This is a genomic window from Pseudoalteromonas sp. C8, from assembly GCF_011378685.1.
Lineage (GTDB): Bacteria > Pseudomonadota > Gammaproteobacteria > Enterobacterales > Alteromonadaceae > Pseudoalteromonas > Pseudoalteromonas arctica.
In genome coordinates this window covers 1-115,343 of sequence record NZ_WTKT01000011.1, presented here as the reverse complement: position 1 = coordinate 115,343, position 115,343 = coordinate 1, and the positions used below count along the sequence as shown (strand labels likewise).

Genomic DNA, 115,343 nt, shown 5'->3' with positions numbered 1-115,343 from the left:
TTTAACTGTTTTATTTGTGCAATGCTTAGCTCGTCATTACGTTTCACTAAAACGTCTTGATCTAAACGCTGAAAATATTGCACTAAGTTGTAAGTAAACGAATCGTAGTTATCGATCATTAACAGCATTACACAACAAACCTTATAAATTATTGACCACTTACTTCACACAAGTGGTACTAAGCGCTGCATTCTACCACTATTAATTAGTCAACATAAATTAGCAAAAAGCGTTAAAAATTAACTCTTTTTGCTAAAAGCTCTTTAAAGTCTCTAGTGGGTACTGGTTTACTTAACCCGAACTCTGCTTAAGAGATTTATTAACGTATTAAATCATGATGATATTTAAATTTATTTTCTCTAGCCAGAGATACCTTGCAGCTTGAGCAATAATATCGAGCTATAAGCTTTTCGCGAGTAGTTAACACTCCTATTTAGGCTGTATACCCCAACAATAAATTATTGACCCTAAAGTACGTGCGTTTATTGATCGCTCTATTAAATACTTTGGTGAAATGCCTTACTGAGCAAAATAAACAGATTGTTTGCTCTACATCAAATTAGCGGCTCAATGGTTGAATTATATCTATGTAAGCCCCAGTGTATTATATGAAAGGCAGTAATTCACTTATACAACTCACTTACTTGTGAGCTCATTTATATCCTATTAAGGAGCGAATATGTTAGGCGAAGACCACTCATTAACAAATGACTTTCCAGAGTACTTAAAGACCATTGCCGAGTTAAATGAAAGCGATACTGAATTTGCAAAAAAAGCAGATAAGTACGACAAGCTAGATAAAGAGATTAGAGTATTAGAGCTCAAAGATGCGCCCATAAGCGATGAGCAAATGCATCAACTAAAACACGAACGTACAGAACTAAAAGATTGGCTATACGAACGCTTGCAGCAAGAGCAGTAATGCAACTAAAAAAAAGAGCTCACTGATGAGGTGAGCTCTTTAGATCAACAATGGGTATTTTCTCTAAAACTTTACAAAGCCACCCACAGGTTTCATAAATACACTGCTTGGGCCTGCAAAGGTTTGTGCAAACTCTTTTGATAGTTGACTAAATACCGTTACTTTATCCATATCAACTACGCTTAAAAATAGTGGGCCACTTTCGCCCCAACCAGCAAGATGCGCTTTAGCAGCATCTTCATCTTGGTAACGCTCGTAAATATGTACACTGCGTTTGTCTTCACTTACTGTCCACTCATACATTAAAGTGCCCGCTTCACTTTTAGCCAAAGTAACTAATCGCGCCATTACCAGTAAAAACTCATCGTATTTACCTTCTTTAATTTGGCCTTGTACTGTCCAGGTAACATGATTTTTCATTATGCTTTGCCTAATTTAAGCTGTGCTAAAATACTGTCTAACGTATCTACTAGTTGTTGATTTTTAGCATTATCAAGTGCATCAACATGAGGAGGCGCAAAGCGTCCTGTATCGTTATCAAAATACAGGCCTGCGGCATCTTTAAATTCATCACTAAGCGCTGCGCGACAAAAAATATTTGCGCCAATTTTTAAATCCCCACCATCTATACCGTAAGCGTCTTTTACCATTTTGCTTCCCAGTAACGATTTAGGGTTTACCGATACAACTAATGGCCCAGTATCTTTAAGCTCAAGCCCTAAATGACGCGACCACATAGTAATAGCCAATTTACTTTGTGCATAAGCCGCACTATCAGAAAGTTCAGTGTTACCTATAAGTGCATTTAAGTTAACGCTTAATTGCGCAGCTGATGACACATTAACCACTCGCGAATCATGACCAAGGACAGGTAACAATAGTTTTGTAAGAAGATATGGCGCAATCGTGTTTACAACAAAGCGAGCATAAAGGCCGTCAATTGTTGTAGCATCAACTAATTGATAAACGCCTGCATTATTAATAAGTACGTCAAGCTGGTTATTATTTTCGGCCAAATCGGCTAATACATTTTTTGCCAAAGTTTGAACTTGGCTCATATCGCTTAAATCAGCAATATAAGTATGTGTACTTGCATTTGGGTATTGCTCGGTTAAAGCTACTTGTAGCGCATTTAGCTTTGCTTGGCTGCGGCCATGTAATAATACGGTGTGACCTTGTGCTAATAACATCTTTGCCGTTTCTAGCCCAATGCCATCGGTTGCGCCGGTAAGTAAAATTGTTTTGTTCATGTTGATCTCTCCTTACTTTATTTTCGCTATATTAGCACCCCGACTTACTGCTGATAATTAGGCCAATAGTTGAATCAGTTTATAGAATTAATTGATAAAGCTAAGCCTATGTTAGTTAATATAAAAGCATTCCTTTAAAAGGCAGGTAAATGTTTAAGCTGAATGTTTTTTATGCTTTTATTTGAATTACCCAGCAATCATAACTATTGTTTTTAAACCCCCTTAATAGTAGTATTTATCATATAAATACACTTTTCGAGAAATAACATGAGAGTTTTAGTTACTGGCGGCATGGGTTACATAGGTAGCCACACATGTATTGCATTGCATGAAGCAGGTATTACGCCTGTTATTTATGATAACTTGTCTAATGCAAGTGCGCGGGTACTTGACCAACTCGAAAAGATTACAGGTACTCGGTTTGAGTTTATATTGGGTGACATTCAAGACGAGCAACAATTTAAACTCGCCCTAAAACATACTAAAGCCGAAGCTGTTTTTCACTTTGCGGCTTTAAAAGCCGTTGGCGAATCAACTGAGCAACCACTGCGTTATTATCAAAATAATGTGTCGGGCACATTAAGCATGTTACAAAACATGCAAGATGAAGGCGTTAACCATATTATATTTAGCTCATCGGCTACGGTGTACGGCGAGCCAGACTACCTCCCTATTGACGAAAAGCATCCTATACGCGCAACTAACCCTTATGGTTGGACTAAAGTCATGGTTGAACAAGCCATGCAAGACGTATGTAATGCCAACAGTCAATTTATGGGTATTGCGCTTCGTTACTTTAACCCAGTAGGTGCACACCCAAGTGGTTTATTAGGTGAAAGCCCTAATGGTATTCCTAATAACTTAATGCCATTTATTGCTCAAACTGCAGTAGGTAAACGCGACGTGGTTAATATTTTTGGTGACGACTACGACACCGAAGACGGTACAGGCGTGCGCGACTATATTCATGTTTTAGATTTAGCTAAAGGTCATGTTGCGGCATTTATGCAGCATAAAACAGATACCGCCTTTCATGCTTACAACTTAGGCACAGGGCAAGGTTATTCTGTGCTTGATATGATCAACGCATTTAGCGCATCAGCCAATAAAGATATTCCGTATAAGATTGCGCCGCGCCGAGCAGGTGATATTGCCTGTAACTACGCCGATGCCACAAAAGCGCAAAACACACTTAACTGGCACGCAGAACTAACACTTAGCGACATGACAAACGACACATGGCGCTGGCAAACTAATTACCCAAGTGGGTTGGAGAGTTAACATGGCTTTATTAGAAAGTACTCACAGACGTAAAAATCCGCTAACGGGTCGTTGGGTATTAGTGTCACCACATCGTAATAACCGCCCATGGTTAGGCGCAACAGAAGCCGTTAACGAAAACGTATTACCAAAACACGATGACAGCTGCCCACTTTGCCCAAGTAATACCCGTGCAAATGGCGACAGTAACCCTGATTACAAATACACACACGTATTTAGAAATGACTTTGGCGCATTAACGCCTAATGCCAGCGAGCAATTACAAAGCTTAGAGTCAGACAGCGATTTATTTATTGCCGACGAAGCCAGTGGCGAATGCCGCGTAATTTGTTTTTCTCCAGAGCATAATAAAACACTACCAGAGCTTAGCCAAAACGCATTGCACGAAGTAGTAAAAACCTGGAAACAAAATTATACAGAGCTTGCACAGCAGTACGAATGTGTACAAGTTTTTGAAAATAAAGGCGAGATCATGGGTTGTTCGCAACCTCATCCTCACGGCCAAGTATGGGCTCACTCGCATTTATCAACCGAAATAGAAGCCGAAGATAACCAGCAGCTTGCCTATTATAAAAAGCATGGCACAGCCATGCTTGCCGATTACGCGCAAAAAGAGCAAGCAGATCAAACACGTGTTGTATTTGAAAACGAACATTGGCTTGTTGTTGTGCCATTTTGGGCAGCGTGGCCGTTTGAAACAATGCTAGTAACTAAAGATAACATTCAAAACTTTAGCCAGCTAAACGATGCGCAAACCGACTCTTTGGCTCAGGCACTTAAAGTATTAACCACTAAGTACGACAACGTATTTAATTGCAGCTTCCCATACTCAATGGGATGGCATAATGCACCTGCTAATAGAAGCTCTGATGAGCAACATTGGCGTTTGCATGCACACTTTTATCCGCCGCTACTTCGCTCTGCTACTGTTAAAAAACACATGGTAGGCTACGAAATGCTAGGCGAAAGCCAACGCGATTTAAGCGCAGAAACCGCTGCTTCTATTTTAAAAGCAGCCAGTACAACACACTATAAAGATACAGCAGGACACACAGATGAAGCTTAACGAATTCCAACAACAATTTTTGTCACTGTATGGCGCGCCTGCTCAAGGTATTGCTGCAGCACCGGGGCGTGTAAACCTCATTGGCGAATTTACCGACTACAACGACGGTTTTGTTTTACCGTGTTCGTTAGAGTTTCGTACCCAAGTAATGTTTAAAGAGCGCGACGACAATATTATTACTGTGCATTCTTTAAATTACCCAGGCGAAAAAGACAGCTTTAGTGTTGATGAAGAAATCACTGAAGGCCAGTCGCAATGGGGTAACTACATTCGTGCTGTGACTTATGCTCTTAAAAGAGCGGGCTACACACTGCGTGGCGCCGATCTACTAATTGACAGTAACTTACCGCAAGGTAGTGGCTTGTCATCATCGGCAGCACTAGAAGTTGCAGTTGGCGGTATGTTTAACCATATTGCACAGCTTGGTTTACCGCCAGAGCAAATTGCGCTATTTGGCCAAGAAGCCGAAAATGACTTTATGCATTGCCAATGCGGCATTATGGATCAGCTTATTTCAGCTAAAGGCGAGAACGGTCATGCACTATTAATCGACTGTGAAAACTTAGCAACCAAATCAGTTAAAGTTCCTGATGATTTAAATATTGTTATTGTTAACTCTAACTACCCGCGTAAGTTGGTTGATAGCGAGTACAACCAGCGCCGCATTGACTGCGAACAAGCTGCTGTAAAAATGGGTGTAGAAACACTTCGCCAAGCCACCATGGCTGGCCTGCAAGCAGTAAAAGCAACATTAAGCGAAAACGAATATAAACGTGCACACCACGTAATTAGCGAAAACGACCGTGTAATTGCAGCAACAACTGCACTACAAAATAATGATATGGATGCACTTCGTACGCTAATGGCAGCATCGCACCAATCACTTAAACACGATTTTGAAGTAACCGTACCTGCAACCGATGGCCTAGTAGAAATTTGTAAAGAAGCGATGGGCGATCGCGGCGCAGTACGTATGACAGGGGGTGGTTTTGGTGGTGCTATTGTATGTTTATGTCGTGATGCGGAAGTACCTCTTATTAAAGCAACGGTTGAGCAGCACTACTTTGAACGCTTTAACTTAAATGCTGATATTTATGTATGTTCAGCGGGCTCAGGATTACAAATTACGTCTTTTTAAATAAAACTAAGGAATAAGCATGGCAAAGGTTAATTGGGGAATTATTGGGTGTGGCAATATAGCTCACACCTTTGCTAAAAGCATTGCGTATTGTAATGATGCACAGCTTATTGGCGCGGCTTCAACGAGTATGCAGCGCGCTAAAGAATTTGCCACACCGTACAATATTCAAGGCTATGAGAGCTATCAAGCTCTTATGCAGTGCCCAAATATAGATGCCGTATATATTGCCAATACGCACGATCAACACTTTAAAACTATCGCCCAATGCTTAAAACACAATAAGCACGTGCTAAGCGAAAAACCAATTACCGTTAATGCTAAGCAGTTACAAAGCCTCACTAAGCTTGCCAAGCAACAAAACTGCTTTTTAATGGAAGGCGTTTGGATGCGGTTTTTACCAGCTATAGTAAAATTACAACAGCTCCTAAGTGAAGGTGTTATTGGTAATGTGCACAGTGTTAATGCCAACTTTAGTTTACCTGGCAGCTTTGCCGACACTCACCGATTAATGAACCCTGTTACAGCGGGTGGCGCCCTGCTCGATTTAGGTATTTATCCTATTTCGATTGCTGATGTGGTATTTAATAAAACCCCTGAACACATCAAATCCTTTGTACATAAAAGCACAACCGGCGTTGATGAGCGAAGCACTGCTATAGTTGATTACGGTAACGGGCAATTTGCATCTCTTGCCAGCGCACTGCAGCAAAATGGCCCAACAGAAGCATGTATTAATGGTGAGCTTGGCTATATTCGAATACCTCAGTTTGTAGGTGCAAAAACACTAGAGCTACATATAAGTGGCCAAGACCCTAAATACTTTGAATACAACTTTAGCGACGATGAAAACTTTAAGTTTGAAATTGCACATGTCACGCAGTGTATATTACAAAAACAAACCCAAAGCAGCGTGTTGCCACTAAGTACTAGCTTACGAGTTATAAATATAATGGATACCTTGCGAGCACAATGGCAACTGCAATATAGCAATGCCGTCGAGTCGGCTGAACTGACTAATTAAAAAATAAAAATACACAACAAGGACACACAATGACACACACACTCAAGGCGCTTTCAAAAGCCATATTACTTGCTACGTGCAGTTTATCTGTCAGTGTAGCTGTTGCTGAATCTAATAAACCAGAGCAGCTATATCCGCCAATCACTAGCGAAGTACTCCCAGAACTTGCAGCTAAAGGTGGCTACAATGTAGGTGTGAAAACACTTGATTTAGTTAACCCTGCGCAATTTGACCCCGCTACCCAAGGTCAAAAAGATCGTCCTTTAAAAGTAGAGGTGTGGTATCCGGCTGCAAATACAGCAAAAGCGCCACTTACCAGCTACACAGATGAAACTCGCTCAGGTAAAGAGTTTACTTTGCAAGCCGATGCAATGCGTGATGTCGCCATTAATAATAAAGAGCACTACCCTGTCATTGTGCTTTCGCACGGTTATACCGGTTACCGTACAATTATGTACTACCTTGGCGAGCATTTAGCATCGCACGGTTACATTGTTGTTGCACTTGATCATACTGATTCGACCAATGCCGATGTTGATTTTGAAAACGCACCATTCTCTGGCTTTTTTAGTACGCTTATAAATCGCTCACGCGATCAGCAGTTTGTTATTAATTACTTTAATGAGCAAAACAACTTTGCAAGCAAGCAGGTAGATAACAAAAGCGCAGGCGTAATTGGTTACTCAATGGGTGGCTATGGCGCTGTAAATACGATAGGTGGTTGTTACGCTTTTAATGAGCAAACTACGGCTATGTTTACGGGTATGAAAGACCCTGCTCAAATTGAAAAAGTACAGCAATTACTAAACAGCTGCGCTGGTGGGCAATACCAAAACCCAAAAGTAGACCCACGTATAAAAGCGATGGTGGCCTTTGCCCCATGGGGCGGACAGCACGCTATATTTGATGACAAAGCGATGGAAAAAATTAAAGTACCTTCGCTTTATATAGCCGGTAACCTAGATGACATTTCAGGCTATGAAGGCATTAAAAGTCTTTATGAACAAACAGGCAGCAAAGATAAGTACATGCTTACTTACAAAAATGCACGCCATAATATTGCACCACACCCAGCCCCTGCTATTGCACAAAGCAGCAGTGAGCTAGATATAGGCCATTACTACGAGCCTTCGTGGTCTATGCGCACACTAAACGAAATCAACAAACACTTTGTACTTGCCATGATGGATTGCCACGTAAAAGGCATAGCCAGCGAGTGTAAATACTTAGATTTACCACAAAACGGCGACCAAGCTGTTGTTGATGGTAAGCCGCTGCCACAGTGGCGCGGGTTTGATAATCGCTTTTCTACCGGTATGGATTGGCAACAAGCTAAACCTCACACCAAGTAATAATAAGCTTTAAGCGGCTGTTTTAATCAATAGCCGCGTACGCCCTTAAAATAATGCAAAAATAAAACGCCTTTTATATAAAAGAGTTACCAACAAATATTAGCGTGTTTATTTTTTAATCTGCTATTTTAAGAAAAAACCATTGCCATTAACTTCGGTTAAAGGCAATCTAGTCATATATAAGATAAGATAAATAACACAAATATCATGTCCAAATACATACTCTCAATTGATCAAGGAACCACAAGCTCTCGGGCCATCTTGTTTACAAAAGATGCAGACGTTTTTGGTACAGCACAACAAGAATTTTCGCAGCATTTTCCACAAAATGGTTGGGTAGAACACGACCCTAACGATATTTGGCAAACAGTGCTTAGCACTAGTCGCGAAGTGTTAACTAAAAACGATGTAAAGCCTGAAGAAATTATTGCCATTGGCATCACCAACCAACGCGAAACCACTTTGGTGTGGAACAAAAAAACAGGCAAAACAATTTATAACGCTATTGTATGGCAAGACCGTCGCACCAGTGACTATTGCGAAAGCCTAACAACTGATGAGCTTTGCCAAACAATAAGCGAAAAAACAGGCTTATTGCTCGACCCTTATTTTTCGGCCACTAAAATTCGTTGGATTTTAGATAACGTTGAAGGCGCACGCGAACAAGCCCTTGCAGGTGAGCTCGCCTTCGGTACGGTTGACACTTACCTACTTTGGCAGCTAACAGGCGGCAAAGAGCACCGCACCGATGCAACCAATGCATCGCGCACCATGTTATTTAATATTCACACCCAGCAGTGGGATCAAGAGCTTCTAGAGTTATTCGATATTCCAGAATCTATGCTGCCAGAAGTAATGGATTCAGCTGACGAGTTTGGTTCAACCAGCGCTGATATTTTTGGCGCGCCAATTCGCGTATGTGGTATTGCAGGCGATCAACAAGCTGCGCTTGTTGGCCACGCATGTTTTGAACAAGGCATGGCTAAAAGTACTTACGGTACTGGCTGTTTTTTAATGCTTAACACTGGCGAAAAAGCACTGACCTCAGAAAACCGCTTACTGACCACTGTTGCTTATAGATTAAACGGCAAGCCAACTTACGCCATTGAAGGCAGTATATTTATGGCTGGCGCAACTATGCAGTGGATTGTTGAAGGCTTAAAACTACTTAGCCATGCTGGCGAAAGTGAATCGATGGTCAAAGATGTACCGCTCGATCATGGTGTATTTTTAGTGCCTTCGTTTACGGGTTTAGGTGCTCCTTATTGGGACCCTAATGCACGTGGCGCTATTTTAGGGCTAACACGCGATTCGGGTATTAGCACCATAGTTGCCGCAGCGCTGCAATCAGTTGGTTACCAGACCAAAGATTTACAAAAAGCGATGGAGCGTGATGGTCTTCGCCCAAGTGTGCTTCGTGTAGATGGCGGTATGGTAAAAAATAATTGGGTTATGACCTTTTTATCAAACATTTTAGGCGCAACAGTTGAGCGCCCAACTGTGACCGAAACCACTTCTTTAGGCGTAGCATATTTAGCAGGCTTACAAACAGGTGTGTACGAGTCAACTGAGCAGTTATCTAAAATGTGGACATGCGACCGTCGTTTTGAGCCAACTATGAGCGCCGACGAACGTAACGATTTATATGCAAAATGGCAACACTGCGTTGCTCAAGTATGTTTAACGAATAAAAACTGTCCAGAGTAAGTACTAAGTGGCTAAGCCAATACTTTAGCCACTTCGCCTTTTTAACTTAGCCAATAGCTAGATTTAAAGGGATGCTTTACTGCTTTAAATTGAAAATGGATCAGCGTCAAAATTAACGAATAAAAAACTGGGTTTTCTATTGTCAAATGAAAACAGCAGCTTTATGATGCTTATGTCTTATTTATATTACAAATAAAAAGGTTAGCTCGGTGGAATTAGCAGATAACGAATATGACTTACTAGTCATCGGTGGCGGTGTAAACGGCACTGGAATAGCAGCTGATGCAGCAGGCAGAGGGTTAAAAGTACTCTTGTGCGAACAATCAGACCTTGCCTGTGCAACATCTTCAAACAGTTCTAAGCTGATCCACGGTGGTCTGCGCTACCTTGAGCATTACGAATTTAGATTAGTAAAAGAAGCCCTAGCAGAGCGAGAAGTGCTACTTAAGAACGCACCTCACATTATGTGGCCACTAACCTTTAGATTGCCGCATCAAAAGCATTTACGCCCTGCGTGGATGATTCGCATTGGTTTGTTTATGTATGACAACCTAGCGAAACGCGAAACACTTGCGGGTTCTCGAAGCATTAAATTTGGTGAAAATAGCGTTTTAGAACCCTCTATTACCAAAGGGTTTGAATACTCTGATGGCTGGGTTGACGATTCTCGCTTAGTCGTTTTAAACGCCCTTGCAGCGCAGGAAAAAGGCGCCGTTATTACCACACAAACTAAGTGTGTAAATGCTAAACGTGAGCAAGGTAAATGGCAGGTAACGCTTGAGCAGCAAAAGAGTAAAGCTAAATACACCATTTCTGCCAAAGGCATTGTTAATGCTGCGGGTCCTTGGGTAGCTAAATTATTTGATGAAGCCCTAACAGAAAAATCACCACAAAATATTCGCCTTGTAAAAGGTAGTCACATTGTAGTGCCTCGCATTCACGATGAGAAACAAGCTTATATTTTACAAAATAAAGATCAGCGCATTGTGTTTGTTATTCCGTTTGAAGATGACTTCTCACTTATTGGCACAACCGATGTAGAACACAAAGGTGAAGCACAAGACGTTAAAATTAGTGATGAAGAAATTGATTACTTAATTGATATTACTAATACCTACTTTAAACAACCGATTAAACGCGAAGACATAGTACATACCTTTTCAGGTGTACGCCCATTACTTGATGACGAATCAGTTAATGCACAAGCCGTTACTCGCGATTATAAATTAGAGCTTTCGAGTGATGCTAAGCAAACACCTCTACTGAGTGTGTTTGGTGGAAAAATTACAACTTATCGCAAACTTGCCGAAGCTGCGGTTAATAAGCTTGAAGACTTTTACCCACAAATGAGCAAAGCGTGGACCAAGCATAGCTCGCTCCCTGGTGGTGATTTTAGCTCTGTAGAAGCACTTAAATCAGAGCTAAAAGCAAAATACGAATGGCTACCTGAAATAACACTTAAACGTTTTGTACGCACTTATGGTACTCGTGCTAAACATATATTAGGTAGTGCAACTGGGTTGAGTGATTTAGGCCAAGATTTTGGCCATGGTTTATTTGCAGCAGAAGTAGATTACTTGCTAAATGAAGAGTGGGCAGAAAACGCATACAATATTTTATGGCGCCGCAGCAAATTAGGACTACGTTTTAATGAGGCACAAGTTGCTGCGCTTAATGATTATATTGAGCAAAGCAAAGCGGCTAAAATTGCTTAATAACCGCTAAAGTAATTGGCTGTTATAGTCCTAAAAACTTCCCGTGCAACCCCTTTATAATTTAATTATTATAGAGGGGTTTATTTTTTTGACTCTAAATTAAATAAGTAATTAAAGCCGCTTAGCGTGGCTGTTTTAATATCAAACTCAACACACTTAACACCAATTTGTTTAAGCGCTGTGGTAAAACACTTATTAAGCTGCTTTGTGCCAATCACCACAACTTGTGTATCACTCAATAATTGCCATTCGCTAGCATGGCGAGCTGCTCGTACATCACTGCCAATTAATACACCCGACAAATAGGCTTTAGCTTGTACTGGCGTTAACTCCTTTGAAAGCTGGCGTGTACGCACACTAAAAATACCATGTGCCAAGTTACCGCTATCACTACCTAAAGTTAGCTCACAGCCTTGCTCAAATGCTTTAAAATCAAAATCACCTTCTGCGCAGTCGTTAGGAATTAAAACACTTTGATGACATAACAAATCATATAACTCGCCGGTCATGGCTGTTTTAAAGCAAATGATTTCGCCGTTGTTTATAAGCACCCATTTAGTATGTGTACCAGGTAAACATAATAATATTTTACCTTGTTGATACTCTGGATTTTGTTTTAAAAACCCTAAAATTTGCAGCTCTTCGCCGCGCATTACATCAAATAAGCTATTTTGCAGCGTACACTTTGTGCCAGGTAACGCTTTAATAATATGTCCATCGCAATCAAAGCTAACCGCAGCATTAAGTAGCCCTTCAGGATTAATTGGGCATTCTAAATATGGCGTTTCGTGCCAGCCGATGCTTGAGGTAATTTGCCCTGCAATATATATAGGTAAACTGCCATATTCTTGCTTCCACACTGCAATGGTGTCGATTAGGGTTTGCTCAAAATTTTGATTCGCCTTAACAACGCCAGGGCCATCACGTTGTGCTAATAATTTAAGTGTTGATTGCGCTTGTACTTCGCACAAATAAGCACGTAAATGGCTCGTGCCCCAGTCAACAGCGATAAAAAGAGATGAATTAGCCAAGCTTTAAAGCCTCCCACCGTCGATTTTAATACTCTGCCCGGTGATCATACTGCTTTCATCGGCGGCTAAAAAGAGTGCCAAATTAGCAACATCTTCAGGGGTTACTAATTTTTTAAGCGCCATGGCTTCCATCCACTTAACTTGCTCTTCTTCGGTAAACCAGCTTGCTAGTTGACGGTCGGTGGCCACCCACCCTGGCAAAATAGCGTTAACGCGAATACCAAACTCGCCGTAATCGCGAGCCAATGCCTTAGTCATACCAATTAGCCCTGCTTTTGCGGTTACATAGCCGGCCATTTGTGGCTGGCCCATAATCGCGTTAATAGAGCTAAAATTAATGATACTACCGGCTCCATCGCCTTTCATAAAAGACATAGCAACTTGAGAGGCAAAAAATGCAGGGTTTAAGTTTATTTGTAAGCACTGATCCCAGTCTTGCACTGTAACGTCTTCGCTCGCTTGGCGGCGGTCGTTCGCTACATTATTAACTAATACATTAATGGCACCAAAAGCGGCGCATGCATCCACAAGTGATTGCTGAAGTGCATGAGAGTCAGTTACATCAACTTGCCTATACCATAGTTTTGCATTGGGTAAATCACGAATAAGCGATTGCGCTGCCTTATCATCAATATCTATAAATGCTACTTTTGCATTTTGGTTTACAAAGGATTTAACCATTGCTCTGCCAATGCCTGATGCACCGCCTGTAATAAAAATAACTTTACCAGAAAGACTATGATATTGAGCTAGGGTGTTCAAATTCAACTCTCCATACAGCGCATTTTCAATTTCATTTAAACTCTTTATAAACTTACATTTACAGTATAAAGAGCCAAACTAAGTTGTTATTGCTGTGTTAAAATATTTAGCTAATTAAAAGTTTATATCATATCCTTGAGTACATTAATATGATATATGATATATAATAAAGCAATATATCAACTCGGAATCCTGCGCAATGAAAAGCCAACCCCGTCAAAATTTAACACAACAATTAACCCACGATTTGGGTTTTGCTATTGTGCGTGGTGTTTACCCTGTAAGCGAAGGCCTGCCTTCTGAAGCCGATTTATGTATAAAGTATGATGTAAGTCGCAGCGCTACCCGCGAAGCGGTAAAAATGCTCTCTGCTAAAGGATTAATTTCTTCTCGTCCTAAGCAAGGTATTCGTGTATTACCTGAAAGTAGCTGGAACATGTTTGATACCGACGTACTACGTTGGATTTTAAGCAGCAAGCCATCACTGTCATTATTAAAAGAGTTTACTCAAGTACGCGTTGCCCTTGAACCACAAGCAGCCGCTCTTGCTGCACTAAATGCAACTGCTGAACAACTCGCTGAAATTGATAACGCCTTAGCCCGCATGGCTGAAGCAGACGAAGGCTTGGACGATCCACTAGAAGCTGACATTGCTTTTCATACCAGCATATTAGTTGCCAGTAACAATCGCTTTTTTGTGCAGTTAACTGAGTTTATTAGTACTGCCCTTAGAGTAAGTATTCGTTATACAAACCACATTAAAGGTGTACCGGGCGCAGACGTTGCTAAACACGCTGATATTTTAGAAACCATAAAGTCACGCGATCCTGAACGCGCTAAAAAAGCAGTAGAAACAATTTTAGAAGAAGCACTACAGTTAATTGAATCTAAATTAGTTTAATGTTATTTCAACATATTGTATAAATATTGAGTCCATCGAATTTACTCTTTGCAGTACATTCGATGGACTTTTTTATTGCCTATAAGGCTTAATACCAATCCGCAATAATACTTAATCATTTTGCGGGGCTAAACGTGTCGCTACCTGCGTTAAAAAATTCTCATTTACGACTGCATGGATGCAGAAGGTAGAGCAATGCAGGAGCAATTGCCGAGAACAACTAAATAGCGAATTTTTTGCCTAGCTACCAACACGTTTTTCCGCCCTCAAAATAGATCATTTAATTAAGCGAACTGGTATAAATTACAGGCATTAAAAAATCCGATATCAGTCTCCTGATATCGGATTTTTAATTATTTAAATCAGCTTAATAACTCTGGTTACTAACTGAGATAAAACGCCTTTTACAGGCTAGAATTACAATCCTAATTTCTTCTCAAGATAGTGGATGTTAGTACCACCATTTTGGAAGTTTTCATCTGCAAGAATTCTCTTATGCAAAGGAGTATTAGTTTTAATTCCGTCAATTACTAGCTCGTTAAGTGCATTGCGCGCGCGGGCAATAGCTACATCACGGTTTTCACCGTAAGTAATTAACTTACCAATCATTGAATCGTAATGTGGTGGAACCGTGTAGTCAGCGTAAATATGGCTGTCCCAACGAATACCTAAACCACCTGCTGGATGGAAACGTGTAATTTTACCCGGTGACGGGATAAACGTTTCAGGATCTTCAGCATTAATACGACACTCAATAGCATGACCACGAATAACAACGTCGTCTTGAGTAAATGATAACGGTTGACCCGCTGCAATTTTTAACTGCTCTTTCACTAAATCGATACCAGTAACCATTTCAGTTACAGGGTGTTCAACCTGAATACGTGTATTCATTTCGATGAAGTAAAACTCGCCGTTTTCGTATAAAAACTCAAACGTACCTGCACCGCGGTATCCAATTTCGATACATGCACGTGTACAGCGCTCGCCAATGAATTTACGCGTTTCAGCAGTAATTCCTGGTGCTGGAGCTTCTTCAACTACTTTTTGGTGACGACGTTGCATAGAACAATCACGTTCACCTAAATGTACTGCATTACCTTGGCCGTCTGCTAATACTTGAACTTCGATGTGGCGTGGGTTTTCAAGGAATTTTTCCATGTAAACCATGCTATTACCAAAGAATTGCTTAGCTTCTTGCTGTGTTAATGCAATTGAATCAATAAGTTCAGATTCGCTGCGAACAACACGCATACCACGACCACCACCGCCACCAGCAGCTTTGATGATTACCGGGTAACCGATACGCTTAGCGATTTGCATGTTGCGTTCTTTATCATCTGATACTGGACCGTCAGAGCCAGGAACACATGGAACGCCGGCTTTACGCATTGCTGCGATAGCAGACACTTTATCACCCATAAGGCGAATAGTGTCGCCACGAGGACCGATAAATACAAAACCACTTTGCTCAACTTGGTCGGCAAAATCAGCATTTTCTGCAAGGAAACCGTAACCAGGATGAATCGCTACAGCGTCAGTTATTTCAGCCGCAGCAATAATGCGCGGAATATCTAAATAACTTTCAGTTGCTGATGGTCTACCAATACAGATGGTTTCATCTGCAAGCAATACATGCTTAAGATCGCGATCTGCCGTTGAATGCACAGCAACCGTTTTGATCCCAAGCTCTTTGCAGGCGCGCAATATACGAAGTGCAATTTCACCTCGGTTTGCAATGACTACTTTATCTAACATTAGAGTTGGCCTTTTAGGTTACGCTATTATTCAATGATGAATAGAGGTTGATCAAATTCTATTGGCTCGCCATTTTCAGCTAAGATAGCTCTTACTGTACCGGCTTTATCTGATTCAATTTGGTTCATCATTTTCATAGCTTCGATAATACAAAGTGTATCGCCAACTTTAACTTGCTGACCAACTTCTACATATGCTGGAGCTTCAGGAGACGCAGCAGAGTAAAAAGAACCAACCATTGGTGATTTAACTTGATGACCCGTTGGCTCAGCTGGTGCTGCTTCAACAGCTACAGGAGCCGCTGCAACTGGTGCTGCTGGCGCTGGTGCATATTGCTGTGGAGCAAATTGCGGGTAACCTGGGCCTGCACTCATGTTGTTACGGTTAATACGTACTGATTCTTCACCTTCAGTGATTTCTAGCTCAGCAATACCTGATTCTTCTACTAATTCGATAAGCTTCTTTATCTTGCGAATATCCATTACACGACCCGCCTGTAAGTTGTTTGTGTGTTAATTTAAATTAAATTGCGCTTTGCAACCGGTTAACAGCGGCGTTTAATGCTGCCTGATAACCCATTGCACCTAATCCACATATTACGCCTTGTGCCACATCAGAAAAATACGAATGATGACGAAAGGCTTCACGTGCGTGCACATTACTTAAGTGCACCTCAAAAAACGGAATATCAACACTCAACAGTGCATCACGTAATGCGACGCTAGTATGCGTAAATGCAGCTGGGTTGATAATTATGTAATCAACCGCTTGCCAAGCATCGTGAATTCGTTCGATGAGTGCTTGCTCACTATTACTTTGAAAATGCGTTAACTCAACATCTAGACTATTAGCAGCACTGGTTAGCTCCTCCATAATCTCACTCAGCGTCTGAAAACCGTATTTATCCGGTTCACGTTTACCAAGCATGTTTAAATTTGGACCATTTATAACTAAAAGGTTAAATTTTGCAGCCATAATACGCGATATATCCTATAAGTAATGAGTTAAGCGGTTACTAACTAGTTTTTCACTTTTAAGTAAGCAGAAAAAGCAATGTAGCAACAATTTCTCACGTTAACCAACTATTATAGTGATTTCGACGTAAATAGCAGCAAAATACTGGTCTTATCAGTGTCGTGGGTACAAATATAAGAAGAATTAAGAAGGTGCCACTTAGTCAATTCAAGTGGCACTATTGCACTATTATTGTGCGCTGGCGCGCACAACTGCTAGGTGTTTAGCAAAGTCCTCTGCATTTAAAAAGCCCGTTACGCGCTGCGTACTAAGCTCTTGTCCTTGAGTATTAAAAAACAAAATACTAGGTAAACCAAACACCGTGTACTCTTCCATTAGCTCAATTGTTTTATTATCACTCTCAGTTAAATCAATTTGAATAAGCTGATAGTGGCTAAACTCACTTTGCACTTTGGCATCAGGAAAGGTGTAATGTTCAAACTCTTTACACGCCACACACCAGTCGGCATACAAATCGACCATAACCATTCGACCTTCGTCGTTTGCTTGTGCAACTGCTTCTTTTAGTTCTGCTAAATCAGCAACCTGTTTAAACTCATTATTTTGTGAGCTTACCTGTACTGTTTGTACTTGTACTGGCCAAAAGTAGTTTTTAGTTAACGTAAAGCCTGTAATAACTAATAGAGTTGCAGCAAACCATAATGCAGTTTTTAACTTGCTTTGTGTTTGGCTACTTTGCCAATGATGTAAGTACAGTGCTGTTGCTAATGCAAGCACACCTGCCATTAATAATATAATGTCGGCGCTTACTAGTCGCTCAAGTAATATAAGCGGCACAACGAGCATCACAAAACCAAACAAGGTTTTAACTTGCTCCATCCAACCACCCGCTTTAGGAAGCAATTTACCGCCAGATGTACCAAGTAATAAAAGTGGTAACCCCATACCTAAACTGAGCACGTACAGTGTTAAACCACCTACTAAGTAATCACCACTTTGCGCTACAAATAACAGTGCCGCCGACAATGGCGCAGTAGTACAAGGTGATGCTATTAAGCCCGAAAGTACACCCATTAAAAATACGCCAACGTAGTTGCCGCCTTTTTGGTTGTTACTTACTTGGGTTAGCTTGCTCATCATACTGCTTGGCAGTTTAATTTCGTACCAACCAAACATCGACATAGCCAATAATACAAACAATAAACTAAAGCTGATTAACACAAATGGATGCTGTAAATACCCCTGCACTTGCCCACCAAGCGCAGCAACAACTAAGCCAAGCGCTGCATAGGTAACTGCCATACCTTGTATATATACAAACGACAACGCAAACGCTTTTTTAGTTGAAAGGTTTTGCTGACCCGCAATTAAGCTCGACAAAATAGGAAACATTGGAAATACGCACGGCGTAAAAGCAAGGCCTACACCAACAGCAAAAAATATGAGTAAATTAGTTATTAAGCTCTGACTGGCTAATTGCTCAGTAAAAGTCAGTTCTTTTTCGGTGTCACCTGAGTTTGTTGTAGGTTCAGTCGTTGGATCGTTGAGTGCTGCAAATGTACTTTGCGCTGTTGCCGCTTCATCTGTAGCGCTATTTTGATCTACATTTTTAATCTGTGCGCCACTAATTACACTAAGTGGAATGCTAATCACTTCTGGTGGATAACAAAGCCCCGCTTTTGCACAGCCCTGATAGCGAACTTTAACAACCGCTCCCTCAGTGATATTACTTAACTTACTAACAACGCTCGCGGTATTAAAAAAGACTTCTGTTTTACCAAAAAATTCATCTTCAATAATTTCGCCACTACCCGAGTCACCTACTTGAATGTTTGCGCCCTTGGCAATGATTTCTATTTTCTTTTTATATAAATAATAGTCTGGCGCTATATCCCAACCTACAAACAAGGTGCTGCCTTGCTGATCAAAGTCAAATACAAACGCTTGGTCTACAGGTAAAAAAGTGTGTTGAGGAGGCCCAAGTAGATCACCAAGCACATTATTAGTCGCAGCCTTTACAGGTACGGTTAATAATGTAACCAACAATAAAAAGAAAAAACGCATTAATTCAGTACCTCGTCCATCCAATTAAAATACGCCAAATTTCCCGTAGAAACTTCTAAAACCTGAATCTCTGGCACTTCGTAGCTATGTAACTCTTTTATTGTTAGAAACACATCGTTCATTTTGTCTGATTTCGTTTTTATAAGTAGCTTAGCTTCAGTTGCTTCTGCAACTTCGCCTTCCCACATATAAATAGAGCCCATGTTAGGTAAAATATTTACACAAGCAGCTAGTTTTTTTTCTACCAACGCCCTTGCAAGTGTGCGTGCTTCTGCTTCGTCTTTGCAGGTCGTAAAAATCATTTTAAAATGCGTAGTCATTATGAACCTATACTTATTGGACAGTGTCTATCATCATAGTATCTGATAGCCGATACAATGTGTAGACGCTAAAATATCAGTAAAATGACGATACCTATGCCCTAACCTTGAAAAGAGACCTCGTCACCCTCATTTATATTTCATCAACTCTTTTGAGTGTCATTATTTAGAGAGCGCTATGTTTAGATTTTTATTTGTGTTGTTTATTATCATCCCTATTATCGAAATCGCTTTGCTGATTCAAGTAAGCGACGTGATTGGCGGATTTGCAACAATTGCACTTGTTGTTATTACGGCGATTTTAGGTGCCAAAATGGTTAAAACACAAGGTATGGGGGCGCTGCAAAACGTACAAGCGCAAATGGCGCAAGGGCAAATGCCAGCCAAAGAATTATTTACCGGAATATGCGTTGTAATTGCAGGTGTATTACTCCTTACTCCTGGCATTATGACTGACGTATTTGGGCTACTATTATTAACCCCTGCAATTCGTAACAAATTGGCTGCAGGCCTTGCTAGCCAAGCAACTGTTAGAATGAGCGCAGGCATGCAACAAGGGCCATCGCCGTTTGCTGGGCAGCAACATGCTGAACGAGAGCAAGGGCAAATGGAACGACCAACCACTATTGATGGTGAATATGAGCGAAAAGATTAAAAATTTATCGTTTTTTCTCTTGGAATTTTTCACTCTACCCCCATTAATGAATGCAAATTAGAAAAGCTTTTTTCTGTACTGTTCAGAAACTGTTAGGAGAACTAAAAAACATGAACATTCGTCCTTTACAAGATCGCGTAATCGTTAAACGTCTAGAAGAAGAAACAAAATCTGCTGGCGGTATTGTATTAACTGGCTCTGCAGCTGAAAAATCAACTCGCGGAGAAGTTGTAGCCGTAGGTAATGGTCGCGTTTTAGAAAACGGTGACGTGAGAGCGTTAGAAGTTAAAGCCGGTGACACTGTGTTATTTGGCTCATATGTTGAAAAAGTTGAAAAGATCGAAGGTCAAGAGTACCTGATCATGCGTGAAGATAATATTTTAGGCATTGTAGGCTAAACCTACTTTTCATTTATAAACATTTAAGAATTTAGAGGAATTTAAAACATGGCAGCAAAAGAAGTACTTTTTGCAGGTGACGCACGCGCTAAAATGCTAACTGGCGTAAACATCCTGGCAAACGCAGTAAAAGTTACATTAGGTCCTAAAGGCCGTAACGTTGTACTAGATAAATCATTTGGCTCACCAGTTATCACTAAAGATGGTGTATCTGTAGCAAAAGAAATCGAACTTGAAGACAAGTTTGAGAACATGGGCGCACAAATGGTTAAAGAAGTTGCATCTAAAGCAAATGATGCAGCCGGCGATGGTACAACTACCGCTACAGTACTTGCACAGTCTATTGTTAATGAAGGCCTTAAAGCTGTTGCAGCAGGCATGAACCCAATGGATCTTAAGCGCGGCATCGACAAAGCAGTTATTGCTGCTGTTGCAGAGCTTAAAGCGTTATCTGTTCCTTGTTCTGATACTAAAGCAATTGCACAAGTAGGTACTATTTCAGCTAACTCTGATAAAGAGATTGGCGATATCATTGCACAAGCAATGGAAAAAGTAGGCCGTAACAGTGGTGTTATTACTGTAGAAGAAGGTCAATCACTTGAAAACGAACTAGATGTTGTTGAAGGCATGCAGTTTGACCGTGGTTACTTATCTCCTTACTTTATCAACAGCCCAGAAAAAGGCACTGTTGAGCTAGATAACCCATTTATTCTACTTGTAGATAAAAAAATATCTAACATCCGTGAATTATTACCAACATTAGAAGCGGTTGCTAAAGCAAGTAAACCACTACTAATCATCGCAGAAGACCTTGAAGGCGAAGCACTAGCTACATTAGTAGTTAATAACATGCGCGGTATTGTTAAAGTATCAGCAGTTAAAGCACCTGGTTTTGGCGACCGTCGTAAAGCAATGCTACAAGATATCGCTGTATTAACTGGCGGTACTGTTATTTCTGAAGAAATAGGCTTAGAGCTTGAAAAAGCAACAGTTGAAGACCTAGGTACAGCTAAGCGCGTAATTATCACTAAAGATGATACAACAATCATTGATGGTGCTGGTGAAGAAGCGGGTATTAGCGGCCGTGTTTCACAAATTAAAGCACAAATCGAAGAAGCAACATCAGACTACGATAAAGAGAAACTACAAGAGCGCATGGCTAAATTAGCTGGCGGTGTTGCAGTAATCAAAGTAGGTGCTGCTACTGAAATGGAAATGAAAGAGAAAAAAGACCGCGTTGAAGATGCATTAAATGCAACTCGTGCAGCGGTTGAAGAAGGCGTAGTACCTGGTGGCGGTGTTGCACTTGTACGTGCAGCTAGCAAGCTGGTAGATTTAGTTGGCGACAACGAAGATCAAAACCACGGTATTAAAGTTGCACTTCGTGCAATGGAAGCACCACTTCGTCAAATCGTAACTAACGCTGGCGAAGAAGCATCAGTTGTAATTAACGCAGTTAAAGGCGGCGACGGTAACTTTGGTTACAACGCAGCAACTGGCGAATACAACGACATGATTGAAATGGGTATCCTAGATCCAACTAAAGTAACACGCTCTGCATTACAGTTTGCAGGGTCTATTGCGGGTCTAATGATCACTACTGAAGCAATGGTAGCTGAAATCCCAAAAGATGAAGCTGGTGGCGCTGATATGGGTGGCATGGGCGGAATGGGTGGTATGGGCGGCATGATGTAATCATCCTCTAAACACCTAGCTCAAATAAAAACCCAGCTTCGGCTGGGTTTTTAGCTATTGGGCACAAATAAAGTAAAAGCCACAGGTGTGGCTAATTAATAAAATGACTTCGCGTATCCCTTTGCTTCTTAAATGCATGCCAAGCCATACTCAGAGTTAATTTTATTTATTAAAAATTATTAAGGATATTAAGATGAATAAAAAACCTGAACTAATCATCTCATCACTCGATGCAGATAGATTGTATGACTTAATGGAATCATTGCCTGCAGGTAGCTTTGCTAATAAAGAAGAATTGGAAGCTGAACTGGCACGAGCAACAATAGTCGAACCTAAAGATATGCCATCGTCAGTTGTAACGATGAACTCAACTGTAAACTTTATTGTTGAGTCTTCTAAAGAAGAATTTACGTTAACCTTGGTGTACCCGAAAAACAGTGACTCTAGCGGCGATAAAATATCGATATTATCACCCGTTGGTAGCGCATTACTTGGGCTAAACCAAGGCGACGAAATTGAGTGGCCTAAACCGAGTGGCGGCTTAATAAAGGTAAAAATAAAAGAAGTAACCTATCAACCAGAACGTGCTGGTGAATTACACAGATAAACACTTTATGCACTTAGTACTAAAAATCGATTTAAAGTAGACCCAGCCTCGGCTGGGTTTTGCTTTTTATTATAAAGCAGATTGATATTGTTTAATTTATACCTATAACTAAGTTACATACTGCGGGCATATACCCTGCGTAATCGTTTACTAAATATGATAAAAAGCACATTTATTTAATAGTACGGAGTGATCTAAACATGACTAACGTTCAACAGCATATCGGCAGCATTGCATTAGTTGTTAAGGACTACGACGAGGCAATTGAGTTTTATACTCAAAAGCTTAACTTTGAGTTAGTGGAGGATACTGATTTAGAAGATGGTAAACGCTGGGTGTTAATTTCACCTCCAAATTCAAACGGGGCTAGTTCAAATGGGACTAATTCGAGCAGGACTAATCTACTGCTTGCTAAAGCCACAACACCCGAACAGATCAGCGCTATTGGTAATCAAACGGGTGGTCGCGTGTTTTTATTTTTGCATACCGATGACTTTTGGCGAGATTATAATTTAATGCTTTCTAAAGGCGTTACATTTAACGAAGAGCCTAGAGTAGAACCCTATGGCACCGTAGTGGTTTTTGAAGACTTATATGGTACAAAATGGGATTTACTGCAGCTTAATAATTAGTACGATAAAGTGACGCTTAAACTCACGTCACTTTATTAACTAACTCTCTTACAATTGGGAATAAATCACTGGGTAGCATTCCCCTTTGCCCGTCTCGCTCACTTGCGATATCACCGGCTTTAGCATGCAGTGTTACACCATAGCGTGCTGCTTCATCAATAGTTAAACCTTGAGCAAGTAAGGCACCAATAATACCAGTGAGTACATCGCCACTGCCTCCAACGGCCAGTGCCGGGTTGCCATCTTCACATACCCATGTTTGCTGGGCATTATCTATTAATGTTCCAGCGCCTTTTAATACACAAGTCGCGGTATAGCGCTTGGCGCAAAGGCGAGCATAATTAAAACGATCAGATTCGATTTCGCTGGTGCTAACACTTAGCAGTCGCGAAGCTTCGCCGGGATGTGGAGTAAGTACGCATTGCTCTAACGTGTATGATGAAGCTTTCTTAGCCAGTAAATTAAGAGCATCTGCGTCTATAACCAATGGCATTTTATTGTTTTGGCAATATTGCATTACTTCATCGAATGTTTGTTGTGCCCACTCGTCTTGCCCAAGCCCTGGGCCAATAACAACGCAGCTTGCCCACTCTAGCGCTTGATGTAAGTTATTACTGCTTACCATAAGCTCTGGTCTGCCAATACTAATAGGCGTTATTGAGCTTTCGTGTGTATACACTCTTACCATGCCAGCACCCGTTCTTAGAGCTGCTTCACTACTTAACCTAATTGCACCTGCAGTACCTTGGTTACCACCAACACATAAAAGTTTACCGTGGCTTCCTTTGTGACTATTGATTGCCCGCGTGGCTATTCCTTTAAAGCTATTGATATTAACAAGGGTTCCTGATGATTGAGCGATACAAGTAAACGCATCGCCAATTGCTAAGTCATCAAATACTAACTTACCGCTATATTGTTTACCTGCCGTCGTTGTGAGCCCTTGCTTAATACCCACGAAAGTAACGGTTGAAGTCGCTTGTACTGCGCACCCTAAAGGCTGTCCTGTATTTGCTTCAATGCCTGACGGTATATCAATGCTTATTACGGGCTTATCACTGTTATTTAGAGCTTTAATTATGCCCGCAAAGTTATCACGCACTGTGTTTTTAAGCCCAGTACCAAGGAGCGCATCAATAACGATATCGCACTCATTAAGAGCATCTTTTGTAAAATGAGAAACCACCCCACCCGCTTCTACCCATAGCTGCTGCGCTTTTGCAGCATCACCTTTTAATGTTTTTTCGGGTTCAGCAGCACATACTGTTACATTTTTACCTGATTGCTTGATCAGCCTAGCTACAATGTAACCGTCTCCAGCATTGTTACCATGGCCAACAATGACTAATGTATGCTGTGCATCAAATAGCTGCCATTGCTTATATACAGCCTCTCCTGCTCGCTGCATTAGGGTAAATAAATCGCAATGACTATTTTTAGCCGCTAAAGCTTCGTTGTCTCTTACTTGTTGTGCGGTAAATAAGGTTTTATTAAGCATAAAGGCTCCTTTAATAGGTGATACTTCACCTTATCAAATACTTATATCTAGCGGCTAGTTCTGTTGATAAATTTAAACTGCAATTTTATTTAAAATCTAACTTAGCAAAATACTCCTAAGCCAATTTGGACATGACCAACATGAGCACGACTAACTTGAGCAAGGTGAGCTAATTAAAGTACAATGCAGTTAATTAAAGGCTTGGTTTACTTGTAACCCAAGCCTGTTTATTTTTAGGTAGAGAAAAACATGGCACAAACTCGCGGTAACTTATTTATTTTGTCAGCCCCTTCTGGTGCTGGTAAATCAAGCTTAATCAATGCGTTATTAAAAAAACATGCTGATATGAAAGTATCTGTATCACATACAACTCGCGCCCCTCGCCCAGGTGAAGAAAATGGCGTGCATTATCACTTTGCATCTACAGAAGAATTTAAAGCGCTTATTGCCAAAGATGACTTTTTTGAATGGGCTCAAGTATTCGATAATTACTACGGCACATCAAAGCAGGCTATTGAGTCGCAGCTTGATGCGGGTATTGATGTGTTTTTAGATATTGATTGGCAAGGCGCTCAGCAAGTGCGCAAAATTATGCCAAGCGTACAAACTATTTTTATTCTACCGCCTTCAAAAGAAGAATTAGAACAACGCTTAAATAACCGTGGCCAAGATTCGGCTGAAGTTATTGCCTCTCGTATGGCAAAAGCACAATCTGAGACATCACATTATAACGAATACGACTATGTAATTGTTAATGATGACTTTGAGAGCGCACTTGCCGACATAAAAATGATTGTAATGGCTCAGCGCTTAACACTAAAAGCGCAAGAAGATCGTCATCAAGTTTTACTAAATAGTCTGCTTAAATAATTTAAGCTTACTTAAATTAGGTTTAGGCAAGTAAAACTGATAAAAATTGAACACTGGCTATTGGCGAAAGTGGCTCCTTGGAGTAAACTACGTCTTTGCTTTTAAATTATTTTTGGAGTGCTGTGATGGCCCGCGTAACAGTTGAAGATGCAGTAGATGCAGTTGGTAATCGTTTTGACTTAATTTTAGTTGCGGCTCGTCGTGCCCGCCAAATTGCTGTTGGTGGTAAAACTCCACTAGTAGACCCTGAAAACGATAAGCCAACGGTAGTTGCTTTACGTGAAATTGAATTAGGTTTAGTTGATAGCGCTTCAATGGACTTAATTGACCGTGAAGAACAACAACACCAAGAAGCAGCAGAATTAGCTGCTGTTGCTGCCATTGTTGGTGGCAACCAATAATCGACCTCCCGGTCTGATTTAGCCAACGGCGCAGTATTTCTACTATAGCCGTTGGCAATCCTTTCATTTCATCGTATATTCGTAGCTTACCTAATTTGCTTCACTAGAACATTGGAGTGTGAATGTATCTTTTTGAAGGTCTTAAAAAGAAAATTTCAGAATACTTGCCCGCTGCTGATGTAGAGCTGGTTCAAAAATCTTACGTGGTAGCCCGAGAGGCCCATGAAGGACAAACTCGCTCAAGTGGCGAACCTTACATAACTCATCCAGTAGAAGTAACCCAAATTCTTGCAGGCATGCATCTTGACCATGAAACGCTCATGGCCGCGCTAATGCACGATGTAATTGAAGATACTGATTTTAGCCAACAAGATTTAGCCGAAATTTTTGGCGAAACAGTGGCAGAACTCGTTGAAGGTGTAAGTAAGCTCGATAAACTTAGCTTTAAAGATAAAAAAGAATTCCAAGCTGAAAACTACCGTAAAATGATTATGGCAATGACTCAAGATATTCGAGTTATTTTAATCAAGCTTGCTGATAGAACGCACAATATGCGTACTTTAGGGGCACTGCGCCCAGATAAGCGCCGCAGAATAGCACGTGAAACGCTTGAGATTTACGCGCCAATAGCAAACCGTTTAGGTATCCACGATATTAAAAATGAGCTTGAAGACTTAGGTTTTCAAGCCTTGTATCCTATGCGTCATCGCGCACTTAAATCTGAAGTAGCTAAAGCACGTGGTAATCGCAAAGAAGTTATCACTAATATCCAACATGAAATAGAAGCACGTCTTGAAGAGTCAGGCATTAAAGCGACTGTGTCTGGCCGTGAGAAACATTTATATAGTATTTATAAAAAAATGCTTAATAAAGAACTGCTATTTAACGAAGTTATGGATATTTACGCGTTTAGAATTGCAGTTGATTCTATGGATACGTGTTATCGCGTATTAGGTGTGGCTCATAGTCTTTATAAGCCTATAGAAACACGCTTTAAAGATTATATTGCCGTACCAAAAACTAATGGTTACCAATCGCTTCATACTTCATTAGTTGGCCCACACGGAATACCTGTTGAGATTCAGATTCGTACTCACGATATGGATCAGATGGCCGACAAAGGTGTAGCGGCGCACTGGATGTATAAAAAATCAGGTGATGGTGCAGGTAATACTTCGCAGCAACGTGCTCGCCAATGGATGCAAAGCTTATTAGAACTTCAGCAAAGTGCGGGTTCATCGTTTGAATTTATTGAAAATGTAAAAACTGAGCTATTCCCAGAAGAAATTTACGTATTTACACCTGATGGTCGTATTGTTGAGCTACCAATGGGCGCTACCGCAGTCGATTTTGCGTATGCGGTTCATACTGATGTAGGCAACACTTGTGTAGGCGCTCGCGTTAATCGCAAGCCACATCCTTTAAGTAGGCCGTTAGATACAGGGCAAACCATAGAGATAATAACAAGCTCAGGTGCCCACCCTAATGCAACATGGCTAAACTTTATTGTTACTGGTAAAGCACGCTTAGGTGTTCGTAATTACCTTAGAAGCCAGCATCATGAAGAGGCTATGCTTTTAGGGCGTCGTTTACTTGATTCGGCATTAGGCGAAAACAAACTAGATAGCATTGCTGATGAAAATATAGCGAGAGTACTTGAAGAGCACGAACTAACTACGCTTCTTGAATTACTTGTAGAAATTGGCTCTGGTAACTTAATGAGTATGTTAATTGCCAAGCGCTTATTGCAAAATGACAATGACGATTTAACTGATATAACAAGCCAAGCTAAAGCGACCATTATTGGTACTGAAGGCATGTTAGTGAATTACTCTAAGTGTTGCCGACCTGTACCAGGCGATGCCATTACGGCTCATATAAGCCAAGGTAAGGGCCTGACCGTTCACCGCCAAGAATGTAAAAATATTCGTGGTTGGGAAAATGAGCGCTCTAAATACTTAGTTGTAAAATGGGACGATAACCCAGAAAAAGAATATATTGCAGCTCTGAGAGTTGAAATTATTAACCATCAAGGCGCGTTAGCTAAGCTAACCAATGTTGTCGCTACAACCCAAGCCAATATTGTCGAAATTGCCACCGATGAAAAAGAAAGTAATTTATACGTGATAGATTTAGGGGTTACCGTTAAAAACCGTATCCACGTTGCTAACATTATGCGCCGCATTCGCGTTATGCCTGATGTACAAAAAGTCTATCGTAAAAAATAAAATAGGAAACACATGAATAAAGCATTTATCTCTACCGACAAAGCACCTGCAGCTATTGGCACTTACAGCCAAGCAGTTAAAGTAGGTACCGCTGTTTATTTATCTGGTCAAATTCCATTAGTTCCAGAAACGATGGAAATGATTTCAGAAGATTTTAGCGAGCAAACGCATCAAGTATTTAAAAATATTGCTGCGGTATGTGAAGAAGCAGGCGGAAAAATTCACGATTTAGTTAAAATCAATATTTACCTAACTGATCTATCTAACTTCGCCACTGTAAATGAAGTGATGAGCCAATACTTTAAACAACCTTACCCAGCGAGAGCTGCATTAGGTGTTCGTGCACTACCAAAAGGTGCACAAGTTGAAATAGACGGAATAATGGAATTACCTTCTACCAATTAAGTATTACAGGCTATAGAGCTTCTCTATAGCCTTTATTTTTCGCTCCGCACTTCGTTTTATCTGACTTCTTGACTCAAATGTAAATTTCTAGCAATCTGTAGTTGTGTTTTAAAAAACAAACTTAACTTAAGTAGTAAAAAAGGATTAACTCGTGTTTAAGCTTGCCAACAATGGAAATGTTTTACTTGATGTAAAAGAACATATTCCTCCCAGCGCTGCATTTATTTTAGAGGCTCTCGAAAAGTCAGCTTTTTGCGACTGTAAAATAGATCATGACGCTATTAATGATTTTTTTAAAAACGAAAACACACAACAAACTCTCGTTGTAGCAACAAAACACAATGCCACTTTAAATGTAACAATTAGCGACGATAAAATGCTGGCCATTGGCGAGCTAACGATTGCCCAAGGTGGAAAGTTATTAAGTTTAGAAGATGCAAAAAAACAACTCGTTAAAGCAGGCATTGTGCGTGGGTATAAACAAGCTTTTTTAGAACAGCTGCTGCAAAAACAATCTGAACACTCTGCGGGATCTGTAGTTAAAGGGATATTAGCTAAAGGTAGGCTCCCAAGCGATGGTTTAGCCACTAAACTAATAACAACCGTAGAGACTTTAAAAGACCGCTTAAAAGCGCCCAAGCTCAAAGAAGATGGCAGTGTGGACATGCGCGACTTTGGCAAGCTTGCAAGCGTAGAACCTGGCTCTGTGCTTATTCGCCAGCAACCAGCAACCCCCGGTAAAGAAGGCTTTACCGTAATAGGTGACATACTGCCCGCAAAGCCCGGAGAAAATAAACAATTAGTGGCAGGCGAAGGGACTGAAATATCAAAAATGAATCCGCTTGAGTTAGTCTCTACTATTGCTGGTGTTCCGGTTGAAATTAATAATGGTATGCGTGTCGACGATATTTTTACCATTTCAGATGTAAATGTAAAAAGCGGCCATATTGACTTTCAAGGCAGTGTTATTGTTACTCGCAATATAGACCCTGGGATGAAAGTAACTGCCAAAGGCGATATTACTATATTTGGCACAGTTGAATCAGGTGAGCTTACCGCAGGCGGAAACATCACGGTTAAACAAGGCATTATTGGCCATCAAAAAGTGGATAGTAAGTCACTTTCTTGCAAGCTAATTGCGCTAGGTGATATTCATGTATCTCACTCACAGTATTGTTATCTCGATGCAAATAATATTTTTATTGATCGCCAAACAAGCCATTGTGTAATGAAAGCTAAACGCTTACTGCAAGTAGGCCAACCAGACTTACCTAAAGGTAAAATATTTGGTGGTGAAATACTTGATGCAACAACTCTCATTGCTGGCGAAATAGGGAATGAATCAGGTGCTAAAATGATTATTAATTTAGCAGCTTCTGGTGCTGAAATAACAGCGGATACTGATAATTGCTTTAGAGACTTAGCTAAAACAGATGCACAATTAGATACGCTGCAAGCAGCGCTAGAAAAAACTGATTTAGTGAAGGATGCCGAAAAGAAGAAAATATTAATCACTAAAATTGGCGCTACTCAGAAACATTATTGTGAGCAAGCAGAGAAATTAGAAAAACGTCTTTCAAACTTAGATCATGACTTACACGATTTACTTAGCGACGCTAATTTAACGGTGAATTCTGTTTTGCATTCAGGCGTAGAGATTCATATTTTTGATAAAGTACTTAAAACAATCCGCAATTACCCTCCGTGCAACGTTAAACTTTTAAATAATAAAATTGAAATAGAGTTTAAAACACACTAAAAAATTGAGTGCTCTATTGAGCACTCAAATTAACTCACTTTTTTACAATTTAAAGTAAGCCACTTACCGTATCATAAGTTTGACTTGGCCATACACCCACTTGTACTTGGCCAATATGCTGCTTTTGTAGCAATAGCATAGCCAAGCGAGACTGCCCTATTCCACCGCCAATCGTTTGCGGAAATTTACTTTGTAGTAGCGCTTTATGCCAATCAAACTCTAAGCGGTCTTCATCTCCAGTTGTACTTAACTGCGCTTTTAAAACCTCCGGACTTACACGTATACCCATTGATGATATTTCAAATGCATTTTCAAGCACTGGGTTCCATACCAAAATATCGCCATTTAAACCCATGTATTGATCGCATGTTGGCGTAGACCAATCATCGTAATCTGGGGCTCTTACATCGTGAATTTTGCCATCTCCGAGTGCGCCACCAATACCAATTAAAAATACAGCACCATATTCTTGTGCAATGGCTTTTTCGCGTTGCTTAGCACTAAAATCAGGATACATTTTACGTAGCTCTTCACTGTGCACAAACTTAATATCGTCCGGTAAAAATGGCGTTAAACCATAAGACTCGCTTACAAAAGCTTCCGTCTCTTTTATTCCTTTATAAATAGATTGAACAGTTTGCTTTAGTGTTGCCAGCGAACGTTCTGTCGTTTCGTTAATTACTTTTTCCCAATCCCATTGATCAACATATACAGAATGAATAGGACTTAATGAATCTTCATCTGGGCGCAAAGCCTTCATTTGAGTGTAAATACCCTCACCAACACTAAAGCCATAAGTAGCCAGTGTTTTACGTTTCCACTTAGCCAGTGAATGCACCACTTCGTAGCGGCTATCTGTAATCGCTTTCACATTTACAGCAACTGCGTTTTCATGGCCGCTTAAGTTATCTTGCGTGCCGTCGCCAACCTTAGCCAAAATTGGGGCTTGAACCTCAACCAGCCCAAGTTGGGTTTCTAGTTGTTGTGAAAAAAATTGCTTAACTTTACTTATTTGCTGCTGTTGCTGCACATAGTGTGAACTCATAATAATTGGCCTCATTCCCAGTTATTGTTACTTGCTTAATTGATAAAAAACGATCTAACTAGCGTCCTTAATGAAGTTAATGTAACGATTCAAAGGATTAATTCAATATCCCATAACAAAAATAGCTTTAATATATAAAAACCATCAATTAAGTGGTATAAAAACCATATATTCGACAATTTTATGATAAAAATATAATGGAAAATTATTTAATCGATAATCTCGATAAACAGATACTTCATGCGTTAATGGCAAATGCCCGTACTGCGTACGCCGAATTAGCAAAAAGATTTAATGTAAGCGCAGGGACAATTCACGTAAGAATTGAAAAAATGAAGCAAGCAGGGATCATTACAGGCACCCAATTAACGATTAATACTAAACAGCTGGGCTACGATGTATGCTGCTTTATAGGTATTAATTTAAATAATGCACGTGATTACCCGCAAACGCTTATAAAGCTAGAAGCATTGGAGGAAGTGGTAGAGGCTTATTACACAACAGGTAACTACAGCATATTTATAAAGGTAATGACAAAGTCCATTGATCACTTACAAGATGTGCTGATTAATAAAATACAGGCAATAGAAGCAATCCAATCAACAGAAACACTTATTTCTCTACAAAACCCAATTAGCCGTACGGTAATGCCTTAACTGTAAAAATCTCGTATAATTGCCGAAAAAAGAGGATAACCATGCAGCAAACTCGCTATCAAAGAATCGAAGACGTACTTTCGCGCCGTCAAACAGACCTAACCGTGTGTTTAGAAGACGTGCACAAACACCATAACTTATCTGCAATAGTACGAAGTGCTGATGCGGTTGGTTGCCATCACGTACATGCTGTATGGCCTGAAAAGCAAAAATGGCTAACAAATAATACCTCAGGTGGCAGTAAAAACTGGCTAGAGACGCACCTACATAGAAATATTGATGATGCAGTTACTGCAATGCGTGAACGCAATCCAGAAATACAAATACTCGCAACTCATCTATCAGAAGATGCCGTTGATTTTAGAGAAGTAGATTACACCAAGCCAACGGCTATTATTGTTGGACAAGAAAAAACAGGGATCTCAGAAAAAGCTCTAGAATATGCCGATCAAAATATTATTATTCCAATGCAAGGCATGGTGCAATCACTAAATGTTTCGGTTGCTGCTGCGCTAATATTGTTTGAAGCACAGCGTCAACGTGAGCTGGCTGGTTTATATAATAGAGATATGCTGAGCGCCGAAGTTAAGCACCCACTTTACTTTGAAGGCTGCCATCCTATTATTGCTAGGCAGTGCAAACAAAAAAAATTACCCTACCCTGCACTTGATGAAAACGGCGAAATAGTCGCTGACGAGCAATTTTGGCAAGCTTTAAAACATACTTGATGGACTAAAGCTCTGTAAGTACACTTAACTTATTCACAAATAATAAGATTGATATAATTTGTCTAAACCTAGCTTAAATCAATACCCAATTACAGAGCTCAAAGGGGTCGGCCCAAAAATGGCTGAGCGTTTGTTAAAGTTAGGTATTTTAACTGTGCAAGATATGCTTTTTCATTTGCCACTTCGCTATGAAGATCGCACTCGCTTATACGCTATTAGCGAGTTGTCACTTCACAGCCACGTAAGTGTTGAAGCAACAATTGAAACAAGCCAAATTACGTTTGGAAAAAGGCGCATGCTTGTTTGCCAAATCAATGATGGTACTGGCAGGCTAACACTACGATTTTTTAATTTTACCGCCGCACAAAAAAACGCATTTAGTGCAGGTAAAATAATACGTTGTTTTGGTGAAGTGCGCCGTGGCCGCGTTGGCTTTGAAATGAGTCATCCTGAATACAGCATCAGCGATACCTCTAACGAGCAGCCGGTAGCGACCACATTAACGCCCGTTTATTCAACAACCGAAGGTTTAAAGCAACTATCGATTAGAGCTTTAAGCGAGCAGGCTATTGATTTACTAAATAAATACTCAGTAGAAGAACTACTGCCTTCACAGTGGCAGCCATCAAATATGCCGCTAAGTGACGCCTTATTATTACTGCACCGCCCACCAAATGATGTTGATGTAACTGCATTAGAGCAAGGTACTCACCCAGCTCAACAGCGCCTTGTATTTGAGGAGTTACTTGCTCAAAACCTCAGCTTATTAAAAGTACGAGAGCAAGGGCAACAAGTTAAAGCCGTCGCATTAAATCCGGTAAACACATTAGAAAGCCAATTTTTAGAGCAACTTCCTTTTGCCCCCACAAATGCGCAAAGCCGCGTAGTTGCTGAGATTAAAGGCGATATGCAACACGCGTATCCCATGATGCGTTTAGTACAAGGCGATGTAGGCTCAGGTAAAACCCTAGTAGCAGCACTTAGTGCACTAACAGCCATTGCCCAGGGCTTTCAAGTAGCTTTAATGGCTCCTACTGAAATTTTATCAGAGCAACATGGTGTTAATTTTACAACGTGGTTTAATCAACTAGGCATAACCGTTGCGTGGCTTGGCGGTAAAACAAAGGGCAAAGAGCGCGTAGCAACACTTGAAAAAATCGCCTCTGGTGAGGCGCAAATGATTATTGGTACTCACGCTTTATTTCAAGATGAAGTTAAGTTTAATAACTTAGTGCTTATCGTTATTGATGAACAACACCGCTTTGGTGTCCACCAGCGTTTATCACTACGCGAAAAGGGTAAGTTTGGTGATTGTTACCCTCATCAACTAGTTATGACCGCAACACCTATCCCACGTACACTCGCTATGACCGCCTACGCCGACTTAGAAACGTCTGTGATTGACGAGCTGCCACCAGGGCGTACGCCAATCACAACAGTGGCACTTCCTGATACTCGCAGAGACGATATTATTGCTCGCGTTAAATTAGCGTGTAACGAGCAAGGCCGCCAAGTTTATTGGGTGTGTACACTTATTGATGAATCTGAAGTACTGCAGTGCCAAGCCGCCGAAGACAGTGCACTGCAGTTAAAAGAAGCGCTACCAGAGCTAAATGTTGGTTTAGTACATGGCCGAATGAAATCAGCTGAAAAACAAGCCATTATGAGTGAGTTTAAAGCAGGTAATATACATGTTTTAGTTGCCACTACGGTTATTGAAGTCGGTGTAGATGTCCCTAATGCGAGCTTAATCATTATAGAAAACCCCGAGCGCTTAGGCTTAGCACAGCTGCATCAGTTACGTGGGCGAGTTGGCCGTGGCGCTACTGCATCGCATTGCGTGCTTTTATACCACGCACCACTGTCTCATACTGCTCAAAAGCGATTAGGTGTACTACGCGATAGTAACGATGGTTTTGTGATAGCTGAGCGCGATTTAGAAATTCGTGGCCCTGGTGAAGTACTTGGTACAAAACAAACGGGTTTAGCCGAGTTTAAAATTGCCGATCTTACCCGCGATAAGCACATACTTAACCAAGTAAGACCGATTGCACAGCAAATGCTTAAGCAACACCCTGAAGCTGTTGACCCACTAATTCAACGTTGGTTGGGTAATAAGCAAAATTACGCGCAAGCGTAACCACTCTATTTTCGATACTTTGAGTTTAGTAAGTTAATTTACTAAATTAGCTTACTAAGTTAGAGATGCTAAATTTATTCGTTAGCATTTACAAAGGCTATAAAAAAGTCAGCTCTAAACAATATAGAGCTGACTACTGATACCTAAGCTAAGCAGCATAAAAGCGATTAGCGCCTTTTACTGCTCTTAGTTAAATTTAAGCTTTATTAAGCTCAAATATAAGCGATGTTTGCGGAAATGATATTGGCATTTGTAAGCCAAACTGCATTAACGCTTCACCTGTAAATGTTTGACCATTTACCGCAGCAATAGAAGATGGGCGATACTCTTCAAATTTTACCGGCCACACTAAATTAAGTGTGTACTGCGCATCGGCATCTAGGCCAACAAAACGAAGCTTATTAGGCGCTGTACGCGGTGTTTCACGAACGCTGTTATACGCAAATAACGCTTTTGTTTTTTGCTCATCGATTAAACCAAAGTTAATTGATAAATCGTCGCTATCAAGGCGGTACAAATCGGCGCTATGAATAAACTCACGATGCTCTTTATGAAGTGCTATTGCCGCTTTAAGTGCATTGTATTCATGATCGTTCAGTTCACGTGGGTCCATTTCGATTCCCATGTGGCCAAACATTGATACCGCAGCACGCATTTCAATACTTACATTACGCCCTGTGATATGACAATCGCGTGGGCCTACGTGTGCACCCATAACCGACGATGGGAAAAAGAACGAACATCCACGCTGTATTTCAAGGCGATCTAGCGCATCGTTTGAATCTGACGTCCATACACGGTCTGTGTGTGCAAGTACGCCGTAATCTACACGTGCACCACCTGACGAACAGCTTTCTATTTCAAGCCCTGGATGCGCCGCTTTAATACGGTCAATTAAACGATAAAGTGCTAATGTTTGCTGGTGCACTGCTGGCTTACCATCAAAATTACCCGCATGGTTAATATCGCGGTTCATATCCCATTTAATGTACTTAATAGTTGGGTATTCAACTAAAATATCGTCAATTGCTTTGTATAGGTACTCAACAACCTCAGAGCGCGTTAAATCAAGTACTAGCTGATTTCTAAAGCTTAACTGTTCGTTGTTTTGAGAGCCTAAAACCCAATCAGGATGCGCGCGGTATAAATCACTATCTGGGTTAACCATTTCTGGTTCAAACCAAATACCAAACTCCATACCTAAGCTATTCACATGATCTATGACTGGTGATAAACCATCTGGGTAAATTTTGTAATCTACTGTCCAATCACCTAAACCAGCGTTATCGCCACGGCGGCCTTTAAACCAACCATCATCAAGTACAAAACGTTCAATACCTAACGGCGCTACTCTGTCCGCTAGCTGCTTAAGCGTATCTACGTCGTGATCAAAGTAAATGCCTTCCCATGTGTTGTAATGCACAGGACGCGTTTTTTCACGCTGTGCTTGGCTAAGTAAATTAGCTTTAACAAAACGATGAAAATTACGAGAAAGCGCACTAAAACCTTCACTCGAAAACGAGCCATAAATGCTCGGGCTTTGATACGTTTGACCTTTAGCAAGCGTAAGCTCACCAGGTAGTAATAGCTCACCCATTTGCACGTAACGACGACCTTCAGCTAAAAGCTCTGCGCGTAGTTTATTATTACCACTCCAACCTAAATGAAAGCCGTAACATTCGCCGTGCTGCTCGCCTGCATTTTCGTTATGCACTAATAAACCAGGAAATACATCGTGTGATGTTTTGCCTTTACGGTTTTCACGAACAAAACTGCCTAAGACTAAATCAACCGATTGACGTTGGAACTCGTTTGACCAACGACCTTCAAAGCTCACTATTTTGCTTACGCTATCTGGCAATTGAAATGTTGGCGCGGCGCAAAAGTTAACGCTTAGCGGTAAGTCGCCTAAATTAGTTAATACAGTATGTGCGCTTAGTACATCAGTGTTTTTATCAAGTGTAATGCTGTGCACTACTTCAATACCACGAAGCTTATCTACGCTTACAAACTCAACTGTCGCACTTGAAGGCTGACGAACTTCTTGAAGCTCTGGCCCTACTGACCATGCGATTGAATCATTTACTAGCTCAAGCCCTGGCGCACCAGTAAAGCCTTCGCCTAATAACGGAGATAGAGAAATAGGCGCTTCTTCAACCACGGCACATTTTACTTCTTGACGCGTAGCAAGCTGAGTTAGCATTGTTTCTGTTGTTTGCTCAGATAGGCGTTTACCAAAGTACAGTAACGCCGGTGTTTTGCTCTGGCAGTCGAAAATAACGGTGCTGTTTACACTGTCTAATCGATAAAATGATTTAGTGTCGGCCATGATTTTCCTATCCTCTTGTTCATTGTGTGAGTTATAAATATAACGAAAATTAGTAAGCTACACTATGTACTAAATGTATCTCTTTGCTTGAGCCACAATCTATCAGACGGTGACACTCAATAATAATAGTATATATCATATAAATTAGGTTTTGATAGTCTTTACATCGCAAATAGTCAGATAAACTCACTGGAAGTACCACTGTAATAAAAAGTATTAAACTAACCTTAGCTTTGAAGTTCTCATGTTGCTTTTAATACATATAAAAAATCGGCCAGAGTTTCCCCATGACCGACTTTGTCAGCTTAAACTATTTATACGTTATTTTTGTACTTGTGCTTGGCCTGCGTCATCAAGTGCTGGTGTTTTACCTGCCCACTGCGCATTTAAACCAAATACCACTTTATTTACTATCAATGCAAAAGCGACACATACAATCAGTGTAATTGGCATTAAGTGAATGTAATGAATGTCAGTATGTAGTGGTGAGTTTGCAAATGTAAGCATGCCGTACATTACAACACCTAAAATTACTGCTGCAATACCTGCACGTGCATCCACATTTTTAAATAATAAACCCACTACAAAAATTGAGAATATAGGCATACTTAATAAGCCATTTAATTGCTGTAGTAAGTTAATAATACTGTCTGCTTGCTGGTAAATTGGTACAAGTACCAGTGTTAAGCTTGTTAGTAGCAATGTTACGTAACCACTTAGCTTTACAACACTTGGCTCTTTATTAAAGTACGCTTCGTGAATGTCACACACATATAGTGCTGTAGCTGAATTTAATAAGCTGTTGTAAGTAGAGAGTACAGCTGCTGCCATTGCCGCTGCGAACACACCGGTTAACCATGCTGGCATTACATCACCCACAATTCGACCATAAGCAGCGTCACCAATATCGCCATAAAGTTTAAACGAAATAATACCCGGTAATACCACAATTGCAGGGACGATTAAAAAACGAATACCCGCAGCTGCAAATATACCTTTTTGCGCTTCTTTAACATTAGGTGCTGCCATTGCTCGTTGTGTAATTGTTTGGTTAGTACCCCAGTAATACATCTGAATAAAGATCATACCGGTTAAAAGTGTTGGCCACGGAATAGGTGAATCAGCATCGCCTATGAGTGTTAAGCGCTCCTCAGGAATACCCGTAAAGTCATAATCAATCGCATTAAGTGCTAAAAACACGACTAAAACAGCCATACCTAGTACAAGTATGCCATTGTAGGTATCCGATACAGCAACTGCTCTCAGGCCGCCAAAAAACGCATAAACAGCACCAATAATGGCAAATGCGGTGGCAATATACATTAGTGGAATATCAACCTTAAACATGGTTTGCATAAATAGCGCGCCAGAATAAATAACCGCTGGCATATAAATAAGTGCATTACCTAAAAAGAATAAACCACCAATAACAGCGCGAATATGTTTGTTGTTATAGCGCTTTTCTAAAAGCTCTGTGGTAGTTGTACAGTTGTATTTGTAATAAACAGGAATGAACACTTTGGCTAAAATAATCAAACCTATAATTGCTGCAAGCTCCCACCAAACCAGTAAAGCCATTTGGTTACCATTCATACCTACAAGCTGATCAGTACTTAAATTAGTTAATGTGATTGAACCTGCAACAAACATCCAAGTAAGGCCACCGCCCGCTAAAAAATACTCTTTGGTTTGGCTTTGTCCGTTATTGCGATTTTGGCCTCGGCATTTCCAATAAGTAAGGCCACCAATTAAAGCGGTGACAAAAACAAAAACCACCAGCTGTAAAATGTTATCTGACATGTGTGTGTCTCCTGCGCGTTATACGCAATGTCTGTGTAATAAAAAAGTGCACGCTACAGCGCGTGCGCATCTCGACTTAGTTCTAACTTAATTTGCTTTAAAGGCATAAGTTCGGGACGTTGGTTATGCAGCTTTACCAATGCATTTAACTGAAACAGTGAAATAAGCATGCTGTTAAGCACACTCAAGTAACCTTGCTTGTGTAAGTTTGCAACGGTATCGCTATTTAATGTTTGCAGTTTGTCTTCATCAACGGTGCTCAAACCTTGAATAGTTTGGGTTTCGCCTTGTTCAAACTGCAATACAATATCTATGTTTTTAATGAGCCCTAACCGCGCAACTTCTTGGGTAAATTGATACGTTTGATAGTCATTTTTTAAGTCGCTTTCTAACAGTTTTTGCTGTGCACTTAAAAATAAACTCGGATTACCTTTAGCATCAAATAGTGCCTCACCTTGCTGCGTGTTTACGGCTGAGCTTTGATCATCAATCGCGATAAAATAATCGCTACTATTTGCTTCTCGGGTCATTAAATAAAGAGGCTGGGTTTGCATACATACCGGCGTGTAAAGTGCCTGCCATTGGTTGTTATTAACCAATAAACTTTGACCTGCACTAAAGCTGGTTAACGCTGATACTGTATAACTGCCATTTTGTGTATTACGTGCTAAAAAAATAGGTAAGTCGCAGGCTGCTTTTGCTATTTCATTTGCTCTTAAATTAACTAAATGCTGCGTTTTTGCGTATTCAACGGCTGCATTGGGGTTAATTTTTAATGTTTGGTGTTTGGTGTTTACTAGTTCACTAATAGCCATAGTTACACATCCTTAAACTGGGTTAGCTGCTAACCACTGCTCTATAAAAGCACGGTGAGGTGGCAAAGTTTGCAACATCTGCTGTGTAAGCTGGCTGTTACGTTCAATTATTTGTTTGGCTTGCACATGTTGTGAGTACAAATATGCTTGCTTAGTAAAGTCTGGTTTAAAACCCATGCCATATAACACGTACTGGTAGCTGGCAGCTGGGAATAACTCTAAAGCGCCATGAAAATCTTGGATAAGTGGGCCACGGCTTCCCCAAAGCAGTAAATCTTCTTGTAGGGTTTGTGGAATAGTGTCGGTCTGTACATGCGCTTGCCAGTAAGGTTCTGGGCGCTTGGTTAGCATGTAATGCAGTTTTAAAAAGTCGATAATACGCTGCCAACGGTAATCCATTTGCTCGTTAAAGCGTTTAGCTACTATAGGCATTACTTGTGTATCTGCTGGCATATGCTCTGCTACAAAGCGTGCTGAAATTTCAACAAGCATAATAGCGGTTGCTTCAAGCGGTTCTACAAACCCTGCTGACATACCAACGGCAACACAGTTTTTATGCCAAAACTTCTCACGGTATCCTGATTCAAAACTAATTTTACGGGCAGTTAAACCGTTTGCTGCATCGCCTAAATAGTTTCTTAGGTTTTGCTCTGCTTCATCGTCTGATAAAAATTTGCTTGAATAGACATGTCCTACACCTCGGCGGTGCGTTAAACCTATATCCCAAATCCATCCAGCGTTTTGCGCTGTTGCTATGGTATGGCTGGCAAGAAGCTGCTCGTTTTCATCGTAAGGGACTTGCATAGCCAGTGCGCTGTCGTTAAATAGCACGTGGTCCATTTTTTTAAACGGTACGTTGAGCGCTTGGCCTAATAACAATGATGAAAAACCAGTACAGTCTATAAATAAGTCGGCGTTTATAGTGCGGGTTTGATCTTTTAGAGTAAGCACATTTATTGCACCATCGTCATCAAGCTTTACCTGATCAACAGTACCAATAATATGCTCTACGCCAAGCTTACTTTTACAATGCTGTTTAAGCATTTCTGCAAAAGCGCCGGCATCTAAGTGATAAGCGTAATTACAATTACCTTGATATTCACCTTGCGCTATACCTCTTGGGGCTAAGCTTGCTTCGCAAATATCATGTTGAAAATTAGTTTGCTGTGCAAAGTCTTCAACATTATCTAAATATGGGGCTAAATCTATACGGCCGTAGCCTAGCGGTACAGTAAATGGATGGTAGTAAAAGTCATTATTGCCATGAGTCCAATTTACAAACTTCCCGCCTTGTTTGAAGGTAGCATTACAGGCTTTAAACACATCAACTTCACGCAAGCCTATTTGCTGAAGTGTGTTTTTCATCGTGGGCCAGGTACCTTCACCTACGCCAATAGTTGGAATGTCTGACGATTCAACCAACATCACTTTTAAGCCGTCACCATTTTGACCTTGGTGATACGAAGCTATAATTGCAGCGCTCAGCCATCCTGCTGTACCACCGCCAACTACCGCTACTGTTTTTATTGCTTTATTCATAATGGACTACTCTTTGAGTATTTTTTGATAACGTTTTATACAGCAAATGCCCGTTAGGGCATTTTGATTTAATGTGAATTCATTTTAGCCAATTAGGTTAACTAATATACATTACTGCTAAATTAACCTAATTGGTATTAGCACCTCGGTGCTGTAATGAAAACTAAGAGGCGAAAAAATACGCCTCCATCATTAATTAAAACGATCCGCGAATACCAAACGCGTAACGTGAGCCATTATCTTCTACTGAATAGATTTGGTTAGCAAAACGACCTGTTTGTACTAGCTCTTCTTCAGTAATATTGATGCCTTCCGCAAAAATAGTGAAGTTTTCGTTAATATCGTAACTTGCACTAATATCCCACTGACCGTAAGTTTCTACGTTAACTGGTTCACCGTTAAAGCCGTTATCAACTAAGCGTAAAAAGCCTTCACGGTTGTTAAATGCAACACGTGCTTGCCAGTTTTCTTGCTCATAGAAAAATATTAAGTTTTGTGAATCCCCTAAACCTTCAAGTGCAAATGTTTGTGTAGTATCGTCACCCACACTAATGTCGCTATTCACAACAGTTGCATTGGCAATAAAACCAAAGCCATTTTCAAACATGTGAGTAACACCGACTTCAAAACCGGTTACAGTTGCAGACTCACCATTTTGAGGACGACTTGCAGTGTAAACTTCTGAGCTACCAATAAGTTCGTCATCTGTTTGGTCTGTACATGTAGTACACGCAAAATCAGGACCTGAACGGTCAGACATTTCGTATGTTTCTGCACCTGTTAGAGTAACAATAAAGTCATCTACTTCTTTACTAAATACTGCAAAGCTAAATAAGTTAGCATCGTTGTAGTACCACTCGTAAGAAATATCCCAGTTTTCAGACTGGAATGGTTTAAGTGCTGGGTTACCACCACTTGCCGTTAAATTTTGACGACGTGGCTCGTTAAAGTTTGTCGCAGGAGATAGCTGAGACATAGTTGGGCGAGTGATACTGTCGTACGCTGCAAAGCGTAAAATCATGTTGTCTTGCAGCTCTAACTTAACATTGAAAGACGGTAATAAGTTTGAGTAGCTAGTGCCTTGCTCGATGTTCGTTGCAGGCCCAAAAACATTCTGAAACAATGTTGCGTCAGATGTTGGTATTACATCGCTAATAAAGCTTTGTATTGCAGCAACTTCAATATCAGTTTCTGAGTAACGCGCGCCAAAGTTAACTGTTACAGGCATATCTGAAAGGTCAAAACCAAGCGTAAAGTCCATGTATAAGCTAGTGATGTCTTCGTTAATTGTGTAACGGTTATTTTGTAGTGTTGGCTCTACTGGGAAACCTTGATCGGCTAAGTAATCAAGCATTTTATCGCCATCGTAGCTATAAAATGTATCGATTAAACCAGGGAAGTAGTTACTCGCTGTATAAGCTTCAAAATCAATTGCATCAAGTGGTGCTTGTGTACCATAACCACAGAACTGACATTGACTACCAAAGATTTGAAAGCTTGATTTTTCACGTTCTTGGCGATAAGCACCAAAGTTAATGCGATCAACGGGGCCTTTATCTGGCACATATTCAAAATCGGCTTTTACTTCAGTAATTTCATCTTCATCTGTAAATTGATTACCAATTTCGTTGTAATGAAGTCGCGCTAGGCTTGGATCTGGCAACGAACCATTTTCAAAACCATCATGCTGTACAGTAGGAATGCTGCCTGTACCGTCAAAAGTATAGCTATTGATAACACCTACAACGTTAAAGCGATCTCTACCCGCACGGTCGTTTTCGGCTGTTGAGCGAGATACGTCAAATTTTGCTTTTAATGACTCGTTGACTTGCCAGTCAACGTTAATACCAAATGCTTTATTAGTTACATCACGTGAGTTACGTGTGTGAGATACAAAGTCACTTGCCGGATCGCCACTTGGTGCGCCCAAACCCACTTCTTGGGAGAAAGTTAAAAGCGTGCCTGTTTCAGGATCAATTGTTGCGCTACCTACGCGGTCTGGTTCAAACCACGATGCTAAATCGCGTACTGTTGAATCAACTTCAAATTTTGAAATCATGCCATCAACAGTAATCGTAACATCGTCAGACGGTGCATATTGTAGTACTAAACTTGCGTTTGTACGCTCACGGTCTTGCTCATCAACAACTTGATCCCAGTTACGTGGAATGTAGGCATTTTCAAACAATACACCATCCGTTGGATTAGAGATTGTTTGGCCACCGCGCCAACCAGCCGTTAAAATTTGGTTATTCTGAAGTTTACGTTGTTGATTAGTGATGGCAAAAAGCACACCTAGCTTGTCATCGTTAAACGTATTACTTATTAAGAATGATGTTGATGGAGATACTTCTTCAGAAAGGCTTTCGTACATACCTTTAACTGAACCTAAAATATGTAAACCGCCAAAATCAAAAGGACGTGCTGTAGTTACGTTAACCGTACCACCAATGCCGCCTTCTTGAAGCGTTGCTGTATTACTTTTATAAATATCAGCACCGGTGATTTGATCTGCAGCTAATACATCAAAGTTGAATTCACGCCCTGCACTGTCTGTCGCAATTTGACGACCATTAACAAGTACAGTATTAAATTGTGGACCAAAACCACGAATAGTTACCGCTTGGCCTTCACCACCACTACGGTCAATTGCTACACCTGTAATACGTTGCAGAGATTCTGCTACGTTTAAATCAGGAAATTTACCAAGATCTTCTGCTTTAATCCCGTCTGTAACAACATTAGATGCTTTTTTATCTAACATTGATGAACGTAAGCTGCTGCGGATACCCGTTACTGCGATAACTTCAACATCTTCATTTACTACTGTAGGTGTGTCGCCTTCAGCGCCTTGAGCTGCAACGCTTCCGCTTGCCAATATACCAGTGATAGCAATACTGAGCGCGGTTTTCTTGTTGAACGATAACTTATTGTTAATTATCATTTTTTAAAAACTCCTGATTGTGTGTAGTCGTTGTGTCGTTGTGGTAGTGCATATAGTTTCAAATACTATTTATATTATAAATACTTTAAAACAGCAAAAAGTGCAACCTTTTCCTGAATTATAGATAGCATTTAATCACCGTATTTTTGCTTTTAATTTTCTTTAAATTAACATTGGAAGGCTGCATTCACTCAGAAAAAGAGTAAATAATAACCTGCTCGTAATCCTCTCCCGGCAATAAATTAGCTTTTGGGAAATTTTCACGATTTGGCGCATCAGGCCAGTTTTGCGCTTCAAAACACAAAGCTTGGCGTGCTTTAAAAGGCGCACCAACAAAGTTAGCAGTATATAGTTGCATACCTGGCTGAGTGCTTTTAAGGGTTAAATTAACCTTCGTGTGTGGCGAAGTTAATGTAGCCATCGTCTTTAAACTGCTGTCATCATTAAAAATATAGCAGTGATCAAAGCCATTTCCAGCTTCTAGCTGAGGATGAACGGCGCTTAAGGCCTCACCAACTTGAGCTGGCTTAGTAAAGTCAAAGCAGGTGCCTGTAACTAAAGCGGATTCATTAAGTGGAATACTTGTTGTATCGATAGGAAGATAGTAATTGGCATTAACTTGAACAAGGTGTTCATTAATTGATTCGCTGCCATCAAGATTAAAGTAGCAATGGTTGGTAAAGTTAACGAGCGTTTCTTTATTGGTTAGCGCTTTAAAGTGCAGAGTAAGCTCGCCGTTTTTAGCGCTAATAGTTTGCCAAACCTGCAACTCACCGGGGAAACCTTGCTCGCCGTCGGGCGAGCAATAATAAAGTTCAACTTCACTTTCAGTTTGTTTGGTTACTTGCCACAGTACTTTATTAAAGCCTTTAACGCCGCCGTGCAGGCTATTAGGGCCGTTATTTGCTTCTAGTTGATACTGTGTACCAGATAAGCTAAAACGCCCCTTTGCAATGCGATTAGCGTATCGACCTACTGTAGCGCCAAGATAAAATGGGTTTTCAAGATAGTATTGAGGATCATCGACGCTAAGCGTCATTTCTTGTTTTTTAAATTTAATGCTTTTTATTATTGCGCCAAATGGCAAAATTTCAGCTGTTAAATTTTGACCATCACTGAGCTGAATAACTTGTAAAGGTTGGTTATTGGCAATAGATGTCACACGCATTCTCCAATCAAATTACCGAATTAACATTTCCTGTTATAACGGCGCAATAATATATAATATAAATAGTATATAACTAGCGCTTATAACTCAATCCAAATGCGTTAAAAAATCACGACAAAAATTTACAGCTGCCATTATTATTTACATAAGGCGAGTAAATTAAATACTTATTGTTTTTAACCCCCAAAAAATCACACCTAATTAACTAACACATAAAATAAATAAAAAGACAAATACAATCATAACCTTAAGAAAATACAATCAATCGAAATATGTTAAAGTTTTATTAAACCACTCTTTTATTTGGAAAATTTTCAGCCTTACTTTGTTTAGTTGATGTCTGCACCATTTAATCCAGCTTAATCGCTGCGTGTGCACTTTGTTTTTAGTATTTATAAACATTAACTGAGAGAAGAAAGGAATTATGATCCCATTTAAACTTAATAAACTGAGCATATTAGTTAGCGCTGTATCTGGCACATTCATATTAGCAAGCAGCCCTATACATGCAGCTCAAAGTGATAAAGTTCAGCAGGAAATGGAAGCGATCACGGTAACAGGCTACCGCTCTAACCTAGCCCGTAGTAAAGAACTCAAAAAAAATGCCATTGGCTCGCAAGACAGCATATTAGCTGAAGACATTGGCGAATTCCCTGATGCCAACTTAGCTGAGTCATTACAGCGTGTACCAGGTGTATCTATTTCACGCGACTCAGGTGAGGGTCGTCAAATATCGCTACGTGGCTTAGGCCCTAATTTTACACGCACACGCTTAAATGGCATGGAAGCACTTTTTACAAGCGATTCAGGTATTGACCAACGTGGTGGTGCATCTCGCTCTCGAGATTTTGATTTCAGTATTTTTGCCTCAGAACTGTTTAATCGCGTAGATGTGTATAAATCGTATGATGCGTCATTAGATGAAGGAGGTATTGCCGGTACTGTTGATTTACATACTGCAAAACCTTTTGATAATTCGGAAGAAGGGCTACAAGGTGCTGTAAGTGTAAAAGGTATTTATAATGATAGAACAGAGCATTCAGACCCTCGCTTTGCTGGTTTGATATCAAATACTTGGGGGAATTTTGGTGCGCTCGTATCGGTTGCTTATTCTGAAGTAGATACAATTGAAGAAGGCTATCATGTGTGGTCTTGGAAACAAGCGAGCTTTGGTGATGATAATGTTGCAGATTCAGTTGATGGCGATATCAAAAACCGTTTAGTTAACGCCACGGGCAATGACCGAGTGTTTGTATCTCGCGCTAATAACATTGCATCTTGGGCTAATACACGTAAACGTACCGGTATTACCGCTGCATTTCAGTGGCAACCTTCTGATGCAATGTCTTTTGATTTGGATATTTTGTACGGAAAGCTATCTAACGATCGCATTGAGAACCAATTATCAACAGCGGGCACAAACGCATTTACTGGCGATGTGACGGCAAATCAGTTACTCGTTGGTGCAGCTATTGAAGGTGACGATTTAGTATACGCCTCATTTGAAGGTCTTGATTTACGTACCGAGTCAAAGGTAAGTTTTGGCGAAACTGATTTTCACCAAATATCACTCAGTGGTAATTTTGAACTAACCGATAAACTATACATGACAACCATGTTTGGTTTATCAAAATCTACTTTTGAGCAACCTATAAACGATAAAGTGTTTAGTGAATCTGTCGACCATGCGTTTTCTGTTGATTGGCGCAATGCTAAATATGGTCAAAATACTTACGACTTTGATATTACCGACGTTGACCAGTGGGCATTAATGCGAACTGATGTCCGCGAAGATGAAATAAGCAATGAATACAACACGTATCAAGTCGATTTTAATTACGAACTCAATGATGTGCATTCATTTAAGTTTGGTCTACAGTCTAAAAATTATCAATCAGATGGCTTTGAACGCAGAGACCGTGTTGATTGGGAAAACAACCCAAATTCACCTGAAGCTGTTTTCCAAATAACAAACATCCCAATATTACATGACTATGTTATTGCAGATAACCAAGCTACTTTTGAGCGTGTTGTTGCAACAGGTTTAATTTCTCGAGAGTTAGACGCCTCTCATAATCGCCCTGGTACTGTATATCAAATTGAAGAAGATACTATTGGGGTTTATGCACAGTATTTATGGAACACCGAAATAAGTAACTTCCCAATTAGAGGTAACTTAGGTTTGCGTTGGTACGAAACTGAACAAACATCGAGCGGGGAAGTTAATACAGGAGCAGGTTTTGAGCAAATTGCATTTAGTAAAACCTATTCCGATTTACTACCAAGCTTAAATGTTGTTGCTGATATTTCTGATAATTGGTTAGTCCGCTTTGGTGCAAATCGCAATATTTCTCGACCAAATTTAAATCAATTAAAAGCGGCTGGGCAAGTGGGCGTTGCAGATCAATTTATTAGTGCTGGTAACCCTAATTTAGAGCGTTTTGTTGCTGATTCATTCGAAACATCATTTGAGTTTTATGGTGATTCATCAAGCTTAGCTATTGCAGTGTTTCACAAAGATATGGAGTCATTTATTGTCCAGCAATCAGTGACCCTACCGTATGAGCAAACGGGTTACCCTCTAGAGTTTTTAGATTTTGACCCGCGCGTAAATGCGCAATCTGAGTTTACCGTTTCACAACCTATAAATGGTGATTCTACAGATGTTACTGGTTTAGAAGTTGCGTTTCAAATGGACTTTGATTTTTTACCCGAGCCGTTTAATTACTTAGGAATGCTCGGTAATGTAACCATTGCAGATGGCGAAACTATTTTGTTTAACGAAGGTGAGCGCATCAGTGTTACTCCTCCTGGCTTGTCTGAGCTGTCTCACAACTTTACCCTTTATTATGAAACGCCGCATTGGGGCATGCGTGTATCGAGCTCTTATCGTGATGAATACATTACAGGGGAAGGCTCAGAGCAAAACATTGTTGCCGGATACGATGAAACAACGTTTGTTGATTTTAAATCGTTCATGAATATTACAGAGCAAGTAAAAATAACCTTTGAAGCAACGAACTTAACCGACGAAGCGATTCGACAATTCCTCGATCACAGAACCCAATCTTACTCACAAAGTGGTCGTAATTTTGCGTTAGGTATGTCGTATAAATTTTAGCTCTCACCTCTAAACTGGCTGCTTTTGCAGCCAGTAACTTTAAGGAAAAAAGTTATGCAAAAACACACTGTTTCATTACTTATTAATTTATTCCTGCTTTTGGTTTGTTGCCCATCAATTGCTGCAAATGACACATTTACTTTAGGTATTGTTGCCGATTGCCAATATGCAGAACAAGCCAATAAAGGTACTCGACACTATACATCTTGCCCTCAAAAGTTCAGCACTGCGGTTGAGCAATTTAATGCTCTGCCTTTATCGGGAGTATTACATTTAGGCGACTTTATCGACCGTGAATTTAAAAGTTTTACCCCATTAAATACAATATCATCGTCACTTAACGCTCCCCTTTATCATGTATTAGGAAACCATGAATTCTCGGTAGATGATAAGTTTAAAATGCGCATAACTAACACTTTAAACATGCCATCGCGCTACTACAGTTTTGAAATAAATAATTGGCTCTTTATTGCTTTAGATGGCAATGATGTAAGTACTTACGCATGGCCTACAAATAGTAAAAAGCATAAACAAAATATGGCCTTGTTTAACTCTCAATATAAAGGGCACGAAGATTGGAATGGCGCAATTGGTATAAAACAGCTTAAGTGGTTAGAAGAAAAGCTAAAAGTAGCGCAAGTAAAAGAGCAACCTGTTGTGCTACTGAGTCATTTTCCTATTTTTCCTGAGAACAATCATAACCTATGGAACGCGCAAGAAGTGCTAACCCTTATTAGCCAGTATCCAGCCGTAAAAGCATGGTTTAATGGTCATAACCATGTAGGTAATTACGCAAAAAAAGACGGCATTCACTTCGTGACTTTTCATGCGATGCTTGATACCGATACAACTGCATTTAGCACTCTTGAATTTTCGCCAACCCAACTTAAAATTAATGGTCAAGGGAGGCAGCCTTCAATGGTTCTTCCTATTAAATAACCGCAATAAAACGAAGATAACCTATGGCTCTATATAATAACGCGTACAAGGAGAGGATTAGCGTGACTAGGGAACTTAGTCACGCATTTTTGGCACTTATGTAGCTATGCAATTGCTCAATAGCACTTTGCATTTGGCGGCTTATATCACCTAGGCTAAACCCTGTTGCCACTTTAATTTGTTGATATGTTTCACCATGAATACGACTACGTACTATAAGGTCTCGCTGCTTATCTGTAAGCGTATTCATCGCATCTGAAATATATTCAATTCGCAAATTCATGCTACATAGATCCTCAGGGCTACCTTGTGTACATAGTGGTTCATCAATATTATCGCGGGTATCGTCTAAAAAATGTTGAGTGTTTTTAAAACGAGAACGATAATTTAAACCAATGTTAATAGCTGAACGAAGCAGATAAGCTTTCGGAAACTCTATTTTATCAATATGCTGATGCGATAACATATTACTAAATGCTTCCTGCACTAAATCTTCATGGTCGCTAAGGCTTGCCCCAAAGAAGTCACGGACTCTACGGTTTAGTTCACTATTGTGCTCGGTATATAATTTTTCAAAAAATGATTCGATAATCATAAAATGACTTTAAAAACCTCTTAATTCAAAAGTAAAAACAACTGTATCAGTCGTTATATTTAAGAGGATTAATCTAGCATTCAATTATGCTAAGAATATGACAAACCAAGCGTTTGTCACTAAAAGGTCATTTATTAGCTAAGTTACGACTCAGCAGTAATGTGCTCGTTAAGCGCTGCTTTTTCGTCAATGCTAAGCGCTTGTTTTGATTTAGCAACAAAGTCGTACCTCACCATCACAGCTTTGCCTATTGCGCAGCATTTATCGTGTTGCCATGCTTCCTGTCTAAGCGTAAAAGAGCTAGTGCCTATATGTTCTACAGAGGTTTTTACGGTCACTTCGTGGCCATAAAATAATTCGCCTACAAACGACACTTCAACTTTGGCGATAATCAATTTCCAATCATGCGGGTTTAAGTCTGGTGTAAAAAACTTAAAAATAGGTCCACGTGCGACTTCAAACCAGACAGGGAGTACGGTATTGTTAATGTGTCCGAGTGCATCTGTTTCGCTAAAGCGCGGCATCACTTTTTCAATAAACATAAAAATCCAATAATAATTATATAAAGGTAAACCATGACGGACTTTATACGCGTTATTGATAACGCATTAAGCGATGAGTTTTGCGATGAATTTATTACCACATTCGCGCAAAGCCCGCATGTAAAACAAGGGGTAACATCGGGCGGTGTCGACTTAAAGAAAAAAGACAGTCACGACCTACACTTAAATAATCACCCCGAATATGCACAACAATTAAAACATATACAACAAACGACTGCACAGCATGTTTTTAAGTATGTTGAAGAGCATATTTTTATGATGATTGGGGCGTTTGGCTTAAAGGTCTATCACCCAAAAGCAGGTGAAGTAGTCGATTTAACCCAAGAGAATTTTGAAGAAGTGGGTAAACCACAATTACCTTTGCTAGTTCAGCAAATTTTTAGACTTGGTAATATTCAAGCGCAAAAATACGAAGTAAATAAAGGTGGTTACCCTTACTGGCACAGTGAGGTTTATCCGCAGCTACAGCATAATGAAGCACTGCATCGCGTGTTGTTATTTATGTTTTATTTAAACGATGTTGATGAAGGCGGTGAAACGGAGTTTTACTATCAAAATCGTAAAATAGCACCTAAAAAAGGCACTATGGTAATAGCCCCAGGCTACTTTACACATACCCATAGAGGCAATAAGCCAGTATCAAACGATAAGTATATTTTAACCTCGTGGGTATTGTTTAACCGTGCAGAACAAATATATGGTGCGCCAAAGAGTTAGCGCACCAAAACTTATATGATTAACCTAGTAGCTCATCAAATAAATCAAACAGTTGATCAAGCTCTTTAATGGTGTTGTAGTGCATACAACCAATGCGCACTACACCGCCTTTATCAAGCACATCTAATTGCTTGCACAAACCTTGGGCATAAAAGTTACCATCCCACACGCATATATGCTGTTTACCTAAAAATTCTGAAACGGCGCGTGGCTCAAGCCCTTCAAAAATTAAAGCAAAAGTAGGTGTACGCTCATTTAAGCGATCAAAGTCATCAATACCAAACAACTTAATGCGTGGGTAGTTTACCAAGCGCGTTAAAAAGTGCTCACTAAGCGCCATTTCGTGTTGTTTAGTTTTAGCAAAAGCTATGCTTAACTTTTCGCGGCGTGAGTGACTATCGTCAAGTTCGCTAATTGCTGCAATGTAATCAACAGCTGCGATAAAACCCGCCATGGCTTCAAAGCTTTGTGTGCCGGTTTCCCAGCGGCCTGGTGCTACGTCTTTAGCTGGCTCAACTTTGTAAGGTGTGAACCCGTCTAAATGTTCTTTTTTACCATAAACCATACCTAAATGCGGGCCAAAAAACTTATATGCAGAGCAGGCTAAAAAGTCGCAATCAAGCGCTTGCACGTCAACAAGTTCGTGCGGTGCGTAATGTACGGCATCAACATAAACAAGTGCGCCTACAGCGTGAGCAAGCTCAACAATACGTTTAATATTATTAATTGAACCTGTGGTATTTGACGCATACGTTACCGCTACAAGCTTAGTGTTGCTGTTTAATAAGCTTTCAAATTGCACCATATCTAAGCTGCAATCAGCTTCATTAATAAGCGCTGTATTTACCTTTACGTCTTTATCTTCTGCAGCTTGCTGCCACGACGATACATTTGAGAAATGATCGGCATTGGTTACAATTATTTCATCGCCAGCCTGCCAGTCGCGTGAAATAGCACGGCTAAAGCTAAATGTTAGGCTGGTCATGTTTGGACCAAACACAATTTGTTGTGAGCTAGGTGCATTAAGTAAGTCAGCGGCGGCTTGGCGCGCATTAGCCATCAACTCAACCGTTTTATCACTAGAAAAAAACGCGCCACCTAAATTCGAATTATAACGACCTAAATAAGCAGTCATCGCATTAAGCACCGATGTTGGTACCTGCGAGCCACCTGGTCCGTCTAAAAATATTGGCGATTTACCATCAACGTTTTGCATTAATGCAGGAAACTGCTCACGTAATTGCGTTATGTTCATGCTTATTCCTTAAGACGTTAATACAAAACAATCCAGGTAACCTGGTTTGCTAGCATCAATTTTGTTCATAGGTGTTGCGTTATGCCACACTTGACGGTCGTTTATTAATGCAAACATGCCGTCTTTTATTTCCATTTTAAAACAAGGCTCAGCTTGCTTGTTTTCGTATACAAGTAGCTCGCCGCCTTCTAAGTTTTCATGAGAAACGCCGCATATACATACATGATCAAAACCATCTTGATGTACGCCTTCTGGCGCTGCCGGCGTATCGCTGTTAATTGCAAGCATACGGAACTGATGAATTTCAATATCACGCTGCTCATCAATACCGGTAAGTTGGCGAAACTCATTTACAATGCTTTTCATGCCTTCTGACTCAAGTAAACTTTGCTCTAGGTTTTCGTAAGTACGCTCTACATTACCTTGAAAAGTATTAATTGAATCATCTTGAACAAATGCTTTGGTTTGTTGTAACTTTATTTCACCATTTTGCATTTTAACTACTGAGTAACGACGTTTACGAAAGGCACCATCTGCATAAGGATTTGCAGGCAGGTTATCAAAAGAAGGCTTAACCAAATCAATATTTGCTTGGTTAACAAAACGTAGTTGCAGTAAATTCTGGTTGTTTAATGCTGTCATAAAATCTCGCCTAAAATAATGAGAATATTGATGAGGATTTTAATGCATTTTGATAGGAATTTTTGCGCGATTACTTACTTTAAAAGCAACTTAAGACTAGATTTAATACAATAATATAAAAAAAGAAGCATGAACTATCTAATATTTATTTTAGCCAATAAAAAACCCGCCTAAGCGGGTTTTTAAACAAACTCTAAAAATTATACAGCTTGTTGAATAATCACGTTGTCTGCTTTTTTAGTGTAAGCAGGCATACGGTGGAAGTTCAAGTAACGGTATGTATCTGACGCCGTTGCATTGATCTTCGCAGCATATTCTTGGTACTCAGCAACTGTTGGTAATTTACCAATGATTGCAGCAATTGCAGCAAGCTCAGATGATGCTAAGAATACGTTTGCGCCATTACCTAAACGGTTAGGGAAGTTACGTGTAGAGGTAGACACAACCGTTGCTTTATCTGCAACACGTGCTTGGTTACCCATACATAGTGAACAACCTGGAGTTTCGATACGTGCGCCAACACGACCAAAAATACCGTAGTAACCTTCTTCTGTAAGTTGGTCTTTGTCCATCTTAGTAGGTGGAGCAACCCAAAGCTGAGTTGGAAGTTGACCTTTAAAGCCATCAAGCAACTTACCAGCAGCACGGAAGTGACCAATGTTAGTCATACAAGAACCGATGAATACTTCATCAATTTTCTCGCCAGCAACATCAGAAAGAAGACGCGCATCATCTGGGTCATTTGGAGCACAAAGAACAGGTTCTTTAATCTCAGCTAAATCAATTTCAACGATATGCTTGTACTCTGCATCAGCGTCAGCTTCCATTAGTTCTGGGTTAGCTAACCAATCTTGCATTGCAGTAATACGACGTTCAATCGTACGTACATCGCCGTAACCTTCAGAAATCATCCACTTAAGCATAACAATGTTTGATTCTAGGTATTCAGAGATAGACTCTTTAGATAACTTAACAGTACAACCTGCTGCCGAACGCTCTGCAGATGCATCTGATAATTCAAACGCTTGCTCAACAGTTAGGTGCTCAACGCCTTCAATTTCTAGTACGCGACCAGAGAATTCGTTAATTTTACCTTTTTTCTCAACTGTTAATAAACCTTGTTTGATACCGTAGTAAGGGATTGCATGAACAAGGTCACGTAAAGTGATGCCTGGTTGCATTTCGCCTTTAAAACGAACCAAAATAGATTCAGGCATATCAAGTGGCATAACACCAGTTGCTGCTGCGAATGCTACTGCACCCGAACCTGCTGGGAATGAAATACCTAATGGGAAACGTGTATGTGAATCACCACCAGTACCTACGGTATCTGGTAATAACATACGGTTTAACCATGAGTGAATAATACCATCACCTGGACGAAGTGAAACACCGCCACGGTTCATGATGAAATCAGGAAGCGTATGGTGAGTGCTTACATCGATAGGCTTAGGATAAGCTGATGTATGACAGAATGACTGCATTGTTAAATCTGCAGAGAAACCTAAACATGCTAGATCTTTAAGTTCATCACGTGTCATAGGACCTGTTGTATCTTGCGAACCAACAGTTGTCATTTTAGGCTCACAGTACTGACCTGGGCGAATACCTGCAACGTTACATGCTTTACCAACCATTTTTTGCGCTAGTGTGAAGCCTTTATCAGAAACTTCTGTTGCTGTTGGTACTTTAAATGTATCAGTTGCACCTAAGCCAAGAGATGTACGCGCTTTGTCAGTTAAACCACGACCGATAATTAGTGGAATACGACCACCTGCACGAACTTCATCTAAAATCACATCAGATTTAAGCTCAAAAGTAGAAATCACTTTATCAGTACCATGTTGCTTAACAACACCTTCGTACGGATAAATGTCGATTTGCTCGCCCATGTTGAGTTCATCAACATTTAATTCGATTGGTAATGCGCCTGAATCTTCCATTGTATTGAAGAAGATTGGAGCAATTTTATTACCTAAACATACACCGCCAACACGCTTGTTTGGTACAAACGGGATATCATCGCCCATAAACCAAAGTACAGAGTTAGTTGCAGACTTACGAGAAGAACCCGTACCAACAACATCACCTACGTAAGCAAGTGGTAAACCTTTAGTTTTTAATTCTTCAATCTGAGTAATTGGACCTACTTCGCCCGCTTTATCAGGTGTAATACCATCGCGTTCAATTTTTAGCATTGCTAAAGCATGAAGTGGGATATCTGGACGAGACCATGCATCTGGTGCAGGAGACAAGTCATCAGTATTTGTTTCGCCAGTTACTTTAAATACAGTAACTGAGATCTTTTCAGCAACAGCTGGCTTATTAGTAAACCATTCTGCATTTGCCCAAGACTCTATAATTTGCTTAGCGAATGTATTACCTGCTTTTGCTTTTTCTTCTACATCGTAGAACGCATCAAACATAAGTAATGTATTTGAAAGGCCTTTAACTACGATTGGTGCAAGTGTTTCGTCATCAAGTAGGTCAATCATTGGTGCAATATTGTAACCGCCCAACATTGTACCTAATAATTCTGCCGCTTTTTCTTTAGAAACAAGTGGAGAATTAGTTTCACCTTTAGCTACAGCTGCTAAGAAGCCCGCTTTAATATAAGCAGCATCATCAACACCTGCTGGTATACGCTGAATGAACAAATCTAAAATGAATTCTTCTTCACCTGCAGGTGGATTTTTGATTAATTCAATAAGATCAGCAGTTTGCTGAGCATCTAATGGCGCTGGTACGATACCTAACGCGGCACGTTCTTCTACGTGTTTACGATATTCTTGTAGCACAATATTGCCCTCTTGGTGACGTGAAAGTATCCGGTAGCGCTTCAAGCGCAAATAAGTTACCCAATACTTATAGTATTCTAACGCGTAATTATAAAGCTTTTATGGATAGATGAAAATCCATCCAGTTACGCAACTGATTATACCGATTATAAATACTATGAATAGTGGTTGTAGTAAAAACTATTTTCATGAATACTTGTTAAGTAAGAATCATTACCATTAACCAATATTAATTTATTACAGGCATAAAAAAACCCAGCACTTGGCTGGGTTTTTATTACAAACTATTTAATTAACGTAAAACTTTAACGTTTTTGATAGTTTTGATATGCGCTTCTACACGACGGTTTTCTGCGTTTGCAGCTTTAGTGTTTGCATCATTTTTAAGACGCTCTTCACCTAAACCAACTGTAGTAATACGGTCTTTAGCAATGCCATCAGAAACTAATTGCTTAGCTACTGCATCAGCACGTTTTTTAGATAACCATTTGTTGTAAGTTGCTTTACCTACAGAAGAAGTGTGACCTTCTAAAAGTACTGTTGTATCTGGGTACTCTTTTAAGAATGCAGATACTTTTTCAATATCGTTTAAGTACTGAGTAGATACTGCTGAAGCATTGTTAGGGAAAGTCACTAATAAGCTTACAGTTACTTCTTTATCTTCATATAAAGTACAACCAGTGCCATCAACTGCATCAGTCATAGGTGTGTTAGCACACTTATCATCTGCATCAGCAATGTTGTCGTTGTCGCTATCTGTAGGAGCTACAGCTACTTCAACAATTTCTGGAGCTGGTTTAACTGGCTCTACAGGAGCTGAATTTTGGCCAAATAAGTAGTTAATACCAATTTTAGCGCCTACATCTGTGTAACCACGGTCAAGACCTTGGTATACAGCTGTTTCAGCATTTACAAATAAGCCATCTGTAATGAAATGTTGGTAACCAACACCTGCATTTAAGAATGTGTTGTCATCTACTACGTCCATTTCTTTAATACCGAAAAGACCGTAGAAAGGACCGCCATTTAAATGGTAAAGAGCATCAATACCGTAACGCTCGCCATCAATACCGTTGCGGTTGCCAGCAACTTTATCAAAAGCATTAAAATCCATATCTGCATATTCAAGACGTGCGCTCCAGTAATCACTGAAACGGTAACCGGCTTCAACACCCCAGCCAGTTGATTCATTTACGTCAAGACCAGCTTGAGCACGCATGTTTTTCCAAGAGGCGTCATAGTAGTCGCCAAATGCGCCAATGTAGAAACCTTCTTCTTTATCAGCAGCGAATGTAGATGCGCTAGTTGCAGCCAACGCGATTGCAATTGTAAGTGATTTTAATTTCATTGTTTTCTTCCCATTTGAACAATTTTAAATTGTAGCTAATCGATACTAGCTCAATCAGTTTTATATAGACTAACTGAGCCTTTGTTAATCAATACTTAACGAAAAATAAAGTTTATAACTTTTTTCTATGCCTCGTCACAACACACATCCACTTACTATAGGCGAAATTAAAACTTTATTGAAAAATAAATATAGTAGTTTGTTGTAAATTAGTGCTTAGCAAGGAATGTAAGAGCAATTAAATTAAATGCACTTATAAATGTAAATGCAAAGAAACATTGCTTGGCTTTAATTCGGCGCATAATACCACCAGAATTAACATTACCCTAGGTATATGCACATATTTGATTAAAAAATGACTCTTTTTAATCATGTAGTTATACTCAAAGTTAAGTATTAAGTACCACAAAAAGTTTGGTAATCATTATCATTTATCTGTGCAGCCTGAAATTCTGATAATTTTTCACTGTCAGAATACGGGTTACTGGCTATTTTTATAAAGCGCTGTAGTAACTCACTAGACCCTGTAGCGTTATATTGTGCAATTATTTCTTCGATCACATGATTACGCGGTATTACACGAGGATTTGCAGCTCTCATTACTTCATAACTATTATCGTCGGTTAAGCCTACCCACCTAGCTCTCCATTCAATTAGCGACTCTGGTATTACTACTTCTTCTTTTAAGGATTCAGTAAGCACATCGAAGGTATTGGTGTAATCGAGCAGGTTATCTTTTAATAGTGTTAACAACTCTGCGATTAACTCGCCACTACTATTACAAGATTCATTTAAACCCAGTTTTTGTGCCCACATAGCCGTAAATTCAGTATTAAACTGCTCAGCAAAACTATTAATAAATGGCGTCATTAATGAAACCGCTTGCTCGTCATCATCGCTAATAAGTGGTATTAAACTCTCAGCTAAGCGAGCACAGTTCCAGTTAGCTATATTAGGTTGATTACCAAATGCATACCGACCTTGTTTGTCGATAGAGCTAAATACAGTATCAAAGTCAAAGCTATTCATCATGGCACACGGGCCGTAATCAATGGTTTCTCCGCTTACTAGCGTATTATCGGTATTCATTACTCCATGAATAAAGCCAACACGCATCCAGCTCACAACTAGCTTAACTTGGTTTTTAATCACAGCGCCTAAAAATGCTAAATAGCGCTGCGATCCTGTATCTGTTATTTCTGGGTAGTGTCGCTCTATAGCTAAATCGGCTAAATTTTTAAGTCCTTCAACATCGCCTTGCGTCGCTAAATATTGAAACGAGCCAACACGAATATGGCTCGTTGCTAAACGAGTCACTATGGCGCCTGCTTGTGGCGGATTACGATAAACCGTTTCACCACTACCAACAACCGCTAAGCAGCGTGTGGTTTTAATGCCTAGTGCATGCATTGCCTCGCTCATTACGTATTCACGAATAGCAGGACCAAGAGCACAACGCCCATCTCCCCCTCTTGAGTAAGGAGTAGCACCAGAGCCTTTTAATTGAATATCCCACAACTGGTTTTTATCATCATTAATAGCGCCCAGTAAATGCGCTCGCCCATCGCCTAAACGTGGTGAAAAATGTCCAAATTGGTGCCCAGAGTAACCAAGTGCTACTGCAGGAATCGCCTGTTTTTCGTTACCGCTAAAAGTGCTAGCACGCAAATCAGCTGCAACGTTAATATTAAACTCTTTTGCTAAGCTCTCGTTCCACAGTAATAACTGAGGAAAGGCAACACTTGCAGGGAAATCTTCTATCGCAAAGTTTTCCGTAATGTCTGTGTATCTTGGCACTAATTTCATGGTAATTCCTATTATTGCTGACTTATACCAACACGGTTGTCACCTACGCCATAGGCCACAATTAAGCTCAACTCTTGCATACTTAAGCCACTTTGCTTTTGCATTTCGTTAAAAAAGGCTTGGGCTGCACTCAGTGATTTTTTAGTTTGTAAGCCGCCGTCTATAATTTTATGGGCACGCAAATAATTCTCTACATCGCGTGATAGTAAAAAAGTATCTTTACCAAGTGCTCGCAGTGCATAAGGCCCTGTATTTCCGCCTAAACGCGCACCATGCTTTTTTAAATACGCCCATAAACCAATAATATCGTCTGTTGGCCAATTAGCGATAAACTGACTAAAACTGCCATGTTCCTCTGCTATTTCGTGGATCATGTAAGCATTTTCGGTAATTGTTTTTACTTTTTTATAGTTACGAACAATTCGCTCATCCGTTGCTTTTTGTTCCAGCATATCAGGTGGCATCATTAATAACTTATCAACGCTAAAATCCCAAAAAACCTCTCTAAAGCCTGGCCACTTATTATTAATGACTGACCAATAAAAGCCACTTTGAAATACTTTTCGAGTAAATTCCTCAAGCCAATCGTCGTCACTTAACGTGCTTAGTTGTTTTTTAGATAGCGGTTTTGCGAGTAATAACTTAAGCATTTTTTCAGAGCCTTTTCGCTCTACCGCTCGCTTATAAATATCGCTAAATTTTTCCATCTGATTAATACCTTACTTCTACTATGGGTCTAGTGTACGAGAAAAGCACCCAATACGTAACCACCCCTCTTTTCGATGAATTAATCTGTATTTAGTAGCTTGACACCCAGATGGCTAAAATGCTTTAATCGCCGTAATTACCCTATTTAAATGCACAGGTTTGTAAGTTTTACTCTACAAACAGGTGCAAAGGGCTAGAAGAGGTGCGTTATTCAGGTAGCGTATGTTAGGAGCGCAAACTCCAGTGAGCATACGTGAGGGGAATTAACGCCGAGAAGTAACCACTTTTGCGAGGTGTTTATTTCGGGCGACTAGGTTGAACCCTAGCGACTGTCACCAATAGCTGCTTATAAAAAGCAGCTTATTAGTTTGGTGGAGAGCTTCTGGTCTTAAATATTAAGGCCGTGCGCCCTATTATTTTAAGCCCATTCGCTCTTCGAATTATTAGTTCGAACGACGTTAATGCGGCTCCTTCCATAAAGCTTTTTAACTCTTCGAATAATACCAATTGCATTAAATTAGTTATCGCTAAAATGATCACGTTTTTAATAAAGTTGGTACAAATTATAAGTTCGTGAGAGATGATCAACAACTTCAATTTAAACGACTACTCATTGTGGACCGCGCTCGTAACGCCATTTGATCAACACGGCGATGTTGACTACAACACGTTAACTAAACTGGTTAGCGAGCAAGAAGCGGCACATAACGGTATTTTACTACTTGGCAGTACGGGCGAAGGTTTAGCACTAACGCTAAAAGAGCAACAAGCCATTGTTGAACACGTATGCCAGCTAAAACCAGCAGTACCACTCATGGTTGCTGTGGGCGGTAGTAACCTAAAGCAACAAATTGAGTGGGTTAACTACTGTAATACACTCCCAATTCATAGCTTTTTACTTGGCTCACCGCTTTATACAAAGCCTGGCGCTATAGGTCAAACTCATTGGTTTGAAAGCCTACTTAATGCAAGTGTTCACCCGTGTATGCTTTATAACGTACCGGGTCGAAGTGCTGTTAGCATTCCAACGGCAACAATTCAAAACTTACAAAATAATAAAAATTTATGGGCGTTAAAAGAAGCGAGCGGCAGCATTGCTCAGTTTGAAGCTTATCGCCAAGCTGCGCCTAATTTAGCTATTTTTAGTGGCGACGATGCGCTAATGCCTTATTTTGCTCAAGCTGGCGCAAAAGGTTTAGTGTCGGTAGCTGCAAATGCATGGCCCGCACAAACTCACGAGTTTGTTAAACGCAGCTTAAGTGGTCAACACCCTAATTTATTTGCCCAGTGGTCAAGCGCTATTAATAGCCTATTTGCTGTTGCAAACCCTATTCCCGTAAAGGTATTGATGCATTTGCAAGGTCGCTTAAGCAGCCCGCAACTTCGTCCACCTTTAACACACCTTGAGTTAACTCAAACCGATTGCATCACAACTGCAAACAACACCATTTTATCTTGGCATTAAATACAGGTTTTTATAATGAGCTGGTTAGAACTATTAAATAATTTAGAATCGGGCGCAGTACGCGCAGCATCACAAAACGAAAGCGGCCAATGGCAAGCTAACGTAGAAGTAAAACAAGGCATTTTGGATGCCTTCAAAAATGGCACTAATACTGAGTTTGCAGGTGGTTTTGTTGATAAACATAACTTAGCTCCGCAAGAATTTAGTACTGACGATGGCGTACGTATGGTGCCGGGTGGCTCTAGTGTTCGCCGTGGTGCTTATGTTGCTAAAGGCACGATTATTATGCCACCAGCGTATGTAAACATTGGTGCATACATCGACGAAGGCACAATGGTAGATAGCCACGCATTAGTTGGCTCGTGTGCACAAGTAGGTAAAAACGTACATTTAAGTGCTGCAGTGCAGCTTGGTGGTGTACTTGAGCCAATTGGTGCAAGCCCAGTAGTTGTAGAAGACGACGCCTTTATTGGCGCTGGCTGTATTATTGTTGAAGGTGTAGTCATTAAAAAAGGTGCAGTACTTGCCCCAGGCGTGCGTTTATCGGCGACTATTCCGGTATACGACTGCGTAAACGAGCGCCAACTAGATAAAGGCGAGCCAATCCCAGAATACGCGATTGTAATACCAGGCTCTCGCCCTGCGTCAAACGAGTGGGCGCGCGAGCAAGGCTTAAGCATGTCGTGTGCGTTAATTGTTAAATACCGCGACGAGAAAAGCGATGCATCGTTATTGCTTGAAGAGGTTTTACGATAATGAGCTTTTTGAGCACGCCTATCAAAACCGCTGTAAATACAATTACACAACAACTTGATACACCTTTTTTTGTTTACGACCTAGATCAACTAAACACGCATCTTGCACGTTTAGTTGCGCAAACCGATGTAAAACTGTGGTACGCGGTAAAAGCAAATCCACTGTCTAAAATTATTCAAAGCTTAGACAGTGCTGGCTTTAATTTTGACGTAGCAAGTAAAGGTGAGCTTGAGCAAGTGCTAGCACAAGGTATTAGCTCACAGCGCGTGCTCAACACAGGGCCTGCAAAAAGCCCTAAACAAATTAAACACTTTATTGAGCGCGGAGTACGTATATTCGTAGCCGAAAGCCTCAATCAAGTACGTTGGTTAAACCAACAAGCGCAACTACAAAATACGCAGTTACAAGTATTACTGCGAGTGCAATTACGCTGGCCTGAGGGTGAAAAAAACCCACTGGGCGGCGACAGCCTTACGCCGTTTGGTTTAGGTTGTGATGAGTGGCAAGCACTCAATGTAACCGACTACCCTGCACTTAAGTTTGACGGCTTACATATTTTTCAGTGGGGCAACATGCTTAGCACGCAAAAGCTAAGCGAATTGTGGTCACAAATGATTGCACCTCTTAGCCAACTTGCCAGCGATTTAAATATTAGCCTTAAAATTCTCGATTTAGGTGGTGGTTTAGGTATTCCTTATACACAAAATGAAACAACTCTTGATTGGGATGACTTAATTGCTGCGCTCGCTAAAATTAAAAATGATGCTGGCGTAGAAGAATTATGGATGGAACTTGGTCGTTATGCCGTTGGCGAATGTGGTCATTACGCAAACCCAGTAATAGAGCGCAAACAAAACTATAATCAACAGCAAGTCATTTTAAGCGGCGGTATAAATCACTTATTACGCCCTGCTGTTACCAGCCAAGATTTTCCTGCTGCGTTACTACGTGAATCCAGCGCTAAAACACAAACGTTAACCTTATACGGACCGCTTTGTACCGCGCTTGATTGCTTGGGTGAACATAACTTACCAAGCGATTTAAATGAGCACGATTGGCTGGTGTTCAGCCAATGTGGTGCTTACGGTTTTACCGAAAGTATGCCGTATTTTTTATGCCATGAGCTAGCCGCAGAGTACACTCTTCAAAACGGTACACTTACCTGTGTTCGCCAAGCCGAAAATGCTAGCCATTATTTAAGGTAATAAATATGAGCAATAAAACACACATCAGCCAAGAGAACATTGTAGTAGGGGAAGTCGCAAACGGCTTACCACTTACAATTCCTGTGTATCGTTTAAAAGGCGATGGCACAGGGCCTAGTGTTTATGTTCAGGCCAATATGCATGGCGCTGAAGTGCAAGGTAACGCAGTTATTTTTCAGCTACTTGAGCAATTAAAACACCTTAATCTTAATGGCGATATTACATTAGTGCCTTATGCTAACCCAATTGGTTGTAATCAAAAATCTGGCGAGTTTACCCTTGGCAGGTTCGATCCGATTACGGGCACTAATTGGAATCGCATGTATCACTACAATAAAAATTTAGTGGCACAGTTTGCACAAAATCATACCCAGTATGACGACGCTACATTAAAAAGTAACTTCAAACAGGCGCTTATTGACGAAGTAGACAACAAACTTAACGGCCCTGCTTATTTACTTAATACGGGTAAACGCATTGCACTTAACCTACAAAAGCTCGCTCATCAGGCTGATATAGTACTCGATTTACACACAGGTCCTATTTCAAGCAAGCATTTGTACTGCCCAACCTATGCAACCGACAGCGCACGTTACTTTAATATTGAGCATGTATTGCTTATTCCTAGTGATTTTGACGGCGCTATGGACGAAGCTAACTTTTGCCCGTGGTGGCATTTAAGTGATGCACTTAGCGGGCAAGGTCGCGAATTATCAATACCTGTTGAAGCATTTACTGTAGAGCTAGGTAGCCAAGAAAAAATAGACTTAAAAGAAGCGCTAAACGATGCTAACAGCATTTTAAGTTACTTAAATCACAAAGGCGTGCTGCAAAACGCACCACATACGCCAGCTAATATCACTCGCTATGCATGTAATTTAGATGACTACTTTGCTTATTACGCCCCCATTGGCGGCATGGTTGAATACATAGCCCCACTTGGCGGGCACATTAAAGCCGGTGAGCCTATTGCTAATATTTTACGCATGGAGCGCTACTTAAGCGAGCAACCACTGCAAACACTTACTCTCGATTGCGATGCAATTGCCATTTTGCACTTTGCCTCGGCGAGTGTTAACCAAGGCACCGAACTTTATAAGTTTTTTACTAACATATTTGAGCTTTAGCTCACCCTTCTCATTGCGTGAGAGCACATAGTTAATGTGCATTAAAAAAGCGGCCTAGGCCGCTTTTTTTTCTGATCTATATTTACTTTGTATACGTATAGACCTTGTTATAAATACAAATTCAGTAAAAGTTCACCGTTACATATGTAAAAAGACGTTATAATTAAATTAACGCATACAACACAACCCGAACCCACAAGGAATTACAATGAGCTGGCGCCACTGGATCACACTTTCTGCCTTAATAAGTACAGCTACCTTCGCACAAGAAGAAGTTGCTACAAATGAGCAAGACAACGACATCGAACTTGTAAAGCAGTGTATTTTAAATGAAGTAATTGGCGGAGATGGTAAACAAACATTAGACGATCTTCGTAAAAAGTGTTCAGCTCTTGAAGAAAACAAACAACTTACCGCGCTTGATAAACGCCAAGCTCGTGAAGAAGTAGGTAAAAAAAATAGAAATGTAATTACGCCACATAAGCGTAACTATATTTTACCGCTTTCGTACGTATCACACCCAAACGATCGCCCATTTGATGGCTTTGATGCACTAACCGACGACAACGACGGTGAACCGCTCGACAACTTAGAAGCAAAATACCAGCTATCGATAAAAGTGCCTCTTTACGATGATTTTTCGGATAAAGACCAAGCCATATTTTTTGGCTTTACACTGCAATCATATTGGCAGATTTATAACTCAGAAATTTCTTCTCCATTTCGTGAGACCAACTACGAACCAGAGATATTTTGGATAAATTACCTCGACCCAGAAAACGTATTATGGGGCGACGAAATGGCAATCGCATTAGGTATCTCGCATCAGTCAAATGGTCGAAGCCAACCAAACTCACGTTCGTGGAACCGTATTTATGCAGACTTTATCTGGGAAAACAGAGGCTTTGTTTTTAGCTTTAAACCTTGGTATCGCATAGCTGAGGACGAAAAAGAAGATATTTTAGAAGCCAATGGCGACGACAACCCAGACATATATAAATACATGGGTTACTTTGAGTTTAGCGGCGCGTATCGTTTTCATGACCATGAGTTTAGCTTTATGACACGTAACAACTTAAATTCAGATAATCGTGGTGCAATTCAACTCGACTGGTCGTTTCCTTTATGGGGCCGCGTTCGTGGTTATGCACAATACTTTAACGGTTATGGCGAAAGCTTAATTGATTACAATGCGGATGTAGAACGTATTGGTGTAGGTATATTATTAACCGATCTGCTGTGATACTTCCCTAAGTTTTACGCACAAAAAAGCCAAGCATCGCTTAGCTTTTTTGTGTTTTGAACAGCTAAACAGTTATTTTTTTACTACGAACTGTCCTTCAAATTCGGCAACCACGTTATCACCATCGTAAATAGTTACTGGCACTACGTAACTTGCTTTACCATCGGTTTCTAAATCGCTTAACTTGCCCTTACAGGTTTGTATATCAACACAGCCACGTGGGTCAGTAGTAAGCGGTTTTAAGTACTTAATGTTAGCATCGGCTAATACAATATTACCTTCAAGCCCAGCTTCTTTAAGTGCTAAGTACGTAGCGCCCCAACCTGTTAACGTGGCCAAGCTATAAATAGAGCCTGCAAACATGGTGTTATGTAGGTTTAAGTTAGCGTCTAGGTCGGCGCTGGTTGTAAATTGCCAATCGGTATAGCTTTCTACCTTAATACCCATCGCGTCACTAATTGGAATAGACTCACGCCACGTATTTTGTAGTACTTGCGTCCAATTTGGATGACGGAACCAGCCTGGCTCAGACGGTTTTTGCTTTATCATTTTAAAATGCTGTACATCGCCATACGCTAAATGTGCTTTTTCTTTTAGTTCGTAACCGTGGCGTTTATAAAACTCAAGCGCTCGTTCGCGTGCAAACAAAACCAGTTCATCGGCATTTTGTGTCCATGCTATTTTTTCAAGCTCATGAAGCAAACGACTACCAATATGCTGATTACGGTTCCCCTCTGCAACTGCCATGTAGCGCACTTGTGCTTGCTCATGACTGTTAAAGTGCAAACGTGCTACGCCTAGTACTTCGCCTTCTTTATTTTTTATAAAGCGGTGCTCAGAGTCTTGTTCCATATCGTCTTGTTCAGAGCCACGAGGCTCGCCCCAAGGCGCGCGTAATACCTGCCAACGCAATTGGTAATACGCTTGCCAATCTTCGCTACTTTGTGGGGTGCTTACCTGAAACATACATACTCCTGTTGTTATATAAGCCGTAAATAAAAGTCAAAAAAAGGCTACGGCGCTATACTAATAGTATTGGTTATCTACCAAGCTAAAAAAATAAAATAATTAAATTGATTGGCATTATTATGGCAAATACCATACTCCATCTTAAAAAAACTGCAAATACGACTTTGGTGATGGCTGTAAAATAACGTAAAAAAATAATGACAAAGGCCATTGCGCTTTAACGTTGCTAGTTTATGCTGAGAATATGACTGAAAAAATCAATTATATAAATTCACAGACGGATTTGCTGAGCGATCAATTTATTGAAAATAGCCACAGCATTGGTCAGTTAATCTATTGGCATAAATGCAGTGGCGATCACATTCAAGTACGTGAGCACGAGCAGTTACGCTGGTTACTTATTAACGACACTCTTCAATCTGTTATTGATTTAAATAACCCGGATTTATTACTTTTTCCACACTTATTGTACCTAGATAAGCACTGGCAAGCTCTTAGCGCGCCACAAAAAGTGTTAGAACTCGGCCTTGGCGGCGGTGCAATTCGTAATTATTTACAACACAAATACCCTAAAGCACAAATAACATCGGTTGAAAAAAACGCTGATATTATTGATTGCTATACCCAGTTTTTTTCGTCAAATAAGAATGAGCAACTGCTGTGCGCCGATGCGCAACAGATTTTAAAAAGTGTGCAAAATATTGATTGGATTATTCTAGATTTATTTAGCCAAATAGACGCGCCTCGATTTTTATTTGAAGAGGCCTTTTATAAAAAAATCTACTCAGCTTTAAATAACAACGGCGTGCTATTTATTAACTTTTTATCGCAGCATGAGTCGCAATTAAAGCAACTTCAGCAGCTATTACTCGATGTATTTGGTTGTTATGTTAGCCCGCAAAAAATTACGGGCTATGTAAATCATATTGTCGTGATCACTAAAAAAGAGGCTTAAACAGATAAGTTAAACGTAACGGGCCCATCATTGCACAAGCTTACTTGCATATCGGCACCAAACTCACCTGTGGCTATTGTAAGCTCTAACTCTTTAGCTTGAGCTACAAAGTACTCGTAAAGCTCGTTAGCTTGGCTTGGCGTAGCTGCAGATGAAAAACTAGGGCGCATTCCTTTTTTAGTATCAGCCGCTAAAGTAAATTGCGAAACCACTAATAACTCACCTTTAATATCTTTAAGGCTTAGGTTCATTTTGTCGTTTTCGTCAGTAAAAATACGATAATTACTTACCTTATGTAAAAGCTTATCAGCAGTTTGTTCATCGTCGTGCTTTTCAACCCCTAGCAACAGCAATATGCCATTGCCAATTTCGCCTACCACGTGGTTGTTAATTTCTACTTTGGCATGCTTTACACGTTGTATTAAACCTTGCATTTAAACTGTGTCCTTTACTGCTGGTTCATCATCTTCTAGTTCAAGCTCTGGTGTTTCTGGAATATCATTTGGGCTAATGCACGCAGTAAATTCTGCGCCAAGCAAAACAACGACCCACGACAAATACACCCATACAAATAAAATAGGAATGGTTGCTACTGCGCCATAAATAACTTCGTACGACGGGAAATGGCTAATATAAAGAGCAAACCCCTTTTTAGTCAGCTCAAATAATAGTGCCGCAAAAAAAGCGCCAGGTATTGCCGCTCTAAACGACACCCGTGTATTAGGCACTAAGGTGTAGAGCATAATAAAGCCCACCATCGAAATTCCATACGGCAATAGCTTTAACAAAAACCCGCTAAACCCAGGAATCCCCTGATCAGCAAACGACACCAAAGATACAATATAAGAGGTAACACCAATACTGGCACCGAGCAACATAGGCCCTAAGCTCAAAACCATCCAGTACACAGCAAATGAGATCATCATTGGGCGCTTTTTCTTTATGCGCCAAATTCGGTTCAATGTGGCATCTACATTACGTATTAACAGCAATGCAATTGCAGCTAAAAAGCCAATACCTACTGCCGTCATTTGATTAGCGTTACCGGCAAAGGAGCTAATATGCTCTCTAATAACATCGGTAGAGGTAGGTACAAAATTAGTAAACAAAAAGCTCTCAATTTCCATGCGAGTAGATTCAAAGCCCGGAAAGGCTGAAAATATAGCAACACCCACCGCAATTAATGGCACTAAAGAAAGAAGTGTCACGTAAGCAAGGTAACCTGCATTAACCGTTATTTGATCGTCTATACACCGATTAAAATACTGCATCCACCAACCAGGTTGCTGGCGTATAAAGGACTTAACTTGCTGTTTGTAATGTGAGAGCTTATCATTCATACAATTGACTTGTGCTTATATAGTTTTGATTATAATAACAATCAGCGCCATAATTTACAGCACTAACGCTCGTAAACAGGAATTCAAATGAAAAAACAAACATTACTCAGTGTTTCAATGCTTGTAGTAACACTTACTTTAACTGGCTGCCAATCAGCTTATTATTCTGCGATGGAAAAAGTGGGTGTTCACAAACGCGATATTCTTATTGATCGCGTAGAAGAAACCAAAGACTCGCAACAAGAGTCACAAGAAGAATTTAAATCGGCACTAGAGCGCTTAACGACTCTAATTGATTTTAATGGTGGCGAACTACAAGACACTTACAATCAACTAAACGATGATTACGAGTCGAGCTTAAATGCCGCTAACGAAGTATCAACTAACATCAATAAAGTAGAAGACGTGGCAGAAGCGCTATTTGATGAGTGGGCCGATGAGTTAGAGCAGTACAAAAGTGCATCACTTAAGCGTGAAAGCAGCAAAAAGCTAACCGCGACTAAGCGTCAATTTGATCAGCTATTACGCTCAATGCGCAGCGCAGAGAGTAAAATGGAGCCAGTATTAACCTCGCTTCATGATAACGTTTTATACTTAAAGCATAACTTAAATGCACAAGCGGTATCGGCTATTAAAGGTGAATTCACTAACCTTAAGCGCGATATTCAATTGTTGATGAACGACATGAACAAATCGATTGCCGATTCAAACAAATTTATTGAACAAATGAATAGCGCTGGCTAATCATTTGTTACTTTAACAAGCCTGCTTAATTGCAGGCTTTTTTATGTTAAAGGAAATGCTAAAAGGGATTTACAATGAAACGCTTTTTAATCGCAACAATGCTCTTATGTATATTAACGGCCTGCGGTGCACCTAATAATATTAATCGTATTACCAGCCCCGACTCAGTTGTTGTTATTAATGATAAGAACGGTCGTTATAAAAATTTATACACAGGTGAAAAAACATATCCCACTACCTGTACTGAAAACTGCTACCCAGCCCACCCAGACTTACTATGCAAAACCGGCAGCGAAAACTGCCAGTACCAAGGCCAGCAAACTAAGCCACAACTTAGCACCGGCTATACCGTACGCTGGCTTGGCCACGCTAGTTTTGTAATTAACACCCCAAATGGTCAAAGTGTGCTGTTTGATCCGGTAAAAAATCAGTTTGATTCTCCAGTAGCACTTGGCTTTAAACTCGGCGGTGGTATTTATCGTAAAGCAGGCGCTTGGCCTAGTGAGCAAGAACTGGAAAATATTGATGCGGTAATGTATTCACATATTCATTACGATCACTTTAATAAAGCCGACATACAAAGCATTGGCAATAAACCTCGCTATTTAACACCACTCAGTATGGCCGACAACTTTCCTACCGGTGGTTTTAATATTAGCGAAATGCCGTGGTATTCAACAACCAACATTGACGACTTAGTTATTAATGCCGTGCCAGCTCATCATTTTAGCGCTCGTGTATTGGTGCCCTTTATTTACGAAGATAACAATAAAGACTTATGGAATGGCTGGCTGCTTGAACAAAACGGCAGTACCTTATTTTTTGCAGGCGATACGGGCTACTCAAAACACTTTAAAGACATACAGCAAAAATATGGCGATATAGATGTGTGCTTAATACCAATCGCATCTTACTACAGTAAAGAAAGTGGTAAATTTTATCGTTACGTCCACACCACACCGGAGGATGCGCTCAACGCAGCACAAGAGCTTAACTGCAAAGTAATGATACCGTGGGGATACGGTAACTCAAGTTGGAAAATGGGTGACCACAGCAGTCATTCAGCCTTACTGCGCTTATTGCATATGTACACTAAAATGGATTCAAAAGTACCGCTGTATATTTTAAACGAAGGCGAAAGTATTTCACTATAACTATTTACTTAGCTGTTTTAAGATTGTTATTACATTAAGACAAATCCACAATAAAATTGAGAAATTAATGAAAAAATTAGCACTCGCCTTAAGCTTTTTATTAAGCACGCCAGCAATGGCTATTGATGTTGAACATACATCAACTCCAATTACTATTGATGGCGTATCAGAAAGTGCGTGGGATAAAGCCGCTTGGCACGATATGCCTTATTTAATGGATGGCACACTGCCATCAAACGATGCCGACTTTAAAGGGCGTTATCGCTTACTGTGGGATCAAAACTATTTATACCTACAAGCCGATATTGTGGATGACGTTTTAATAGATACACACCCCGACCCAACCTATAAATATTGGGATGACGATGCGCTTGAAGTATTTATTGATAGCGATGCATCGGGCGGTAATCATCAATTTAATCACACCGCTTTGGCGTACCATATTGGCCTTGATAACCAAGCCGCCGATTACGGACCTGATAAAAAGGCCCATTTGTATACCGACCACCTAGTCAGTAACTGGAAGCGCAACACCACCGCACCTTTTAACATTACTTGGGAAGTAGCAATAAAGCTCTACCCTAATGATTATAAAGAAGGAGCTAATAACACCCCAATTACACTTAGCGAAAAGCAAGTAATAGGCTTTATGTTAGCGTATTGCGATAACGATGGCAGTGACGTGCGCGAGCACTTTATGGGCTCACACGAAGTACAACCAGTAAATGGCGACAGAAATCGTGGTTTTATAGATGCCGACGTCTTTGGCAAAATAACCCTACTCCCTAAAAAGTAAGTAACTACCAATAAAATAATTGAACACGTATGTTGGGTTGAGCGAAGCGAAACCCAGCGAAAAAAAGCCCACCAACAAACACTGATACTTTACATTATCGGCTGTTTCAACTTTCCCTCTTCTCATTCCCTTCTCCTTGTGCAAAAAATCTTTAAATAAATTATTCACAAAGAGGTTAAGAGGCGCTGCGCTTTTAGAGGTAAATATATTATGGAAATTTCATAACAAAACGGTAGCTATATAATTTTAAGCTAAATACTGTCAGCTGACGACTTATAGCCTACAGCTCTTGTTTCCAAACACAAAAAAGCCGCTGTATTTTTCAATACAGCGGCTTTTAAAATCATTATTCTAAATTAATAGATTATGACTTAGGTCCACGACCTGCACGTTTACGTTCGTTTTCTGTAAGGTAACGCTTACGAATACGAATGTTTAGTGGAGTTACTTCAACTAGCTCGTCATCATCGATGAACTCAAGCGCTTGCTCAAGTGAGTAGTTAAGGTGTGGAGAAAGCGTTTGCGCTTCATCAGTACCAGATGCACGTACGTTAGTTAACTGCTTGCCTTTAAGGGCGTTAACTGTAAGGTCGTTATCACGGTTATGAATACCGATAACCATACCTTCGTATACTTCAACACCGTGACCGATGAATAAACGGCCGCGTTCTTGTAAGTTGAATAATGCGTTAGTAAGTGCTTTACCAGTTGCATTTGCAATCATTACGCCGTTCTTACGAACACCGATGTCGCCACCTTTGTGAGGACCGTAATGATCGAACGTATGGTACATAAGACCAGAACCCGAAGTAAGCGTCATGAAATCAGTTTGGAAACCAATTAAACCACGGCTAGGGATCATGAAATCTAAACGCATACGGCCTTTGCCATCTGGAGTCATGTTAGTAAGCTCACCTTTACGTAGGCCAACTTGTTCCATAACAGAACCCTGATGCTCGTCTTGACAGTCAATAGTAACTGTTTCAAACGGTTCTTCTAGAACGCCATCTACAGTACGTAAGATAACTTCTGGACGAGAAACTGAAAGCTCGTAACCTTCACGACGCATGTTCTCGATTAAGATACCTAGGTGTAATTCACCACGACCAGAAACACGGAAGCTATCTGGGCTACCAGTATCTTCAACGCGAAGTGCTACGTTGTGTACTAATTCTTTGTCTAAACGTTCACGGATATTACGTGACGTTACAAACTTACCTTCTTTACCACAGAAAGGTGAGTTATTTACAGAGAATGTCATTGTTACAGTTGGCTCATCAACACTTAGTGGTGGTAATGCTTCAACGTTTCCTGGGAAACAAACTGTATCAGAAATCTTAAGCTCACCAATACCTGTTACAGTTACGATGTTACCAGCGTAAGCTCTATCAGTTTCGATACGTTCAAGACCTAAGTAGCTTTGTACTGCGCCAATTTTACCATTACGTGTAGTGCCATCTGCACTGATAATAGTAACTTGTTGGTTAGGAGCAACAGAACCACGTTTAATACGACCAATACCAACTACACCAACATAAGAGTTGTAATCTAGTTGAGAAATTTGCATTTGGAAGTCACCTTCAGGATCTGCATCCGGTGGTGATACTTCGTCAACGATCATCTTGAACATAGGTTCCATGTTGTCTGATGGCTCGTCTAAATCTAGTGTTGCCCAGCCGTTGATAGCTGAAGCGTAGATTACTTTAAAGTCTAACTGTTCGTCAGTTGCGCCAAGGTTGTCGAATAAATCAAAGATTTGATCCATAACCCAATCAGGACGTGAACCTGGCTTATCAATTTTATTGATAACTACGATTGGCTTTAAGCCTTGCGCGAATGCCTTTTGCGTAACGAAACGCGTTTGTGGCATTGGACCTTCTTGAGCATCAACAAGTAATAATACTGAGTCAGCCATCGAAAGTACGCGTTCAACTTCACCACCGAAATCGGCGTGTCCCGGAGTATCTACGATATTGATATGGTAGTCGTTCCAAGAGATGGCTGTGTTTTTAGCCAAAATGGTAATACCACGTTCTTTCTCAATGTCGTTTGAGTCCATCACGCGCTCTTCGTTACCGCCGCGTGTTTCTAATGTACCTGATTGCTCAAGTAGTTTGTCAACCAGAGTTGTTTTACCGTGGTCAACGTGCGCGATAATCGCTATATTTCTTAACTTTTCGATGCTCATATATTTACTCAGAGAAATTAAATTCTCAATGATCCTGCAAGATCTACGCACTCATCCACGCTTTCGCGAGATGTCCCAGCATAGGATTTAAAAGGGCGCATATTATCCCTCATTAATGACATGGATGAAAGTTTATCCAATACATATTTTAAAACTTTCTCAATACTTTTACTAAGTATCTGTTTTATATATGACAATTATATGAATTAAATTTCAATATTTTTTTGAAAAACAGTCTTTTTGGCTATTTTTCCGATCTTTTTGTTACTCTTTTACATTTAGGTTATGCTAATTTCAGCTGATTAAATTAACAACAAATTACGCTCTGTAAATTTTGCACTAAAATGGAATATTTACGCACCAATATGGTGCGTAAATATATTCCATTTTGATGCAATGATATTTTTTTAATTTATAAACAGCCAGTTACAATAATGGCACAAAATCAGCTTAGTAAATACCAAAGCAATTATGCAGCAATAACAAAACCCAATAGTTGGAGGACACATGTCACAATCGGTTTTAGATTTTATTAAAGAAAATGACGTCAAGTTCATTGATTTACGCTTTACTGACACTAAGGGTAAAGAGCAACATGTATCGATTCCTCATCACCAAGTTGATGAAGATTTTTTCGAAGACGGTAAAATGTTCGACGGTTCTTCAATTGCAGGCTGGAAAGGCATAAACGAATCAGACATGGTATTAATGCCAGTTCCTGAGTCAATCAAACTAGACCCTTTCACTGAAGAAGCGACATTAATTTTACGTTGTGACGTAGTAGAGCCTTCTACACTACAAGGCTATGAGCGCGACCCGCGTTCTGTTGCTAAGCGTGCTGAAGATTACATGCGTTCTACAGGCATTGCAGACACTGTTTTATTTGGCCCTGAGCCAGAATTTTTCGTATTTGACGATGTTAAATACAAATCAGATATGTCTGGTTCTATGTACAAAATTGATTCTAAGCAAGCTGCTTGGAACTCAGATAAAGAATATGCAGATGGCAACACTGGTCACCGTCCAGGTGTTAAAGGCGGTTACTTCCCAGTTGCTCCAGTTGATGACTTCCAAGATTGGCGTTCAGCTACGTGTCTAGTTCTAGAAGAAATGGGCCAAGTAGTAGAAGCACATCACCACGAAGTAGCAACAGCAGGTCAAAACGAAATCGCTACTCGCTTTAATACAATGGTATTAAAAGCGGATGAAATTCAAGAAATGAAATATGTTATCCATAACATGGCTCACTTATACGGTAAAACAGCAACGTTTATGCCTAAGCCAGTTGTTGGTGATAACGGTTCTGGTATGCATTGTCACCAGTCTTTAGCTAAAGACGGTGTTAACCTTTTTGCTGGCGATAAGTACGGCGGTCTTTCTGAAGATGCACTTTACTACATTGGCGGCATCATCAAGCATGCTAAAGCAATTAACGCTTTCGCAAATGCGTCTACTAACTCGTACAAACGTTTAGTACCAGGTTTTGAAGCACCAGTTATGCTTGCATACTCTGCACGTAACCGTTCTGCATCAATCCGTATCCCAGTGGTTCCATCTGAAAAAGGTCGTCGTATTGAAGTACGCTTCCCAGATCCAACTGCTAACCCATACCTTGCTTTCTCAGCAATGCTTATGGCTGGCCTTGATGGTATCAAAAACAAGATCCACCCTGGCGATGCTATGGATAAAGATTTATACGACTTACCAGCTGAAGAAGCAGCAGAAATTCCAACTGTTGCAGCATCACTTGACGAAGCACTATCTGCACTTAGCGCAGACCGTGAATTCTTAACTCAAGGTGGCGTATTCACTGATGACTTAATCGATGCTTACATCGAACTTAAGTCTAAAGAAGTTGAAAAGCTTAACATGACAACTCACCCAGTTGAGTTTGAAATGTACTACAGCTGTTAATTAAGCTGTAAAAATATGTGTGTTCTCAAGCCCGCTTTGCGGGCTTTTTTAATGGTAAAATTAGTCAATCTCCACTAAAGTTAAGTTACCGATAAAAATGCAGGGCTGCAGAGTGAATAACAAGATTTTATTACTATTAATTACTTTAGGATTAAGTAATTATGGTTATGCCGGTGAAACAAAAATATACGCTTGGAAAGATAAAAATGGCGTATTAGTGTTCTCAGACACCCCTCATAAAGGGGCTCAAGAAGTAAAGCTCACCAGCCAAGATCTTAATATGCCTGCAACAAATACTGACATTTTCGACGAGCAACCTCAGCCTCAACAAGCGGCCTTTAGTATTGCTATTTCCTCACCTGATCATAACCAGACTATTCGTGAAAATACCGGCACTGTTTATGTAACTAGCCGAATAAAACCACGCTTTGAAACTGGTTTTACTATACAACTTTTTATTGATGGTAAAGCACACGGCCCAGCCAGTGACAGCTCAACCTTTGCAATTAGAGATGTAGAACGTGGTCAGCACACACTACAATTAAAGCTTTTTAATAGTAAAAACCAAGTTATTGCTACAAGCGAACCCTGCATATTTTTTATGCACCGAAAAGGGCTAAACCTAGGTAACTAAATTGGGGTATTACTAAACGTGCAGCAGTGTATTTAACCATATAACTTGCTTGCAAACATCCACGCACTAAAATGGTGCAGCTATGATTAATAATAAAAACTTTAGCCCTGAGCTACTCGATGCCATTTGGCAAAATCAAACAACCGCTATCATGTTACTTGATAAAAACTTTACCGTTGTATATGCCAATACTAGTACCAGCGAGCTGCTTGGCCTTGGTAATAAGCGCTTGTTAGAACAACCGTTTGATAGCCTTTTTAACTACCATTCAATCGATTTACAGCGTATAGAACAATACTCATTAGTTGAAGGCGTAGATTGCCAGCAGCACAGAGCTGACGTGGTTTTTAGCGATTCTCGCCATGCAAAAGTAGCCGTAAGTACACGACAAATTAAGTTTAATGGCTCGCTTTATATTTTATTTGAGTGGCGCCAAACCGATGACGAAATTAAGCACGACCAAGCGTCTAATCAAATGCATCAATATCAAGCTGCCCGAAACCTAATTAGAGGCTTAGCTCACGAAATTAAAAATCCTTTAGGTGGAATTCGCGGAGCGGCGCAGTTATTGCAGTATGAGGTTGATCAACAAGAAAGAGATCAATGTGCTGAGCTCATCATTGAGCAAGCCGACCGATTACGCGAACTAGTAGATAGGCTTTTGGGACCCAATCAACTTCCGCAAAAATCGTATGGCAATATACATCAATCACTTGAATCAGTTGCAAGGCTAAGTACGTTAGATAATTGTTCTAACATTAGCTTAGTTAAAGATTACGACCCAAGTATTCCTGATGTATACATTGATCAAGGCAAAATTCAGCAAGTGGTATTAAACATTGTTCGAAATGCCCAACAGGCGCTTGTAGATGGCGGTGAAATAACAATAAAAACCCGCATTAATCATCAGCATCGTCGCCCAGGTAAAGCACCTAAAAAAGCCTTGTTGATCCAAATATCTGATAACGGACCAGGTATTGATCCCAGTGTACGCGAAACACTGTTCTACCCTATGATCACCAATAAAGAAGGTGGCTCTGGGTTAGGACTCTCAATAGCGCAAACACTGATAGATCAACATGATGGCTATATAGAATGTGATAGCTGGCCTGGACATACTGAATTTAATATCTATCTGCCCTTTGCAGATTAATGTTTGGAGTTTGCATGAAAACAGTTTGGCTTGTAGATGATGATGCTTCTATTCGATTTGTACTTGAAAAAGCACTAACCCGTGCAGGGTTTAACACAGAGAGCTTTGCTAATGCGCAAGATGTACTAAGCGCCCTAAAGTTTAGCCAACCTACTGTTTTAGTTTCTGACGTACGAATGCCTGGTATGGATGGTATGGCGTTGCTTGAACTTATTGCAGAGCAAAACCCTGGGCTGCCGGTAATTATAATGACTGCGCACTCAGATTTAGACTCAGCTGTAAATGCATTCCAAAAAGGTGCTTTTGAATACCTCGCTAAGCCGTTTGATTTAAACGAAGCAGTGGCGCTAGTCGAAAGCGCATGCAGAGCAAACTCCACTAAAAAAACTAAGCGCAAGCAAGCTCCACCAAAAAGTGCCCACATAATTGGTGAAGCGCCCGCAATGCAAGAAGTGTTTAGAGCGATAGGTAAACTATCGGCTTCTAGCATGAGCGTATTAATAAATGGTGAATCTGGAACAGGTAAAGAACTTGTCGCCAGTGCTTTGCACAATCATAGCCCACGTAAAGAAAACCAATTTATTGCACTTAACATGGCAGCCATTCCAAAAGAGCTTGTTGAGTCAGAGTTATTTGGCCACGAAAAAGGCGCATTTACGGGCGCCGACAGCGTGCGTAAAGGCCGTTTTGAGCAAGCCAATGGCGGCACACTATTTTTAGATGAAATTGGTGATATGCCACTTGATGTACAAACACGTTTATTACGCGTTCTTGCCGATGGTGAGTTTTATCGCGTTGGTGGCCATCAAAGTATAAAAGTGGACGTACGCATTATTGCAGCTACGCACCAAAACCTTGAAGATTTAGTTAAACAGGGCAAATTTAGGGATGATTTATTTCATCGTCTTAATGTTGTGCGCCTACGTTTACCCGCTCTTCGAGAACGCACTGAAGATATAGAAAGCTTATCGCAACATTTTTTACATAAAAGCGCTAAAAAGCTACAAGTAGAAAGCAAAGTGCTGAGCCCTAAGGCAACAGAGCAATTACGTTTATTTAATTGGCCTGGCAATGTACGCCAATTAGAAAACACGTGTCGCTGGCTGACAGTTATGGCACCGGGTGAGCTTGTAAGCGAGCAAGACTTACCGCCGGAGATTCTGGATGCTTCACCAACCCAAGAAGAAGGTGATTGGTTAGATGCGTTTCAACAATGGCTTAATCAAGAGCTAAAAAAAGGCAAAGAAAATATTTGGCCTGACATTCAAGCCCAGCTAGAAACTCGCTTAATTAAAACCGCACTGGCTAATTGTTCTGGTCATAAGCAAGATGCTGCTATAAAAATTGGTTGGGGACGCAACACGTTGACCCGAAAATTAAAAGAGCGCAATATTAGCTGATTAAACGCTTTTAACACATTTGGTTATTGATGAAGCTAATCGAACATATTCCATTATTCAAACAAATGGAAATTATAAACAGGCTGCACTTTTTTAAAGAATTTACGCTCAGCGAGCGCCAAGTCTTATTAGAGTCGTTCGGCCTGTTGTATTTAGTAAGCCAGCATCAATTTTTATTTAAGCAATACGATAACGACAAACGTTTGTACATTGTACTTAGCGGCGCGTTATTAGTATTTAAACATAATCATTTGCTAGAACTAGGTACTATTGAGCCCGGTGAATTTATAGGTGAAGGCGCTTTTATAAATAACCGAGAACGCAGCACCAGTGCTCGCGCTAAAACCGACAGTATAGTCCTCGCTATTACCCCTGAAGCACTCACCCGCTTACCTAATGTTATCCGCGAAAAAATTAAAGACCGAATTATAGAAGGTATGAGTCTGCGCATTGCCAAACTAAGCGAGCATATAGAAACTCACGGTTAGTTCAGTCCATATAAATAATTTGTAGTGAGCAATCAAGCCAGCTGGGGTTATTAACGTGAGCTGTAAACCTGTAAGTATCAGATGGTTTGGCGCCAAAGGGCGTATTTATAAGTGGTTGTGAGTGACTGTATGTTTGCGAATAATTTTTGTAATAAATGACAACGTAACCGTATAAAAACTCCCAACCTAACCTTACAACAGCGCCACTGGGTAAGGTAAAGTCAGCATATTTATCTGTAAATGTGACGAGTAAATCATTGTACTTGTCTTCGCTGCATTGAGTTGTTCGTAACTTTTTAGGCATAACAAAGGTTGTACCCGCCACTGCATTTTTTAGATAAAAGCCTATATTGCCATCACCATAAAAATGATTTGAACGCGTTGTATAGTTAACTTGTGGCTCGTAACCTAGCCCCTGCATAATAGTAGCTAACTGCTCAGTTTCTTTTGGGTAAATTTTGTCACTTGATAAGAGTAATGTAGCCTCACCAAACTCTGATGGGATTGCCAGCGGTACATATTCATAAGGGAGCGATTGTGCTTTTAGCGCAGCATCGAGCTGATTGCTCTGTTCATCTTGCAAGTTTTCACTAAATACATACACGGTAGGTTGTTGGCACGCAGCTAATGGTAATGCCAACACACACATTAAAATTCCATTTTTCATAGTTACCTCTTTTGATTACGCTTGTAGTCTATTAAAGGTAACTATTTATAGCAATTTAATTTGTTTGGCTATCTAACCAAGCATCAACACTTTTTCGAGTATATAAAACTTCTTTAAATAAACGATGTCGTTCAAACTCGAGTTTTGTTTTTCTCGTGGCATCACCACTAACTAAACGGCTATGGGTATCATTGAACTTTGAAATTACAGAAAAACCGCGTTCATCTTGATCAGCTTGCTTTTTTACAGAATTAGCAAGGTGCTCTCTAACATCGTCAGCAGTTAACATACCTGAATTGTCTAATCCCATTAGCTCTTTTTTCATTGCCAATCTTACGCCCATTTCCTACTCCATTTAATGAAAACTATTTAATCCGCCAAAGTTTTAGCAATTAGCAGGCCATACGTAAAATTAACTGCTGCAAAGGTTACTCTTCAATTGCTTCAGTTTTTTTAAAGACAGATAAAATACATAAAAAATTTCATAGCTATTTAAGTATTACAATTAGCGAAAGTCACTTGCTTTGGTGCAAAAGTAGCTGCAAGCCTTTATACTACAGCTTGTGCGTTACCCCACCGAGAGCAAATATGAACGAAGAATACATAGAAATAGAATTAGAAGAAGAGCCAATTGAGCTTTGTAAATTATTAAAAGTACTAAACTTAGTTGAAGGTGGCGGCCAAGCTAAAAACCTAATTACCGAAGGCTATGTGGGTGTTAACCATGAAATTTGTACAATAAAGCGGAAAAAATTATACAGTGGCGATGTATTAGAATTTGATGGCGAATTTTTTAAACTTGCGCTAAGTGAAGACGCAACCCCTGCAGAAAAACCTGCGGTACAAACTCAAGCAGAGTCAAAGCAAGCTGCACCACAACCAACAAATCAGCCAGCTAAAAGTAAGCGTAAGCGAACTAAAAAACCAAAAGTAGATGATAAAACAGGTCGTCGACCTATTTCGTTTGGTTAAGCATTTAAAAGCCCTCTTTTTATATAAAAAGGTCAACTTGTATAGTTGGCCTTTTTACTCTTTAATAACCTAATTAATAATAAAAACAAGGTTATAAAATGTCTGTTAAAACACCTAAAAATTGGTTTAAGCCCGCTGTATGGGCGGCACTCGTATGGAACTTACTTGGCGTTATTGCATTTGCTATGCACATGATGATGACACCCGAAGTGATAGGTAAACTTCCGCTAGATCAACAAGCTGCCTACTCTAACGTTCCTATTTGGTCAACCATTGCATTTGCTATAGCTGTATTTGGAAGCACTTTTGGTTGTCTGTTTTTACTTGCTAAAAACGCGCTGGCAACACCTACTTTTGCGCTATCGCTCGGCGCTATTTTAATTCAGCAATATTATAATTTTGTGGTCATAAACAGTATTGAGCTACTTGGTGCAAGTGCTGTATTTATGCCTATATTTGTAATCATTATTGCCATCGCTTTACTTTGTTTGAGTATTAAAGGTAAGCAACAAGGTTGGTTACAGTAATTAATAAGGGTCGAAATAACTATTGACCCTACCTCTTTCAAATCATCTCTTGAAATTAAACTTTTCAGCATCATCTCTACTATATTAACTGTATAAAATTCGTTCTCTAAACACGATTTTTTACACTGGTATGTACTTTGCAACTCGAACACTACAGAGGTCACTCTTCAAAATATTTTTCTAATTCATAAAGGGGCAAATAATGAATAATAGTTTCGATACCCAACATCAGCTCACAATAAATGGTGAGCAATATCATATTCATTCTCTAAAAGGACTTGGCGACAAAGCGAAACGATTGCCCTTTTCCTTAAAAGTATTACTTGAAAACCTTCTTCGTAACGAAGATGGCGCAAATATAAAAGAACAAGATATTCAAGCTCTCCTTAATTGGGATCCTCAAGCAAAACCTGCATCTGAAGTTGCCTTTACCCCCGCTCGCGTAGTTATGCAAGACTTTACCGGCGTACCCGCTATTGTTGATTTAGCCGCGATGCGTGACGCAATGGAAAAACTAGGTGGAGATCCCGCAAAAATAAACCCGTTATCGCCTGCTGAACTTGTTATTGACCATTCGGTACAAGTAGATGGTTACGGCAATGATGGTGCTTTTGATTTAAATGCAAAACTAGAATACGACCGAAATAAAGAACGTTACGAATTTTTACGCTGGGGACAAACCGCTTTTGATAATTTAAAAGTAGTGCCACCAGCAACCGGTATTGTTCACCAAGTGAATTTAGAATACTTAGCACGCGTTGTTTTTAATGAAGACCGCGATGGCAAAAAGTTCGCTTATCCAGATACACTCGTAGGTACCGACTCTCACACCACCATGATAAATGGCTTAGGTGTACTTGGTTGGGGTGTAGGCGGCATTGAAGCTGAAGCAGCCATGCTTGGTCAGCCAATTAGCTTACTCATTCCACAAGTAGTCGGTATGAAGCTAAGCGGCCGCTTACCTGAAGGTACTACCGCTACAGATTTAGTGTTAACGGTAACCGAAATACTGCGTAACCATGGTGTAGTGGGTAAATTTGTAGAGTTTTATGGTGATGGCCTTGCCGACTTACCACTTGCCGATAGAGCAACCATAGCGAATATGGCACCAGAATACGGCGCTACGTGTGGTATTTTCCCAATTGATGATGAAACCATTAACTACCTTCGCTTAACAAACCGCGACGAAAGTCACCTAAAGGTAATTGAGGATTACGCAAAACACCAAGGTTTATGGCGTAACGATGGTGATGAAGCTAGCTATACCGATACACTCGAGCTTAAACTAGGTGATGTTGTACCAAGCCTTGCAGGCCCTAAACGACCACAGGATAGAATTTCCCTAGACAAGGCTGGTGAAGTGATTAGCCAGCATTTAAAAAACTTTCAAGATGAACGTATGGCTCGTCGTGATAATAGCGACGAAGAACAAGCTCGTATCGAAGGCGAAGGTCCAACAACAAATCCAGATGAACCAGTTAACGAAGCGCAGTTTATGGGCGCCGCCAAGGTTAAATTTAAAGGGCAAGAGTTTGAGTTAAACGATGGCGCTTGTGTTATTGCCGCAATTACCAGCTGTACTAATACTTCTAACCCAAGTGTTATTCTAGCTGCTGGTTTGGTTGCCAAAAAAGCAAAACAGTTAGGCATTAATGTAAAACCTTGGGTTAAAACATCACTTGCACCAGGCTCTAAAGTAGTTACCGACTACCTAGAAAAAGCAGGCCTGATGGATGACCTAGAAAGCCTAGGCTTTAACTTAGTTGGCTACGGCTGTACTACGTGTATTGGTAACTCAGGGCCGCTTGCAACTGAAATATCAGACGCAATTCAAAAACATAAATTGGTAGTGAGCTCTATTTTATCGGGTAACCGTAACTTTGAAGGGCGTATTCACCAAGATGTCAAAATGAACTTTTTAGCATCCCCTCCGCTTGTTGTGGCTTATGCCATTGCAGGTAGAACCGATATTGACGTATACAACGAACCCCTTGCTCAAGATGCTAACGGTAACGATATTTACCTTAAAAACATTTGGCCAAGCGTTAAAGAAGTAAGTGACCTAGTTAAAGAAACAGTAACTAAAGAAATGTTCGAAAAAAGCTACGCTAACGTTTACGAAGGCGATAGCCGTTGGCAGCAAATTAAAATACCAGATGGCAAACTTTACGATTGGGATGACGCATCTACCTACATTAAAAAAGCACCATTTTTTGATGGTATGAAAGTAGAACCACCAGGTATTCCTACTATTGAGGGTGCACGTTGTTTAGCTAAACTTGGGGATTCAGTAACCACTGACCATATTTCTCCAGCAGGAGCTATTAAAGCCGATTCGCCAGCAGGTTTGTACTTGCAAGAAAAAGGTGTAGAAAAATCGCAGTTTAACTCGTATGGCTCACGCCGTGGCAACCACGAAGTGATGATGCGTGGCACGTTTGCCAATGTTCGCCTTAAAAACTTACTTGCCCCAGGTACTGAAGGCGGCGTAACACGTACTCAGCCTGGCGATACGCTAGAAAGCATTTATGATGCTGCTATGGAGTATCAAAAAAATAATACACCACTTATTATTTTAGCGGGTAAAGAGTACGGTACAGGTTCATCTCGTGACTGGGCGGCTAAAGGCTCACTGTTACTTGGTGTAAAAGCCGTTGTAGCACAAAGCTATGAGCGTATTCACCGCTCTAACTTAATTGGCATGGGTGTATTACCGCTGCAATTTAAAGAAGGTGAAAGCTACGAGTCGCACGGGTTAACTGGGCAAGAACAATTTGATATTGATGGCTTGTTCGACAAAACAGATGAAGTCACTGTTATTGCAACCAATGCCGAAGGTAAAAAAGTAACCTTGAGTGCTGATGTACGTATTGATACCCCTAAAGAGTGGGATTACTACAAACACGGCGGTATTTTACAATATGTACTGCGTAATATGCTCGATTAATACGCGCTGTAATTAATACATTTAAAAGCCCAGTTTAGTAATAAGCTGGGCTTTTTTATGTGTGCTGTTTGTTGTCTTAAATCAATGCTAAGCATTTAAAGCGTGCCTACACTATAGCGACTATTAGTGAGGTAACTATGTCGCAAACAATGATAATTAGGCTGCTTAAAACATCAATAGTGCTTGGGTTGTGCCTCATTGTGACTGGCCACACTTTAATTGTGTCGAGTTACTTCACTGTTAATCATGGTATTAAAGGAATAATTATAGCCGCGGCATGCATTGCTGTAGGTGTACTGCTGTCGCTTCCCACTAAAATATATTTAACCGTATTATTGATGGAAGCCGAAAAACGTTATTTAAAAAACCATAAAAGCACGCACTCTAAATAATTAGAGTGCACTTAAATTATTAATTTCTTTATTACGTTTTTCTAGTTTGTCTTTTACATTTTCGGCATCATTAAATAGCTTTTTAACAGAGTCTGGGTTCAAAATACTGATCCCCTCTGGTGCAGCCGACATTGTATTTGTACTTGGAGAGGTATTTAAAATAGACGTGTCTTCTGCAGCAATAACAGTAATATCTTTAGGATCGAGTTTTACTTCAATACTTTTTACATGCGGGTTAGGTGTATCAGAAAAGTGCCATTGGCCTGTTTCGTCTTGCCACTTAAAAATTTTGCTGCTTGAGGTAGTACTTTCAGGCATTGGTTCATCAGAAATACTGCTCGCAATTTTATCGCCTGCTTGCTTAACGCCCTGCACTGCTTGGTCCAAAGTATTGCTTGAAAGAGCAACCATTTTTTCTTTAATTTGCTTAGATTCACTGCTAATTGATGATGCAGAAAGCCATGTTTGACCGTCAGGCTTTTTTAAATAAAACAAAGAGATAACTGCAATAGCCATGATTGATATAGCTAAGTAGGTAAAATATTTCATAGCGTTCCTGCTTTAATTAATCCTTTATTGCCTTGAGTCTAATAAAAAATACTTAATTAGGCAATTTTTTGTACCCTAATAAAAAATAAAAACGCAGCCGAAGCTGCGTTTTTATTTGCAATTTAACTACACCGTAGTCGCGTTAAATACCGTCACCATCCATGTGTAGTCCGCATTCTCGGTTTAAACCAAAAAAGCGAGTTTCTTCCTCTGTCATTCCTGGTTCTAACTTACGTGTTGTATGTACGTCTCCCATAGACACATAACCTTGCTCCCATAATGGGTGGTAAGGTAAATCGTGCTTGGTAAGATACTGATACACGTCGCGGTTAGACCATTCAATAATCGGGTACACTTTAACGGTACCACGGCTAATTTCTACAAACTGTTTATCAGCACGTGTAGATGATTGATCGCGACGCAAACCACTAAACCACGTGCCCGCTTCTATTTCTTTTAACGCACGGGTCATCGGCTCTACTTTATTAAGCTGATTATATTGCTTAATGCCGTCTTCGCCTTTCTCCCATAGTTTACCAAATTTAGCCTCTTGCCATGCTGGGCTAAGCGGCGCTCTATACACCTTTAAGTTAAGTGATAAACGCTCACTCATTTGCTCAATAAACTGATACGTTTCAGGAAATAAATAGCCTGTATCGGTTAATACAACGGGAATATCTGGACGTTGTGAGGTCATTAAATGCAGCATTACTGCCGCTTGAATACCAAAGCTAGATGATAAAAAAGCCGTATTAGGCAAGTTATCAAGCGCCCATGCAACACGCTGTTCTGCGCTCATATTCGCTAGTAAACCATTAGCATCAGCTAACATAGCCGTTTGGCTTTGTTTATCTAGCTGTAAAATGTTTTTAAATTCACTCATGGTAAATTCCAAACCTCACCAGCGCCAAAGCGCTGGTATTTAATTAAGCGTGAAAATCGGTTACTGATACTTTTACTTCAGCAACAATGCCTTTGCGTATAACAAAGTCACCAAAACACTCACCGTCATTGCGCTCACTTGCCCATTGGCCAATGAGCTTATCGAATGCGTCTAGGTAAACGTCTTCGCCTACGTTCTCAAGGTACAATTTAGGAATACGTGTACCTTCTAAATTACCACCTAAGTAAACGTTGTATTTACCTGGGCCTTTACCCACTAAACCAGCTTCTGCAAGCATTGCGCGGCCACAGCCGTTAGGGCAACCTACAACGCGCATAATAATGCTGTCATCGGGTATACCGTGCTTAGCAAGTAATGCTTCAGTTTTTTCTACTAGGCTTGGTAAGTAACGCTCTGCTTCGGCCATTGCAAGTGGGCACGTTGGCAGTGAAACACACGCCATAGAATTTTTACGCTGCTGCGAATCTGTGTCGTCAATCAGGCCATGGCTACGTGCAATCTCTTCAATCACGGCTTTTTGATCTGCAGGTACGCCAGCAATAATTAAGTTTTGGTTTGCCGTCATACGCATGTCACCTTGGTGAACTTCTGCAATTTTACGACAACCTGTTTTAAGCGGCTTGCCTGGATAGTCTAAAATACGACCACTTTGAATAAATAGCGTTAAGTGGTGCTTACCATCAATGCCTTCAACCCAACCAATGCGGTCGCCACGATGAGTAAACTCAAACGGACGGCTTGGTGCAAACGTAACGCCTGAGCGCTTTTCAACTTCTGCTTTAAATACATCAACACCTACACGGTCTAATGTGTATTTAGTTTTTGCATTTTTACGGTTTGAACGATTACCCCAATCGCGCTGCACAGATACAACATGCTCTGCAATTTTTAAAGTATCTTCTAGCGTAATAAAGCCAAAGTCATCGGCTTTGCGCGGATAAGTTGCTGTATCGCCATGCGTCATGGCAAGGCCACCGCCCACTAATACGTTAAAACCAACTAGCTTGCCGTTATCAGCAATTGCCACAAAGTTTAAATCGTTAGCGTGCACATCAACTTCGTTGTTAGGTGGGATAGTTACCGTTGTTTTAAACTTACGCGGTAAGTAGTTAGATCCTAAAATTGGCTCTTCTGTGGTTTCTGCTTTTTCGCCATTTAGCCAAATTTCAGCATACGCTTTCGTTTTTGGTAATAAATGTTCAGAAATTTTTGCAGCCCAGTCGTAAGCTTCTTGGTGTAACTCAGACTCAACGGGGTTAGTAGTACAAAGCACGTTACGGTTAACGTCACCCGCGGTAGCAATAGAGTCTATACCTACGCTATCAAGCATTTGGTGCATGCCTTTAATATTAGGCTTTAATACACCATGAAACTGAAACGTTTGACGCGTTGTTAAACGAATGCTGCCGTAGCTTGTTTTGTCATCTGCAAACTTGTCGATTGCTAACCACTGCTCTGGCTTAATAATACCGCCAGGCATACGTGCACGTAACATCACATTATGTAGCGGCTCTAGCTTTTGCTTAGCGCGCTCTCCACGTATATCGCGGTCATCTTGTTGATACATGCCATGAAAACGAATTAGCTGAAAGTTATCGGCTGTAAAGCCACCGGTAATTTCGTCTGTTAAATCTTTTTCTATGGTGCCACGTAAAAAGTTACTTTCTCTTTTCAAACGTTCGTTATCAGAAAGTTTTACGTTTTTATCTTGTTCGCTCATTTTAAATCCTAAATTTGTTACAGTGACGGCTGCTAGCTGCTAAATAAAATAAGAAACGTGGTTAATACACGTCTTTCTGATAGCGGTTTGCGCTACGCAAATCTTTTAAATATTGCTCTGCGTCTTCATTGCTCTTGCCTGTGTTTTCTTTAACAATATCAAGCAAGGCGTTGTGTACATCTTTTGCCATGCGATTTGCATCGCCACAAATATAAAAGTGAGCGCCAGCTTCTAACCATTCAAACACGTCTTTACTGTTACTGCGTAACTTATCTTGCACATATACTTTTTCTGCTTGATCGCGGCTGAATGCAACATCTACTTTGTTAAGTAAACCCGATTTTAAATAACCCTGTATTTCTACTTGGTATAAAAAGTCTTGAGTGAAATGTGGGTTACCAAAAAACAACCAGTTTTTGCCTTGCGCTTCACGCGAATCACGTTCTTGTAAAAATGCACGGAACGGCGCAATACCCGTACCAGGACCAACCATAATTACAGGTGTGTCGTCGTTAGTGGGTAGGCGGAAATTGTCGTTGTGTTCGCTAAATACTTTAACTTTACAACCTTCTTCTGCACGACGAGTTAAGTAACCAGTACAGCCACCTAAATGCTCGCTATCAAATGCATCAAATTGCACTAGGCCTAGTGTTAAATGCACTTCGTCTTCAACCTCAGCTTGGCTAGATGCAATTGAGTACAAACGAGCTTGTAGTTTACGTAGGCAATCTACTAATGTTTGCGCATCAATTTTTGCAGGGTTTTGGCGAATTACATCAAATATTTGGCGAGGTTCAATATACGCACGCATTGCGGCTTTATCTTCTACAAGCTTTAATAATTCAGGCGTACCAGTTGCTATTGCGTATTTTTCTACAAAACCTGGGTATGACTGAGTCAGCTCTAGTTTTTCAATAAGTGCGCCGCGTACGCTTAGCTCTTCATCACCTACTTTTACAATGCTTGTTGCATCTATTTGAGTAAGTGTAAGTACTTCATCAACTAATACATCATCATTTAAAAAGTACACACCTAATGAATCACCAGGTGTGTAAGTAATGTCTGAACCTTCAAGCGAAATTTCAACGTGGCGTACATCTTTAGTTGAGTCGCGACCGGTAATTTTTTGAACTGTTAATAGCTCTGCTTCAAATGGATTTTGCTTTGTGTATTGGCTTGAAGCGGTCGTTGGTGCGCCAAATGGCATTGATACAACTTGACCACCAGCGGCTTCTTGCTGCGCTTTTAAATCAGGTTCGAATGCATCAACTGCACCGGCAATCCATGTTGCAGCTTCATCTTCGTAATCTACATCTAAATCAGCACGTTGATATATGGTTTGCGCACCGAGTTTATTTAAACGCTCTTCAAAATCTTTTGCTGTTTGGCAGAAAAACTCATAGCTAGAATCACCTAAGCCAATAACCGCTATTTTTACATCGTCTAGTTTTGGCGCTTTTTTAGTGGCTAAAAATTCGTGAAGTGTTTCTGCGTCTTCAGGTGGCTCACCTTCGCCGTAAGTAGATACAACGATAGTTAAAAACTTTTCTTTTTTCAGGGCTGTTGGTTTGTAATCTGACATGCTAACAAGCTTAACTGCTAAGCCTCGCGACTCAGCCTGCTCTTTCATTTTGGTAGCTACACCTTTTGCGTTACCTGTTTGCGAACCATATAAAATAGTTAGCGCTGCTGCATCACCCGCAGCCGGTACGCCTGCCGTAGGAGCACCTAACGCAGCCGAATTAGCATTTGCAGCTAAGTAACCACTTACCCACGCTTGTTGAATTGGATTAAGTTCAGCCACTAAACCTTGCAGCTTTTGTACTTGATCTTGCGATAGCGGGCTTGCCGCAGCATTTAGTTGACCTAACAACATGAATCGATTCCCCATAACCCTGAAAATTAAACACAACACACTTTGTGTATTGTTAAAAATGAGTTTTACCTCATCCAGAGCGTATCTGTTGAGGTTTTCTAAGTATGTAGGATAACGGGCTCTGCATAGATAAAAAAAGAATAGAATCTGCTTTGATATTCCATTTAGTTATTAATTTATAAAAATACCTTCAAAAACAGATTAAAGGACGATTATTGCCTTTTATAGCACTTTAAATTAACAATTTTGTAACCTAACTAATGTAGGGTATATTCCTCATTCAAAATAAAAATAGGAACAACTATGTTACACGGGAAATATAAAAATAAACTACTTAGTACCGCATTGTTACTTGGCTCATTACCTGTAATGGCCAATGTAGCTAATGGCGGATTTGAACAATGGACTGGCAATACACCTAGTTCTTGGAGCACTATTGATAGCGGAATCAGCTTAACGCGCTCAACCAGTACAGTTAAAAGCGGTAGTAGCTCTGCTGCTGTCAATGTAACAACAGGGTCGCAAAGTAACACTGATTTACTACAACAAGTTGCTGTAGAAGCGGGTAAAACCTATAACTTTTCGGCTGATGTTTACCACACCGAAGGTAAAATTAAAGCTCGCTTGTATGTAGATGGTTATCAAGGCTATTCAAATCAAGCACAAACTAACCAATGGCAAACAGTTAGCCATAGCTATACAGCAAATAGTGATAAAACAATTAGCGTAGGGCTTAGGTTTTATGATGTAAGTGGATTTGATGGCAGCGAAACCGTATACGTAGATAACTTTTTACCAAATGCTGATGGCAGCGCATCAACAAGTTGTACCGACAATAGCCTTACACTAACGCTTAATACCGATAATTACGGTAGCGAAACTAGCTGGGCCGTTAATAACAATCAAGGTAGTGCTGTTGCTAACGGCAGTGGTTACGCATCAAACACTCAGTATGATGAGCAAATATGCCTAACTGATGGAACTTACACACTTGTTATTAACGACAGCTACGGCGATGGCATGTGTTGTTCAACAGGTAATGGCAGTTATGCACTTAAGCAAGGCTCTACCACATTTGCTAGCGGTGCAAGTTTTAATAATACAGACAGCACAGCATTTACTTTAGGTAGTGGCTCTGGTGATGGCGGCGGGACCAACCCAGCACCCACTGGCTACTATGTTACTGCTCAAGGGCTATCGGGTTATGCACTAAAAACTGAGCTTTATAATATTATTAAAGATCATAATGCACAGGGTTACTCGGCTATTTGGAATTTTTACGACTCATCAGCACGTGATCAATACTTTGAAAACGATAACAGCATATTAGATATGTATAGCGAAAAACCAAACGGTTCAGATAGCTACAATTATACTGCTGTGAGCGATCAATGTGGTAACTATAGTGGAGAAGGCGGCTGTTACAACCGTGAGCATTCATTCCCTAAAAGCTGGTTTGGCGGCACTATTGAGCCAATGAACTCAGATGTGCATCATATTTACGCAACCGACGGTTATGTAAACTCAAAACGTAGTAATTTCCCATTTGGTGAAGTAGCAAGCGCTTCATTTACATCAACCAACGGAAGTAAATTAGGTTCTGCCGCAAGTTCATTAAATTACTCAGGTACTGTATTTGAGCCAATTGACGAATTTAAAGGTGACTTTGCTCGCGCTTATTTTTACATGGCAACGCGCTACGAAAATATAATAGGCGCTTGGCAAACAAAAACGTCCTCAAGTAATGCTGTACTTAATGGTTCAAGCAATCAAGTGTTTGAAAGCTGGGTTGTAGCCATGCTGCTTAACTGGCATAACAGCGATCCTGTAAGCCAAATGGAACTTGACCGCAACCAAGCAGCGTTTGAATTTCAAGGCAATCGTAACCCGTATATCGACCACCCTGAATTTGTAGAAATGATTTGGTAAAAGTTAGCAGTTAAAACAAAAGCCTTTGCAAATGCAAAGGCTTTACCTTTTAGCGTGTAATATTTTTATAAACACAATGCTTTAAGCTAATTATAAGAAACAGCTGCGATAAGTGATTTTTCAGCTCTGTTTTTCATCAACGTTAAAAGTGAATGATGAAAATCTTGAAATATCACCTCACCCCATATTCGCGAATAAACACCAAAATTTGTATTATCTTGCACGGTCGTTTTTAACGTTAAAATCGTATTGCCGCTTTTATCTTCACTTAACTCATATCCACCGTAAAGAGGTGAAAAGTATTCACCGCCTAGTTTTACGTGTTTATCGAGTGCGTCATCGGGGATAGCATCAGGGTCTATATCAAATCTATAATGCATCTGTTTATTTGGTTGCCAGTCGGTTATTACTTCTTTAAACACAACGCCTTTTTGCCAAGTACTTGTGCGAACAGCGCCTATACCGCTAGCATTCATACTTGCCTTTAATGGCTTTGGTACACCAATTAATTGAGTGAGTGAAAAAGGCACTTCCTGTGGTTTTATGTCACTCACATTAGCTAACTGCTGCCACACAACATTGATGGGCGCGTTAATAGCTATTGAATTTGTTACTTCGTATGTTTTTGATAAATGTAAAAAGTTAACTTCAATAGGTGAGAGCAATATAGGTAACAACGCGATTGATAATAAAGAACTATTCGCTTTTTTTATTTTACGTTTTCTAACAAAGCCCGCAAGTAACCCACCAATGCTGGCAAAAAACATAAAAGCAGGCAAAGCCATTGCCACACAAATGCTCCCTTCAAGCAAAGTAATTATACTTACAAATAAAAAAACAAAAATAGGCTGCCAAGCAATCGTGATCATTTGCCTTTTAGTTAATGTTTTTGATTCGTTGTACTCAAAGTGAATACGAATATAGCCAATAGCAACAGGCACTAAAAACATAAATGATATAGAGACTAAGCTACCTAAATTGTAAGCATTGACTAGCTCTACAAACAGCCGCATAAATATGCCGTAAAGCGTACCAAGTAAAATACCAATTGATTTAGGGGAGTTGAGTTGCATCTCTATTCTTTATTGCTGTTATTAACAATCCGAAAGTAACAGAAGTATTATTTCACCACAAATAAAACGAAATTAACGGCTGCTACCAATAAGCTTTTCAAACAAAGCGACTTTTACAACCACTAAGACTAAAGGATAATAACCTGCCATTAACACTATTTCCCGCTATAAACAGTGATCAAATTCTTTAAAAATAAAAACAAGCCATTGATTTATAGTAATTTTAAATCATTTTGTGTAGTTTTATAATTTTTAACGTAAAGCTGATTGTCAGATTAACTGTATTAAAAACAACCATGCACGACCTTTTGCCTATACATCCCAGCCTAAGAGCTGATTTACCCTGCATGTTCAATATTCATTTGCTTTAACAAAAGCCGTATTTATTTGATTAAGCAACAATGTTGCAGGAGAGCGCATGCAAACTACACCACCCGGTGATGCACCATCAAACACGCACAAGGATGCTCAAAGCTACGAGCAACTTCACAAGCCGAGTTCAGAGTTTAATACTCGCGACGAGTATCTTGAACACGAATTACAAATTATGCAGCCTAAACGCTGGCGTCCTAATTTACCGTTTAGAGATTACCGGTTTGAATTTGAAGACACCATTCCAGCAATGGCGGGCACTATTGGTAAAGTCGTTATGGTGGGGGCTATTGCAGCAACATTTGCGGCGCCTCTTGGTTTAAGCGATGCATTTGTTTTAGAAAATGTACGTTACGAATTACTCATTGTTTCTATTTTTATCATCTTATTCTCAGGCTTTATTTTACCAACAGCCAACTTGGCTGGTACTCACGGCCCGCTTATTCCGTTAATTCCTATTGTTGTTGCTGCTGGCGGTCACCCTATGGCGTTTGGCTTACTCATTGGTGCCTTTGGTTTTATTTTAGCCATAACCAAGGGAGGAAGTATGCTCGCGCGCCTAACCAGTAAAGGTGTATGTGGCGGGCTACTTATTTATTTAGGCTTTATTGGTACTATTTCGCAAGTTAAAAAGCTGTTTGCTTGGGCTGAAGCCATTGATATGGCACACATTGCGTTTATTGTTATTTTAGCCACCATTTTATTGTATGCGCTATTAGAGCACTTTAAAAAGCGTTGGTTAGCCGTGCCGTTAAGTTGCCTTATTGGTGGCGTGGTTGCCTTTGCCTTAGGCGCACCGTTTGAGTTTCATACTGCACCGGGTTTACCAAATATGAACCCAGCTTACTGGTGGGGCGAAAACACGGGTTGGATGCTAGGTTTACCAACGCTTGAAAGCTTTGTTGTTGTACTCCCATTTGCAGTGCTCGCCGTTGCTATGTGGTCTCCTGATTTTTTAGGCCATCAAGTATTTCAAAAAATAAGTTATCCGCAACGCACTGAAAAAGTACAAATGAATATCGACGACACCATGCTAAGTGCATCGGTTAGACAAACATTCGGCTCACTTGCCGGTGGTGCTAACTTTGCCTCCTCTTGGGGTACTTATATTGTGCCTGCCGCTATTGCTAAACGCCCTATCCCTGCTGGCGCTATTTTAACTGCATTATTTTGTATTATTGCTGGTTTATGGGGTTACCCTATGGATTTAGCAATTTGGCAGCCTGTATTGTGTGTAGCGCTTATTGTTGGTGTGTTTATCCCGCTACTTGAAGCTGGCATGGAAATGACGCGCGAAGGTAAAACGACGCAATCAGCCGCTATTGTGGTGTTTGCTTCGACCTTGGTTAATCCTGCTTTTGGTTGGTCACTTACTATGTTACTTGATAACTTAGGGCTGATTGGCTGTAAAGAGCGCAGCGCTGAGCTAACTAAAATGAGCCGCTGGGTGATTCCACTTATCATGTTTGTGCTACTTACCACTGTAATGGCAATTGTAGGCATGTTACCCGGTATACCTGCGTTAATGGCTGACTTTAGGCATTAACCTTTAGCTATTACATCTCATATTTACCCACAAAAAAGCACGGCAATTGCCGTGCTTTTTAATACGTGATTTTTAATACACACGGTTAAGCAATTACTGCCAAGAACGCTCAGTCGCTAGTTGTTTTTCAAACGCATCAATTTGTGGGTTTAGCGTTTCGGTTACACCAATAAAGTCTAAACCACTTAACAAACGATCTTTTACCTCTTTACTAATATCAAAACTAATTGGTGCAAACTTACTGCTTGTTAGTGTTTGATTTTCAAGATCGATTTCAATGTTAATATCGTCGTGCTGCTCGCTAAGTACAAACAATTGCTCAAGCGTATCGGCAGGTAATGCAATGGCTAACATTTGGTTGTTACCACAGTTATTAAAGAAAATATCTGCAAAGCTTTCAGCTAAAATAACTTCAAAGCCATATTGCTTCAGCGCCCATGGCGCGTGCTCACGAGATGAGCCACAACCAAAGTTGTCGCGCGTTAATAATATTTGCGCGCCTTGGTAACACGGGCGATTTAAAATAAAGTCAGGGTTTGGCTCGTCGTTATCTAGGTAACGCCAATCATAAAACAATGCTGCATCAAAACCTTCGCGGCTAGTTGATGTTAAAAACTGCTTAGGAATAATTTGGTCAGTATCTACATTGTTTTTATCAAGTGGGGCCATTAAGCCACTAAAAAATACGCTCATTAGGCTTCTCCTCTAATATCAACAAAGTGACCATGTATTGCAGCAGCTGCGGCCATTGCAGGGCTAACTAAATGGGTACGCCCGCCACGACCTTGGCGACCTTCAAAGTTACGGTTAGAAGTAGATGCACAACGCTTGCCTGCTCCTAGGCGGTCATCGTTCATCGCTAAACACATAGAACAACCCGGTTCGCGCCATTCAAAGCCAGCGGCTTTAAAAATATCGGCTAAGCCTTCGTCTTCGGCTTGTTTTTTAACTAAGCCAGAGCCCGGTACAATTAACGCTTCAATGCCGGCTACCACATGTTTGCCTTCAACAATTTTTGCAGCTGCGCGTAAATCTTCAATGCGGCTATTTGTACATGAGCCAATAAATACCGTGTCTACTTTCGCGCTTGATAATTTATCGCCCGCTTTTAAATCCATGTATTTAAGCGCGCTGCGAATAGCATCGGCTTTAATTAAATCTGGTTCTTGGTCTGGATCGGGTATGCACTCATCAACACCAATTACTTGCTCTGGGCTTGTACCCCAGGTAATTTGTGGTTGAATGTCGTCAGCATTTAGCTCAACAACTAAATCAAAGTGTGCGCCTTCGTCTGTTTTTAATGTTTCCCAATATTCAACGGCTGCATCAAAATCTGCGCCTTTAGGTGCAAACGGACGACCTTTTAAGTAATCATAAGTAATTTGGTCAGATGCAATTAAACCCGCTTTTGCACCCATTTCTATGCTCATATTACATAGCGTCATACGGGCTTCCATTGAAAGCGCTTCAATGCCTTCACCACAAAACTCTGCTACATAACCTGTGCCACCAGCGGTACCTAACTTGCCAATTACCGCCATAATTAAATCTTTAGCCGTAACCGTTGGACGCAATACACCGTTAATTTGAATTTTTAACGATTTCGCCTTTTTTTGCTGTAGCGTTTGCGTTGCTAATACGTGCTCAACTTCAGAGGTACCAATACCATGCGCTAATGCGCCAAACGCACCATGCGTAGAGGTATGGCTATCGCCACATACAATGGTTGTGCCAGGCAAAGTAATCCCTTGCTCTGGGCCCATTACGTGCACAATACCTTGATTAATTGAGTTTAAATCGTAAAGCACAATACCAAACTCTTTACAGTTTTTATCAAGCGCCATTAATTGATTTTTAGATACTTCGCTTGCGGCATCAAGTGATCGGCTTTTAGTCGATACGTTATGATCCATCGTTGCAAAGGTTTTTTCTGGGCAACGTACAGTACGGTTTTTTTCACGTAGACCTGCAAAGGCCTGCGGAGAAGTAACTTCATGCACTAAATGGCGGTCAATATAAAGTAAGTCGGTTTGCTCGTTTATGCTGGCAACGGTATGTGCTTGCCAAATTTTGTCGTATAACGTTTGGGCCACTTGCTAATTCCCTAATCTGTTTGAGTTGCAGCATAACGGTGCTGCAACTTTAATATGTTATTAAATGCGTGAAACGATGGCTGCTGCCACATCGCTTGTGCTGTAACCTGCATTTGGATATATATCTGGTGTACCAACGCCTGCTTCTACGGCTTCTGCTACTGCTTTTTCAATCGTACGCGCAGCTTCGTCTTGCCCTAGCGAGTAACGTAGCATTAATGCGGCACTTAAAATTTGTGCTATTGGGTTTGCAACGCCTTTACCTGCAATATCTGGTGCTGAACCGCCTGCTGGCTCGTACAACCCAAAGCCCGATTGATTCAAGCTTGCCGATGGTAATAAGCCCATTGAGCCTGTGATCATGGCGCACTCATCTGACAAAATATCGCCAAATAAGTTATCGCAAAGTAATACATCAAATTGGCTAGGCTGCTTAACTAACTGCATAGCGGCGTTATCTACGTAAATGTAATCTAAGCTTACTTCTGGGTAGTCTTTGCTTACTTCGGTTACGACTTCGCGCCATAATACGCTTGATGCTAATACATTGGCTTTATCAACAGAGGTAACATGGTTACTACGTAGTTTTGCAGCTTCAAAAGCAAAGCGTGCAATACGTTCAATTTCTTTTCGTGAGTATGTTTGCGTATCAAATGCAAACTCTTCTGCACCTTCACCACTGCGGCCTTTTTCACCAAAGTAAATGCCGCCAGTTAGTTCGCGAACACATAAAATATCAAAACCTTTTTCACTAATATCAGCGCGAAGTGGCGACGCTGCACTTAATGCAGGTAATAACTGTGCAGGGCGTAAATTACAAAACAAACCAAAGTGCTTACGAAGCGGCAATAATGATGCGCGCTCAGGCTGCTCGTTTGGTGGTAAGTTTTCCCATTTAGGACCGCCTACCGAACCAAATAAAATAGCGTCTGAGTTTTCGCACGCAGTAAGTGTACTCTCTGGTAATGCTTTACCAAATTCGTCAATGGCTGCGCCGCCAATTGCATAATGCTCGCGGTTTAGGGTAAAACCAAACTTATTGCTCACAGCATCAAGTACTTGCTCTGCTGCTGCCATTACTTCTGGACCAATACCGTCGCCAGCTAATACCGCAACGCTGTAGTTTGTTTTACTCATCCTGCTTTCCTTTGTTGTTTTAAATCAGACACTTTTTGTGCACGATAAATTAAGTTATAAACACGGATCATGGCGCGTACCGACGCTTCAACCACATCCGCTGCAATGCCCGCACCGTGGTAAGGTCGGCCATCGTATTTAGCTATAATATTTACTTGGCCTAATGAGCTTGCACCTTGGCCTGTCGCTTCTAAGTTATATTCAATCATTTCAACGCTCATACCGGTTAAGCGCTCAATAGCTGCAAACGAAGCTTCAACTGGGCCATTACCTGTCGCGGCTTCTTGTTTAGCTTCGCCATCAATGCGCATTCCAATCGTAGAGCTTGCTACCGATTGCGAGTTAGAGGCTGAGTTAACAAATTCTAATTGGTATTTTTCATCTTTGTCGTTAATTTGATTAAAGTAAATCATCGCCTCAAGGTCGTAATCGTATACAGTGCCTTTTTGGTCAGCCAATTCGATAAAGCTTTTGTATAAGCCATCCATATCGTAATCAGATTTTTGATAGCCTAACTCTTCTAAGCGATGCTCAATAACATGACGACCCGAACGCGAAGTCATATTTAATTGGTTGCTTGGCACACCAACGCTTTCTGGCGACATAATCTCATAAGTATTTTGCGCTTTTAATACACCGTCTTGGTGAATGCCAGAGCTGTGTGCAAAGGCGTTTTCGCCAACAATCGCTTTATTTGGCTGTACTGGCATATTACAAATTTTAGCCACTTGGCGAGATGCGCGGTAAATTTCTTCACTTTTAATATCGGTATATACTTTTAAGTGGTCGTGGCGCATTTTCATGATCATCGCCACTTCTTCAAGCGAGCAGTTACCAGCACGCTCACCAATGCCATTAATAGTACACTCAATTTGACGTGCTCCGGCTTGCACTGCAGCTACTGAGTTTGCTACTGCTAGGCCTAAATCGTTATGGCAATGCACACTTAAGCGCGCTTTATCAATATTTGGCACGTTATTCATTAAATGACGGATCATCGCAGCGTATTCGTCTGGCGTTACAAAACCAACGGTATCTGGCAAGTTAATCGTTGAAGCTCCGGCGTTAATTGCCTGCTCAACAATTTTACATAAATCCCAATGCGGCGTACGACCGGCATCTTCACACGAAAACTCAACATCATCAGTATAGTTACGTGCCAATTTAATTGATTTAACAGCCATTGCCGTTGCATCGTCTAAGCTCATACGTAATTTATGTTCAAGGTGCAAAGGGCTTGTAGCAATAAAAGTATGAATACGGCTTTGTTGTGCTGTGCGAAGTGCTTCGCCACAGGCTTCAATGTCTTTAGCAACTGAGCGCGCTAAACCACAAATAATCGGGCCTTTTACTTCGGTTGCAATACGCTGTACCGAGCGAAAATCAGCAGGGCTCGAAACCGGAAAACCCACTTCCATCACATCCACATTCAAGCGGCTAATTGTATGTGCTAATTGAATTTTATCATCTTCAGTAAGGCTTGCTTTAAGCGCCTGTTCGCCATCACGTAAGGTGGTATCAAAAATCCATACTTTATCTTGCTCTTGCATAACTGCCCCTCATTCCTATGTTACCCAAATTTCAATTAATCCCAGCCGCGAGATAAAAAAAACCCCGCAATTGCGGGGTTTTTAGTGTTCAACTCGATGCAAACACACTAATCCCCGCTCACTGACCATAGCAGTAAGAGGTTAATTTTTAGTGTAATTAAACGAATAATATGCATCTTGTTTTCTTGTGTGTGTGTTCAGTGAAGCCTATTTTTAACATTACAAAGCGACGGAAGCAAGCATAAAAATTCCACAAAACAGATTTAAAAACGATTCAATTGGGTTTTTTAATTCAAACAAGGCGCCTATAAAGAATTAAAATAACAAATTCGTGACTAGTGACGCTTAAATTAATAAGCACTGCAATATACCGTGCTTATATTAACTTTTTACAATTTTTTTAAGCTATGCTTCTTTACTCGTTTCTCTTACGTAATGCCCGGCTCCACGAGTAATATAACGCAGCTGCCAAATAACGCGCTCAATTAATTCGTCGCGTTGCAATCCTTCTATATCGAGCGCTTCTGCACCCGCATTAAATACGAGCGTTACCATAGATTCCGCCTGAATATAGGCATGCATAGCATTACATTTAGTTTCGCTTTCTAAATAATGAGCCAGCTCTAAAATAAAATGTTTTACCTCGCGGGCTACAGCGGCTCTAAATGCTTTAGAAGTCCCAGAGCGTTCTCGCAGCAACAACCTAAATTGGTTACTTGAGTTATCAATAAACTCCATAAAAGTAACCACTGAGGTATTTATAACACTGCCGCCATCGTTTGCTATTCGTCTGCGTGCTTGACGCATTAGTTGGCGAAGAGTTAAACCGGCTTCGTCTACCATGGTTAAACCTAGCTCATCCATGTCTTTAAAATGACGATAAAAAGAAGTTGGGGCAATACCAGCTTCTCGTGCTACTTCGCGTAAACTTAAATTCGAAAAACTATGATCAGCACTCAGCTGATTAAATGCCGCTTGAATTAACGCCTGTCGTGTTTTTTGTTTCTGTTGCGCTCTAACACCCGACATCAACAGCTCCCTGAATTATTTTATATGAATATTTAGTGATATTAGCTCAATTGTACAGTCTAATACTTGACGACGAGAGTTTGAAATACTATTTTAGCTTACAGTTGTACGCTGAGATTGAGAATTATGAATAAACCACCGATTATTTGGACAAACGTCCTATTTTTTAGCCTAACCTTTTTGGCGGCTGCCACACTTGTACCTTGGTACGCCATTAGCTACGGATTTACCAGCGCGCATTGGATTGCTTTTGTTGGCTGCATGTTTTATGCAGGCTTATCAATTACTGCCGGCTACCATCGATTATGGGCACATAAAACCTATAACGCACACCCTGCAGTTGAATTTATTTTTGCGCTTGGCGGTGCTTTTGCACTACAAAACAGTGCTTTGCATTGGAGTAGCGATCACCGTATACATCACGGTCAAGTTGACGACCCAATAAAAGACCCTTACGCGGCTACCAATGGTTTTTGGTATAGCCATATCGGCTGGATGTTACGTGACTACCAAGGCGATAGCTACAACGACTATAGTAATTGTCGTGATTTACAACGAAATAAAGTCGTTATGTGGCAACATAAGCACTACTTAAAACTAGCTATTGCTATGAACGTAGGTTTGCCTCTTGCACTTGGTTTATTAGTTGGTGATGTGTGGGGTATGTTAATTCTTGCAGGTTTACTACGCTTAGTACTAAGCCAACACTTTACCTTTTTTATAAATTCGGTTGCACATATTTGGGGCTCTCGCCCATACACCGAAAAAAATACGGCACGCGATAACGGCTTTTTAGCGTTATTTACATACGGTGAGGGGTATCACAACTTCCATCATATTTTTGCAAGCGACTACCGTAACGGTATTAAATGGTTTCATTACGATCCAACAAAATGGATGATCCGCTCTTTAGCAGCTGTTGGTTTAGCTAATAAATTGAAGCGTACACCTGTTGAACGTATAGAAAAAGCAAAGGCCGAAACGCTAATGAGCAAAACGCAAACGCGTCTTGCAAAATTGCCTTTAGCACAAGATAAGATTACATTATTACAACAAGAGTACGATTTACTGCTGAAAAAACTGCAAAATTATTGTTCACTACAAAAACAAGTGTTAGAAGTTAAAAAAAATAACATGGCAAAGCAGTGTGAACGCTCAGCATTAATGGCACAATACCATGAGTTGGAAGCCGCCTGGGAAAATCAAAAACAGGCATGGCTAGCACTTAATGCGAGGTTATTAAAAGCCTCTTTTAATTAATTTAGGAGTGGCTGTGGCCAAACAACCAGAACAAAAAAAAGTACCCGTGACATACCAATATGATGCAATAATTATTGGCACGGGTCCTGGCGGTGAAGGTACTGCCATGAACCTTTCAAAAAACGACAAAAAAGTAGCGGTTATTGAACGCCAAGAATCAGTTGGTGGCGGTTGTGTACATTGGGGAACAATTCCTTCAAAAGCGCTTCGCCACTCTGTTAGCCGCTATATTGAATACAAAGCAAATCCGTTATTTAATGTTGGTGAGCGCCCTAGCCGCTTAACATTTCCTGATATTTTACGTCACGCAAGTTCTGTTATTTCTAAGCAATCTAATTTACGTAGTAGCTTTTACGATCGTAACCGCATTCATATGTTTCAAGGTGATGCGAGCTTTGTAGATAAGCACACAATTGAAGTAAAAAGAAATGATGGTTCAACTGAGCGACTGACTGCTAAAACGATTGTTATAGCAACGGGGTCGCGCCCTTATCGACCACCAGAAGTCGATTTTACGCATTCTCGTATTTACGAAAGCGACACTATTTTAGGTCTCAAACACGACCCTCACCGCGTACTTATATACGGCGCTGGTGTAATTGGTTGTGAGTACGCTTCTATATTTAAAGGTTTAGGCGCTAAAGTTGATTTAGTTAATACACGCGACCGACTACTTGCTTTTATGGATGCTGAAATATCTGACGCGCTTAGCTATCACTTTTGGAACAGCGGTATTGTTATTCGTCATAACGAAGAGTTTGATAGAATAGAGACCCGTGACGACTGCGTTATTATGCATTTAAAATCAGGCAAACGCGTAAAAGCTGACTGTATTTTATTTGCTAATGGCCGTACTGGTAACACTGATACATTAAACCTTGAAGCCATTGGTTTAAAAGCCGATAGCCGTGGCCAATTAAAAGTTAACGAAACATATCAAACAGAAGTTGATAACGTTTACGCTGTAGGTGATGTAATTGGCTATCCAAGCCTTGCTAGTGCTGCGTTTGACCAAGGTCGCATAGCTGCTGATGCAATTGCATGTGGTAACTGTGATGACAGACTGATTGTTGATATTCCGGCCGGTATTTATACCATCCCAGAAATGAGCTCAGTCGGTAAAACCGAGCAAGAGCTTACAGCCGCTAAAGTACCATATGAAGTTGGCCGTGCTCAGTTTAAGCATTTGGCACGTGCGCAAATTGCGGGCACTGAAGTAGGTAGTTTAAAAATATTATTCCACACTGAAACCAAAGAAGTACTTGGCGTACATTGTTTTGGCGAGCGTGCATCTGAAATTGTTCACATTGGCCAAGCCATTATGGAACAGAAAAATGGTGGCAATAATATCGACTACTTTGTAAATACCACATTTAACTACCCGACCATGGCTGAAGCCTACCGTGTTGCGGCATTAAATGGTTTAAATCGCTTATTTAAATAAGTAGTTTTAAAAGCCTTTATAAATAGGTAACAAAAAACCCGCAACTTAGCGGGTTTTTTACTTTTAAACAGTTTTAAAGTTTATTTAAGTAGCTATTACTTATGGTACTTAGCACTTAGCTCATGTACTGCATTAATGAATACACCAGCATTTTCAGGGTCTACATCTGGTGTAATACCGTGGCCTAAATTAAACACGTGGCCATTGCCTGTACCGAAGTCTTCTAAAATAGTGCCTACTTCTTGGCGAATACGCTCTGGTGTACCGTGTAACATAGATGGGTCCATATTACCTTGTAGAGCTACTTTATCACCCACACGGCGTTTAGCGTCGCTAATATTAATAGTCCAATCAAGACCAATTGCATCACAACCTGTTGCTGCAATAGCTTCAATCCATTGACCACCATTTTTAGTGAACAAAGTAACCGGTACTTTACGACCATCGTATTCACGAATTAAGCCATCTACAATTTTATGCATATATTGCAGTGAAAATTCGTTGTAATCGCGCGGGCTTAATACACCACCCCATGAGTCAAATACCATTAGCGATTGCGCGCCAGCTTTAATTTGAGCATTTAAATAATCAATAACTGAGTCAGCTAACTTATCGAGTAATAAATGAAGTGTTTGCGGCTCTGCAAACGCCATTTTTTTGATTTTACCAAATACTTTACTGCTACCGCCTTCAACCATATAAGTTGCTAGCGTCCAAGGTGAACCAGAAAAACCAATAAGCGGTACTTCACCTTTAAGTTCACGACGAATAGTGCTTACTGCATTCATTACGTAGCCAAGCTCGTCTGTAGGGTCTAACTTTGGAATTTTTTTAACATCAGCAAGTGATGAAATAGGACGTTCAAACTTAGGGCCTTCGCCAGTTTCAAAGTAAAGACCTAAACCCATCGCATCTGGAATCGTTAAAATATCACTAAATAATATAGCGGCATCTAACGGGTAGCGACGTAATGGCTGCAGTGTTACTTCACATGCAAGCTCAGCATTACGGCACAGGCTCATAAAATCGCCCGCTTGTGCACGTGTAGCGCGATACTCTGGTAAATAGCGTCCTGCTTGGCGCATCATCCATACCGGAGTTACATCAACAGGTTGTTTTGCAAGTGCACGTAAATAACGGTCGTTTTTTAATTCGCTCATGGCGTAAATGATCCTAAGACTTGTATAAATTGTGCAAGATTGTACCACCATATTCTCCGACCCTCTATTGCTTAGGGACGAAAACAGCTTTACCTAGAGGCAGATCAATATAATGGCGTGCTTTGATCCATTTTGATTATAAAATAAGCAAAAAAAGAATAACATTTAAAACTTTTTATTAATATGTTTGCAACATTACAAAAACCTTGTTATTGTTTGTCCCGCGTTAACAAAAACAATAATAAAAATCTTAAAACAATAAAAATAAATGTTTTAAAATAATAACAATAAAAATCATCTCATAAAAATAAGAAAGCTTGTTATAACAAGTCACTGAAAGAAATTAGACCACCGTAACTGGTGGTTTTTTCTTGCCTAAAATAAAATCTCTCGCCTTAGATTATATAAAAAGGTACACCCCTCAAAGTAGCTCAACTTTACTTGTTGATATACGCGCAAATTAAATATATCTTGATGTACATAAACTTATTATATTCTAATTGAAAGACCAACCCAGCTAGGAGAACAGTTATGCTGACGCGTGTAGAAAAAGCTCAACAAAAATGGGGTGGTAGCCACACAGTAATTGATAAATGGCTAAACGAACGCCAAGACCTTATTGTACTTTATTGCAAAATTGCAGGTTTTACGCCGTATGAAAAACAAGATCAAGCATTGCCAGAGCCAAAACTAATTGAATCATTTTGCCAACTTTTAATGGATTACCTATCTGCGGGCCATTTTGAAGTGTATGACGATATAGCAAAAGCATGTGAAAAAAAGGGCTTACAGAGCCAAGAGCTTGCAAACTCTATTTACCCGCGTATTTCCAGTACAACCGACATAGCGTTAGATTTTAATGATAAGTACGCTGAAGTAGACAAAGAAGACTTGTTAAAGGGTTTTGATGATGACTTGTCTGTTATTGGTGAGGCATTAGAAGCACGCTTTGCACTTGAAGATGAGCTTATTGATAACTTGTTTTCTAATCACGCAAACTAATATGTTATTTACGCATATTAAAAAAGGGACCTAAGGTCCCTTTTTGCATTTACACAATAAACTTATTATTGTGCTGGTGCTTCTTCATTTTGAATTTCAAGTAATTCAACTTCAAATACAAGTGTTGAATTAGCTGGAATCTTACCTAAGTCACGGTCGCCGTAAGCAAGTTCTGAAGGAATAGTGAACTTGTACTTAGAACCCACTGACATAAGTTGTAAACCTTCAGTCCAACCAGCAATTACGCGGTTAAGAGGGAAAGTTGTAGGTTCGTTACGTGCATATGAGCTATCAAACTCAGTACCGTCTAATAAAGTACCTTTGTAGTGTACTTTAACTACGTCTGTTGCCACTGGCTTTTCGCCTTCGCCTTCGCTAAGTACTTCGTACTGTAGGCCAGACTCAGTTACTGTAACGCCTTCTTTTTTAGCGTTGTCAGCTAGGTATTTAACACCCGCGTCTTTGCTTTTTTCAGACTCTACTTTTGCTTTTTCTTCTTGCTTAGTACGTACTGATGTATCTAGTTCAGTTAATACTTCGCGAATTTTTTCTTCGTCAATTTTTGCATTACCAGCAAGTGCATCTTCAAAACCACGAATTAAAAGTGCTTGGTCTAGTTCAATACCAATTTCAGTTTTGTCTGCTAGATCTTTATTTAAAAAGTTACCTACAGATGCACCAATACCGTATGCTTGTTGCTGTTCAACAGTGTCTAGCTTAACTTCTGCTTGCTCTTTTTTTGCTTCTTGATTACAAGCTGTAAGCGCTAAAACTGACGCTGCAATCAATGACAATTTAATCGTCTTTTTCATTTTAAATCTCCGACACACTTTGCAGTTGTCATTTATTGTATTATTACTAGTTAAAGATTAACGGCCTACATGATAGGCTGCTTGTTTAATGACTAAATTTCACATTGTTAGCTAAACTAAAAACATATCCAGTGATTAGACAAACAACCTAGGCATTCAACGCGTCCTAGTCTAACCTCTCAGTCACTAAGAGTTAAGAGGAAATACCTGTAATATGTCGATATTTCGTACTTTTTTAATCGTATTTAGCTGTTTTTTAGCCATCGCCTGTACCGATAAAAAACAACACGCTGTAGCAAGTTACGAACATGCTGCACAAGGTGCGTTTTCATCAACACTGTCAAACGATGGTAAATACAGTTTGATCTCCTCTATCAACCATGGGGTCGCCCTGTGGGATAATCAACAGCAGGTACTAAAATACCAATGGTTTCAGCAGCAAGATCAAGACAGTTTGGTATACGCCGTTGCTATTGCTTTTGATAACAGCGTGGCTGTTACCGCCGAAAAAACCACGTTTGCTGTGTGGGATATAGCCACAGGCAAAAATAGAGGTTATTACAAAATACAAAAAGCCAGTATTCGCGATATTGCCATTAGCAATCAAGGCCGTAGTGTTTTATACGGCCGTAGCGACGGCGTTGTCGTATTTGTAAACCTAGAAACCGGACGTCGTATTGAGTTTTTAGGTCATCAAGATAAAGTTAACACTGTTGACCTATCACCTAACGGACGCTTTGCTTTGAGTGGCTCTAACGATTATGTTGCTTACTTTTGGGATACACGTACAGGGCAAGTAATTCATCGTTTTAATCACCCAACGCGTGTTACCCAAGTAACGCTCGATCCACAAGGTCGCTATGCGTTTACGGCCGATAGTATGGCACAAGCAAATGTATGGAAGCTGACTACAGGTGATCTTGTGAGTAAACTGAAGTATATTGCGCGTCAGAAAATTTTTACTGCTGTGCGTTTTAACGAACAAGGCACTTTGCTTGCAACTGGCTCGCCAAATAAGCGCGTAGATTTATGGCAAATACCAAGCGGTGAAAAAATTCAAACTTGGCAGGTTACCCCGCGCGAAGGCAGCAAGCCTAAATCGGCGGTGGTGCTAGATGTGACATTTACAGATAACGGTAAGTCGTTGTTAACCGAAAGCTCCAGCGGTATCGCAGAGCGATTTATTATACGAGAGAATAATGAACACAATTGAACATCGCTTAATGGAACTTGAAGCCAAAGTGGCTTTTCAAGACGAAACAATTGAAGTCTTAAATGATGAAATAAAAGTGCACCAGCAACTTTTAGCGAAAATGAAACGCCAAACCGAGCTGCTAGCAGAAAAAATTAAAGAGTCGCAGTCATCATCGTCTATGATGTCTGAAGCACCTGAGCCGCCTCCGCCGCATTACTAAAACAGGTAAAAGTTAGGCAATAAAAAACCGGGTTAGTCGCCCGGTTTAAACACACCAATTACTTGTTCAAATTGACGAGTAGATGCCTGAACAGCGTTATCTGGTTGCGCCATTTTATGGCCACACTCAACACACTCTACTTTTTCAACATCATGTTCTCTGTAAAGCATCATAGTATCCATGGCTTTGCAGTCAGGGCACGATGCACCAGCAATAAATCGCTTTTTTTTTCTCACAACATTTTTCCTGTGGTTTGAACTACCGCTATTTTATCGTATAACTTCACTTGTTGATACGCTTGATAAGAGCATTAAGTTCTATGGTATGATAACGCCAACTTAACAAGGGCACAGTAAAGTAACGCATTCATGATCCAAATATCAGAAATAGAACTACTTCGTGGCGGAAAAGCCTTATTAAAAAACGCATCAGCTACGTTATTCCCAGAGCACAAAGTAGGCCTTGTTGGCGCTAATGGCTGTGGAAAATCAACGTTATTTGGTTTACTAAAATCTGAATTGCAACTCGATGCCGGTAATTGCAGCATTCCAAAAGATTGGTCTATTGCCTCAGTAAAGCAAGAAACCCCTGCCCTTGAAATAAGCGCAATTGATTATGTACTGCAAGGTCACCCAGAATACTACGCTATGCGAATAGCACTGCGTGAGGCCGAGCAAAATAACGACGGCGACACACAAGCCAAAGTACATATTCAGCTTGAAAACATTAAAGGCTACAGCATTGAATCAACCGCAGGTGAGCTATTACATGGTCTAGGCTTTGCCAATAACCAAATAGAAAACCCTGTAAGCTCGTTCTCAGGTGGTTGGCGCATGCGTTTAAACCTTGCCCAAGCACTTATACGCGATGCTGATTTACTGCTTCTCGATGAGCCAACAAACCATCTTGATTTAGATGCCGTTTATTGGCTTGAACGCTTTTTACGCGCTTATACAGGCACCCTTGTACTTATATCGCATGACCGTGAGTTTTTAGATGCGGTGGTTGACCAAATTTGGCATGTAGATAAGCAACTTATTAACGTGTACAAAGGTAACTACTCGCAGTTTGAACGCCAAAAAGCAGAGCGTTTACTACAACAACAAGCAATGTTTGATAAACAACAAGATCAAATTGCGCACCTTGAGCAGTTTATAACGCGCTTTAAAGCAAAAGCCAGTAAAGCTAAACAAGCACAAAGCCGTGTAAAAGCACTTGAACGCATGGAAAAACTAGCGCCGGCACATGCCGACTCGCCGTTTAACTTTGAGTTTGCAGAGCCAAAAGCATTACCAAACCCACTAATGACAATAGATAAAGCCAAAGCGGGTTATGGTGACGTCACTATTTTAAATAATATAGAGCTAAACCTTGTACCAGGTAGCCGAATTGCTTTATTAGGTCGAAATGGCGCGGGTAAATCAACGTTAATTAAACTGCTTTCTGGTGATTTAGAGCCGCAAGCTGGCGAAGTTATTCAGCATCACGGATTAAATATTGGTTACTTTGCGCAGCATCAGCTGGAATCTCTTGATTTAAAAGCCAGTGCAATAACGCACATACAACGACTAGACCCAAAAGCCACTGAGCAATCACTACGTGACTTTTTAGGTGGTTTTGCCTTTATTGGCGATAAAGCACTTGAGCCTGTTGCCCCATTTTCGGGCGGCGAAAAAGCACGTTTAGTACTTGCCATGTTGGTATATCAAAAACCAAATTTATTACTACTCGATGAGCCGACTAACCACCTTGATTTAGAAATGCGCCATGCACTTGTTATGGCATTACAAGGGTTTGAAGGCGCTATGGTTACCGTATCGCATGATCGCCACATGCTTAAAAATACCGCCGATGAGTTTTACCTTGTAGATGACGGCAAAGTGACCCAGTTTGGCTACGACCTAGATGCGTATTATCAATGGTTACTTAACGCCAATAAAGAAGCAGTTAAAGCGCAGCAAAACGACGAGCCTAAAGCAAACCCAGGTGTTAATCGTAAGGAGCAAAAGCGCCTCGAAGCCGAGTTTAGAAAAGCTGTTCAACCACTTAAGAAGCAAATTGAAAAGCTTGAAAAACAACTTGATAAACACTCAGCAGAACTTAGCGAAGTGGAAGTTGCACTTGGCGATAACGAGCTTTATAACGATGACAACAAAGCAACGTTAAAAGAGCTAATAGCAAAACAAGCGACATTAACACCCAAAGTAAACGACATCGAAGAAGAGCTACTCATGGCCCTTGAAGAGATGGAAGAAAAAGAACAGGCCTTTGCCGATGAACTTGCTTAACAGCAACGATTTTTGGCAATTTGCATGTCAGCTTTATAGCGAAGGTGGCATGCAAGCACGCCTGTTGGATTATCAAAACCAGCAAGGTAAAAACGTTAACCTGTGCTTGCTGCTTTATTACCTAGATTCTCTCAATCTAGTAATTAGCCAAGCCCAGCTAAACAAGCTTGAACAATCAATTAGTGAGTTTGACCAACAGCTATTAAAGCCCCTACGCGCCACCCGCGGCTATTTAAAAACCAATCAAACCGAAATTGCAGATTATGCTGCAATTCGTAAAGAACTGCTCAGTGCCGAGCTTAAGCTAGAAAAACAACAACAACAGATGTTAATAACCACAATTAATAGCTTTGCCCTAACACCTTGCAGCACGCCAAATAACACATCGTTATATTTGTAAAAGCTCTCATGTAGGTCGTGCTTTAGCGCGTTAATTTTTATAACGAGATAATTCATGGCTAAAAAGCCATTTCCTACGGGTAACCAAATCTTGTAGGAGCCAGTTTTAGCTGCGAATAAATTTTAAATTAAATAATTCATACGTTTTCACGGAAATATTTAAATGATATATTTACAATAAAAGAAATAATTAATAAAACGATTCCACTTACTATGGTAGATACAATAAAAAATGGATCAACATAACCTAAATATATATACCCTAGAAACTGAAAGGTAACACAACCTAATAATACTGGAAGAAGTAACGCTCCTACTTTTTTCTTGATAAAAAAATTAGTAGCAATTGAGGTTGTCAATCCTATAAGAATTAATACAATAATTCCTAAAACACCATCATTCATGATTTAACTCCCTATATTCAGGTTATTATTTTACCTATTTATTCAAGTACGAATTTATGGAGTGTAGCTCCATGTACAATTCAGCTCCAAGTAGTAATATCCTCCAGCTCCGTTGGGGAACTGCCATAACTCGCAACTAGAATGCAAACTTCCTGATTCACCATGCAAAATAGGGTCATAGTTTCCTTCTTCAGCAATACGAAGCAAAACGCCTTCAGGAGGGCTTGCGTCATGACCACATATATCGCTTGTAGTGTTTTGAGTTGAACTACAATAAGCAGTATCTCCAAACTTAACAACTCCTAGATAGTATAATTCAGCTCTTTCTTGCAAAAGGGCTCGAATTATGACAGAACCAAAAAGTGTCTTAATTTCAATTTTATCTGCTAAGTTATCTATGTCCCTATACATGTTCTGAATAAATTGTATATCGCAAGCATATTTACTTGAGCTTCCTGAGTAGCATAGGTCATGTTGATTACAAGAGTTTTCAAATGGATAATCTGGAACTAGGTAAGTATTCCAACCAGTCCCACAACCATTAGCACTGACAGAATTGGCGATCACATTTGTACTTAAAGCATTAAGATTTCCAGACGAAACAGAGCTAAAATTTTCCACTCCACTTATAAAGCTTTCAGTTTCATTAAAAGCATTTTTTAGAGCATTATAAGTTGAAATATCTTCTAATGTACCATTAGGCAATGCTCTTCTTGTCGCCAAAAGCTCATATACTTCATCCCTAACCACGTAGCGTTCAGCTTTAGATGTTTTTAAGTTGACAATTATATAATCCCCCTCACCACTGTATAAAGCTAAAGACTCGAACTGAGATGAAGAGCTACAAGAATCACAAGTTAATACAGAATACTCGGAAGCAGCATCACTATTCAGTGGAACCAAAGCAAAGCAAAGCAGGAAGAATTATTTTATAAATGTTACGCAACATAAAGTCCCTTTCGATTCATTATTAATGTTTATATTGATATCAATTTTTTAACATAAAAAATAAAGAAGCTAAAGTCAACTATTGAACATAAAGAAAACTTACCCAAAATATGGAAGCCTGACACCAAATAAACAGTGGACTAATATATTTTAACAACTTTACCCTTATTATATTTCCCATCACTAACTTCACTTAACTTTGTTGATCCAAATCAACTTCTCAATCACGCTTTTTATAATCAACAAAGTAGCTTGATCTGGATCATATCAGCCTCTGCCAACTCGCACTATGATGAACCCATAGACATTAGGAGGCATTTATGGACGTATTCTTCAGAGACTTTTTTAGTGACCCAGTACTATTTTTATCATTTGGTTTTCTGGGAGTCGTGATCAGTTTATGCCTTTTCTTTGTGTACTTTTTTATCAAGAAAGTGCATGACGACCAAACACCCAATTAGAATTAAGCACGACGCGCAAAGCCCCTTATCAACTTGTTTGATTAGGGGCTTTTTATTGCCAAAAATTTGTTACACTAATACTTCAATTAGCTGGGTAGTTATAAATAATGCTTACAAATTTCAAGCCTGCGTGGTGGATGAGTAACCGTCACGTACAAACAATTATGCCGCGTTTCTTTCGTCCTTTTCATAATACGCGTTATCAATTAGAGCTGCTTGATACCCCTGACGGTGATTTTTTAGAGCTTGCCTGGTCACTACCAAAAAATGACGATGCCCCGCTGGCTATTGTATTACATGGCCTTGAAGGCAATATTAATAGCTTTTATGCCAAGGGTATGATGAAAGCATTAAAAAAGCAGGGCTTTAACGTTGTATTAATGCACTTTCGTAATTGTTCAACTGAAGTTAACCGCTTACCCCGTGCTTATCACAGTGGTGAAACTGGCGATCTAGATTTTTTTATCAAACAACTCAAGCTGCAATTTCCAAACCGGGCTTTACTGGCGGTTGGTTTTTCACTCGGTGGTAATGTGCTCGCTAAATATCTAGGAGAGCAAGGCGAGCAATGTTTACTTGATGGCGCTGCGGTTGTGTCTGCACCTTATGATTTGTCAGCATCATGCCAAGTAATACGTAAAAGCTTAGCAAAAATTTATCAGAAGTATTTGCTCGATCGGATGAAGAAGTCCATGCACCGTAAACTGCCGCAAATCAAGCAACAAATTAATTTAACGCCAGAGCAATTACTGGCCATTGATGATTTATGGCTGTTTGATGAGCAACTCACCGCACCGTTGCATGGTTTTAACGGCGCTGAAGATTATTACCAACAAGCCAGTGCCAAGGCCTATTTAAAACACATCACCACACCGACTTTAATTATTCACGCCAAAGATGACCCTATGCTATCGATTAAAGCAGTACCTAGTAGGCAAGATGTGAGTGAGCATGTTACGCTGCGTATCTCAGAAAAAGGCGGCCATGTTGGTTTTATTACGGGTAATAACCCATTAAAACCGGTTTACTGGTTAGAGCAAATCGTGCCTGAGTACTTCAATCAGGTAGTTAAAAAAGAGCCACTATGATCATTCCACTCCAACAACTCGATAAAGACACACTCTACAATTTAATTGAAAGCTATGTTTTGCGTGAAGGCACCGATTACGGTGAAGTAGAAGCAAGCATTGAATCTAAAGTTAACCAAGTTAAGCTACAGCTTAAAAATGGCGAAGCCATGGTATTTTTCTCAGAATTACATGAGTCAGTAACTATTATTTCGAAGGGCGAATTTAAAGCGCTGCAAAGTGAAGAGCATCAAGCACAGTCGTTTGATTAAGGCGTAGTACTTGTAACTTTTGAGTTGAACGTACACAATGGCTTTTTACCCAAAGAGCCAAAACATGATAAAACTCAGCACTCTAGTGGTAGCCATATCACTAGCATTAACTAGCCAAGCCCAAGCAGAACAAACAATAACAGCATCTGAAAAGGCAATTAAGCTCGCTAAAGACACTATTTTAATTGATACCCATATCGACGTACCTTACCGAATTCATAAAAACTGGGTTGATGTAACTAAAGCGACAACTGATGGCGACTTTGACTACCCTCGCGCTGTAAAAGGCGGTTTAAACGCACCGTTTATGTCAATTTATATTCCTGCGCATTTGGAATTTGAAGGTAAAGGTAAAAGCTATCAGCTAGCCAATCAAATGATTGATAGTATGGAAGCCATAGCCCAGCGCGCGCCCGATAAGTTTGCTATTGCTAGCTCAAGTAGTGATATAGAGGAGCAATTTAAACAAGGTAAGCTCTCTATCGCAATGGGTATGGAAAATGGCTCTCCAATCGAAGGGGATATGAAGAATCTTCAGCATTTTTACGAGCGTGGCATTCGCTACATCACGCTAGCGCACTCGCAAAGCAACCATATTTCGGACTCGTCTTACGATATACGCCGTAAATGGAAAGGCTTAAGCCCATTTGGTAAAAAGCTTGTCACTGAAATGAATAATATTGGTATGTTAATCGATGTATCACACATCTCTGATGATGCGTTCTATCAGGTTATGGATCTATCTAAAACGCCGGTAATTGCCTCACATTCATCACTTCGTAAATACACACCAGGCTTTGAGCGTAATATGAATGACGATATGCTATTGGCACTTAAAGAAAATGGCGGCGTTATTCAAATCAACTTTGGCTCAAGCTTTGTTACTGCTAAAGCAGGCAGTTGGGGCAAGCAATTAAAAAGCACAAAAGAGTCTGCTAAAAAAGAAGGCACTAAGTTAAGCAACGATTTTGATGCTGCGTACCGTGCTAAAAATCCATACCCATTTGCAAGCCTTGAACAGGTGCTTGATCATATTGATCACGTAGTTGAGCTAATTGGTATTGATTATGTAGGTATTGGCTCTGATTATGATGGTGTGGGCGATTCATTACCTATCGGCTTAAAAGATGTATCTAGCTACCCTAATCTTGTTCAAGGTTTAATGGACAGAGATTACAGCGACAAAGATATTAAAAAGATTTTAAGCGGTAATTTATTAAGAGTGTTAAAACAAGCTGAAGAATATGCTAAAAAGCATTAAAGCTTTTATCATATATTAGTAATTGGCTAAAAGCCCAAGAGCTAACTCAATATAAGCACGGCCTAGCCGTGCTTTTTTTATATCTAAGAGCTCAGTTATTTTCAGCAACCTTTTTCCTCGGGTTTCGTAAAACTCAACCCAAGCTACGGCAATAAAGCTATACCTAGGAGCAAATCACTTTTCTTCAGGCATTAAAAAAGGCCACCTGAGTGACCTTTTTCTAACAATTGACTTTAAAGTTAATTATTACGCTACGATAGTTGCTA

Annotated in this window: 102 protein-coding genes and 1 riboswitch (1 of these 103 running past the window's edge); of the genes, 55 read left to right on the top strand and 47 right to left on the bottom strand. The window is 40.3% G+C overall.

Annotated elements, in window-relative coordinates:
* On the bottom strand, positions 1-128 hold the 5' end (the start) of the coding sequence (locus GQR39_RS12375) for an aminodeoxychorismate/anthranilate synthase component II (RefSeq protein ID WP_165735750.1). Its footprint begins 454 nt before the window's first position; the window shows 128 of its 582 coding nt (coding positions 1-128); the start codon lies at positions 126-128; its stop codon lies off the left edge, out of view.
* A gap of 551 nt (positions 129-679) precedes the next feature.
* Here GQR39_RS12375 and GQR39_RS12370 point away from each other — a divergent pair.
* Entirely contained in the window at positions 680-922 is a 243-nt protein-coding gene (locus GQR39_RS12370) for a YdcH family protein (protein ID WP_007580070.1), read from the top strand.
* 63 nt (positions 923-985) lie between these two features.
* On the opposite strand, the gene GQR39_RS12365 is transcribed toward GQR39_RS12370, so the two are convergent.
* Entirely contained in the window at positions 986-1,342 is a 357-nt protein-coding gene (locus GQR39_RS12365) for an antibiotic biosynthesis monooxygenase (RefSeq protein ID WP_165735749.1), read from the bottom strand.
* The gene (locus GQR39_RS12360; protein ID WP_165735748.1) at positions 1,342-2,172 is read right to left on the bottom strand and encodes an SDR family NAD(P)-dependent oxidoreductase; all 831 of its coding nucleotides are present in this window, start codon (positions 2,170-2,172) and stop codon (positions 1,342-1,344) included. Before GQR39_RS12360 ends, GQR39_RS12365 begins: the two co-directional genes overlap by 1 nt.
* A 267-nt stretch (positions 2,173-2,439) precedes the next feature.
* Between GQR39_RS12360 and galE the strand changes: the two genes are divergently transcribed.
* The 7 genes from galE to glpD all read left to right on the top strand — a co-directional run bounded on the left by galE (position 2,440) and on the right by glpD (position 11,455).
* Positions 2,440-3,453, top strand: coding sequence for a UDP-glucose 4-epimerase GalE (galE, locus tag GQR39_RS12355; RefSeq protein ID WP_165735747.1), 1,014 nt, complete (start codon positions 2,440-2,442; stop codon positions 3,451-3,453).
* A gap of 1 nt (position 3,454) precedes the next feature.
* A complete protein-coding gene (locus GQR39_RS12350; RefSeq protein WP_010555021.1) occupies positions 3,455-4,519 on the top strand; it encodes a UDP-glucose--hexose-1-phosphate uridylyltransferase in 1,065 nt (354 codons plus the stop codon).
* Positions 4,509-5,657: a galactokinase gene (gene galK / locus GQR39_RS12345; RefSeq protein WP_165735746.1), complete on the top strand. Its 1,149-nt coding sequence runs from the start codon at positions 4,509-4,511 to the stop codon at positions 5,655-5,657. The genes GQR39_RS12350 and galK overlap by 11 nt, the downstream gene beginning before the upstream one ends.
* A 19-nt stretch (positions 5,658-5,676) precedes the next feature.
* Positions 5,677-6,681 carry a Gfo/Idh/MocA family oxidoreductase gene (locus tag GQR39_RS12340; RefSeq protein ID WP_165735745.1) on the top strand — a complete coding sequence of 335 codons (1,005 nt, stop codon included), beginning with the start codon at positions 5,677-5,679 and terminating at the stop codon, positions 6,679-6,681.
* Between the two features lie 29 nt (positions 6,682-6,710).
* The gene (locus tag GQR39_RS12335; protein ID WP_165735744.1) at positions 6,711-8,033 is read left to right on the top strand and encodes a dienelactone hydrolase family protein; all 1,323 of its coding nucleotides are present in this window, start codon (positions 6,711-6,713) and stop codon (positions 8,031-8,033) included.
* Positions 8,034-8,240: 207 nt separating this feature from the next.
* Entirely contained in the window at positions 8,241-9,740 is a 1,500-nt protein-coding gene (gene glpK, locus GQR39_RS12330; RefSeq protein ID WP_033037088.1) for a glycerol kinase GlpK, read from the top strand.
* A 209-nt stretch (positions 9,741-9,949) separates the two neighbouring features.
* Complete coding sequence (glpD, locus tag GQR39_RS12325) at positions 9,950-11,455, top strand: glycerol-3-phosphate dehydrogenase (protein WP_165735743.1); 1,506 nt, start codon at positions 9,950-9,952, stop codon at positions 11,453-11,455.
* Positions 11,456-11,535: 80 nt separating this feature from the next.
* Here glpD and GQR39_RS12320 read toward each other — a convergent pair whose 3' ends face one another.
* Both GQR39_RS12320 and GQR39_RS12315 read right to left on the bottom strand, forming a co-directional pair.
* Entirely contained in the window at positions 11,536-12,486 is a 951-nt protein-coding gene (locus tag GQR39_RS12320; RefSeq protein ID WP_165735742.1) for a 2-dehydro-3-deoxygalactonokinase, read from the bottom strand.
* A 3-nt stretch (positions 12,487-12,489) separates the two neighbouring features.
* A complete protein-coding gene (locus GQR39_RS12315; protein ID WP_002958845.1) occupies positions 12,490-13,248 on the bottom strand; it encodes an SDR family NAD(P)-dependent oxidoreductase in 759 nt (252 codons plus the stop codon).
* Positions 13,249-13,447: 199 nt separating this feature from the next.
* Here GQR39_RS12315 and GQR39_RS12310 point away from each other — a divergent pair, with 199 nt between their 5' ends.
* Positions 13,448-14,149, top strand: coding sequence for a FadR/GntR family transcriptional regulator (locus tag GQR39_RS12310; protein WP_007580047.1), 702 nt, complete (start codon positions 13,448-13,450; stop codon positions 14,147-14,149).
* A gap of 417 nt (positions 14,150-14,566) precedes the next feature.
* On the opposite strand, the gene accC is transcribed toward GQR39_RS12310, so the two are convergent.
* The 5 genes from accC to cutA form a co-directional block, all read right to left on the bottom strand.
* The gene (accC, locus tag GQR39_RS12305) at positions 14,567-15,907 is read right to left on the bottom strand and encodes an acetyl-CoA carboxylase biotin carboxylase subunit (RefSeq protein WP_007580045.1); all 1,341 of its coding nucleotides are present in this window, start codon (positions 15,905-15,907) and stop codon (positions 14,567-14,569) included.
* Positions 15,908-15,933: 26 nt separating this feature from the next.
* On the bottom strand, positions 15,934-16,389 hold the full coding sequence (gene accB / locus GQR39_RS12300; RefSeq protein WP_024589567.1) for an acetyl-CoA carboxylase biotin carboxyl carrier protein: 456 nt from the start codon (positions 16,387-16,389) through the stop codon (positions 15,934-15,936).
* 40 nt (positions 16,390-16,429) lie between these two features.
* Positions 16,430-16,882, bottom strand: a complete 453-nt coding sequence (gene aroQ / locus GQR39_RS12295; protein WP_010555029.1) for a type II 3-dehydroquinate dehydratase — start codon at positions 16,880-16,882, stop codon at positions 16,430-16,432.
* Positions 16,883-17,110: 228 nt separating this feature from the next.
* Entirely contained in the window at positions 17,111-18,946 is a 1,836-nt protein-coding gene (locus GQR39_RS12290) for a protein-disulfide reductase DsbD (protein ID WP_165735741.1), read from the bottom strand.
* Entirely contained in the window at positions 18,946-19,266 is a 321-nt protein-coding gene (gene cutA / locus GQR39_RS12285; protein ID WP_007580036.1) for a divalent-cation tolerance protein CutA, read from the bottom strand. Before cutA ends, GQR39_RS12290 begins: the two co-directional genes overlap by 1 nt.
* A gap of 178 nt (positions 19,267-19,444) precedes the next feature.
* On the opposite strand from cutA, the gene GQR39_RS12280 reads away from it, so the two are divergent.
* The 5 genes from GQR39_RS12280 to GQR39_RS12260 all read left to right on the top strand — a co-directional run bounded on the left by GQR39_RS12280 (position 19,445) and on the right by GQR39_RS12260 (position 23,253).
* Positions 19,445-19,921: an FxsA family protein gene (locus tag GQR39_RS12280; RefSeq protein ID WP_007580034.1), complete on the top strand. Its 477-nt coding sequence runs from the start codon at positions 19,445-19,447 to the stop codon at positions 19,919-19,921.
* 110 nt (positions 19,922-20,031) lie between these two features.
* Positions 20,032-20,319, top strand: coding sequence for a co-chaperone GroES (locus tag GQR39_RS12275; RefSeq protein ID WP_007580032.1), 288 nt, complete (start codon positions 20,032-20,034; stop codon positions 20,317-20,319).
* A gap of 48 nt (positions 20,320-20,367) precedes the next feature.
* The gene (gene groL, locus GQR39_RS12270) at positions 20,368-22,014 is read left to right on the top strand and encodes a chaperonin GroEL (RefSeq protein ID WP_007580030.1); all 1,647 of its coding nucleotides are present in this window, start codon (positions 20,368-20,370) and stop codon (positions 22,012-22,014) included.
* A 193-nt stretch (positions 22,015-22,207) separates the two neighbouring features.
* Positions 22,208-22,621, top strand: coding sequence for a nucleoside diphosphate kinase regulator (rnk, locus tag GQR39_RS12265; protein ID WP_010555031.1), 414 nt, complete (start codon positions 22,208-22,210; stop codon positions 22,619-22,621).
* A gap of 200 nt (positions 22,622-22,821) precedes the next feature.
* The gene (locus GQR39_RS12260; RefSeq protein ID WP_165735740.1) at positions 22,822-23,253 is read left to right on the top strand and encodes a VOC family protein; all 432 of its coding nucleotides are present in this window, start codon (positions 22,822-22,824) and stop codon (positions 23,251-23,253) included.
* A gap of 22 nt (positions 23,254-23,275) precedes the next feature.
* Here the strand turns inward: GQR39_RS12260 and GQR39_RS12255 are convergent, their stop codons facing one another.
* Positions 23,276-24,751 carry an NAD(P)H-hydrate dehydratase gene (locus GQR39_RS12255; protein WP_165735739.1) on the bottom strand — a complete coding sequence of 492 codons (1,476 nt, stop codon included), beginning with the start codon at positions 24,749-24,751 and terminating at the stop codon, positions 23,276-23,278.
* A gap of 249 nt (positions 24,752-25,000) precedes the next feature.
* On the opposite strand from GQR39_RS12255, the gene gmk reads away from it, so the two are divergent.
* The 5 genes from gmk to GQR39_RS12230 all read left to right on the top strand — a co-directional run bounded on the left by gmk (position 25,001) and on the right by GQR39_RS12230 (position 30,414).
* On the top strand, positions 25,001-25,621 hold the full coding sequence (gene gmk / locus GQR39_RS12250; protein WP_165735738.1) for a guanylate kinase: 621 nt from the start codon (positions 25,001-25,003) through the stop codon (positions 25,619-25,621).
* A gap of 125 nt (positions 25,622-25,746) precedes the next feature.
* A complete protein-coding gene (gene rpoZ / locus GQR39_RS12245; protein ID WP_007378835.1) occupies positions 25,747-26,022 on the top strand; it encodes a DNA-directed RNA polymerase subunit omega in 276 nt (91 codons plus the stop codon).
* Between the two features lie 122 nt (positions 26,023-26,144).
* Positions 26,145-28,250 carry a bifunctional GTP diphosphokinase/guanosine-3',5'-bis pyrophosphate 3'-pyrophosphohydrolase gene (gene spoT / locus GQR39_RS12240; protein WP_007580016.1) on the top strand — a complete coding sequence of 702 codons (2,106 nt, stop codon included), beginning with the start codon at positions 26,145-26,147 and terminating at the stop codon, positions 28,248-28,250.
* Positions 28,251-28,262: 12 nt separating this feature from the next.
* Positions 28,263-28,655, top strand: coding sequence for a RidA family protein (locus GQR39_RS12235; protein WP_007580015.1), 393 nt, complete (start codon positions 28,263-28,265; stop codon positions 28,653-28,655).
* Positions 28,656-28,806: 151 nt separating this feature from the next.
* Positions 28,807-30,414, top strand: coding sequence for a FapA family protein (locus GQR39_RS12230; RefSeq protein ID WP_024589558.1), 1,608 nt, complete (start codon positions 28,807-28,809; stop codon positions 30,412-30,414).
* A 49-nt stretch (positions 30,415-30,463) separates the two neighbouring features.
* Here GQR39_RS12230 and asnA read toward each other — a convergent pair whose 3' ends face one another.
* Complete coding sequence (gene asnA, locus GQR39_RS12225; RefSeq protein WP_165735737.1) at positions 30,464-31,459, bottom strand: aspartate--ammonia ligase; 996 nt, start codon at positions 31,457-31,459, stop codon at positions 30,464-30,466.
* A 197-nt stretch (positions 31,460-31,656) separates the two neighbouring features.
* Here asnA and asnC point away from each other — a divergent pair, with 197 nt between their 5' ends.
* From asnC to recG, 3 genes are read left to right on the top strand one after another with little or no spacing between them, the layout of a single operon-like run.
* Complete coding sequence (asnC, locus tag GQR39_RS12220; protein ID WP_002958822.1) at positions 31,657-32,115, top strand: transcriptional regulator AsnC; 459 nt, start codon at positions 31,657-31,659, stop codon at positions 32,113-32,115.
* A gap of 41 nt (positions 32,116-32,156) precedes the next feature.
* Complete coding sequence (trmH, locus tag GQR39_RS12215) at positions 32,157-32,843, top strand: tRNA (guanosine(18)-2'-O)-methyltransferase TrmH (RefSeq protein WP_007580009.1); 687 nt, start codon at positions 32,157-32,159, stop codon at positions 32,841-32,843.
* Between the two features lie 58 nt (positions 32,844-32,901).
* On the top strand, positions 32,902-34,983 hold the full coding sequence (gene recG, locus GQR39_RS12210; RefSeq protein WP_165735736.1) for an ATP-dependent DNA helicase RecG: 2,082 nt from the start codon (positions 32,902-32,904) through the stop codon (positions 34,981-34,983).
* Positions 34,984-35,179: 196 nt separating this feature from the next.
* Here the strand turns inward: recG and GQR39_RS12205 are convergent, their stop codons facing one another.
* The 6 genes from GQR39_RS12205 to GQR39_RS12180 all read right to left on the bottom strand — a co-directional run bounded on the left by GQR39_RS12205 (position 35,180) and on the right by GQR39_RS12180 (position 45,572).
* On the bottom strand, positions 35,180-37,312 hold the full coding sequence (locus GQR39_RS12205; protein WP_165735735.1) for an alpha-galactosidase: 2,133 nt from the start codon (positions 37,310-37,312) through the stop codon (positions 35,180-35,182).
* Positions 37,313-37,633: 321 nt separating this feature from the next.
* On the bottom strand, positions 37,634-39,112 hold the full coding sequence (locus tag GQR39_RS12200; RefSeq protein ID WP_007580003.1) for an SLC5 family protein: 1,479 nt from the start codon (positions 39,110-39,112) through the stop codon (positions 37,634-37,636).
* A 53-nt stretch (positions 39,113-39,165) separates the two neighbouring features.
* The gene (locus GQR39_RS12195) at positions 39,166-39,927 is read right to left on the bottom strand and encodes a SapC family protein (protein WP_010554817.1); all 762 of its coding nucleotides are present in this window, start codon (positions 39,925-39,927) and stop codon (positions 39,166-39,168) included.
* Between the two features lie 12 nt (positions 39,928-39,939).
* Positions 39,940-41,466: a tryptophan halogenase family protein gene (locus GQR39_RS12190; RefSeq protein ID WP_165735734.1), complete on the bottom strand. Its 1,527-nt coding sequence runs from the start codon at positions 41,464-41,466 to the stop codon at positions 39,940-39,942.
* Between the two features lie 196 nt (positions 41,467-41,662).
* On the bottom strand, positions 41,663-44,410 hold the full coding sequence (locus GQR39_RS12185) for a TonB-dependent receptor (RefSeq protein WP_165735733.1): 2,748 nt from the start codon (positions 44,408-44,410) through the stop codon (positions 41,663-41,665).
* A gap of 187 nt (positions 44,411-44,597) precedes the next feature.
* Positions 44,598-45,572, bottom strand: coding sequence for an aldose epimerase family protein (locus tag GQR39_RS12180; RefSeq protein WP_165735732.1), 975 nt, complete (start codon positions 45,570-45,572; stop codon positions 44,598-44,600).
* Positions 45,573-46,002: 430 nt separating this feature from the next.
* On the opposite strand from GQR39_RS12180, the gene GQR39_RS12175 reads away from it, so the two are divergent.
* Both GQR39_RS12175 and GQR39_RS12170 read left to right on the top strand, forming a co-directional pair.
* A complete protein-coding gene (locus GQR39_RS12175) occupies positions 46,003-48,699 on the top strand; it encodes a TonB-dependent receptor (protein ID WP_165735731.1) in 2,697 nt (898 codons plus the stop codon).
* A gap of 54 nt (positions 48,700-48,753) precedes the next feature.
* Positions 48,754-49,638: a metallophosphoesterase gene (locus tag GQR39_RS12170; RefSeq protein ID WP_165735730.1), complete on the top strand. Its 885-nt coding sequence runs from the start codon at positions 48,754-48,756 to the stop codon at positions 49,636-49,638.
* Positions 49,639-49,717: 79 nt separating this feature from the next.
* Here GQR39_RS12170 and GQR39_RS12165 read toward each other — a convergent pair whose 3' ends face one another.
* Both GQR39_RS12165 and GQR39_RS12160 read right to left on the bottom strand, forming a co-directional pair.
* Positions 49,718-50,233, bottom strand: coding sequence for a sigma-70 family RNA polymerase sigma factor (locus GQR39_RS12165; protein WP_024593443.1), 516 nt, complete (start codon positions 50,231-50,233; stop codon positions 49,718-49,720).
* 143 nt (positions 50,234-50,376) lie between these two features.
* On the bottom strand, positions 50,377-50,775 hold the full coding sequence (locus tag GQR39_RS12160; RefSeq protein ID WP_010554810.1) for an acyl-CoA thioesterase: 399 nt from the start codon (positions 50,773-50,775) through the stop codon (positions 50,377-50,379).
* A gap of 33 nt (positions 50,776-50,808) precedes the next feature.
* On the opposite strand from GQR39_RS12160, the gene GQR39_RS12155 reads away from it, so the two are divergent.
* A complete protein-coding gene (locus GQR39_RS12155; protein WP_165735729.1) occupies positions 50,809-51,513 on the top strand; it encodes a 2OG-Fe(II) oxygenase in 705 nt (234 codons plus the stop codon).
* A 19-nt stretch (positions 51,514-51,532) separates the two neighbouring features.
* Here GQR39_RS12155 and GQR39_RS12150 read toward each other — a convergent pair whose 3' ends face one another.
* From GQR39_RS12150 to GQR39_RS12125, 6 genes are all read right to left on the bottom strand, one after another.
* Positions 51,533-52,768 carry a cysteine desulfurase-like protein gene (locus GQR39_RS12150; protein ID WP_165735728.1) on the bottom strand — a complete coding sequence of 412 codons (1,236 nt, stop codon included), beginning with the start codon at positions 52,766-52,768 and terminating at the stop codon, positions 51,533-51,535.
* A gap of 9 nt (positions 52,769-52,777) precedes the next feature.
* A complete protein-coding gene (locus tag GQR39_RS12145) occupies positions 52,778-53,410 on the bottom strand; it encodes a 2OG-Fe dioxygenase family protein (RefSeq protein ID WP_007579988.1) in 633 nt (210 codons plus the stop codon).
* 200 nt (positions 53,411-53,610) lie between these two features.
* Complete coding sequence (gene acnB / locus GQR39_RS12140) at positions 53,611-56,208, bottom strand: bifunctional aconitate hydratase 2/2-methylisocitrate dehydratase (RefSeq protein WP_024597216.1); 2,598 nt, start codon at positions 56,206-56,208, stop codon at positions 53,611-53,613.
* A 292-nt stretch (positions 56,209-56,500) separates the two neighbouring features.
* On the bottom strand, positions 56,501-57,556 hold the full coding sequence (locus GQR39_RS12135; RefSeq protein ID WP_165735727.1) for an OmpA family protein: 1,056 nt from the start codon (positions 57,554-57,556) through the stop codon (positions 56,501-56,503).
* Positions 57,557-57,952: 396 nt separating this feature from the next.
* Positions 57,953-59,362 carry a protein adenylyltransferase SelO family protein gene (locus tag GQR39_RS12130; RefSeq protein WP_165735726.1) on the bottom strand — a complete coding sequence of 470 codons (1,410 nt, stop codon included), beginning with the start codon at positions 59,360-59,362 and terminating at the stop codon, positions 57,953-57,955.
* Between the two features lie 11 nt (positions 59,363-59,373).
* The gene (locus GQR39_RS12125) at positions 59,374-60,069 is read right to left on the bottom strand and encodes a DNA-3-methyladenine glycosylase I (RefSeq protein WP_165735725.1); all 696 of its coding nucleotides are present in this window, start codon (positions 60,067-60,069) and stop codon (positions 59,374-59,376) included.
* 190 nt (positions 60,070-60,259) lie between these two features.
* Positions 60,260-60,460: riboswitch (Lysine riboswitch) on the top strand.
* Positions 60,461-60,650: 190 nt separating this feature from the next.
* On the opposite strand from GQR39_RS12125, the gene dapA reads away from it, so the two are divergent.
* The 5 genes from dapA (at position 60,651) to GQR39_RS12100 (ending at position 65,866) form a co-directional block, all read left to right on the top strand.
* The gene (gene dapA, locus GQR39_RS12120) at positions 60,651-61,535 is read left to right on the top strand and encodes a 4-hydroxy-tetrahydrodipicolinate synthase (protein ID WP_101163272.1); all 885 of its coding nucleotides are present in this window, start codon (positions 60,651-60,653) and stop codon (positions 61,533-61,535) included.
* A gap of 15 nt (positions 61,536-61,550) precedes the next feature.
* The gene (locus GQR39_RS12115; RefSeq protein ID WP_007376223.1) at positions 61,551-62,291 is read left to right on the top strand and encodes a 2,3,4,5-tetrahydropyridine-2,6-dicarboxylate N-succinyltransferase; all 741 of its coding nucleotides are present in this window, start codon (positions 61,551-61,553) and stop codon (positions 62,289-62,291) included.
* Positions 62,291-63,496, top strand: a complete 1,206-nt coding sequence (locus tag GQR39_RS12110; protein WP_165735724.1) for a PLP-dependent decarboxylase — start codon at positions 62,291-62,293, stop codon at positions 63,494-63,496. Before GQR39_RS12115 ends, GQR39_RS12110 begins: the two co-directional genes overlap by 1 nt.
* Before the next feature lie 5 nt (positions 63,497-63,501).
* Positions 63,502-64,623: a succinylglutamate desuccinylase/aspartoacylase family protein gene (locus GQR39_RS12105; RefSeq protein ID WP_165735723.1), complete on the top strand. Its 1,122-nt coding sequence runs from the start codon at positions 63,502-63,504 to the stop codon at positions 64,621-64,623.
* Positions 64,624-64,831: 208 nt separating this feature from the next.
* A complete protein-coding gene (locus GQR39_RS12100) occupies positions 64,832-65,866 on the top strand; it encodes a phospholipase A (RefSeq protein ID WP_002958796.1) in 1,035 nt (344 codons plus the stop codon).
* 72 nt (positions 65,867-65,938) lie between these two features.
* On the opposite strand, the gene GQR39_RS12095 is transcribed toward GQR39_RS12100, so the two are convergent.
* Positions 65,939-66,832, bottom strand: coding sequence for a bifunctional GNAT family N-acetyltransferase/hotdog fold thioesterase (locus tag GQR39_RS12095; protein ID WP_010554800.1), 894 nt, complete (start codon positions 66,830-66,832; stop codon positions 65,939-65,941).
* Positions 66,833-67,079: 247 nt separating this feature from the next.
* Between GQR39_RS12095 and GQR39_RS12090 the strand changes: the two genes are divergently transcribed.
* Positions 67,080-67,790 carry a fused MFS/spermidine synthase gene (locus tag GQR39_RS12090; RefSeq protein WP_165735722.1) on the top strand — a complete coding sequence of 237 codons (711 nt, stop codon included), beginning with the start codon at positions 67,080-67,082 and terminating at the stop codon, positions 67,788-67,790.
* On the opposite strand, the gene dtd is transcribed toward GQR39_RS12090, so the two are convergent.
* On the bottom strand, positions 67,787-68,224 hold the full coding sequence (dtd, locus tag GQR39_RS12085; protein ID WP_165735721.1) for a D-aminoacyl-tRNA deacylase: 438 nt from the start codon (positions 68,222-68,224) through the stop codon (positions 67,787-67,789). The genes GQR39_RS12090 and dtd overlap by 4 nt on opposite strands.
* Positions 68,225-69,130 (bottom strand): virulence factor BrkB family protein, encoded by a 906-nt coding sequence (locus GQR39_RS12080; protein ID WP_007582159.1) that lies wholly within the window; start codon positions 69,128-69,130, stop codon positions 68,225-68,227. It lies immediately after the preceding gene.
* Positions 69,131-69,217: 87 nt separating this feature from the next.
* Between GQR39_RS12080 and GQR39_RS12075 the strand changes: the two genes are divergently transcribed.
* The 3 genes from GQR39_RS12075 (at position 69,218) to GQR39_RS12065 (ending at position 71,824) form a co-directional block, all read left to right on the top strand.
* Positions 69,218-69,874 carry a DUF2959 domain-containing protein gene (locus GQR39_RS12075; protein ID WP_007582161.1) on the top strand — a complete coding sequence of 219 codons (657 nt, stop codon included), beginning with the start codon at positions 69,218-69,220 and terminating at the stop codon, positions 69,872-69,874.
* Between the two features lie 74 nt (positions 69,875-69,948).
* Entirely contained in the window at positions 69,949-71,028 is a 1,080-nt protein-coding gene (locus GQR39_RS12070; RefSeq protein ID WP_165735720.1) for an MBL fold metallo-hydrolase, read from the top strand.
* Between the two features lie 67 nt (positions 71,029-71,095).
* Positions 71,096-71,824, top strand: coding sequence for a CBM9 family sugar-binding protein (locus tag GQR39_RS12065; RefSeq protein WP_165735719.1), 729 nt, complete (start codon positions 71,096-71,098; stop codon positions 71,822-71,824).
* A 364-nt stretch (positions 71,825-72,188) separates the two neighbouring features.
* Here the strand turns inward: GQR39_RS12065 and typA are convergent, their stop codons facing one another.
* Positions 72,189-74,012 (bottom strand): translational GTPase TypA, encoded by a 1,824-nt coding sequence (gene typA, locus GQR39_RS12060; protein WP_010554793.1) that lies wholly within the window; start codon positions 74,010-74,012, stop codon positions 72,189-72,191.
* Positions 74,013-74,519: 507 nt separating this feature from the next.
* On the opposite strand from typA, the gene glnA reads away from it, so the two are divergent.
* The 5 genes from glnA to GQR39_RS12035 all read left to right on the top strand — a co-directional run bounded on the left by glnA (position 74,520) and on the right by GQR39_RS12035 (position 79,601).
* The gene (glnA, locus tag GQR39_RS12055; protein ID WP_010554792.1) at positions 74,520-75,926 is read left to right on the top strand and encodes a glutamate--ammonia ligase; all 1,407 of its coding nucleotides are present in this window, start codon (positions 74,520-74,522) and stop codon (positions 75,924-75,926) included.
* A gap of 112 nt (positions 75,927-76,038) precedes the next feature.
* Positions 76,039-76,560 (top strand): DUF4124 domain-containing protein, encoded by a 522-nt coding sequence (locus GQR39_RS12050; protein ID WP_024589531.1) that lies wholly within the window; start codon positions 76,039-76,041, stop codon positions 76,558-76,560.
* Positions 76,561-76,642: 82 nt separating this feature from the next.
* On the top strand, positions 76,643-77,713 hold the full coding sequence (glnL, locus tag GQR39_RS12045) for a nitrogen regulation protein NR(II) (protein WP_007582173.1): 1,071 nt from the start codon (positions 76,643-76,645) through the stop codon (positions 77,711-77,713).
* Positions 77,714-77,727: 14 nt separating this feature from the next.
* Positions 77,728-79,113: a nitrogen regulation protein NR(I) gene (ntrC, locus tag GQR39_RS12040; RefSeq protein ID WP_165735718.1), complete on the top strand. Its 1,386-nt coding sequence runs from the start codon at positions 77,728-77,730 to the stop codon at positions 79,111-79,113.
* Between the two features lie 29 nt (positions 79,114-79,142).
* Positions 79,143-79,601 carry a cyclic nucleotide-binding domain-containing protein gene (locus GQR39_RS12035; RefSeq protein WP_010554789.1) on the top strand — a complete coding sequence of 153 codons (459 nt, stop codon included), beginning with the start codon at positions 79,143-79,145 and terminating at the stop codon, positions 79,599-79,601.
* A gap of 1 nt (position 79,602) precedes the next feature.
* Here GQR39_RS12035 and GQR39_RS12030 read toward each other — a convergent pair whose 3' ends face one another.
* A complete protein-coding gene (locus GQR39_RS12030; RefSeq protein WP_024589530.1) occupies positions 79,603-80,268 on the bottom strand; it encodes a hypothetical protein in 666 nt (221 codons plus the stop codon).
* Between the two features lie 55 nt (positions 80,269-80,323).
* Positions 80,324-80,611 carry a hypothetical protein gene (locus tag GQR39_RS12025; protein ID WP_007582180.1) on the bottom strand — a complete coding sequence of 96 codons (288 nt, stop codon included), beginning with the start codon at positions 80,609-80,611 and terminating at the stop codon, positions 80,324-80,326.
* Between the two features lie 245 nt (positions 80,612-80,856).
* Here GQR39_RS12025 and GQR39_RS12020 point away from each other — a divergent pair, with 245 nt between their 5' ends.
* From GQR39_RS12020 to GQR39_RS12005, 4 genes are all read left to right on the top strand, one after another.
* The gene (locus GQR39_RS12020; RefSeq protein WP_010554787.1) at positions 80,857-81,240 is read left to right on the top strand and encodes an RNA-binding S4 domain-containing protein; all 384 of its coding nucleotides are present in this window, start codon (positions 80,857-80,859) and stop codon (positions 81,238-81,240) included.
* Between the two features lie 98 nt (positions 81,241-81,338).
* Positions 81,339-81,767, top strand: coding sequence for a hypothetical protein (locus tag GQR39_RS12015; protein ID WP_165735717.1), 429 nt, complete (start codon positions 81,339-81,341; stop codon positions 81,765-81,767).
* A 202-nt stretch (positions 81,768-81,969) separates the two neighbouring features.
* A complete protein-coding gene (gene acnA, locus GQR39_RS12010; RefSeq protein WP_165735716.1) occupies positions 81,970-84,714 on the top strand; it encodes an aconitate hydratase AcnA in 2,745 nt (914 codons plus the stop codon).
* A 137-nt stretch (positions 84,715-84,851) separates the two neighbouring features.
* Positions 84,852-85,106 (top strand): hypothetical protein, encoded by a 255-nt coding sequence (locus tag GQR39_RS12005; protein ID WP_007582187.1) that lies wholly within the window; start codon positions 84,852-84,854, stop codon positions 85,104-85,106.
* Here GQR39_RS12005 and GQR39_RS12000 read toward each other — a convergent pair whose 3' ends face one another.
* The 4 genes from GQR39_RS12000 to GQR39_RS11985 all read right to left on the bottom strand — a co-directional run bounded on the left by GQR39_RS12000 (position 85,107) and on the right by GQR39_RS11985 (position 90,155).
* Positions 85,107-85,655 carry a DUF4124 domain-containing protein gene (locus GQR39_RS12000; protein WP_165735715.1) on the bottom strand — a complete coding sequence of 183 codons (549 nt, stop codon included), beginning with the start codon at positions 85,653-85,655 and terminating at the stop codon, positions 85,107-85,109.
* Between the two features lie 142 nt (positions 85,656-85,797).
* Positions 85,798-86,538: a phosphoadenylyl-sulfate reductase gene (locus GQR39_RS11995; protein WP_007582191.1), complete on the bottom strand. Its 741-nt coding sequence runs from the start codon at positions 86,536-86,538 to the stop codon at positions 85,798-85,800.
* Positions 86,539-86,581: 43 nt separating this feature from the next.
* Complete coding sequence (cysI, locus tag GQR39_RS11990; protein ID WP_165735714.1) at positions 86,582-88,279, bottom strand: assimilatory sulfite reductase (NADPH) hemoprotein subunit; 1,698 nt, start codon at positions 88,277-88,279, stop codon at positions 86,582-86,584.
* A 61-nt stretch (positions 88,280-88,340) separates the two neighbouring features.
* On the bottom strand, positions 88,341-90,155 hold the full coding sequence (locus GQR39_RS11985; RefSeq protein WP_024589522.1) for an assimilatory sulfite reductase (NADPH) flavoprotein subunit: 1,815 nt from the start codon (positions 90,153-90,155) through the stop codon (positions 88,341-88,343).
* A 303-nt stretch (positions 90,156-90,458) separates the two neighbouring features.
* Here GQR39_RS11985 and GQR39_RS11980 point away from each other — a divergent pair, with 303 nt between their 5' ends.
* Entirely contained in the window at positions 90,459-92,084 is a 1,626-nt protein-coding gene (locus tag GQR39_RS11980) for an endonuclease (RefSeq protein ID WP_165735713.1), read from the top strand.
* A gap of 86 nt (positions 92,085-92,170) precedes the next feature.
* On the opposite strand, the gene GQR39_RS11975 is transcribed toward GQR39_RS11980, so the two are convergent.
* Entirely contained in the window at positions 92,171-93,157 is a 987-nt protein-coding gene (locus tag GQR39_RS11975) for a hypothetical protein (RefSeq protein ID WP_165735712.1), read from the bottom strand.
* Between the two features lie 418 nt (positions 93,158-93,575).
* Here GQR39_RS11975 and GQR39_RS11970 point away from each other — a divergent pair, with 418 nt between their 5' ends.
* Positions 93,576-95,075, top strand: a complete 1,500-nt coding sequence (locus GQR39_RS11970) for a DUF3360 family protein (protein WP_007582201.1) — start codon at positions 93,576-93,578, stop codon at positions 95,073-95,075.
* Between the two features lie 93 nt (positions 95,076-95,168).
* Here the strand turns inward: GQR39_RS11970 and leuD are convergent, their stop codons facing one another.
* From leuD to fabR, 5 genes are all read right to left on the bottom strand, one after another.
* Positions 95,169-95,768, bottom strand: a complete 600-nt coding sequence (gene leuD, locus GQR39_RS11965; RefSeq protein WP_121954608.1) for a 3-isopropylmalate dehydratase small subunit — start codon at positions 95,766-95,768, stop codon at positions 95,169-95,171.
* The gene (gene leuC / locus GQR39_RS11960; RefSeq protein ID WP_165735711.1) at positions 95,768-97,168 is read right to left on the bottom strand and encodes a 3-isopropylmalate dehydratase large subunit; all 1,401 of its coding nucleotides are present in this window, start codon (positions 97,166-97,168) and stop codon (positions 95,768-95,770) included. Before leuC ends, leuD begins: the two co-directional genes overlap by 1 nt.
* A 60-nt stretch (positions 97,169-97,228) precedes the next feature.
* A complete protein-coding gene (gene leuB, locus GQR39_RS11955; protein ID WP_007582207.1) occupies positions 97,229-98,305 on the bottom strand; it encodes a 3-isopropylmalate dehydrogenase in 1,077 nt (358 codons plus the stop codon).
* On the bottom strand, positions 98,302-99,855 hold the full coding sequence (leuA, locus tag GQR39_RS11950) for a 2-isopropylmalate synthase (RefSeq protein WP_008171909.1): 1,554 nt from the start codon (positions 99,853-99,855) through the stop codon (positions 98,302-98,304). Before leuA ends, leuB begins: the two co-directional genes overlap by 4 nt.
* A gap of 405 nt (positions 99,856-100,260) precedes the next feature.
* On the bottom strand, positions 100,261-100,884 hold the full coding sequence (gene fabR, locus GQR39_RS11945) for an HTH-type transcriptional repressor FabR (protein ID WP_002961087.1): 624 nt from the start codon (positions 100,882-100,884) through the stop codon (positions 100,261-100,263).
* A 126-nt stretch (positions 100,885-101,010) separates the two neighbouring features.
* Here fabR and GQR39_RS11940 point away from each other — a divergent pair, with 126 nt between their 5' ends.
* Positions 101,011-102,144: a fatty acid desaturase gene (locus tag GQR39_RS11940; protein ID WP_024589509.1), complete on the top strand. Its 1,134-nt coding sequence runs from the start codon at positions 101,011-101,013 to the stop codon at positions 102,142-102,144.
* A gap of 13 nt (positions 102,145-102,157) precedes the next feature.
* Positions 102,158-103,588, top strand: coding sequence for a Si-specific NAD(P)(+) transhydrogenase (gene sthA / locus GQR39_RS11935; RefSeq protein ID WP_007582237.1), 1,431 nt, complete (start codon positions 102,158-102,160; stop codon positions 103,586-103,588).
* Between the two features lie 95 nt (positions 103,589-103,683).
* Here the strand turns inward: sthA and hemE are convergent, their stop codons facing one another.
* The gene (hemE, locus tag GQR39_RS11930) at positions 103,684-104,748 is read right to left on the bottom strand and encodes a uroporphyrinogen decarboxylase (RefSeq protein WP_002961084.1); all 1,065 of its coding nucleotides are present in this window, start codon (positions 104,746-104,748) and stop codon (positions 103,684-103,686) included.
* 531 nt (positions 104,749-105,279) lie between these two features.
* Between hemE and GQR39_RS11925 the strand changes: the two genes are divergently transcribed.
* Positions 105,280-105,750, top strand: coding sequence for an Rsd/AlgQ family anti-sigma factor (locus tag GQR39_RS11925; protein WP_007582240.1), 471 nt, complete (start codon positions 105,280-105,282; stop codon positions 105,748-105,750).
* A gap of 65 nt (positions 105,751-105,815) precedes the next feature.
* Here the strand turns inward: GQR39_RS11925 and fkpA are convergent, their stop codons facing one another.
* Positions 105,816-106,562, bottom strand: a complete 747-nt coding sequence (fkpA, locus tag GQR39_RS11920) for an FKBP-type peptidyl-prolyl cis-trans isomerase (protein ID WP_165735710.1) — start codon at positions 106,560-106,562, stop codon at positions 105,816-105,818.
* 214 nt (positions 106,563-106,776) lie between these two features.
* Here fkpA and GQR39_RS11915 point away from each other — a divergent pair, with 214 nt between their 5' ends.
* Positions 106,777-107,775 carry a hypothetical protein gene (locus GQR39_RS11915; protein WP_024595254.1) on the top strand — a complete coding sequence of 333 codons (999 nt, stop codon included), beginning with the start codon at positions 106,777-106,779 and terminating at the stop codon, positions 107,773-107,775.
* A complete protein-coding gene (locus tag GQR39_RS11910) occupies positions 107,762-107,977 on the top strand; it encodes a SlyX family protein (RefSeq protein ID WP_007378900.1) in 216 nt (71 codons plus the stop codon). Before GQR39_RS11915 ends, GQR39_RS11910 begins: the two co-directional genes overlap by 14 nt.
* Before the next feature lie 32 nt (positions 107,978-108,009).
* Here the strand turns inward: GQR39_RS11910 and GQR39_RS11905 are convergent, their stop codons facing one another.
* The gene (locus GQR39_RS11905) at positions 108,010-108,213 is read right to left on the bottom strand and encodes a YheV family putative zinc ribbon protein (protein ID WP_024592140.1); all 204 of its coding nucleotides are present in this window, start codon (positions 108,211-108,213) and stop codon (positions 108,010-108,012) included.
* Positions 108,214-108,345: 132 nt separating this feature from the next.
* Between GQR39_RS11905 and GQR39_RS11900 the strand changes: the two genes are divergently transcribed.
* Together GQR39_RS11900 and GQR39_RS11895 are read left to right on the top strand one after the other, a co-directional pair.
* On the top strand, positions 108,346-110,265 hold the full coding sequence (locus tag GQR39_RS11900; RefSeq protein ID WP_165735709.1) for an ATP-binding cassette domain-containing protein: 1,920 nt from the start codon (positions 108,346-108,348) through the stop codon (positions 110,263-110,265).
* Complete coding sequence (locus GQR39_RS11895) at positions 110,252-110,665, top strand: TIGR02444 family protein (protein ID WP_121954605.1); 414 nt, start codon at positions 110,252-110,254, stop codon at positions 110,663-110,665. Before GQR39_RS11900 ends, GQR39_RS11895 begins: the two co-directional genes overlap by 14 nt.
* A gap of 136 nt (positions 110,666-110,801) precedes the next feature.
* On the opposite strand, the gene GQR39_RS11890 is transcribed toward GQR39_RS11895, so the two are convergent.
* Together GQR39_RS11890 and GQR39_RS11885 are read right to left on the bottom strand one after the other, a co-directional pair.
* Positions 110,802-111,068, bottom strand: a complete 267-nt coding sequence (locus GQR39_RS11890) for a hypothetical protein (protein ID WP_121954604.1) — start codon at positions 111,066-111,068, stop codon at positions 110,802-110,804.
* 54 nt (positions 111,069-111,122) lie between these two features.
* Complete coding sequence (locus tag GQR39_RS11885; protein ID WP_145990813.1) at positions 111,123-111,971, bottom strand: hypothetical protein; 849 nt, start codon at positions 111,969-111,971, stop codon at positions 111,123-111,125.
* 613 nt (positions 111,972-112,584) lie between these two features.
* Here GQR39_RS11885 and GQR39_RS11880 point away from each other — a divergent pair.
* The 3 genes from GQR39_RS11880 to GQR39_RS11870 all read left to right on the top strand — a co-directional run bounded on the left by GQR39_RS11880 (position 112,585) and on the right by GQR39_RS11870 (position 115,077).
* On the top strand, positions 112,585-113,565 hold the full coding sequence (locus GQR39_RS11880; protein WP_121954602.1) for a hydrolase: 981 nt from the start codon (positions 112,585-112,587) through the stop codon (positions 113,563-113,565).
* Entirely contained in the window at positions 113,562-113,816 is a 255-nt protein-coding gene (locus GQR39_RS11875) for a YheU family protein (RefSeq protein WP_121954601.1), read from the top strand. Before GQR39_RS11880 ends, GQR39_RS11875 begins: the two co-directional genes overlap by 4 nt.
* 64 nt (positions 113,817-113,880) lie before the next feature.
* Positions 113,881-115,077, top strand: coding sequence for a dipeptidase (locus tag GQR39_RS11870; RefSeq protein WP_076926068.1), 1,197 nt, complete (start codon positions 113,881-113,883; stop codon positions 115,075-115,077).
* The last annotated feature ends 266 nt before the right edge of the window (positions 115,078-115,343 follow it).

Excerpts from the sequence above, each read along its gene's own strand:
- GQR39_RS12370 (WP_007580070.1), top strand. The coding sequence starts at position 680 with ATGTTAGGCGAAGACCACTCATTAACAAATGACTTTCCAGAGTACTTA.
- GQR39_RS12365 (WP_165735749.1), bottom strand. The coding sequence starts at position 1,342 with ATGAAAAATCATGTTACCTGGACAGTACAAGGCCAAATTAAAGAAGGT.
- GQR39_RS12360 (WP_165735748.1), bottom strand. The coding sequence starts at position 2,172 with ATGAACAAAACAATTTTACTTACCGGCGCAACCGATGGCATTGGGCTA.
- galE (WP_165735747.1), top strand. The coding sequence starts at position 2,440 with ATGAGAGTTTTAGTTACTGGCGGCATGGGTTACATAGGTAGCCACACA.
- GQR39_RS12350 (WP_010555021.1), top strand. The coding sequence starts at position 3,455 with ATGGCTTTATTAGAAAGTACTCACAGACGTAAAAATCCGCTAACGGGT.
- galK (WP_165735746.1), top strand. The coding sequence starts at position 4,509 with ATGAAGCTTAACGAATTCCAACAACAATTTTTGTCACTGTATGGCGCG.
- GQR39_RS12340 (WP_165735745.1), top strand. The coding sequence starts at position 5,677 with ATGGCAAAGGTTAATTGGGGAATTATTGGGTGTGGCAATATAGCTCAC.
- GQR39_RS12335 (WP_165735744.1), top strand. The coding sequence starts at position 6,711 with ATGACACACACACTCAAGGCGCTTTCAAAAGCCATATTACTTGCTACG.
- glpK (WP_033037088.1), top strand. The coding sequence starts at position 8,241 with ATGTCCAAATACATACTCTCAATTGATCAAGGAACCACAAGCTCTCGG.
- GQR39_RS12310 (WP_007580047.1), top strand. The coding sequence starts at position 13,448 with ATGAAAAGCCAACCCCGTCAAAATTTAACACAACAATTAACCCACGAT.
- accC (WP_007580045.1), bottom strand. The coding sequence starts at position 15,907 with ATGTTAGATAAAGTAGTCATTGCAAACCGAGGTGAAATTGCACTTCGT.
- accB (WP_024589567.1), bottom strand. The coding sequence starts at position 16,389 with ATGGATATTCGCAAGATAAAGAAGCTTATCGAATTAGTAGAAGAATCA.
- aroQ (WP_010555029.1), bottom strand. The coding sequence starts at position 16,882 with ATGGCTGCAAAATTTAACCTTTTAGTTATAAATGGTCCAAATTTAAAC.
- GQR39_RS12290 (WP_165735741.1), bottom strand. The coding sequence starts at position 18,946 with ATGCGTTTTTTCTTTTTATTGTTGGTTACATTATTAACCGTACCTGTA.
- cutA (WP_007580036.1), bottom strand. The coding sequence starts at position 19,266 with ATGACTACGCATTTTAAAATGATTTTTACGACCTGCAAAGACGAAGCA.
- GQR39_RS12280 (WP_007580034.1), top strand. The coding sequence starts at position 19,445 with ATGTTTAGATTTTTATTTGTGTTGTTTATTATCATCCCTATTATCGAA.
- GQR39_RS12275 (WP_007580032.1), top strand. The coding sequence starts at position 20,032 with ATGAACATTCGTCCTTTACAAGATCGCGTAATCGTTAAACGTCTAGAA.
- groL (WP_007580030.1), top strand. The coding sequence starts at position 20,368 with ATGGCAGCAAAAGAAGTACTTTTTGCAGGTGACGCACGCGCTAAAATG.
- rnk (WP_010555031.1), top strand. The coding sequence starts at position 22,208 with ATGAATAAAAAACCTGAACTAATCATCTCATCACTCGATGCAGATAGA.
- GQR39_RS12260 (WP_165735740.1), top strand. The coding sequence starts at position 22,822 with ATGACTAACGTTCAACAGCATATCGGCAGCATTGCATTAGTTGTTAAG.
- GQR39_RS12255 (WP_165735739.1), bottom strand. The coding sequence starts at position 24,751 with ATGCTTAATAAAACCTTATTTACCGCACAACAAGTAAGAGACAACGAA.
- gmk (WP_165735738.1), top strand. The coding sequence starts at position 25,001 with ATGGCACAAACTCGCGGTAACTTATTTATTTTGTCAGCCCCTTCTGGT.
- rpoZ (WP_007378835.1), top strand. The coding sequence starts at position 25,747 with ATGGCCCGCGTAACAGTTGAAGATGCAGTAGATGCAGTTGGTAATCGT.
- spoT (WP_007580016.1), top strand. The coding sequence starts at position 26,145 with ATGTATCTTTTTGAAGGTCTTAAAAAGAAAATTTCAGAATACTTGCCC.
- GQR39_RS12235 (WP_007580015.1), top strand. The coding sequence starts at position 28,263 with ATGAATAAAGCATTTATCTCTACCGACAAAGCACCTGCAGCTATTGGC.
- asnA (WP_165735737.1), bottom strand. The coding sequence starts at position 31,459 with ATGAGTTCACACTATGTGCAGCAACAGCAGCAAATAAGTAAAGTTAAG.
- asnC (WP_002958822.1), top strand. The coding sequence starts at position 31,657 with ATGGAAAATTATTTAATCGATAATCTCGATAAACAGATACTTCATGCG.
- trmH (WP_007580009.1), top strand. The coding sequence starts at position 32,157 with ATGCAGCAAACTCGCTATCAAAGAATCGAAGACGTACTTTCGCGCCGT.
- GQR39_RS12205 (WP_165735735.1), bottom strand. The coding sequence starts at position 37,312 with ATGGCCGACACTAAATCATTTTATCGATTAGACAGTGTAAACAGCACC.
- GQR39_RS12200 (WP_007580003.1), bottom strand. The coding sequence starts at position 39,112 with ATGTCAGATAACATTTTACAGCTGGTGGTTTTTGTTTTTGTCACCGCT.
- GQR39_RS12195 (WP_010554817.1), bottom strand. The coding sequence starts at position 39,927 with ATGGCTATTAGTGAACTAGTAAACACCAAACACCAAACATTAAAAATT.
- GQR39_RS12190 (WP_165735734.1), bottom strand. The coding sequence starts at position 41,466 with ATGAATAAAGCAATAAAAACAGTAGCGGTAGTTGGCGGTGGTACAGCA.
- GQR39_RS12185 (WP_165735733.1), bottom strand. The coding sequence starts at position 44,410 with ATGATAATTAACAATAAGTTATCGTTCAACAAGAAAACCGCGCTCAGT.
- GQR39_RS12175 (WP_165735731.1), top strand. The coding sequence starts at position 46,003 with ATGATCCCATTTAAACTTAATAAACTGAGCATATTAGTTAGCGCTGTA.
- GQR39_RS12170 (WP_165735730.1), top strand. The coding sequence starts at position 48,754 with ATGCAAAAACACACTGTTTCATTACTTATTAATTTATTCCTGCTTTTG.
- GQR39_RS12165 (WP_024593443.1), bottom strand. The coding sequence starts at position 50,233 with ATGATTATCGAATCATTTTTTGAAAAATTATATACCGAGCACAATAGT.
- GQR39_RS12160 (WP_010554810.1), bottom strand. The coding sequence starts at position 50,775 with ATGTTTATTGAAAAAGTGATGCCGCGCTTTAGCGAAACAGATGCACTC.
- GQR39_RS12155 (WP_165735729.1), top strand. The coding sequence starts at position 50,809 with ATGACGGACTTTATACGCGTTATTGATAACGCATTAAGCGATGAGTTT.
- GQR39_RS12150 (WP_165735728.1), bottom strand. The coding sequence starts at position 52,768 with ATGAACATAACGCAATTACGTGAGCAGTTTCCTGCATTAATGCAAAAC.
- GQR39_RS12145 (WP_007579988.1), bottom strand. The coding sequence starts at position 53,410 with ATGACAGCATTAAACAACCAGAATTTACTGCAACTACGTTTTGTTAAC.
- GQR39_RS12135 (WP_165735727.1), bottom strand. The coding sequence starts at position 57,556 with ATGAAATTAAAATCACTTACAATTGCAATCGCGTTGGCTGCAACTAGC.
- GQR39_RS12130 (WP_165735726.1), bottom strand. The coding sequence starts at position 59,362 with ATGAAATTAGTGCCAAGATACACAGACATTACGGAAAACTTTGCGATA.
- GQR39_RS12125 (WP_165735725.1), bottom strand. The coding sequence starts at position 60,069 with ATGGAAAAATTTAGCGATATTTATAAGCGAGCGGTAGAGCGAAAAGGC.
- dapA (WP_101163272.1), top strand. The coding sequence starts at position 60,651 with ATGATCAACAACTTCAATTTAAACGACTACTCATTGTGGACCGCGCTC.
- GQR39_RS12115 (WP_007376223.1), top strand. The coding sequence starts at position 61,551 with ATGAGCTGGTTAGAACTATTAAATAATTTAGAATCGGGCGCAGTACGC.
- GQR39_RS12110 (WP_165735724.1), top strand. The coding sequence starts at position 62,291 with ATGAGCTTTTTGAGCACGCCTATCAAAACCGCTGTAAATACAATTACA.
- GQR39_RS12105 (WP_165735723.1), top strand. The coding sequence starts at position 63,502 with ATGAGCAATAAAACACACATCAGCCAAGAGAACATTGTAGTAGGGGAA.
- GQR39_RS12100 (WP_002958796.1), top strand. The coding sequence starts at position 64,832 with ATGAGCTGGCGCCACTGGATCACACTTTCTGCCTTAATAAGTACAGCT.
- GQR39_RS12095 (WP_010554800.1), bottom strand. The coding sequence starts at position 66,832 with ATGTTTCAGGTAAGCACCCCACAAAGTAGCGAAGATTGGCAAGCGTAT.
- GQR39_RS12090 (WP_165735722.1), top strand. The coding sequence starts at position 67,080 with ATGACTGAAAAAATCAATTATATAAATTCACAGACGGATTTGCTGAGC.
- dtd (WP_165735721.1), bottom strand. The coding sequence starts at position 68,224 with ATGCAAGGTTTAATACAACGTGTAAAGCATGCCAAAGTAGAAATTAAC.
- GQR39_RS12080 (WP_007582159.1), bottom strand. The coding sequence starts at position 69,130 with ATGAATGATAAGCTCTCACATTACAAACAGCAAGTTAAGTCCTTTATA.
- GQR39_RS12075 (WP_007582161.1), top strand. The coding sequence starts at position 69,218 with ATGAAAAAACAAACATTACTCAGTGTTTCAATGCTTGTAGTAACACTT.
- GQR39_RS12070 (WP_165735720.1), top strand. The coding sequence starts at position 69,949 with ATGAAACGCTTTTTAATCGCAACAATGCTCTTATGTATATTAACGGCC.
- GQR39_RS12065 (WP_165735719.1), top strand. The coding sequence starts at position 71,096 with ATGAAAAAATTAGCACTCGCCTTAAGCTTTTTATTAAGCACGCCAGCA.
- typA (WP_010554793.1), bottom strand. The coding sequence starts at position 74,012 with ATGAGCATCGAAAAGTTAAGAAATATAGCGATTATCGCGCACGTTGAC.
- glnA (WP_010554792.1), top strand. The coding sequence starts at position 74,520 with ATGTCACAATCGGTTTTAGATTTTATTAAAGAAAATGACGTCAAGTTC.
- glnL (WP_007582173.1), top strand. The coding sequence starts at position 76,643 with ATGATTAATAATAAAAACTTTAGCCCTGAGCTACTCGATGCCATTTGG.
- ntrC (WP_165735718.1), top strand. The coding sequence starts at position 77,728 with ATGAAAACAGTTTGGCTTGTAGATGATGATGCTTCTATTCGATTTGTA.
- GQR39_RS12035 (WP_010554789.1), top strand. The coding sequence starts at position 79,143 with ATGAAGCTAATCGAACATATTCCATTATTCAAACAAATGGAAATTATA.
- GQR39_RS12030 (WP_024589530.1), bottom strand. The coding sequence starts at position 80,268 with ATGAAAAATGGAATTTTAATGTGTGTGTTGGCATTACCATTAGCTGCG.
- GQR39_RS12025 (WP_007582180.1), bottom strand. The coding sequence starts at position 80,611 with ATGGGCGTAAGATTGGCAATGAAAAAAGAGCTAATGGGATTAGACAAT.
- GQR39_RS12020 (WP_010554787.1), top strand. The coding sequence starts at position 80,857 with ATGAACGAAGAATACATAGAAATAGAATTAGAAGAAGAGCCAATTGAG.
- GQR39_RS12015 (WP_165735717.1), top strand. The coding sequence starts at position 81,339 with ATGTCTGTTAAAACACCTAAAAATTGGTTTAAGCCCGCTGTATGGGCG.
- acnA (WP_165735716.1), top strand. The coding sequence starts at position 81,970 with ATGAATAATAGTTTCGATACCCAACATCAGCTCACAATAAATGGTGAG.
- GQR39_RS12005 (WP_007582187.1), top strand. The coding sequence starts at position 84,852 with ATGTCGCAAACAATGATAATTAGGCTGCTTAAAACATCAATAGTGCTT.
- GQR39_RS12000 (WP_165735715.1), bottom strand. The coding sequence starts at position 85,655 with ATGAAATATTTTACCTACTTAGCTATATCAATCATGGCTATTGCAGTT.
- GQR39_RS11995 (WP_007582191.1), bottom strand. The coding sequence starts at position 86,538 with ATGAGTGAATTTAAAAACATTTTACAGCTAGATAAACAAAGCCAAACG.
- cysI (WP_165735714.1), bottom strand. The coding sequence starts at position 88,279 with ATGAGCGAACAAGATAAAAACGTAAAACTTTCTGATAACGAACGTTTG.
- GQR39_RS11985 (WP_024589522.1), bottom strand. The coding sequence starts at position 90,155 with ATGTTGTTAGGTCAACTAAATGCTGCGGCAAGCCCGCTATCGCAAGAT.
- GQR39_RS11980 (WP_165735713.1), top strand. The coding sequence starts at position 90,459 with ATGTTACACGGGAAATATAAAAATAAACTACTTAGTACCGCATTGTTA.
- GQR39_RS11975 (WP_165735712.1), bottom strand. The coding sequence starts at position 93,157 with ATGCAACTCAACTCCCCTAAATCAATTGGTATTTTACTTGGTACGCTT.
- GQR39_RS11970 (WP_007582201.1), top strand. The coding sequence starts at position 93,576 with ATGCAAACTACACCACCCGGTGATGCACCATCAAACACGCACAAGGAT.
- leuD (WP_121954608.1), bottom strand. The coding sequence starts at position 95,768 with ATGAGCGTATTTTTTAGTGGCTTAATGGCCCCACTTGATAAAAACAAT.
- leuB (WP_007582207.1), bottom strand. The coding sequence starts at position 98,305 with ATGAGTAAAACAAACTACAGCGTTGCGGTATTAGCTGGCGACGGTATT.
- leuA (WP_008171909.1), bottom strand. The coding sequence starts at position 99,855 with ATGCAAGAGCAAGATAAAGTATGGATTTTTGATACCACCTTACGTGAT.
- fabR (WP_002961087.1), bottom strand. The coding sequence starts at position 100,884 with ATGTCGGGTGTTAGAGCGCAACAGAAACAAAAAACACGACAGGCGTTA.
- GQR39_RS11940 (WP_024589509.1), top strand. The coding sequence starts at position 101,011 with ATGAATAAACCACCGATTATTTGGACAAACGTCCTATTTTTTAGCCTA.
- hemE (WP_002961084.1), bottom strand. The coding sequence starts at position 104,748 with ATGAGCGAATTAAAAAACGACCGTTATTTACGTGCACTTGCAAAACAA.
- GQR39_RS11925 (WP_007582240.1), top strand. The coding sequence starts at position 105,280 with ATGCTGACGCGTGTAGAAAAAGCTCAACAAAAATGGGGTGGTAGCCAC.
- fkpA (WP_165735710.1), bottom strand. The coding sequence starts at position 106,562 with ATGAAAAAGACGATTAAATTGTCATTGATTGCAGCGTCAGTTTTAGCG.
- GQR39_RS11915 (WP_024595254.1), top strand. The coding sequence starts at position 106,777 with ATGTCGATATTTCGTACTTTTTTAATCGTATTTAGCTGTTTTTTAGCC.
- GQR39_RS11910 (WP_007378900.1), top strand. The coding sequence starts at position 107,762 with ATGAACACAATTGAACATCGCTTAATGGAACTTGAAGCCAAAGTGGCT.
- GQR39_RS11900 (WP_165735709.1), top strand. The coding sequence starts at position 108,346 with ATGATCCAAATATCAGAAATAGAACTACTTCGTGGCGGAAAAGCCTTA.
- GQR39_RS11895 (WP_121954605.1), top strand. The coding sequence starts at position 110,252 with ATGAACTTGCTTAACAGCAACGATTTTTGGCAATTTGCATGTCAGCTT.
- GQR39_RS11890 (WP_121954604.1), bottom strand. The coding sequence starts at position 111,068 with ATGAATGATGGTGTTTTAGGAATTATTGTATTAATTCTTATAGGATTG.
- GQR39_RS11880 (WP_121954602.1), top strand. The coding sequence starts at position 112,585 with ATGCTTACAAATTTCAAGCCTGCGTGGTGGATGAGTAACCGTCACGTA.
- GQR39_RS11875 (WP_121954601.1), top strand. The coding sequence starts at position 113,562 with ATGATCATTCCACTCCAACAACTCGATAAAGACACACTCTACAATTTA.
- GQR39_RS11870 (WP_076926068.1), top strand. The coding sequence starts at position 113,881 with ATGATAAAACTCAGCACTCTAGTGGTAGCCATATCACTAGCATTAACT.